This window comes from Moritella sp. 36 (assembly GCF_018219415.1).
Lineage (GTDB): Bacteria > Pseudomonadota > Gammaproteobacteria > Enterobacterales > Moritellaceae > Moritella.
Genome location: NZ_CP056120.1, coordinates 1557132 through 1672474, shown reverse-complemented (window position 1 = coordinate 1672474; position 115343 = coordinate 1557132). Strand labels below are relative to the sequence as shown.

General features: G+C 39.4%; 92 protein-coding genes, 1 pseudogene and 1 riboswitch (1 of these 94 only partly in view). Of the genes and pseudogenes, 47 read left to right on the top strand and 46 right to left on the bottom strand.

Annotated features, from left to right (window positions below):
• Nucleotides 1–257: 257 nt before the first annotated feature.
• Together HWV03_RS07595 and grxD are read right to left on the bottom strand one after the other, a co-directional pair.
• Nucleotides 258–7703 (bottom strand): Tc toxin subunit A-related protein, encoded by a 7446-nt coding sequence (locus tag HWV03_RS07595; RefSeq protein ID WP_211679165.1) that lies wholly within the window; start codon nt 7701–7703, stop codon nt 258–260.
• Between the two features lie 492 nt (nt 7704–8195).
• Nucleotides 8196–8531 carry a Grx4 family monothiol glutaredoxin gene (gene grxD, locus HWV03_RS07590; RefSeq protein ID WP_211679164.1) on the bottom strand — a complete coding sequence of 112 codons (336 nt, stop codon included), beginning with the start codon at nt 8529–8531 and terminating at the stop codon, nt 8196–8198.
• Nucleotides 8532–8869: 338 nt separating this feature from the next.
• Between grxD and HWV03_RS07585 the strand changes: the two genes are divergently transcribed.
• The gene (locus HWV03_RS07585) at nt 8870–9454 is read left to right on the top strand and encodes a superoxide dismutase (RefSeq protein WP_211679163.1); all 585 of its coding nucleotides are present in this window, start codon (nt 8870–8872) and stop codon (nt 9452–9454) included.
• Between the two features lie 292 nt (nt 9455–9746).
• Here HWV03_RS07585 and recR read toward each other — a convergent pair whose 3' ends face one another.
• The gene (gene recR / locus HWV03_RS07580) at nt 9747–10349 is read right to left on the bottom strand and encodes a recombination mediator RecR (RefSeq protein WP_211679162.1); all 603 of its coding nucleotides are present in this window, start codon (nt 10347–10349) and stop codon (nt 9747–9749) included.
• Nucleotides 10350–10682: 333 nt separating this feature from the next.
• Between recR and atcJ the strand changes: the two genes are divergently transcribed.
• The 5 genes from atcJ (at nt 10683) to HWV03_RS07555 (ending at nt 14108) form a co-directional block, all read left to right on the top strand.
• On the top strand, nt 10683–10973 hold the full coding sequence (atcJ, locus tag HWV03_RS07575) for a cold adaptation protein ActJcold adaptation protein ActJ (RefSeq protein ID WP_211674770.1): 291 nt from the start codon (nt 10683–10685) through the stop codon (nt 10971–10973).
• Nucleotides 10974–10986: 13 nt separating this feature from the next.
• Entirely contained in the window at nt 10987–11472 is a 486-nt protein-coding gene (atcA, locus tag HWV03_RS07570; protein ID WP_211679161.1) for a cold adaptation protein AtcA, read from the top strand.
• Complete coding sequence (atcB, locus tag HWV03_RS07565; protein WP_211679160.1) at nt 11472–12233, top strand: cold adaptation protein AtcB; 762 nt, start codon at nt 11472–11474, stop codon at nt 12231–12233. Before atcA ends, atcB begins: the two co-directional genes overlap by 1 nt.
• 9 nt (nt 12234–12242) lie before the next feature.
• Nucleotides 12243–13136 (top strand): cold adaptation protein AtcC, encoded by an 894-nt coding sequence (atcC, locus tag HWV03_RS07560; RefSeq protein ID WP_211679159.1) that lies wholly within the window; start codon nt 12243–12245, stop codon nt 13134–13136.
• Between the two features lie 177 nt (nt 13137–13313).
• Nucleotides 13314–14108, top strand: a complete 795-nt coding sequence (locus tag HWV03_RS07555; RefSeq protein ID WP_211679158.1) for a class I SAM-dependent methyltransferase — start codon at nt 13314–13316, stop codon at nt 14106–14108.
• A 183-nt stretch (nt 14109–14291) separates the two neighbouring features.
• On the opposite strand, the gene HWV03_RS07550 is transcribed toward HWV03_RS07555, so the two are convergent.
• Entirely contained in the window at nt 14292–22187 is a 7896-nt protein-coding gene (locus HWV03_RS07550; RefSeq protein ID WP_211679157.1) for a LamG domain-containing protein, read from the bottom strand.
• Nucleotides 22188–22636: 449 nt separating this feature from the next.
• On the opposite strand from HWV03_RS07550, the gene HWV03_RS07545 reads away from it, so the two are divergent.
• The 4 genes from HWV03_RS07545 (at nt 22637) to HWV03_RS07530 (ending at nt 27056) form a co-directional block, all read left to right on the top strand.
• A complete protein-coding gene (locus tag HWV03_RS07545) occupies nt 22637–22918 on the top strand; it encodes a hypothetical protein (protein ID WP_211679156.1) in 282 nt (93 codons plus the stop codon).
• Between the two features lie 1342 nt (nt 22919–24260).
• Nucleotides 24261–25460 (top strand): MFS transporter, encoded by a 1200-nt coding sequence (locus tag HWV03_RS07540; RefSeq protein WP_211679155.1) that lies wholly within the window; start codon nt 24261–24263, stop codon nt 25458–25460.
• A gap of 37 nt (nt 25461–25497) precedes the next feature.
• Nucleotides 25498–26247: a class I SAM-dependent methyltransferase gene (locus HWV03_RS07535; protein ID WP_211679154.1), complete on the top strand. Its 750-nt coding sequence runs from the start codon at nt 25498–25500 to the stop codon at nt 26245–26247.
• A 101-nt stretch (nt 26248–26348) separates the two neighbouring features.
• Nucleotides 26349–27056, top strand: a complete 708-nt coding sequence (locus HWV03_RS07530) for an ester cyclase (RefSeq protein ID WP_211679153.1) — start codon at nt 26349–26351, stop codon at nt 27054–27056.
• Nucleotides 27057–27194: 138 nt separating this feature from the next.
• On the opposite strand, the gene HWV03_RS07525 is transcribed toward HWV03_RS07530, so the two are convergent.
• From HWV03_RS07525 to apt, 3 genes are all read right to left on the bottom strand, one after another.
• Complete coding sequence (locus HWV03_RS07525) at nt 27195–27524, bottom strand: YbaB/EbfC family nucleoid-associated protein (protein ID WP_017220587.1); 330 nt, start codon at nt 27522–27524, stop codon at nt 27195–27197.
• Nucleotides 27525–27641: 117 nt separating this feature from the next.
• A complete protein-coding gene (dnaX, locus tag HWV03_RS07520) occupies nt 27642–30053 on the bottom strand; it encodes a DNA polymerase III subunit gamma/tau (protein ID WP_211679152.1) in 2412 nt (803 codons plus the stop codon).
• 123 nt (nt 30054–30176) lie between these two features.
• Nucleotides 30177–30722: an adenine phosphoribosyltransferase gene (gene apt / locus HWV03_RS07515; protein WP_211679151.1), complete on the bottom strand. Its 546-nt coding sequence runs from the start codon at nt 30720–30722 to the stop codon at nt 30177–30179.
• A 229-nt stretch (nt 30723–30951) separates the two neighbouring features.
• On the opposite strand from apt, the gene dusC reads away from it, so the two are divergent.
• The gene (dusC, locus tag HWV03_RS07510) at nt 30952–31890 is read left to right on the top strand and encodes a tRNA dihydrouridine(16) synthase DusC (protein WP_211679150.1); all 939 of its coding nucleotides are present in this window, start codon (nt 30952–30954) and stop codon (nt 31888–31890) included.
• 90 nt (nt 31891–31980) lie between these two features.
• Nucleotides 31981–33891 carry an HD domain-containing phosphohydrolase gene (locus HWV03_RS07505; RefSeq protein WP_211679149.1) on the top strand — a complete coding sequence of 637 codons (1911 nt, stop codon included), beginning with the start codon at nt 31981–31983 and terminating at the stop codon, nt 33889–33891.
• A gap of 22 nt (nt 33892–33913) precedes the next feature.
• Here the strand turns inward: HWV03_RS07505 and HWV03_RS07500 are convergent, their stop codons facing one another.
• The 6 genes from HWV03_RS07500 to HWV03_RS07475 all read right to left on the bottom strand — a co-directional run bounded on the left by HWV03_RS07500 (nt 33914) and on the right by HWV03_RS07475 (nt 41135).
• Nucleotides 33914–34657, bottom strand: a complete 744-nt coding sequence (locus HWV03_RS07500; RefSeq protein ID WP_211679148.1) for a DUF3726 domain-containing protein — start codon at nt 34655–34657, stop codon at nt 33914–33916.
• A complete protein-coding gene (locus HWV03_RS22535) occupies nt 34654–36363 on the bottom strand; it encodes a hypothetical protein (RefSeq protein ID WP_211679147.1) in 1710 nt (569 codons plus the stop codon). The genes HWV03_RS07500 and HWV03_RS22535 overlap by 4 nt, the downstream gene beginning before the upstream one ends.
• Before the next feature lie 86 nt (nt 36364–36449).
• A complete protein-coding gene (locus HWV03_RS07490) occupies nt 36450–38069 on the bottom strand; it encodes a BCCT family transporter (RefSeq protein WP_211679146.1) in 1620 nt (539 codons plus the stop codon).
• 97 nt (nt 38070–38166) lie between these two features.
• Nucleotides 38167–39156 carry a membrane dipeptidase gene (locus tag HWV03_RS07485; protein ID WP_211679145.1) on the bottom strand — a complete coding sequence of 330 codons (990 nt, stop codon included), beginning with the start codon at nt 39154–39156 and terminating at the stop codon, nt 38167–38169.
• A 57-nt stretch (nt 39157–39213) separates the two neighbouring features.
• Nucleotides 39214–40677 (bottom strand): aldehyde dehydrogenase family protein, encoded by a 1464-nt coding sequence (locus HWV03_RS07480; protein ID WP_211679144.1) that lies wholly within the window; start codon nt 40675–40677, stop codon nt 39214–39216.
• A 65-nt stretch (nt 40678–40742) separates the two neighbouring features.
• Nucleotides 40743–41135, bottom strand: a complete 393-nt coding sequence (locus HWV03_RS07475) for a RidA family protein (protein ID WP_370629420.1) — start codon at nt 41133–41135, stop codon at nt 40743–40745.
• A gap of 154 nt (nt 41136–41289) precedes the next feature.
• Here HWV03_RS07475 and HWV03_RS07470 point away from each other — a divergent pair, with 154 nt between their 5' ends.
• A complete protein-coding gene (locus tag HWV03_RS07470) occupies nt 41290–42183 on the top strand; it encodes a LysR family transcriptional regulator (protein WP_211674756.1) in 894 nt (297 codons plus the stop codon).
• A 524-nt stretch (nt 42184–42707) separates the two neighbouring features.
• Here HWV03_RS07470 and HWV03_RS07465 read toward each other — a convergent pair.
• Both HWV03_RS07465 and HWV03_RS07460 read right to left on the bottom strand, forming a co-directional pair.
• Nucleotides 42708–43172 carry an NfeD family protein gene (locus tag HWV03_RS07465; protein WP_211679143.1) on the bottom strand — a complete coding sequence of 155 codons (465 nt, stop codon included), beginning with the start codon at nt 43170–43172 and terminating at the stop codon, nt 42708–42710.
• Between the two features lie 34 nt (nt 43173–43206).
• Nucleotides 43207–44181, bottom strand: a complete 975-nt coding sequence (locus HWV03_RS07460) for an SPFH domain-containing protein (protein WP_211679142.1) — start codon at nt 44179–44181, stop codon at nt 43207–43209.
• A 394-nt stretch (nt 44182–44575) separates the two neighbouring features.
• Between HWV03_RS07460 and HWV03_RS07455 the strand changes: the two genes are divergently transcribed.
• The 4 genes from HWV03_RS07455 to HWV03_RS07440 all read left to right on the top strand — a co-directional run bounded on the left by HWV03_RS07455 (nt 44576) and on the right by HWV03_RS07440 (nt 48894).
• The gene (locus HWV03_RS07455) at nt 44576–45502 is read left to right on the top strand and encodes an acyltransferase (RefSeq protein WP_211679141.1); all 927 of its coding nucleotides are present in this window, start codon (nt 44576–44578) and stop codon (nt 45500–45502) included.
• A 286-nt stretch (nt 45503–45788) separates the two neighbouring features.
• On the top strand, nt 45789–46769 hold the full coding sequence (locus tag HWV03_RS07450) for a tripartite tricarboxylate transporter substrate binding protein (protein WP_211679140.1): 981 nt from the start codon (nt 45789–45791) through the stop codon (nt 46767–46769).
• A 75-nt stretch (nt 46770–46844) separates the two neighbouring features.
• Nucleotides 46845–47348 (top strand): tripartite tricarboxylate transporter TctB family protein, encoded by a 504-nt coding sequence (locus tag HWV03_RS07445; RefSeq protein ID WP_211679139.1) that lies wholly within the window; start codon nt 46845–46847, stop codon nt 47346–47348.
• A gap of 10 nt (nt 47349–47358) precedes the next feature.
• Nucleotides 47359–48894: a tripartite tricarboxylate transporter permease gene (locus tag HWV03_RS07440; RefSeq protein WP_211679138.1), complete on the top strand. Its 1536-nt coding sequence runs from the start codon at nt 47359–47361 to the stop codon at nt 48892–48894.
• Between the two features lie 80 nt (nt 48895–48974).
• Here the strand turns inward: HWV03_RS07440 and HWV03_RS07435 are convergent, their stop codons facing one another.
• Together HWV03_RS07435 and HWV03_RS07430 are read right to left on the bottom strand one after the other, a co-directional pair.
• The gene (locus HWV03_RS07435) at nt 48975–49664 is read right to left on the bottom strand and encodes a response regulator (RefSeq protein WP_045110978.1); all 690 of its coding nucleotides are present in this window, start codon (nt 49662–49664) and stop codon (nt 48975–48977) included.
• Nucleotides 49651–51309, bottom strand: a complete 1659-nt coding sequence (locus HWV03_RS07430; RefSeq protein WP_255547113.1) for an ATP-binding protein — start codon at nt 51307–51309, stop codon at nt 49651–49653. Before HWV03_RS07430 ends, HWV03_RS07435 begins: the two co-directional genes overlap by 14 nt.
• 316 nt (nt 51310–51625) lie before the next feature.
• Here HWV03_RS07430 and tpx point away from each other — a divergent pair, with 316 nt between their 5' ends.
• Both tpx and HWV03_RS07420 read left to right on the top strand, forming a co-directional pair.
• The gene (tpx, locus tag HWV03_RS07425) at nt 51626–52123 is read left to right on the top strand and encodes a thiol peroxidase (protein WP_211679137.1); all 498 of its coding nucleotides are present in this window, start codon (nt 51626–51628) and stop codon (nt 52121–52123) included.
• Nucleotides 52124–52400: 277 nt separating this feature from the next.
• A complete protein-coding gene (locus tag HWV03_RS07420; RefSeq protein WP_211679136.1) occupies nt 52401–53930 on the top strand; it encodes a methyl-accepting chemotaxis protein in 1530 nt (509 codons plus the stop codon).
• A gap of 5 nt (nt 53931–53935) precedes the next feature.
• On the opposite strand, the gene HWV03_RS07415 is transcribed toward HWV03_RS07420, so the two are convergent.
• From HWV03_RS07415 to HWV03_RS07405, 3 genes are all read right to left on the bottom strand, one after another.
• The gene (locus HWV03_RS07415; RefSeq protein ID WP_211679135.1) at nt 53936–55147 is read right to left on the bottom strand and encodes a cation:proton antiporter; all 1212 of its coding nucleotides are present in this window, start codon (nt 55145–55147) and stop codon (nt 53936–53938) included.
• 15 nt (nt 55148–55162) lie between these two features.
• A complete protein-coding gene (locus HWV03_RS07410) occupies nt 55163–55504 on the bottom strand; it encodes a DUF4144 family protein (protein WP_211679134.1) in 342 nt (113 codons plus the stop codon).
• Between the two features lie 219 nt (nt 55505–55723).
• Complete coding sequence (locus HWV03_RS07405; protein ID WP_211679133.1) at nt 55724–56821, bottom strand: RNA-guided endonuclease TnpB family protein; 1098 nt, start codon at nt 56819–56821, stop codon at nt 55724–55726.
• A 247-nt stretch (nt 56822–57068) separates the two neighbouring features.
• Between HWV03_RS07405 and HWV03_RS07400 the strand changes: the two genes are divergently transcribed.
• On the top strand, nt 57069–57749 hold the full coding sequence (locus tag HWV03_RS07400; RefSeq protein WP_211679132.1) for a 2OG-Fe(II) oxygenase: 681 nt from the start codon (nt 57069–57071) through the stop codon (nt 57747–57749).
• A 74-nt stretch (nt 57750–57823) separates the two neighbouring features.
• Here the strand turns inward: HWV03_RS07400 and HWV03_RS07395 are convergent, their stop codons facing one another.
• Nucleotides 57824–58198 carry a YybH family protein gene (locus tag HWV03_RS07395; protein WP_211680085.1) on the bottom strand — a complete coding sequence of 125 codons (375 nt, stop codon included), beginning with the start codon at nt 58196–58198 and terminating at the stop codon, nt 57824–57826.
• A 121-nt stretch (nt 58199–58319) separates the two neighbouring features.
• Here HWV03_RS07395 and HWV03_RS07390 point away from each other — a divergent pair, with 121 nt between their 5' ends.
• On the top strand, nt 58320–59273 hold the full coding sequence (locus tag HWV03_RS07390) for a LysR family transcriptional regulator (protein ID WP_211679131.1): 954 nt from the start codon (nt 58320–58322) through the stop codon (nt 59271–59273).
• Nucleotides 59274–59315: 42 nt separating this feature from the next.
• Here the strand turns inward: HWV03_RS07390 and HWV03_RS07385 are convergent, their stop codons facing one another.
• Nucleotides 59316–59522, bottom strand: a complete 207-nt coding sequence (locus tag HWV03_RS07385) for a 2-hydroxymuconate tautomerase family protein (protein ID WP_211679130.1) — start codon at nt 59520–59522, stop codon at nt 59316–59318.
• Nucleotides 59523–59587: 65 nt separating this feature from the next.
• Complete coding sequence (locus tag HWV03_RS07380; protein WP_211679129.1) at nt 59588–60526, bottom strand: DMT family transporter; 939 nt, start codon at nt 60524–60526, stop codon at nt 59588–59590.
• Between the two features lie 127 nt (nt 60527–60653).
• Here HWV03_RS07380 and HWV03_RS07375 point away from each other — a divergent pair, with 127 nt between their 5' ends.
• Nucleotides 60654–61520, top strand: coding sequence for a LysR family transcriptional regulator (locus tag HWV03_RS07375; RefSeq protein ID WP_211674738.1), 867 nt, complete (start codon nt 60654–60656; stop codon nt 61518–61520).
• A 121-nt stretch (nt 61521–61641) separates the two neighbouring features.
• The gene (locus HWV03_RS07370) at nt 61642–62397 is read left to right on the top strand and encodes a YdcF family protein (RefSeq protein WP_211679128.1); all 756 of its coding nucleotides are present in this window, start codon (nt 61642–61644) and stop codon (nt 62395–62397) included.
• Between the two features lie 76 nt (nt 62398–62473).
• On the opposite strand, the gene HWV03_RS07365 is transcribed toward HWV03_RS07370, so the two are convergent.
• Nucleotides 62474–64081, bottom strand: a complete 1608-nt coding sequence (locus tag HWV03_RS07365) for a cation:proton antiporter domain-containing protein (protein WP_211679127.1) — start codon at nt 64079–64081, stop codon at nt 62474–62476.
• Nucleotides 64082–64348: 267 nt separating this feature from the next.
• On the opposite strand from HWV03_RS07365, the gene HWV03_RS07360 reads away from it, so the two are divergent.
• The 5 genes and pseudogenes from HWV03_RS07360 (at nt 64349) to HWV03_RS07340 (ending at nt 69757) form a co-directional block, all read left to right on the top strand.
• Complete coding sequence (locus tag HWV03_RS07360) at nt 64349–64696, top strand: metalloregulator ArsR/SmtB family transcription factor (RefSeq protein ID WP_211679126.1); 348 nt, start codon at nt 64349–64351, stop codon at nt 64694–64696.
• A gap of 8 nt (nt 64697–64704) precedes the next feature.
• Nucleotides 64705–65733 carry an ACR3 family arsenite efflux transporter gene (arsB, locus tag HWV03_RS07355; protein ID WP_211679125.1) on the top strand — a complete coding sequence of 343 codons (1029 nt, stop codon included), beginning with the start codon at nt 64705–64707 and terminating at the stop codon, nt 65731–65733.
• A gap of 86 nt (nt 65734–65819) precedes the next feature.
• A complete protein-coding gene (locus HWV03_RS07350) occupies nt 65820–66827 on the top strand; it encodes an ArsJ-associated glyceraldehyde-3-phosphate dehydrogenase (protein ID WP_211679124.1) in 1008 nt (335 codons plus the stop codon).
• The gene (gene arsJ / locus HWV03_RS07345) at nt 66824–68044 is read left to right on the top strand and encodes an organoarsenical effux MFS transporter ArsJ (protein ID WP_211679123.1); all 1221 of its coding nucleotides are present in this window, start codon (nt 66824–66826) and stop codon (nt 68042–68044) included. Before HWV03_RS07350 ends, arsJ begins: the two co-directional genes overlap by 4 nt.
• A gap of 226 nt (nt 68045–68270) precedes the next feature.
• Nucleotides 68271–69757, top strand: a pseudogene (locus tag HWV03_RS07340) (carbon starvation CstA family protein).
• 103 nt (nt 69758–69860) lie between these two features.
• Here HWV03_RS07340 and HWV03_RS07335 read toward each other — a convergent pair.
• The 7 genes from HWV03_RS07335 to HWV03_RS07305 form a co-directional block, all read right to left on the bottom strand.
• Nucleotides 69861–70559 carry an ABC transporter ATP-binding protein gene (locus HWV03_RS07335; RefSeq protein ID WP_211675720.1) on the bottom strand — a complete coding sequence of 233 codons (699 nt, stop codon included), beginning with the start codon at nt 70557–70559 and terminating at the stop codon, nt 69861–69863.
• 7 nt (nt 70560–70566) lie between these two features.
• Nucleotides 70567–71850 carry an ABC transporter permease gene (locus tag HWV03_RS07330; protein ID WP_255547112.1) on the bottom strand — a complete coding sequence of 428 codons (1284 nt, stop codon included), beginning with the start codon at nt 71848–71850 and terminating at the stop codon, nt 70567–70569.
• A 2-nt stretch (nt 71851–71852) separates the two neighbouring features.
• Nucleotides 71853–73070 carry an ABC transporter permease gene (locus HWV03_RS07325; RefSeq protein ID WP_211679122.1) on the bottom strand — a complete coding sequence of 406 codons (1218 nt, stop codon included), beginning with the start codon at nt 73068–73070 and terminating at the stop codon, nt 71853–71855.
• Nucleotides 73067–74293 (bottom strand): TolC family protein, encoded by a 1227-nt coding sequence (locus tag HWV03_RS07320; protein WP_255547111.1) that lies wholly within the window; start codon nt 74291–74293, stop codon nt 73067–73069. The genes HWV03_RS07325 and HWV03_RS07320 overlap by 4 nt, the downstream gene beginning before the upstream one ends.
• Nucleotides 74294–74342: 49 nt before the next feature.
• Complete coding sequence (locus HWV03_RS07315) at nt 74343–75479, bottom strand: efflux RND transporter periplasmic adaptor subunit (RefSeq protein ID WP_255547110.1); 1137 nt, start codon at nt 75477–75479, stop codon at nt 74343–74345.
• Nucleotides 75480–75640: 161 nt separating this feature from the next.
• Nucleotides 75641–76591 carry an alpha/beta hydrolase gene (locus HWV03_RS07310; protein WP_255547109.1) on the bottom strand — a complete coding sequence of 317 codons (951 nt, stop codon included), beginning with the start codon at nt 76589–76591 and terminating at the stop codon, nt 75641–75643.
• 78 nt (nt 76592–76669) lie between these two features.
• On the bottom strand, nt 76670–77143 hold the full coding sequence (locus HWV03_RS07305; RefSeq protein WP_211679119.1) for an ASCH domain-containing protein: 474 nt from the start codon (nt 77141–77143) through the stop codon (nt 76670–76672).
• Between the two features lie 311 nt (nt 77144–77454).
• Between HWV03_RS07305 and HWV03_RS07300 the strand changes: the two genes are divergently transcribed.
• On the top strand, nt 77455–78744 hold the full coding sequence (locus HWV03_RS07300) for a serine hydrolase domain-containing protein (RefSeq protein WP_211679118.1): 1290 nt from the start codon (nt 77455–77457) through the stop codon (nt 78742–78744).
• A 54-nt stretch (nt 78745–78798) separates the two neighbouring features.
• On the opposite strand, the gene HWV03_RS07295 is transcribed toward HWV03_RS07300, so the two are convergent.
• A complete protein-coding gene (locus HWV03_RS07295) occupies nt 78799–79767 on the bottom strand; it encodes a YheT family hydrolase (protein ID WP_211679117.1) in 969 nt (322 codons plus the stop codon).
• 192 nt (nt 79768–79959) lie between these two features.
• On the opposite strand from HWV03_RS07295, the gene HWV03_RS07290 reads away from it, so the two are divergent.
• The 4 genes from HWV03_RS07290 to HWV03_RS07275 are packed head-to-tail and all read left to right on the top strand — an operon-like array spanning nt 79960 to nt 84098.
• Nucleotides 79960–81105, top strand: a complete 1146-nt coding sequence (locus HWV03_RS07290; RefSeq protein WP_211679116.1) for an ABC transporter substrate-binding protein — start codon at nt 79960–79962, stop codon at nt 81103–81105.
• Nucleotides 81106–82881 (top strand): ABC transporter permease, encoded by a 1776-nt coding sequence (locus HWV03_RS07285; RefSeq protein WP_211679115.1) that lies wholly within the window; start codon nt 81106–81108, stop codon nt 82879–82881.
• Nucleotides 82847–83500 (top strand): ATP-binding cassette domain-containing protein, encoded by a 654-nt coding sequence (locus HWV03_RS07280; RefSeq protein ID WP_211679114.1) that lies wholly within the window; start codon nt 82847–82849, stop codon nt 83498–83500. Before HWV03_RS07285 ends, HWV03_RS07280 begins: the two co-directional genes overlap by 35 nt.
• Nucleotides 83493–84098: a CDP-alcohol phosphatidyltransferase family protein gene (locus tag HWV03_RS07275; RefSeq protein ID WP_211679113.1), complete on the top strand. Its 606-nt coding sequence runs from the start codon at nt 83493–83495 to the stop codon at nt 84096–84098. Before HWV03_RS07280 ends, HWV03_RS07275 begins: the two co-directional genes overlap by 8 nt.
• Before the next feature lie 58 nt (nt 84099–84156).
• Here HWV03_RS07275 and HWV03_RS07270 read toward each other — a convergent pair whose 3' ends face one another.
• Complete coding sequence (locus HWV03_RS07270) at nt 84157–84585, bottom strand: MarR family winged helix-turn-helix transcriptional regulator (protein ID WP_211679112.1); 429 nt, start codon at nt 84583–84585, stop codon at nt 84157–84159.
• A gap of 16 nt (nt 84586–84601) precedes the next feature.
• Nucleotides 84602–85222, bottom strand: coding sequence for a cytochrome b/b6 domain-containing protein (locus tag HWV03_RS07265; RefSeq protein WP_211679111.1), 621 nt, complete (start codon nt 85220–85222; stop codon nt 84602–84604).
• Nucleotides 85223–85350: 128 nt separating this feature from the next.
• On the opposite strand from HWV03_RS07265, the gene HWV03_RS07260 reads away from it, so the two are divergent.
• Together HWV03_RS07260 and HWV03_RS07255 are read left to right on the top strand one after the other, a co-directional pair.
• A complete protein-coding gene (locus HWV03_RS07260) occupies nt 85351–85827 on the top strand; it encodes a c-type cytochrome (RefSeq protein WP_211679110.1) in 477 nt (158 codons plus the stop codon).
• A gap of 56 nt (nt 85828–85883) precedes the next feature.
• A complete protein-coding gene (locus HWV03_RS07255) occupies nt 85884–86345 on the top strand; it encodes a hypothetical protein (RefSeq protein ID WP_211679109.1) in 462 nt (153 codons plus the stop codon).
• 106 nt (nt 86346–86451) lie between these two features.
• Here HWV03_RS07255 and HWV03_RS07250 read toward each other — a convergent pair whose 3' ends face one another.
• From HWV03_RS07250 to HWV03_RS07230, 5 genes are all read right to left on the bottom strand, one after another.
• A complete protein-coding gene (locus HWV03_RS07250; protein WP_211679108.1) occupies nt 86452–86886 on the bottom strand; it encodes a bifunctional diaminohydroxyphosphoribosylaminopyrimidine deaminase/5-amino-6-(5-phosphoribosylamino)uracil reductase RibD in 435 nt (144 codons plus the stop codon).
• A gap of 222 nt (nt 86887–87108) precedes the next feature.
• Nucleotides 87109–88032, bottom strand: a complete 924-nt coding sequence (locus tag HWV03_RS07245) for a M14 family metallopeptidase (protein ID WP_211679107.1) — start codon at nt 88030–88032, stop codon at nt 87109–87111.
• A gap of 172 nt (nt 88033–88204) precedes the next feature.
• Nucleotides 88205–90073 carry a M4 family metallopeptidase gene (locus tag HWV03_RS07240; RefSeq protein WP_211679106.1) on the bottom strand — a complete coding sequence of 623 codons (1869 nt, stop codon included), beginning with the start codon at nt 90071–90073 and terminating at the stop codon, nt 88205–88207.
• A gap of 279 nt (nt 90074–90352) precedes the next feature.
• Nucleotides 90353–92314 (bottom strand): hypothetical protein, encoded by a 1962-nt coding sequence (locus HWV03_RS07235; protein ID WP_211679105.1) that lies wholly within the window; start codon nt 92312–92314, stop codon nt 90353–90355.
• Nucleotides 92315–92658: 344 nt separating this feature from the next.
• Nucleotides 92659–93849, bottom strand: coding sequence for an acetate/propionate family kinase (locus HWV03_RS07230; RefSeq protein ID WP_211679104.1), 1191 nt, complete (start codon nt 93847–93849; stop codon nt 92659–92661).
• Nucleotides 93850–94256: 407 nt separating this feature from the next.
• Here HWV03_RS07230 and HWV03_RS07225 point away from each other — a divergent pair, with 407 nt between their 5' ends.
• The gene (locus HWV03_RS07225) at nt 94257–95636 is read left to right on the top strand and encodes an L-cystine transporter (RefSeq protein WP_211679103.1); all 1380 of its coding nucleotides are present in this window, start codon (nt 94257–94259) and stop codon (nt 95634–95636) included.
• 71 nt (nt 95637–95707) lie between these two features.
• On the opposite strand, the gene HWV03_RS07220 is transcribed toward HWV03_RS07225, so the two are convergent.
• Entirely contained in the window at nt 95708–97567 is a 1860-nt protein-coding gene (locus tag HWV03_RS07220) for a bifunctional diguanylate cyclase/phosphodiesterase (protein ID WP_211679102.1), read from the bottom strand.
• 250 nt (nt 97568–97817) lie between these two features.
• Here HWV03_RS07220 and HWV03_RS07215 point away from each other — a divergent pair, with 250 nt between their 5' ends.
• Both HWV03_RS07215 and HWV03_RS07210 read left to right on the top strand, forming a co-directional pair.
• Nucleotides 97818–99575 carry a hypothetical protein gene (locus HWV03_RS07215; protein ID WP_211679101.1) on the top strand — a complete coding sequence of 586 codons (1758 nt, stop codon included), beginning with the start codon at nt 97818–97820 and terminating at the stop codon, nt 99573–99575.
• A gap of 223 nt (nt 99576–99798) precedes the next feature.
• A complete protein-coding gene (locus tag HWV03_RS07210; RefSeq protein WP_211679100.1) occupies nt 99799–100068 on the top strand; it encodes a hypothetical protein in 270 nt (89 codons plus the stop codon).
• A 30-nt stretch (nt 100069–100098) separates the two neighbouring features.
• Here HWV03_RS07210 and HWV03_RS07205 read toward each other — a convergent pair whose 3' ends face one another.
• On the bottom strand, nt 100099–100833 hold the full coding sequence (locus HWV03_RS07205; protein ID WP_211679099.1) for a hypothetical protein: 735 nt from the start codon (nt 100831–100833) through the stop codon (nt 100099–100101).
• Nucleotides 100834–101091: 258 nt separating this feature from the next.
• A complete protein-coding gene (locus tag HWV03_RS07200) occupies nt 101092–101922 on the bottom strand; it encodes a TOBE domain-containing protein (RefSeq protein WP_211679098.1) in 831 nt (276 codons plus the stop codon).
• A 378-nt stretch (nt 101923–102300) separates the two neighbouring features.
• Between HWV03_RS07200 and HWV03_RS07195 the strand changes: the two genes are divergently transcribed.
• The 5 genes from HWV03_RS07195 (at nt 102301) to modC (ending at nt 107423) form a co-directional block, all read left to right on the top strand.
• Nucleotides 102301–103398 (top strand): cache domain-containing protein, encoded by a 1098-nt coding sequence (locus HWV03_RS07195; RefSeq protein WP_211680076.1) that lies wholly within the window; start codon nt 102301–102303, stop codon nt 103396–103398.
• 137 nt (nt 103399–103535) lie between these two features.
• On the top strand, nt 103536–104696 hold the full coding sequence (locus HWV03_RS07190; RefSeq protein ID WP_211679097.1) for a diguanylate cyclase: 1161 nt from the start codon (nt 103536–103538) through the stop codon (nt 104694–104696).
• A 137-nt stretch (nt 104697–104833) separates the two neighbouring features.
• Complete coding sequence (gene modA, locus HWV03_RS07185) at nt 104834–105631, top strand: molybdate ABC transporter substrate-binding protein (RefSeq protein WP_211679096.1); 798 nt, start codon at nt 104834–104836, stop codon at nt 105629–105631.
• 17 nt (nt 105632–105648) lie between these two features.
• Complete coding sequence (modB, locus tag HWV03_RS07180; RefSeq protein ID WP_211680071.1) at nt 105649–106335, top strand: molybdate ABC transporter permease subunit; 687 nt, start codon at nt 105649–105651, stop codon at nt 106333–106335.
• Nucleotides 106335–107423 (top strand): molybdenum ABC transporter ATP-binding protein ModC, encoded by a 1089-nt coding sequence (modC, locus tag HWV03_RS07175; protein ID WP_211680073.1) that lies wholly within the window; start codon nt 106335–106337, stop codon nt 107421–107423. Before modB ends, modC begins: the two co-directional genes overlap by 1 nt.
• Nucleotides 107424–107444: 21 nt before the next feature.
• Here modC and HWV03_RS07170 read toward each other — a convergent pair whose 3' ends face one another.
• Together HWV03_RS07170 and HWV03_RS07165 are read right to left on the bottom strand one after the other, a co-directional pair.
• A complete protein-coding gene (locus HWV03_RS07170; RefSeq protein WP_211679095.1) occupies nt 107445–108761 on the bottom strand; it encodes a type II toxin-antitoxin system HipA family toxin in 1317 nt (438 codons plus the stop codon).
• Nucleotides 108762–109034 carry a helix-turn-helix domain-containing protein gene (locus HWV03_RS07165; RefSeq protein ID WP_211676288.1) on the bottom strand — a complete coding sequence of 91 codons (273 nt, stop codon included), beginning with the start codon at nt 109032–109034 and terminating at the stop codon, nt 108762–108764.
• 222 nt (nt 109035–109256) lie between these two features.
• Between HWV03_RS07165 and HWV03_RS07160 the strand changes: the two genes are divergently transcribed.
• The gene (locus tag HWV03_RS07160) at nt 109257–109469 is read left to right on the top strand and encodes a TOBE domain-containing protein (RefSeq protein ID WP_255547106.1); all 213 of its coding nucleotides are present in this window, start codon (nt 109257–109259) and stop codon (nt 109467–109469) included.
• 2 nt (nt 109470–109471) lie between these two features.
• Here the strand turns inward: HWV03_RS07160 and HWV03_RS07155 are convergent, their stop codons facing one another.
• Nucleotides 109472–109741: a hypothetical protein gene (locus HWV03_RS07155; protein WP_211679094.1), complete on the bottom strand. Its 270-nt coding sequence runs from the start codon at nt 109739–109741 to the stop codon at nt 109472–109474.
• A 664-nt stretch (nt 109742–110405) separates the two neighbouring features.
• On the opposite strand from HWV03_RS07155, the gene HWV03_RS07150 reads away from it, so the two are divergent.
• Nucleotides 110406–111113 carry an AraC family transcriptional regulator gene (locus HWV03_RS07150; protein ID WP_045111034.1) on the top strand — a complete coding sequence of 236 codons (708 nt, stop codon included), beginning with the start codon at nt 110406–110408 and terminating at the stop codon, nt 111111–111113.
• A gap of 145 nt (nt 111114–111258) precedes the next feature.
• Nucleotides 111259–112122, top strand: a complete 864-nt coding sequence (locus HWV03_RS07145; RefSeq protein WP_211679093.1) for a DMT family transporter — start codon at nt 111259–111261, stop codon at nt 112120–112122.
• Nucleotides 112123–112252: 130 nt separating this feature from the next.
• Here HWV03_RS07145 and HWV03_RS07140 read toward each other — a convergent pair whose 3' ends face one another.
• Nucleotides 112253–114652 (bottom strand): glycosyl hydrolase family 18 protein, encoded by a 2400-nt coding sequence (locus tag HWV03_RS07140; protein WP_211679092.1) that lies wholly within the window; start codon nt 114650–114652, stop codon nt 112253–112255.
• A gap of 524 nt (nt 114653–115176) precedes the next feature.
• Nucleotides 115177–115276: riboswitch (purine riboswitch) on the top strand.
• 29 nt (nt 115277–115305) lie between these two features.
• Here HWV03_RS07140 and add point away from each other — a divergent pair.
• Nucleotides 115306–115343 carry the 5' end (the start) of an adenosine deaminase gene (gene add / locus HWV03_RS07135; protein WP_211679091.1) on the top strand. The gene runs 958 nt beyond the window's last position, so only the first 38 of its 996 coding nucleotides appear in the window; its start codon is at nt 115306–115308; the stop codon falls past the right edge of the window.

Genomic DNA, 115343 nt, shown 5'->3' with positions numbered 1-115343 from the left:
CATCAAGCATTAAAGCCACAAAACCCCTACAGCACTGATATAAATACACTTTTTTAGATAGTTAATCCATAAGTATCTACAAAAACTTAACATTTTAGCAACAATTGACAACTGAGTATCTCAGCATAATCTCTCGATGAATAAACAAAGCCTAATAGTTGCATCTAATTAGTGAGGCGAGTAGCAATTTAACGCACTGAAAAAAGCTCGCGTTAACCGCAAGCTCATTCTCAGATTATTTATACCTTCATGTTGAATTATTGGGTAATTGTGTACCGAATATGGAATACAATATCGTTAAGGCTTTCCAAAACAGCTTGTTGCTTGCCCGTCGCATTTGGAAAGTTCAGGGTCAAACATGAATTTTCATCATCCCCCGCAATTGGCAGCCCTTCAAACGGTTGATATTTACCATCATTAAAGTCAAGCTGAAATTGACCACTGTCATTGATGCCATGCGAGATAGCCGACTGACGACAGCTTATGTGCATATTCGTATTGGTTCCTGTATAAGACAATACAGCCTGAATATCCTGATACGGCGCAAGCAGTGCAGGTAAAGAAACACTGATTTGTTTGATCCGCTTTCGCTTCCCTAAAACACCGCAATCTTCCGGGTAATCGCTGTCTATATTTAATGCAGATAAATTTAATTTTGCACTAAATTTGTCTTCCTCTAGCTTTAACTCATGTTTAATTTCACCATTCGCTTTAGCCCCCTGAAGTGCAGCTTTAACGGAATGATTAAAGGCATCCGTACTTGAATCCATCTCTGTGGCCATAGAGACAGTCCGTGTGACTTCTAACGCATCGTTATCCCAATCAAAATAAGCTGAATCCATTTGCGCAAGGTTGAGCATGAGGGCTTCACCGCATAGTAAACCCGCATGATTACTGTCCCATGCTCCAGGTCGAATAAAAGTCGCTGTATCAGATGTTTCCCATTGATAACCCAGTTCAGCTTTTAAACAACGAGCCACGGTCAAATCATAGTACTGATAAAATATCGACGAAAGTCGCCCCTGCATCCAACTATACAAGGCATCGTTGCTAAATTTAGTGTTAAGAAAATTAAGTTGAGCTTGCGTTTGGAACTGCTGCGTTATCAGATACTCTTTTTGCAGCACCGTTGCTTCGAGCTGGATCTTTAAGCTTTCTTGCTGTGCTTTAAGTTGTGTTACCTCATGCGTGGCAGCATCCCGTTGAAGAGCCCATTCTTGTCCTCGGCGACGGTATTGTTCCGATGTTGTACGTGATTCTGCGGCAATATTTAATCCTGTGGCGGTGACGTCCATCCCATATGCGATAGCTTCAGGTATCGCTCCCCATCGAGAACCACCACATGCCATACCAAACACATTTGGTGCCATATCCAGTGCTGCGGCCGTTGTGCGCATTGCATTAGCGGTAAGCCCAAGAGTACCAGATGCAATACGCTCACTTATTGCTCTTTGCTCTTCGTGACTTACGCCTTCATCCAGTAATACCTGATAATGATCACGGCGAGTCTCAGCCCCGATCAAGGTTTTAGATAAAATACCTTGCTCTGTCTCCATGTGCTTAATACTCACATCCTGCATTTGCACACTGCGCTTCATTAAATATTTAGCCTGTGTTTGCAATAATGCATTTAATGCTTCGCCATCTTTACGATCTAACACGGACGTGAGGGCATTACCGTATTGCATTAACTGATTAACCATACCTTTGGCATTTTCTAACATAATTGGAAAACGTTGGATGCCAATAGTGATATTGCTCGGCAAGCCCCCATTATTACCAGCACTGCTTACAACTGCGGCACTTTGAAGTGACTTAGAATCGGCTACTGGCAGTGCATAAATAGGTTGCGTTAGCGGCTGACCATTAATACTCAGATTATGACGTAGGTTATGCAGACGTAACGTCAACGTTTGATAATACCCTTTGAGCTTTTCATTTTCACAAGGCAAAAACAAACCGGTCAACGAAGGGGATATTTGAGTATCCGCTTTAGCATCCGTACTAAGTAGGTTTTTCGACGCAGGTAACAAGGATTGCGTCATTTTATCTGCTGCACTATGCAGTGTCGGTTCATTCCACGATGAATTCAAGGACAGCTTTGGCTCATCACCCAAAAAGTTCGCCGCTGTGATATAGCATATTTTCGCTTCTGCTAAACTGTCTCTTTCCAGTTGGCGATACGCCATGTCCCCACGGGCAATAATAATATCCAGCAACTTCATGTAAGTCGCGACTTTATAGTGCATGGGATCCGCTAATGCCACTACATCTGGATCTGTTGTTTCTATCTGAGTCGCATCCCACGCCCGATCTTCTTGTAGCGGGCGAGAATTCCATCGCCGTTTACGCGCACCAACATAACCCGATGGGCTAAATACATATTTTAGCCATCGCTCTGCATCTTCAAAAGATTGTGCTTGAAGCAGTTTATCTGCAACCAGTATCGGGGTGTAATAAAACAGTTCCCATAAATACAAACCATTCGCGCCACTAAAATCCATCGGTTCATCATGAGCCTGGTTAACCATTTCCTCACTGCATGAGAAGCCAAGCGCCTTTTGGTCATTATTAACCTGAATGACACGATTACTGTCCCTATCATAGGTGAAAATGATCGACTTCCCATCACTAGCCCGATAATGGGATTTTTGATATTCAACCTCCAAATGAGCTTGTTGAGAACCACCATTACACCAACCATGATTACCTTTGTCTGGGTAAGGGAAAAACAATTGTACGGTTGTTTTTTTTGTCTCTGACAACGTACCTTCATACGCTAAAAGACTGTCGTTTTCTGCATAAAAGTTCGCATAATGTAGTTTAAACCACTTACTTTTACCATTTACGGCCGGGTTGTATTCATCTAAAATCACATTGCAATAAAAGCCTTTTCCTAATTGTGGCTCAGCTAATTGCTGTGTATCCCAAGTCAACACATTATCAACACCTGCATACGCCCTTTTAACCAGTTCTTTTGCGAATAAGGTATTAAGTCGTGTTTGACGGGGTTTATTAGTAAACTCTAGGTAACATGCTCCATTACTGCCTTTGACAATACGTGCGTTTTCTTTTCGGTCACTTGAATACTCATCACCTGTTGCCTCTAAAGAAAAGGTATTTCGATATATCTCTTTTTTTCCATCATATACGACAAATGATTCTGTTATAGTCTCACTCTCGCTATCAAAAGGAGTCTCATATGACTGATGTACTTGGGTATCAATATTTTGAGGTATATAATATTGACCAGACAGAGGGTTATCAGCCCAACAACTGTGAGAAATCTTGGGCTTTAGCTCGACTGTACAAATCCCTCTGTGAACATTCCCATAATAATCAAGCACTGCCACAAACATTTTATACTTAGGAACCGCATCAAATTCTTCGAACTTCGCAGCTCTTATTCTTCTTCCGTAACTCCCGCCCTCTCTACGGACAACACTACTTGGATTTTTACGCGGTCCTTCTCCTACGCATAACGTTATCCTAATCCGAGAAAATTTTTCACGATGACTCCGCATAATATTAAATACAGGTCTAATTCGGCCCTTTTCATCTATCTCCGTATTTATCATGTCGAGTTCAATTTTAATAAACCATTGAAGAAGATCTGCAACAACAGGTATACAATCCCAACTTCCTTTCTTGCTTGTTACAGTTGCCTGACAGTCATACTCCAAATGAGGGGGGGATACGTTATTATTTAGGTGTGCAGAGACAATACATTGTACATTTTCATCCTCGCCAGTTCTATCATCTTCATCGGAACTTACTTGCACATTAAGCGGGATTTTTTTTAGCGCCCTAATGATATAGTTATGTTCTTTACTTCCTAACCCTCCTTCAAGTACAGCTTTAAATACATCGGCATCTTGTTCTGTACACTGCATATTAAAATCAATTAAATATGCTTTTTCGCCAGCTAAATCATCCTGTTTTTCTGGTTTATAAACATAACCAAGGAGACACTTATTTTTATCTGTGTATGTAATATGAAATTTTGATTGCGCATCAAACTCAATAAAGTAACTACTTTCTGGGGACCAAGTTCCATCAATCTTGCGATAGCTAAGCTTTAACCTGTACTCCGTTTGCATAATCGGTGCGCCATTGGTAGGTTCCGATTGTTCGGCTTTCTCAGTGCTTTCTATCCAAGCAATATAAAGTCGGTTATTAAACATCACCGGTCTAACTTCATCATTAACAGCATTCGCAATAGGGGCTTCAATTTTCTCCCATGCGCTCCACGCAGAGGCTGTATAACTGCCTAAGTCATCCCCCATGTCATTATTCAGACTGCGCCAGTAATATTGGGCTGGCTGACTCGCACTGCGCGCAACAAAGTAGGTATAACCTTGAGATAATCTCGGCGCGTCATGGTAGCCACTCAGCATTTCTAAATTTGCTATTTCTTCAAAGCTACTCAGATAGCTTAGGTAAGCATCATCAACCACGTCTTGATTCAGCTTATCCTGACTAATTTGTGAAAGTAGTGCCTGTTGCAAGTTTGTTTGATTATAACGCAATGAAGGCTCTACATAATTCTCTGGATAATAAGCCAGTTTCGACACACTTGCCCAACTATTATAGCGCTTATTATACTGCTCCCATTCAGCAAAGAACCGACTTGTAAACCTATCTGTATTAACGTTAAATTCCATACCTTGCAGACAACGGTTAATATACAATTGGACACTTGACACCGCTTCTGCAATTCGTGTTGTCTGAACTTGTCCACTTACCTGATTATCTAGTAATAAATATTGATATATGCCATTACGATTTTCACCACCAAATAAGTCCATGTCTGTGGTTTCATTTAATAAGAAATAACCGCATAATGCAGAACTCGTGGTTTCCTCTTGTTGCTGTCGATACATGTCCTTTTTATGCTCAGGCAATGTGGCTTCAACGCTATCCGCAGCCTGTTTAAAATCAGTGTATGTCGACACATTCCTCAACGTCGAAAGCTGTAACAAACTATGCACTGATAAATTCAATTCACGCGTATATTCAAGTATTTCTACCATTTGACCCAGTTGCCTTACCGTCGCATTATCATCCGTTTTACAGCAAGCATAAAATACTTCCTTTATTTCACTCTGCGGATATTTATCGGCGAACACAATGGCAATATTCCCACGCGTTAATTGACCCTCTGCATAATAATGCAACAGCGCGTCAACCCCCCCCTGGCCAACCTGACGTTCAACGGTTTTTAATGCACTAAAATCACGTAATGTATCGACACATATATTTAAATAATTCTTATTCCCCCCCGGTAACAAGCCTGCGTTTTTTAATAACGGCCTTAGTTCAACCACTGATAACTCAAACATTTTAACAATACAGGCAAGCTGACTCATTAAATGCGTAAACTGAACAATGTTATTCACATTCACATTTTCATTTGAATCAAAAAAGCGATTAATACTTGTCGAATAGTCGGCCATAGTATGAATGTTAAGATCACTACCACGCGCCACTTTCTCTGTCCAATCCATGACACAGCAAGCAAGCTCGTGATGCTGTAGTCCAAAGCCTGCCGCAACACTTGGAGCTATCGCTTCCAGCCAATTTTCTGGGGCTATATTTTGTCCAGCGTGATATAAGGTTCGCAGAAAGCTTTCAATATCAGGTGTCAGGTCCGTTACAAAGTCACTTGGTTTCATCGTCATCGACTTTAACTCAACAACACCTATATTTTCAGCTACCAACCATTTACATACTTGTGAGACAGCACGATGGCAAGTATAAATATCATGAAGTTCTGTGCTGTTAATTTTATCTGATAAATCGATGAGATTAACGATGTAGGCTAATTCCTGTGGCAGTAACTGATGAATACGAGCCAGCATGGCAATACGATAAAGTTTGCTAATGTTAGTCAGACTGAGTCTTGTGTCCACACCACAAATAACAGAAAGCATCTGTAATCCTGCATCATCAACTCCAAATGCTCGCTGAAGTACACTGCGTTCGTATGCCGTCTCAGAATGCGTTGAATCAAAGGAGATTGATCCCTCTAAATCACAAACAGAGAACAACTGTTCACCTAGGCAAGGATTATTAAACAAACGATCAAACTGATTGAGTTTCCCTGCGAGTGCATAAGCATTAATATCACTACCAAGTAATACCGCCGCATCATCTTCTCTTAGACTATCGTTATTTATCAGTTTTAGTGCATGAGATGTAAGCTTAAATGTCTCATTGGTAATGTTGCCGCCGGAAAGGTGTATTAAATTGCCGATTATCTCGGGGGTTAAACCGGATGCCTTACAGTAACGCACCATATTATAAAGTCTGATGAGCACGGCTGGCTCTAAATCTTGAGCTTCGTTAAAGGTAATGGTGGTCTCACTGCCCTGCCATATTCCGCCCTCAACCGACGCTCCTCTGCAAATCTCAAATGTAATAGATGCCTTAGATATTGTATGCTGAATATGAACGTATTTACCATATTGCAATTTCGCCTTTTGGTGATAAATATCTTTACCATCAAGCTTGATTATGGTTTCTGCACTATCTGACGCATCTGCTAAAGACGATGCGACTGAAATACTTACGTTATCATCACCTACGGAAGGTAAAATTGACAAGCTGTAAACCAGTGAAGGATCGTTAAATGGCGTATGACTGAAAGTCCGTGTACATAATATACCATCATTAATGTGGAGTACCTGACCCTTTCCCCCTTCACCCGGGCTGCCAATATAATGCGCAGCTTTGATGTAGTTTCCACTGTATTCATTGGGGGCGACAGGCCTATCAAAGCGACTTGGTGCAGAACATGATTTTGATTCATAAATGGCCGGGAAAGATAAGTAAGAGACAAGCTCCTCTCGGCTAATGTCTAATAAACGGCATAAGTTATCGACATTACTCAAATAATCGACATTATCCATTCCATAGCAAGCATTAAGTGCATCGCTATCCGTTGCGACAGGACGTGTTAAATATTGTGCTAAGGTGGGTGGTAAATTATTACTAAAGAGCCAATCAGCCTCTTCTTCTATCTCTAAAACATTCGGTGATAAAAGGTGAGTAATCTCTTCAAGTTTAATTTTACTCAGCGCCATCGAAGATGACAAACGGCTAAAAGGTGCATGATAAGGCAGTCCTACACCAATTAACGTATCAGCAAGTTGCATATCAAGGTCATCATCATTTATATGGGTGCGAAGCACCTCATTAGATAATGCTAACGTACTGATCGTTTCATCCAGATTACGCTGGCTTAATATCAACGACGTTAGATCAGGGCGACGATGGTTAAGTTGGGCAGGTGAATTAGCATCGTGTAGCTTTTTTCCTTCACGATACAATTCAGTAAGGTAAGCGGCTGGTGAAAACATTGAAGCGACAGACTCTTGTTTTACATAAGAATCGGCACGTGGTGGGATAATATCATCAAAACCACGTATGCCCCCAGTCATGGTCCCCATCGCCATGTTCATCGCATGTTGAAGTTGCGGATTTGCCCTTTTTACTACGTTTCTCTGCTTTGCTTCTAACTGAACCGCAGCGGTTTTACCGCCCCTATGCAAGTCTCGAATGTCGCTCAAACTTAATGTTTCTTGAACATCATTCTTGAAAGAGTCGAATTCTTTCTGACCAATATTGATTAATGAGTCATAGCCTTTGGACTGTAAATAAGATGCATTATTGTCAAAAAGTTGTTGCGTTGAATTAGCCAAAGTGACATTCCTTTTAGTCAAAATATATGAGCGCAGGTCATCAACTAGCGATAACCAAAAATATAAAACACTCTAAACCTATGACATAGATACACTTTTTGAAATGGTTAAGCCAGCATTATTTACAAAACATTAACATATAGCACTTATTTGCAACAAAGAGCAGGAAGCCGAAAAACACAAATACACGGCTAATACAAAATAAATGCAACACATATATAAAATAAACTAGAGATAAATTAATTATTTCTTAATGAAAATAACCAAAAACACCTATTTTCACTTCGTTTATTGAATTGTCCCCCCTTAGTCAGGCAAGATTCACTTTCTATCAAGTAAATTGACCTGGCTAAAGGGAAAATAAAAAAAGGGAAGCAATTGCTTCCCTTTTGGGTATTCGAGTTATTATTGTAATAAACACCTATATCAATAAATTGATCACTTATTTAATGCAATCGGTGTAACTTAATTTTTTACAATAAGATTAAACTATTATTCTGATTTTGCTTTCGCTGCAGCTGCAGCTGCTGCGATTAATGGCTGAAGCTCACCTTGTTGGAACATTTCCATGATGATGTCACAACCGCCAACAAGCTCGCCTTCAACCCATAGTTGTGGGAATGTAGGCCAGTTAGCGTATTTAGGTAATTCAGCACGGATATCTGGATTTTGTAGAATATCAACGTAAGCAAATTGCTCACCACAATTGATTACTGCTTGTGATGCTTGTGAAGAAAAACCACAGCTAGGTAGTTTTGGAGATCCTTTCATGTATAGGATGATTGAGTTCTCAGCAAGTTGCTGTTTGATTTTATCTAAAGTTTCCATTGTGTCCTCACAAATCTTAGCGTTTACATCTATTGTAGTTATTATTTGAATCTAGTTATTTAAACTCTAACCATAGAATGCATTATAAAAATACAAATTTCGCAGCCATTTTATGCTAATTATAGCTTGGTTAACACCGTTATTTTGTAGGGTTATTTTGTTTTATATTTAGCCTAATTCATAAAAAATGAATTCACTCGTTACAATTTATTAATTGAACAATACAATTGTGGTCAAATACTTGAATATATTCAACGCTAGCGTTAGTATTCCAGCAATAATTAAATCAATAATGAGCAATGGATAGCTTTTAGCTATCAATAAATAAGGAAATACCTATGAGTATTACACTACCAGCTTTACCGTACGCACAAGATGCACTTGAACCACATATCTCTGCTGAGACTCTTTCTTTTCACTACGGCAAACACCACAACACTTACGTGGTTAAGCTTAACGGTCTAATCGAAGGCACGCCGCTTGCTGAAAAATCATTAGAAGAGATTGTTAAATCTTCTGAAGGTCCTGTTTTCAATAACGCAGCACAAGTTTGGAACCACACATTCTACTGGAACAGCCTTACGCCAAGTGCAAAAGGTCAACCAGAAGGCGCACTAGCTGACGCTATCAACGCTAAATTCGGTTCTTTCGAAGCATTCCAAACAGCATTCAACGACAAAGCAGTAAACAACTTCGGTTCAAGCTGGACTTGGTTAGTTAAAAACGCTGAAGGCGAATTAGAAATCGTTAACACTTCTAACGCTGGTACTCCTATCACTGAAGCTGGTGTTACACCACTAATCACAGTTGACCTGTGGGAACACGCTTACTACATTGATTACCGTAACCTACGTCCTAGCTACCTTAAAGGTTTCTGGGCACTAGCTAACTGGGATTTCGCTGCCGCTAACTTCGCAGCTTAATTAACCTGTTAGTCCTAGGTTTGTCTTACAGTAGACAATAATAAAAAACCGATAGTGAGAGCTATCGGTTTTTTTGTTCTTTGGCTAGTATTAGCAATACTAAATTGCTATGCTTTATCTCATTATATTAATAACAAGGATGTTATTACTTAACTCTTAAGACTGAGGTCTCTATGAATTTTAGTAATACATTCAAAGCAATGTTAACATTGTCTATTCCAACCACACTGATGTTTACTGTTCTCTACTTATCAATCAACTAACTGAATTTATTAACAATATCGGCTGATAATTAGCAGATTAGCTGTCGACCAAGTAATGAATGGGACAAGGTCGTTCCATCTACATACTCTAATTCACCACCCACTGGAACACCATGTGCAATACGGCTTGCTTTCACACCATATTCTTGTGCTATTTCAGCAATATAATAGGCAGTAGCTTCGCCTTCAACGGTAGGATTCGTTGCTAAAATAAGCTCTTCATAGCGACCTGATGCTAATGACTCGGCTAGCTTATCTAAGCCTATTTCACCCGGTCCGATACCATCTAATGGTGATAAATGGCCCATGAGTACAAAATATTGACCACTAAATTGATTGGTTTGTTCAATCGCCGCAACATCAGCGGGACCTTCAACAACACAAAGTGTTTTTTCACTTTGACGTTTAGGGTTTGCACAAATAGCACAGATATCTAATTCAGTCAGCGTATTACACTGCTGGCAATGACCAATCTCAATCATTGCCTTCTCTAAAGAATGCGCCAAAGATACAGCATTATCACGCTTGCGTTCTAAAATATGAAAAGCGATACGCTGTGCAGACTTAGGGCCTACACCCGGTAAAATTTGTAGATCATTAATCAGCTGATCTAGCAAGGGACTGAACTTCATTTATAACTCCAAAAAGAAAACCTGCTCAAGCCGGATTTCGCATCTATATTGAGCGCAATACTACATTAAATCGGATGTTTTAGCATATAATTTTACTACCTACGTGACTTGCATTTTGGACTTGTTCATACTTGAAGTTCCGTTAAAATGACCATAAATACAAATAGGATAAGGAGAAAACAGAGGAGTATAAACCTTATGACTGTTTATAAGCGACTAAGTAAAGCTATTAAGCCACAACAATATTCGATTTTGTGTTGTGCTCTGACCTTTCAGCCGTTAAACTTCTGCCTCCCAAATTATTGGTTGAGCTAATCTGCCACAGGTAACATTATGATTAACCACTTTAGTGTGCTTGGTATCAAGCCGAATGCAAATGAAGACGACGTTAAGAAAGCCTACAAACGTCTATCGAATCGGTTTCACCCTGATAAATTACTCGGCGCATCAGACGATGAGAGAGTGCATGCTGAAGCTCAGCTGCTACGAGTAAGAAATGCGTATGAAGTACTTTCAAATCCGAAGCTAAAACGCGAGTTTGTAAAAAACTTCAGTAACGTAATCGTGACCGACCCTGCCGCCGCTATGCGCGAGCTGTGGGACCAATTTTACCCAATAAGTTAATTTCAGAGTATTCATGGCGACAGCAATAGATTTCGAACGTATTGAACAATTAAAAGAAGACGCATATAGCAATATCGAGTCGTATAACGATCCCGACACTCCTAATGCACTCGAGCAGTTTACTAGCCAAATGAAGGCTGTTTTACTAGCAGACCCTAAGTTACTCGCATCTGTGCCAGAGTATCTGCCGATTGCACTTTATGATAAAGTAAAGTTTCCACCTGAAGCAAAAATCAAGTGGGCTCAATGGATAAAAGAAGGCATTCTGCCTGAATGGAATGAGTTTAAAACAACCGTTGCTTTTAATAATGCTGATATACCGCTTGTTTTAGCTGCTCGTGGTCACTCGGAAACGTTATTAATAGAAAGCTGTATTGTTCTCTTCTTATTATCAAATGAGAACCTGTCTACTCCAGCTAGTCAAGATCATGATGACTGCCTCGAAGACGAAGAAGAAGGCTATTACGATCAATTTGATGAGGAAGAGGAAGAGCAATAATGAATAGCTTAATTGAAACAGCCGTAATCGAGATCAAACAACTTGCAGATGTAGAACCTCAACAGGCAAGTAAGAAATTTGAGTTAATGGCTAATACTATGACTGATGACGTTTTAGTTGAAGTGATCGAGCAGATGGATATCGTGACCTTAACGCAGATAAACAGTCACCATGATATTTCTTGTCCTTCTATCATGTCAGAATTGATGACACCTGAACAGATCCGCGATATTGTTTGCCAGCAACCCCTATACTGGGAAGAAAAAGTTAAAAACAATGCAGATGAGCTAATTCAGCATACATTTGATTTTTTAACTTACCTTATCCGAATTCAAAATACAGAAGCAAAGCAGACAGCTATTTTAGAATGTATTGCTGAAGACCAAGCAGGTCTTTTTTATCTATCGATCCCTTTCATTGAATATCTGTTAGCTCCAAAAGTAGAAGCTGAACGTCAAAGTCACATCACTGATAACTATGATGATGAAGATGATGGCGAAACTGTGGGTTATACAGGACGTAGTGCAGAAGAAGAGGCACACAGTTTAAGTATTGACGATCCACGTAGCCTACTCGCCTTGATCCGTGAACTTGCACCTGATGTTGAAAAATCAATTAAGAATTTACTACGTAGCGAAAATTCAAGCTGGGTAGCTATCATCGACAGTTTCGTCAATGAATTAGTGCTTCAAGCAAAAGAGAAGAATGAAGTTGATGATGAATACGCTGAAGTAGATGACATGTTTAGTTTTCTTGATTAAGGATCCCGAATGCAAATTGTAGTAAGAGACGGCAATCAAGGACCTTTTTTAAGTAAAGTTCTCGATTATGGTCAAGCAGAAGCGCTATTAGATGAAGCACAACTTGCAGAAATTAAAAGCAAAGCTGTGCTAATGAGCCTTAAACTAGCTGATAAATTTTATAATAAACACAAGATGCACCTGCTAGAAAATGCAGCTTTCGATGTAATCGGTGTAGCAAGCTTAGGATTAATGTCACTAAGTAATCACGACCTTGCTCATGCTCTTAAACTGCTCTTAGCACCAAACGGGGTTGTAAAATCCTTCCAAAAAGGTTGGAGTATGCTAAGCCGTGTCAGCAAATATAAGCTGAGCGGTAAATCTGTATATGGGGACATAGACCCGACTTTACTCGATAAAATATCAACGCCGAGTGATGCAGATGAATGGCAGGGCTGGCAGAGTTATCAAGACGCGCTGTTAGAGTTTAACCGTGAAGAGTCTATTGCATGCTTATTAAAGCAATTCTATGCGCAATCAAGCTACGATCCTTTAGATTGTTTAAGCCTTGAATGCGTGTTTGCGGAAGTGGTACTGTACCGTCTATTTTTTGGTCCCGTTAAAGTAAAACCAGATCTTAAGCAACGCGTAGCGAAAATTGAACTTGAAGACGTCTGGTTCTCGATTGAACATCTTGATCAACAAATTAAGCTGACGTTGTCCGAGTTGCCATCGCCACTTGCCGAGACCATAAAGATTGAGCTAGGTCAGTACTTTACGCCAGGTCTACTACGCACATTAACGTTTGCTAAAAACTACCGGGATTTACGCTTAAAGGATGCGAGTCCAGAGCGATTAGAGCGATTTGAATATAAAGAAGGGCTAACAGGTTTGTTAGGTTGGCCAGTCTATATCGTGATGTGATATCTATAAAGATTCACAGGATTAACGAATAATAAAAAGCGGGAATATCCAATCGGGTATTCCTACTTTTTTATACCCTCGATAATTTTTAGACTATCAAAGACCAATCTTAAATGTTGTTATAAAACATTGATATAGAATGGTATGATATTGTATTTTTAAGTCGAGGCGTCAATAATGGAATATGAAACAGAGTACTCAATTAATAATATTGTTCAGCAAGATGCTGCGAATTACCTGATTAATATGATTGATCATGTCCAACCAAAACGAATTCTAGATATCGGTTGCGGTAGTGGGAATGTAACTCATAAATTAAACTTAAAATATCCGAATGCAATAATTGATGCCATAGACCCATCATCAAAAATGATTCATATTGCTAAGAATAACTACCCAGCATCAAAATTAAATTTTATATGTCAAAAAATTGAAGATTTTACGCCTGAATATGACTATGATTTAATTTTTTCTAATTCATCTTTTCAGTGGTGGGAACGACATGATATTGCATTAAGTCGAATTGCTGATTTACTCGCTCCGAATGGCGTTGTAGCAATTCAAACACCATACAGAGACTTATGGTGCGAAGAAATAATAATACTTGTAGAGCAAGTTTTTAATACGCATTTCCCGGAGTTATACCAAAATTTCAAGTTTCCTTGCTTACATTTAGAAACAAGAGAACAATTTCAAGATCTCCTATTACATTCGGGGCTAACGCCTTCCACAATTAAAGCGCATAGTTTCACTTATAATGTGACTAATGAAGAGCTATTCAAAATCTTTAAATCTGGCGCGGTCAAAGTCTATACTTCTAGTGATAACTTTGACGTAGAAGTACCTAAATATTTTCAGACTGATTTTCTTAAAAAATTCAAAACATTAATCAGTAATGATAATGTACAGTCAACATTGTCATTACATCGGATGCTATTATTTTGTTGTCATTCTCCGCAAACTGAAGATTAGCGCTTCTCAATAATTATACAATCTGATCAAACTTTATTGTTACTTTTGAGAAATGATCAAACTACTTTGCCTTCTGACAACTGAAACCGTGTAATTAACTAACCTTAATTACACGCATAAAAAAGCAGAATACATCAAGATTTACCATGATATATTCTGCTTGTTAACAGGTTAATTTATGTATTAATCAGCAGATGCTATCGAATTCATCCCTTCATAATAGTCAGATAAACAATGAGCCACTTCCTCATGATGCGGTAACATTTCTGGCATATGCAATGCTAATACTTTCTTAACGTCTTTAGAAAAAGCAGTCGCATTAACACTTTTATTTTTAATCAGCGGATCTAGTCGCTTAATCAGCTCCCAATTACTGTTGATATTAATTTTCTTCATCGCCTGTACAATAGGCTCAGCAGTATTATTAACAACATCAGGCAGGATTCGACTGGCAAAAGTAACAATATGCTGGATCCTCCAACATGGTGGTGTTTTTTCCGTTTGTCTCGCCTCACGTAATGCAATTGCACTTGGGTGCGAACTTTCAGTCAACCATAATGGATCGATCACGGTATCATACAACGCCGTAAAGTTCTTTTCGTCAGATCTTAAATAGAAGGTCATCCAACGATAAGCATCCATACGCCCAACAGTATTCACTGGTTCTCCGTCTTTATAAATAGGTTTACCAGTCTCTGGCTCATGACATTGCATATCACCAGAACAAGTTACGTTCGCGTCTATCGAGAAAAATTGTGATGATTCTTTTGATTTAGATTGTGTTAAATTCAATTTCCCACTTAAACTCGCATCCATTTCCAAAGAAAAAGCAGCACTCGCCACATCAAGTTCAAACTGAGTATTGAAGCTATCACTACTTGCAAAAGAATAATTACCACTGGCTGTTTCTTGCAAAACATCCATCGTATCGTGGGTTTCTTGAAAGATCCCACCATCTGCAGTCCAAATATATGTGTTCGCTATATTTCGTTTAGAAAATTTATCCGCTAAGCCTAAATTTTCTGACGCTGCACCAGATTTCATCGCCTCGTTAAAGCTAGAAATTGTAGGTTCAACACCAAATCCAGTGGAGAAATTAGCTGTTAATGCCGATGACAAGCCTTGAACACTTTTCATCGCACCATTCAAAGGCCCATTTTTTAAGGGTGCTGCGCCATAATTTTTATAATAGGTTGCAAGCTCTTGCTGCTCACGCTCAATTTTACGCTTTAACGCAAATGCTTTTTTAGGCTTATAATAGCTGTGTTCACCCGGCTGTGTGGCATTTGGATAATCAGGATCACACATAACATGTCCCGATTTATCATAGCCCATTTTACCATCGATGGTACCCTGCTTCACATAGTTAGGATTAAGAGGAAATGAAATAACATTCCAATCCTTAGCTACGTCCTTCGTTGGCTGGAATCGATATGAAACGAGCGCTTTATTATGCTCGAGACGCAACGCAAAGATGTCAGCCACTTCAGATTGAACAATAGCAAAGCCAACACTTGCTGGTAACCAACGTCGTCCAATTTCAGGGTTCCCCATATTAGAGGGGTCTTCCCAAGCACCACCTAATGATGCTGAAAAGCTACGCGTTATGGTTGTGCCTATCGATGAGGTTTTATCTTCAACCCAGCCACCACTCGATTCAAATCCTCTTGTTCCCCCGGCAGTAAGGCCAAACCGAGCAGGAATAGAAATACCAATACCCAATGGTGCAATTAAGTTTTCTATCTCAGCTTCAATACCTGCACTCATTGTTGCTTCAAATGAAGAATCAAAACCATGCTCTCTCGATGCAGAATAATTGTAATCAACCTCAGTGGCTTGAGTAAACTCAATAAAAGAACCATCACCTTCATAAATACCTGTACCCGTACCCGCAGTGCCGTATGTCATGTTTTCACTTGGTATCGGTGGTGTACCTTCCATATAGCCCACAATCTGAGGATCAAATTGTGCTTGCCCAGCCCACTCTGTAATTAAATTGCCAACTTTGTGCCCTGTTACTAATTTCCACTGCCCCTTCTCAATATAGGTATAACAACGTTTCATTACCCCTTTTAACTCATTATCTGAGCCATACTGAAGATCAGCATATTCTTGTACTGCCGGAGAGCCATCAATAGAAATATGGAATGGTGAATCAAGTGCTGTGACAGCTGAACGTATTTGAGCAAGGTTTTGTGACACTGGGGCCGTTGATATTTGACGTTTTGCTATATGCTGACGTTCATGCTGGATCAAGTTATTTTGTCTATATCCTGAATCAAAAATGTCACCGATTTCATCATTATCATTGTTATTAAATGTGTAATAACTGATCAGATCTTGTTTTTCACCTGTGAGGCGTGTAAACAAATTATCTAAGAGTTGCTCCTGTGTTCGAGCCGTTTTCCAAATACGAATTTCATCAATATCCCCTTTGTAGTTGTCCTCAGGCCCTATATCTGTTCGCCTTGCACCTAAGCTAAATTCTGATGCGGTCGTGTTATTCAACACGAGAGAATGATCATATGATAATGTGCTCGTATTTAAAGGCGTTCCGTTCATGTACAAAGAAAGCGTGTTGCCTGCATAATCCGGGTTTTTAATCCAACAAGCACCATTAATTTGGGCATGGTTACCACCCGCAGAATCAAATGCTTTATTACCCTGCTTATCATCTAGCTTCCAGTAGGCCATAATGCCTTGGCTATCAACACTTATAGGGTTAAATAACTCAACTTCTGTCAATGCATGACCCCATATTCTTAGCTCAGACATGATCCCCATAAAGTTATGCTGTTCTTGGTAAGGATCGGCTCCGATCGTAATATTTTCATTGTTACCAGGTATTTTTATGTCAGAAAATCCCTGCTCTGCAACTAAAATATCATCGACATACAAGCAAATGTTATAGTTAGTATCAACACCACCACTACTTGGAATATTAATTTCTAAGCTAGAAAGTGCTTCCGCATTAATCGTACCAGTCTTACCGAGTAAACCATCAACCGGATTAGCAAATGTTTTCCGCTTAGTCACCGCAATACGATAAAATTCATTAGGTTGGATTATTTGTTGTAGTGAATGAAGTTTGTGTGTCAACCCCTGAGTATCCTGGAAAGAAAAAGTAAGCATCCCCCCGTTATCAATACTGAGGCTATAAGGGCAAGGTTCAGCAGAATAAAGAGAACCTTTACTGATTATCGTGTGTTTATGATTAATATCATTAACACTGATATAGGCTTCTATCGTCAGCGCATCCTGGCGGTTTAAGTTTGCCGAATGAGTAACATTAAGCATATCGCCTTGTTTGAATTCGAGCGCATAAGATTGTTTATATATCGCGGCTAAATGAGCCCAATAATCAGCTGAGAATTTTCTATCACTTAACTCCCAGCGATTACCGACACCAGTAAAAATTTGGTATGAAGAAAATGCAGATTCTGTACTTCTTGGATTACCTTTTATTTGAGCTGTAATATCTTGATTACATTTATCATTAATACGATTATTTTCAAACGTCCAATAAGCGAGTAAGCTATTTACTTCATGATTACTCAACGTCGTGTGCATATTATTATTGATTTCATCCGTTGTACGAACATGATCCCAAATACGCAGTTCGTCCAATCGGCCACTCAGTAATTTATCTTCTGCCCAATTACTCTTACCAATATAGCTTGTCATTCTTGGTATATTGACAGGTAAAACCAATTGTTCCGAGCCAATTAACGTACCATTTTTGTAAACATGCACAAAACCCGATTTATCAAAACTAACGGCTAAATGAAACCACGTCTTAGCTTCTAATACATCAATACAATCAAAAGAATACTTTTCTTCGCCCTGACGCACATTAATATAAAGAGCACGATTATCTTTACCATTAGAGATAATAATGTTGTCAGACTTGTTATTAGAAAAATCTATAATTCTGGACCAGTTTCGAAGTTCATCATAATAAACCCAGGTTTCCAATGTAAAACCATTAGAGTAATCTAAATCTAAACCGGGTAAAGAGATAAAATCTGAGGAACCATTAAGTTTTAACGCCGTATCTTGCGCGTTGTTTAATAACCCAAGTCGATACCCTGAATCTTGAACGACTTTGTCTTTATCGGCGGTTATGAAATATTGTGCCGGTGCAGAGCTTGAATTGCGAGGACTTCCCACTACCTTGCAATCAATACGATTGCCGTTCGCTTCTTTGGCTTGATTATTTTCAAAGCGCAAGTAAGTCAATAAACCTTCGGTACCAAGATGTAAACGCTGCCATGTAAATTGCTTAATCTCTGATTCTGTTCTGCAATGATCCCAAATGCGGAATTCATCAATACTGCCACTAAATCCATAGTATCCCAGGCCTCCATCAGCAATATTATTTTTTGCACGGGGTATATTATTAGGTACAGCGAGCAATTTAGAGGTTACTTTTCTACCATTTACATAAAGAGTAGTAAGACCGGAGCTATCAACGGAAATAGAAAGGAGCATCCATTCCTGTAACTTTAGCCGTTCCTTAGTTATAAAATTATAATTACGATCATTTTTAATAATACTGAAATAAAAACCCTCGTTGTCTAGACAACACAAGTGGATATTATCAGGTGGATAACTAAAATCGCCTCCATTTCCTAACTCGAAAATCTTGCTCCAGTTTTCAGCTCTATCAACAAATAACCATGCTTCAATCGTAAACCCATTCGAATAATCAAAATCAACTTCTGATAGTTCAATGTGATCATTTACTCCATCAAAGTGTAATGCCGTATTCGGTGTGTCTAATATAGATAAGTGACTTTGCGGATAAAGATAAATAGCAGGCGAAGATGCTGTTGTTTTAGGGGCACCATGGGGAGTTAACTTGAAATTCCGATATTGACTAATTTCAGTCGCGCCATCAGCATTAAAATCCAAATGAACATTTAACCCAGGTGTTTTTGGTGGTAGTCTACGCTGGAAATTGTCTAAAATTTCTTGCTTCGAGCGTGTATGTCCCCAAAGACGAAATTCATCAATTTTTCCATTAAAGAGTTTGGCACCGGACCACGCTTTTTTAGCTATATAATTTTCACGTCGAACTAAATTATCCGGTAATACCATCTGTTGCTGGCCAATTTTAGTGCCATTCTTATACGCGGTCGCAAAGCCTGAATCATCAAAGCTAAATGCTAAGTGTAACCAGCAATTTTTTTCTAATTTTGCTCTTAAAACAAAATCATGCACTCTTTGATTTTTCGCAATTCGAAAGATAAGATCGCTCGTTGTACCAATATGACTTAATATAATGCTTTGACCACTGGTCGCCCCATTACCAAATTCCATTATCGGTGAGTGATTATTGAAATTATCAAAATACACCCATGTTTCCAATGCGAATCCTTTAGAATAATCTAAGTCCACATCAGATATCTCGATATAATCATTTATACCGTCAAATGACATAGCGCCATGAGTTCGTTGAGCTAAATTAGTGGCCGTTTCAACCTCTAAATTCGATACTTTCATTTCATTTTTTACAGGAGATGCAAGCGTACTTTCAGGTTGGCCTTTAACCACACATGAAATATTTTTCCAACTTAAATCCTTCACTTTATTATCACTAAAGCAGAGGTAAGTTGATAAACACGGTTCATAACCTGTTAACCGATTGTCTTTATTACCTTTTATTTCCTCAGCCGTTCTAGCATACGTCCAAATTCGAAACTCATCGATTTTACCATAAAAGAGTTCAGCATCCGTTCCTTTGCCAATATAAGTCTGGCTACGAGGAAGGTTATTCGGTAATGCCATCTGCTTAGTACCAATCTCACTCCCATTCTTATAGACAGTAACAAATCCAGAACAATCGAAGGTTATCGCTAAATGCAACCAGCTTCTTCCATCCAGTGCTGATTTTAATATAAGTCTGTGTGTATCAGGACCTTTCGTTACTAATAATAACAAGTCATTAGAATTGTCAATATTAGCTACCACAATATTGTCGATACCCGGCCCATTACTAAGTTCTATAATTCGTGAACGAGTATTGAACCCATCAAAATAGACCCATGTTTCAAATGTGAAACCATTAGAATAGTCTATATCTAAATAAGGCATTTCTATGTAATCGTGCTTACCATCAAATGATAATGAAGAATTCTCTCCTCTTTCTTCTGTTGCATGGTTAACATCTTGCCGATTATAGTCAACAATGTAAGAAGCGCCTTTCTTTCTATCTGGCTTAATCCATGTTTCAACAGTTAATTCATCATTAAACTGAGTTGATTCAAGTTGAGACTGGGGTAAATAAAAGTGATCGCCATCACCATTAAAGTGTCGTGACATACCGGGTTCGTCAACCTTCCATTTAGAAGAGGTACCTGTCTGGACAGTTTCTGCTTGACCATTTTGTATCATAATACCAGATTCAAGTGCACTCACAGAGAATAGCAATGAGCCCTTGTGTAAAGAAAACTGGCCATTATTCAGTAGGGTATTGTTATCAGATACATTTTTTTTATAATCATAGTCTTTGTTAATACCATTTAACGTTTGCGCAAATGCCAAACTTTCCCGTGGCACTTTATTCCATATTTCACTCGGCAACCGGATATCTGAATTTGGAATTAATACCCGGCATAACCCTGCATTGCCTTCTTCATCGGTGATATGTATTGTACTATTGTTAATATTTTCAGAAGCAACCGATGCACGGAATGTTACGATTGTCGTATCACCCGCAGATAGCGTTAAGTGATTACGTGTCAAATTAGTATCATAATAGGCACAGCTAAATTTATTATCTTCATCTTTAAAGTATAAAGACAAGTCACCAGTTGCACTATCAAATAAGTAAGGGCTAGTATCCGTTTGCGCAAAGCCTAATACTGAACCACTCACGGTTAACCTAGCGTCATCCATATAAAAATATTCATTAACCGCACTTAATTTATCCTGAGCAAGGTTAATTTTCGGTAATGTGATATTTTCAGGCACGGTAGTAAGCAAGCCAAATCGAGAAACTGCAAAATCAAGATTAGCAATGAAGGTGCTACTATTAGCCTCTTCTTTAACCCCTGTACACATCATAATACGCGCACTTTTCTTAAGCGGGTTTTGCTCTTTATGTTTTTCTTGCTGGTAGTATAACGTCGTAGATATACCCGTCTCAATCGAAAGATTATTGAAAGCAACACTGGATTTATTCAGTGCAAGGTCATCCCCACCTTCACCCTTAGTATCAAATAATCCATCTTCTGATTGTTTAAGGTTAAATAGGTCGATATTATGTGATAGTTTGTTATAACTAAAAAATTGCCAACGGTTATTTTCTGCGACTTGCGTTGGTAGTAGTAATACATTAAATTGACCATTTCTTAAATTAGAAATAAAGTCCAGCTCTTGGGTTGGTTCAAAAAATACATTTCCTGACATATCTTTCGAACCTAAGCAATCTTTGCTGCTATCAGGTTGGCTTTTATGGCCACTACGACGAAAACGCACTTCTTGCTTCGCAAAAATATTAATATCAGATAACACAAATCGATCGCATAATAATGTGTTATTAACCAAAGGGACATTACTTCCTCCTCGGCCTTTAACAAGGTCTTCATGATCTCGGATCGCCGTACTATCGCCAGAGTTGAGTTTGAATGTCATACCCAAATGACTCGGCTCTATAGACTGCCTAAATAAATATAAATATTTATTATCAGAGATAACCTGAAAAGGTGCATCAGCTGTAAAACGGGCTGTTGAAGAAAGAAAATAGTCCAGTTCATCAGATGCTAAAGGCTCAGATGACTCAGTACGCGTTCCTTTTTTAACTCGTGGTATTTTAGCGCTACCAGCAATAGAGAAACCGGATTGTGCAATTTCATTCGTAAATTGAAGTTCTTTAAGATCATCAGACCAATAATTAACGTCTAAATGACCACGTTCATCATCGCCATGGGCAAGATCTAAAACGGTGTACCATATACGACATTCACTATCCATAGCAAAACCAATCACTGCGCCTTTATGGCTAACTAACGTCGGATATTTGTAATTTTTATCCGCATACTTTTTGATGAAACTATCCATTTTTACATTATTCATAAATAACTATACTTCCTTATATGTTATAAACGCGATTTAAATATAAATTAATCTATCTCCATACATCAACTCAACAGCTAATGACATATATCAACTCATTATGTTGCGTGAATGAATAATCCCGCACCAAGAAAAAGTGATCAATCAATGCAAGCAACTGTTCTATAAACAATATGTCATATTTAAATCTTAAATAAAAGCAAATTAAGCCAACGCCAGATAGCTTTTTTGATCGGTATGAAGTGGTCAAGAAACAGCAGAAGTATTGACTACTTACAAAATCAGGCTCAATCCCAATGTAATCGTCGTCGGAAATACCCGCTTTTTTACACCCACAGATAGCGCTTAGCATATCCAATGAATATCCAATGAATATCCTATTCACGTCATACATAATATATTGCAATATACAAAATGCAGTCGCTATAAGTTACACTTCGGATCAGGGAATGTTAGTAACAGATAAAGCTCATATATTAATACGCATTGCCGCAGGGTATACTGAATCTCATGAATATAATCAAACGTTCTTATCTGCACTTTTTACACTGTTTATAACTTTTTTACTCCTAGCTATACCAATGTCACCAGATCCAGTGACTACCTTCAATACAGTACAGCCAGCTGGAATTTTAATTTTTCCATTAACATTCATTATTATTGATTCGGTAAATGAGTTATTTGGATACAGAGAAAATAAAACGATAACTGCTCAATATCAGGTTAGTTAAAGTGAGTTTATCACCTCTAACCAGAGGGCCTAATTCATTGTGACACTTCAGGAAATTAGATGCTGGAGACCACGATAGATCGTTATAGAAAACGGCGATATATCGGTATAAAACGCTAAATAAAGTCATTAGACTAGCTATGACTGAAAGAAACACAAGTGTTTAGATTTACATAAAAAAGGGGGGAGCAAGCCTCTAAGTTATTTGATCAACAACGCTAGTTAAAACTACTAGGGCTAATCATAGCCCTTTCTAATTATTAGCATACGTACCAATAAATATTATTCAACTTGAAATATACGATCACTCACTTGCATCAACTTTATTTTAATAAATAGATTACCAACATAAACTGTAATGTAAAAAATAATAAACAATGATAAATAATCTTTATATCCCATTCTGATGATCCAGAAAGAAATTTGTTAATACGATTACGATAAACAACTAATATATAAATTAAGCCAACTAAAATGATAACGAATAATATTAAAATAATGATGACGAATGTTTCAAATATCACTGTATCCACATTTAAATCTAAATTTGTATACATTGACAACAAAAGTCAATGTATAATATAAAAGTATTAACCATTAACTTTTATAACAAATCATACTCGCCGTTAATTTTAATTTCGTGTCTTCGTAGCTAATTTCAGCGGGATAAATAGTATGGTTAAGAGGGTCTGCAATTTATCATTCAATAACTAAAATTTAAATTAGCTAATGATGATTTTTTTATTATAAACAAATTCCGCCAAAAAAATGTACCCAAAAAATGGGGACGGAAATTACCAGTGTAAAAATGGCTGCTTAACCGATCCTAATCACCTCAAGGCCGCTATATCGGGAATGGGATGATGTGAGCCATCAAGAACCCAAACCCAAAATAATGACTCTGCAATTGCTATGGAAAGAATACAGAGAACGAAACAGCAATAAATTCTACAGTTACAATCACTTCTGCCGATTATATTAAATATGGCTTGGCTGTCAAAAACCATCGACGCGATAACAACGCCAAGTTGAGCTAGTCTTGATTTTTCATATCGCTTACTCCAATTTACATGCAATAAGTAAATCAAATTTTTAACGTTAAGTTGAGCTATGTTCTCGTTAGCTCAAATTATAACCTTAAATAAACAGGTTAAAATATCGCTAAAGTGCCTCCCTGCAATATTTCACCTCGAATTAGATAGTTCCGTTACTTACCCCTATCTAAACTACCCCAAAAGGGTACCCTCTCGCCAATGTTGTAAGTAGGTTGCAAATAAGTAGCAACCTAGCTTGCTTCGTAATGAGTCAAACAATTGTAGTTATTATAATAAATAGGGGGTACTTTGGTTACTTGGAAAAGAAGATTAGGTATTATTTCTGGTAATATTTTTGAATACTATGATATTGCTGTTTATGGTGTTATCTATGTTTATATCGCTGAAAATTTTTTTTCTAATTCCTCTCTTGAACAATCTATTATTTTTGTATGGGGAATTTTTGCAATCCGATTTTTAATGAGACCTATTGGTGGTTTTATTATTGGACTTTATGCTGATCAATATGGAAGGAAAAAAGCTTTAATCCTAACGAGTTCTCTTATTGGTGTAGCAACAATTTCAATGGCTATACTCCCAACTTACTCTCAAATCGGGATTGCGGCACCACTTATTCTATTACTTCTTCAAATGATACAGTCATTTTGTTTTGGTGGTGAATATCCGGTAATAATATGTTATCTACTTGAGACATCAAAAAAAGAAAGTAAGACTAAAGTCTCAGCTTTAATTGTCGCGAGTTGTTTGGTTGGTGTCCTCATGGCGCAATCACTCATCTTGATTTTAGAATATAACTTATCTAGAGAAGAGATGGTTGACTTTGGATGGCGAATCCCACTATTTCTAGGTATTTTCAATATAGTATTGAGCTTTTATTTTAAATTCAAATTAGTTGATAAAGTTCCACTGGCAGTCAATAAGAGTAGATACAAGGTTGATAAAAAATCAATTCTTAAGGTCTTTTTAATTTCAATACCTGCTGGAATTGTATTTTATGTGAATGCCACTGCAGGACGGATTCTAATCAATGTGATAGATCCTAGTGATGCTGTTAAATTATCATTCCCACTTTTAAGTAATGTTTTTTTTATTATATTTATAGTATTTGTTGGTTGGTTATTTGATCGATATAGTTCATCAAAAAAAGCAATGGATCTAGGTGTTTATTGCTTAATTATATTATCAGCACCTCTCTATGCAATTCTAGATACAGGAAATGTGGTGTATTTGGTTATAGCTAATACAGGGTTACTTTTCATTTCCGCATTGATTCTAGCACCTACATGCGCAGTGATTTTCTCTCAAGTAAAAGGGACACATAAGGCTGTTTCATTAGGGGTTGGATTTAATTCTGCATTATCTATCTTTGGTGGTATTACGCCATTAGTTATAACATTATTATCACCTTATGAACTAAAATATACCGGACTTATTATAGGTCTTTTTGGATTTACATATTTATATTCAATGAGAATTAAAAGTAGCTAACTCATATAAATAGTTTAATGACATAGGAGTAAAACACGTGATTTTAAATTGGCATGCTGGGGATTATTCACAGAACTCAGAAGTACAAAAGCTATTATCCTTTGAACTCATAGATAAAGAACAACTTGAAAATAAAAGCATTATGGATATTGGCTGTGGGGACGGAGCTATAACATCGTATTTACAAAAAAAATCTAAAAAAAAGGTTTTAGGTGTTGATTTGTCCATAGACATGCTTAATTTTGCAAAGAAAAATTACCCCGAATGTAGGTTTATATTGCAGGACGTAAGTACATTAAGTATCGAAGAAAAGTTCAACGTTATTACTAGTTTCAATTGTTTACATTGGGTTTCGGATCTAAAAAAAGCATTGGAACTTATTTATAAATCATTAGATAAATCAGGTCGTTTTTTAGGCCTGATATATCCTAGGTGTGAACATCTTTGGAAAGCATCTGAAAATATTGCCGTTTATGAAAAGTATAAGCAGTACTTTTCATCTTTTACAAACCCTTATTTTTTTTATTCGGCTTCAAACTTAGAATTATTTTTAAGCGAAGTAGGATTTGAGAATATAAAGATTAAAGTTGAAACCCGTACACATCACTTTCATAACGACAATTTATTTCTACGTTACATAAGCTGTTGGATGCCACATATGCAAGTAGCTCCACCTGAATTTGTAACTGATTGGATTTATGAATTTAGACGGCTAACTAACCAACACGAAGAAAGCATTAATATGGTTTATGATGTTATTACATTCAATTGTGTTGCTCAAGATTAATTTTATAAACACCTATAAAGTAAATAGTATGTTCTTATTTTATTTAGTTTTTTTATAATTTAACATTTCCATTAATATTTTGTTTTTAAAAAAGGGATTTTATGTCGACATATAAAGATGGGTTAATTAATGATTCCAGACAATTTATGGAATTAATTTGGAGTGAAAAAAATGTTAATGATATACCAAACATAATGTCACACAATACTATAATAGGAAGCCCAGTGAAGTTAAGTGTAGGATATGAGCCTTTTATTAACACGCTGAATTCTTGGTTCAGAGCTTTCCCAGTATTGAATTATAAAGAAAACTCAATTGATTTTTTTGAAGATACTATTATTATTAATTGGGAGTGTAGAGGTAAACATCTAGGCGAATTTTTATCAGTCTCAGCAACTGGAAATTCAATTTTCTACGAAGGAGAAACTAAGCTTACTTTTCAAGATAAAAAAATAATTAATTATCAAGCCGATGTTAATATGAATAAATTAATAAATCAGATTTCACATTCTGATTTATCTTCACAATACATTACGAATGATAATATAAACTTTTATCAAGTCATTAATAAAATATGGAATAAAAATTTATCTAACCGTCAAATAGAATGCCTTTCACTTTCAACATTAAATATTACCACTAAAGGAATCGCTAAACTATTATGCATTGGAGCAAGTTCTGTTGATACTCATTTAAAAAGAGCATTTTATTTATTAGGTATAAGTAATAAAAAGATGTTCATGTCTTATATTATAGAGAATAATACAATAGAACTTGTTGTTCGTATTGCTTTGCATCTTAGGCTCTAGGTTCTCAGAGTCACTAATTGGCCAAGCATTCACTCAACGCGGATACATTACATTTTGAATGGGGTAACTTGACCCCTGCTTAACCCCAAAGGGAAAAGCCGAGGCCAATTAATTGATCGATATTAAATATCAGTCAACTTAGAAAGGCATTTTCATACCTGGTGGTAATTTCATACCACCGGTAACGTCAGCCATTCTTGATTTGTTTTCTTCTTCAACACGACGAGCAGCATCGTTGATAGCAGCAGCGATTAGATCTTCTAACATTTCTTTATCGTCTTCCATCAATTCAGGATCGATTTGTACACGACGTACGTTATGGCTACCAGTCATAGTGATTTTAACCATGCCAGCACCTGATTCCCCAACTACTTCCATATTAGCTAAGTCTTCTTGTACTTTAGCCATTTTGTCTTGCATTTGTTGAGCCTGCTTCATTAGCCCGCCCATTCCGCCTTTACCGAACATATTAAACTCTCTTTCTATCTGACTGTCGCGAACAACAATAAATAAATACCGATTGTTTCGCACTGAATACTCATACTATATGGGTATCATTTAAAAAAAATCAAGGTTACTAAATTTTTATAACAGCACAATTGAACTATCATCAACAACAGCGCCAAGACGGTTCATAAAGAACTGAATATACTTATCATCATACAAGTTTTTAGTCGCATTCGCTAAACGTTGTTGATAAATTATTTCTTCTAGTTGCGCTGGCGTTGATTTGTTTGGGTTTTCACCAAAGTTGATTACTAACTCCACTGGCTCAGCTAACACTTGTTGCAGCGCTTCACTTAACTGCTGGCGTGACTTGTCATTAGCAAAGTATCGTTGGTCTGGATTCATGGTCAAAGTAACACGACCAGGTTCCTGTTCCATCACACTGTGCAGCGCCAGTTGACGGACACGCCCACCTAAACTCATCTGATTAATATAACAACACCACGGGTCTGTTTCATCACGTAACTTATTATCTAGCGGTGCCGTTGCCGTTGATTTACCTGACTTTTGTGGCTGAAAAGCGGGTGACAAATCATTAATATCAACCTTAACTTGGCTAAAGCGATCAATTTGACGAACGACGGGTTCAGCAAAGCCTTGCGGTGGATAAGTATTCGACTCTGGCATTTGGTTATGATAATCGCCCTGCCCTTGATCTGGATAACTGCCTTGATCTTGATACGAATCCAGCGGAGGTAGATCTTGCCATGCAGGTGCAGACTGTGATTGCTGCTGTTGCATATTTTGTCTAACAGGTGCTACCGCTTTTTTCGGCGGTACATACGACGATGGAGCCTGTTCACTCTTCGCCGCTGTCGACTTTTTTGCAGTTGTACCTAAACGACTGCGTAAAAAATTACGTGTTTTACGACCTTGATCGACGCTGTTTTCAGCTACTGACGCTTGCGCAGGAGTTTGACTCTGCGGTTGCTGCTGTTGAGTTGTATTTACTTGCTCATTCTGGATAGGTACGGCTTGTGTCGGCGACATATCCATCGGTTGTGGCGCGTATTCTGCTGCTGCGATATTTTCTTGTGCAACGCTATTCTGTTGTTCAAAACTGTTTTGCGGCGCGCTATTAGTTTGCGGCGCAACATAGTTCTGTGGAGCGATACTTGGTGGCTCAACCTGTGCAGCTGTATAGCCTTGCGGTTCAAGAGCTTGCGCTTCAACATGGCCCATCGCTTGCGCAGCTTGTAATAGCTCGTTTTGCTCTAGGTTTAAATTCGTAACCGCTTCATCAGTCACTTCAACAAATGGAACTGCTGGTTGTTGCGTTGATTCTTGTATAGGTTGCTGTATTTTCTGCGGCGCTTGTTCAATCTGTGCTGCAACCACCGTTTCCGTCACAGCTGGTGCGATTGCGACAGGTGCTGGCGTCACATCCCTTTCTGGCGCTTGTAAACGACCTTGTGGGCGGAACGCTAGCATACGTAATATCGTCATTTCTAACGCACTACGTGGGTCTGGTGCAAGTGGCAGTTCTTTACGACCAGTCAATGTGATTTGATAATATAACTGTACATCTTCTGGTGACATTTCATCACTCAAGGCTTTCACTTTATCGGCATGTTCAGTATCAACCACTGACGACGGTAAAATTTGCGCCATAGCAATACGGTGTAACAAACTTGCTAATTCTACATGTAATTGGTCAAAATCAGGTCCTAACGAACTCACCTCGGCAATCTTCGCCATGCAGTTATTAGCATCACCACTGACAATTAAACGCAGTAATTGCAACATATGGCTGTGATCTAACGTGCCCAACATATCTAACACAGTTTGGTGTAATACTTCACCAGCGCCGTGAGACAAGGCTTGATCAGTCAAACTCAATGCATCACGCATACTGCCATCGGCCGCTTTGGCGATTGAGTTCAATGCTGACAATTCATATTGGCAATGTTCGCGCGATAAAATATGCACCAACTGCTGAGAAATCTGCTCAGTCGTTAGGCTTTTTAAATGAAATTGCAAACAACGCGATAAGATCGTAATAGGCAGTTTTTGTGGATCGGTTGTCGCTAGCAAGAACTTCACATATTCTGGTGGTTCTTCTAACGTTTTTAATAGCGCATTAAAACTGTGCTTAGAAAGCATGTGTACTTCATCGATTAAGTACACCTTAAAACGACCACGAGCTGGCTTATACTGCACGTTATCAAGTAACTCACGGGTATCTTCAACTTTGGTACGTGATGCCGCATCAATTTCGAGTAGATCAACATAAGAACCTTGATCAATCTCGACACACGTTGAACATTCGCCACAAGGTTTACTGGTGATCCCTTTTTCACAGTTTAAGCTCTTCGCTAAAATGCGGGCGATCGTTGTTTTACCAACACCGCGAGTACCACTGAGCAAATAAGCATGGTGTAAACGATCTTGCTCTAGCGCATTAACTAAAGCGGTCAGCACATGTTGTTGACCAACAACTTGCTGAAAATTATGCGGGCGCCATTTACGCGCTAAAACTTGATAACTCATAACAGTTCAATGATTACTTAATATTGATAAGCACTAATATGCTCGGGACTGAAAATAGCTGGCAGTCGACCACCAGCTAATCATGATAATTACAATTATTACTGTTATTACAATGACAGCAGATTATTCGCCGTCAAAATCAACTAATTTGGTAATATTAACATTAAGATTATTTAATACAGTTTCACCACCAAGATCGGGCAATGAGATAACAAATGCAGCATCTTCAACGATACCACCAAGCTGACGAATTAAAGAAACCGTCGCGGCAACAGTACCACCTGTCGCTAATAAATCATCAACGATAAGTACTTTATCACCTGCATCTACAGCATCAACATGGATCTGTAACGTATCAGTACCGTATTCAAGCTCATAGCTTTGCTCGATAGTTTTACGCGGTAATTTGTTTGGTTTACGTACTAAAATAAAGCCTAAACCAAGCGCTTTAGCAAGCGGTGCACCGAAAATAAAACCACGCGCTTCAGTACCCGCAATTTTTGTAAAACCAGCATCTTTAAAACGTTCAGCAAGTAAGTCGATTGTCGCTGAAAATGCAGGACCGTTTTCAACTAAGCTTGTTACATCACGGAAGATAATGCCAGCTTTCGGGTAGTCTGGAATTGATTTAATACTGTTTTTAATAAACCCGAGTGTATCTTGGTTCATGTTTCAACCTGTTAATTTGATGAGCGATATGTCATATCACCAAATAATTTGGGTATAAAACATGTGCTCATATAAAAATAATATTGGGGATAAATTTTATGTAACTGCTTGTTGATATGCAAGCGAGTATTAAGATTCCCCCCCTTTTGAAGAAATTATTATACGATAAATTTGGCAATTATGGTGAATTCTGTTTTAATCGCTCATTTTGCCAACGCAGGACAATAACATGCGCGTAGTTTTAGCCCCTATGGAGGGCGTTGTTGACAATTTGATGCGCGAGTTACTGACAGCGCAAGGCGGTTACGATTTGTGCGTAACCGAGTTTATTCGAGTCGTCGAACAGTTATTACCAGAAAAGATCTTTTACCGTTATTGCGCCGAATTAAAGAATGGTTGCCGTACACAGGCAGGTACCCCTGTCCGCATTCAATTATTAGGGCAACATCCAGAATGGATGGCAGAAAATGCCGTTCGTGCCATTGACCTTGGTTCTCACGGCTTAGATATCAACTTTGGCTGTCCGGCGAAACAAGTCAATAAGTCATCTGGTGGTGCGGCATGTTTACGTGAACCTGAACTTGTATATCAAATCGTGAAACAAGTGCGAGAAGCGGTACCTTCGGAGCACATTGTCAGCGCTAAGATCCGTTTAGGCTGGGAAGACAGTAATCATAAGTTAGAAATCGCCGATGCAGTGCAACAAGCGGGGGCCAATGAACTGACAGTACATGGTCGAACCAAAGCCGATGGTTATCGCGCAGCAGCGATTAACTGGGAAGCTATTGCCGAAATTAAACAACACGTTTCAATTCCGGTTATCGCTAATGGTGAGATTTGGAATCATGCCGATGGTCAACGTTGCATAGAAGTGACTGGTTGTAACGACTTAATGGTCGGTCGCGGTGCATTAAATTTACCAAATTTAGGTGAAGTGGTTAAATACAACAAAGCGCCCATGCCTTGGGCTGATGTAGTCACTTTATTGAGGAACTACTGCCAATTAGAGATTCGTGGTGATAAAGAGAAGTATCTACCCAACAGAATAAAACAATGGTTTAGCTATCTACGTAAGCAGTATCCTGAAGCGGTCGACTTATTTACCCAATTAAGAGCCTTACGTCAGTCAGAGGAAGTGATTAATACACTAAACAATTACCGAGTGTGATCGCTTAAGCGAACTTGACTCGATTAAATCTCGATGTTAATAATAGTGTTCAACTCGATATCTTATGCATAATTCAAGGATGAATTACCATTGCGTATTACCATAAAGAAAGCCCTTATTAGCGGTGTGATCTTACTGCAATTTGTTACGTTAACGACGCTATTAGTGTCGAGCTATATCTCGAATCAACGTTCATTCAATTCTCATGCCCACAAGTTAATGATTGATTATGCAGACAATGTTATCAACAACTCGAAACGTTTTCTTGATACTGCAGCAGCAACGACATTATTAAGCAGAGAATTACTCAGCTCAGATGTGTTATCAATTGACCGACCCGAAGATCTTGGTTTATATTTTTTTCAACAACTAAAACAATCACCACACATCTCAGGGATCTACTTTGCAAATACAAGTGGCACCTTTGTATATGTGCAACGTGAGCAAGGCTTCAATGAACCATTGTTCTCACGAAAATACATTACATTTGATACCAACAATATCTTAGAATCATCACATCTCTACACCCATGATAATAACTTTACACAGCTTTCCGTAAAAGAAATAACCAAAGAAGCTTACGATCCCCGAGACCGTATTTGGTTTAATAAAGCACTCGATAACGATGCCTTATCTTGGACTGACCCTTATGTATTTTTCTCTTCACGTAAGCCTGGTATCACCAGTTCAATGCCTGTTTATGGCAAAGATAACCAATTAATTGGTGTTGTAGGTGTCGATCTATCCTTAGCCACTATTTCATCCTTTTTTGATAACCTTGATCTAGGAGAAAGTAGCACCGCGTTTGTCACTAATCGACTTGGCGAAATCATTGCGTATCCAGACCAAAAAATTATTCAAGATACCGCAAATGAAAGTTTACGCTTTCCACGCATCAATGAAATTAAAAATCCAATCGCCTTAACGGCTTGGCAAGCACTGCAAGAAAAAACCCAGCTATTTTCGACTGGAAGCACAGCGACAACCGTTACATTTAATTTCGATAATAATAAATATCATGGCTTATTTAAAGAGTTTACACATCACAAATGGCCTTGGATAATCGCTATTTACATGCCTGAAAAATTTTTTCTCAATGAGTTAATTGATAATCAAAAACTGAATATTCTATTTGGCTTAGTGATCAGTATCATCGCCTGTTTAACCTCATTCTTTTTCATTAATCACATTACAGATTCACTCCGAAAAATAAAAATAATTGCTGAAAATATTCGTTGTGGCCAATTTATTAAGACGAATATATCGGAATCCACCTTTGTAGAATTACAGCAAACGCAATACGCGTTTAATAATATGATCGATAGTTTAATTACATCACGCAAAGAAAATGAACAACTGCATTTAATGCTAGAAAAAACCAATGCCGAAACCATAACTCGGCTTGGACTTGCGACAGAATATAAGAATGATTCATCATCTAATCACATTCGACGCGTTTCACGTTATTGTGAATTAATTGCGTTAAACATGGGCATGCCGAAAGGCAAAGCAAAAGAATTACGCGCCGCCGCAAAACTACATGACTTAGGGAAGATAGGCATTCCGGAGCAAATATTATCAAAACCCGCGGCATTAACAATGCAAGAGTGGGCAGTGATGAAAACAGCGCCAATTATCGGTGCAAAAATTTTGCAAGATGCCGAATCAGCAACGCTTAAAGTAGCCCATGATATTGCGCTAACCTTACACGAACATTGGGATGGGCGTGGTTATCCCAACCAATTGCAATACCATGATATACCATTATCCGCGCGTATTGTGGCAGTTGTCGATACCTTTGATACCATGATACATCCCCGTTGCTATAAAAATGCAATCCCCATTGAAATCGCAATTAATAAGGTCCGAGAATTATCCGGTAGCAAGTTCGATCCAAGTGTGATAGCTGCATTTGATCATTGTTTAATGGATATATTGAACATTTATAAGCAATTATCACCGAGTATTGAAGTTCATCAACTTCCTCGGCGATGCCAATAGACGGTATTTTGTAAACTAAAGACTAGCGAAGTGAATGAGCGAGTTCTCCTGCGCCCTTAAGCGATTGTTTACTATTTTCAACCAAGAGTGCTGTGGCAGTTTGTTTCAACGTTTCCCATTCCGCATCATCAACCAGAATGCCGTCATGCCAAGTATCACGTAGTGCGCGATTTAGTTCTGAAGACTTAATATGTCTCGTGTAACCCGCCGAGTAACCCGTAATATCAAAACTTTTCACTGATAATTGAATGGTCATATCATGTAACGCACTCCCCGCTAAGTCCAGATGGTCAGATAAAAACAATTCCGGAGACACACAACCTTGATTCAAAATATACAGGGTATTTTGTGGTGACGAACCATTATTCCACTGTGCTTTACATGCTAAGCCCTTAGCCGCTAACTTCACTAATTCGTTATACGCAAGCCAACGGTTATGACAATTTTTCAACTCGATAGTCAGGTGTTTTTTATTCACCATTTTTTCAATCGCATAATCAATCACCACAGGCAAGTGGCAAGCTAAACTACAGCCATGTAAATCAACCACTAAGCCACCTTCATTCGTGGTAAAAATATCAACCGGGCAATCTTTTTCAGCCGTCAAGAATTGGGCGGCATTGTTAAAATGGCCGATACCGTTCAAGCCTACCATCTGCAAACCAGCAACCATATTAGCAATGATATCAGCTTCACCACAGGTTCGGCGCATACCAAGAAAAGCTTTGTTAACAACGGCCGTTAATTCATTATATGAAACAATCATGACGTTTCTCCTTCTGCTACTGCTTGATTTAATGAATGGGTCGGTAACAACGGGAACAACCACTCCCCATCATGAATTTCATTAAGCAAAGGTGCGCCTTGAAAAAAGGTAACCCGCACCCAACGTTCTGAACGAGGGTCGAACTTAGTTGCGCCAAATACCGCTAATTTACAACGCAACAAATGCATTGGTAGCGCAGTTTTGTGTAATACGTTCATCTGGATCTCGCCCATGTCTTTATTGCCGAGCGTCCAAACTCGACGTGAAATCGCACGATATTGAGGATGTAGCACTAAAAACTCAGCCAACTGCATGTTTGGTTTACAGATCAATAATTCATGATAAAGGCGATAGACTTGACGACCAATATCCAGCGGTAACTCACGATCTTCGCCAGGCTCTTCCCCCCGTACGCCTAAACGTGGTTCTTCCTTGTCTTGTGAACGATACCAAAACCAATAATTGTTTTCTGGTTGCTTAAAATCAGTGTCGATTGCCCAACGATAACGACTTTCCAAGACAGCTAATAAATCTTCAATGCGTTTACCGCTCGGTAGATTTAAGCTTTCATCACAATTCATCTTGGCTTCATAGCCGTCCACTAAATCAGGATTAATCTCCATCAAACATGACAGCAAGATTTCTTGGGTTTCTAAACTATATTGCTTACTGTAATCAACTAACTCCTGCCAGGTCGAGATCTGTAATAGCACGCTTTCTAACTTATTCAATAAATCATCCAGCTCAACTATTGCGGTCGTATTAAGATCTTGTTGCTGTTCATTAATCGTGATGATTTGATCCAAATGGCAAAGGGCTTTTTGTAATAAACGCTGCAATGGCTCACGTTTATTACCAGTAACTGAACTGTTTAATACGGCCGTCAGCGCAGACTCTCTAGATGATAACCACTTATCAACGACACAAGGGTGATTGATTAAGTATGGCGCCATGCCGAGACCTGTTGCATTACCGATACCAAGGTAGCGTTGTAAATCGACATCTAAATTAACCGCCCTATCACCACCTTGCTGATTGGCTATGTAATGAATCCAGTCTAAGCTGAATTCACGTAAAATATACACAGCGCACATCTGCGCACTGAATGACTGGTTGAAGTCGTCATTACTCTCAAGCCAGCCAAAATCGGAAATACCAAACTTACCATTACCATAAACAGCTGTCGTACGTAGAATGTAACCAACTTCAGCGAGTTCTTTGACGTTAGGCTGCTGCCCTTTTGCAAGGTGCGACACTAAATGTTCAAATACACGTACACTCTTATTTGCTCTTGCTAATACCAGCACCTTATTTGGATTCCGTCCTGCTTCTTGTAACGGCACATTTGCACGTAAACATCCCAGTAAATCAGCATCGACATCGCCATAAACAAGGGCGAACGTCACGTCCCACTTTTCGGCAATCACACGATCATTACGATCTTCATCCGCGATCTCATCACAAAAAATAACTAAGTGATAAACATGTTCCAACGTCGTTAGTTTATAAATGACGTGGCCAAAACCTTGTGGTGATAACTGCCACTCATGCTGAGTGACTTGCCAATTTTGTTGCGCCATTTTACGAACTAGGCTACGTACAAAACTTATTCGATTCTGGTGCATTGCACCAAGCCTTGCTGGCGCCATCACGGTTTCAGGATCACGCATATAAGTGCCACCGTAAATTGAAGGACGAGCATCCATATTATTAACTTCCATTTTAATTATAAGAGTTTTAATTAGGCGGCTTACTCACCGCCTTGCTTCACATTATTTTCTACTAAGACAGGCTATAAACCTTGGTCTTTGGCCATCTGAATCGCGATTTGTGGTGCGTTCCAAAGTGATGGCAATAAAATGAGAGAAACAGGCACAGCTGTAATAACAATGAAAGATTGCAGTGCCGATATGCCTCCCGAACCCAAAGAAATAAGGACTAACGCGGTTATCCCCATAACCACACCCCAAAATGTACGAATAAATGCATTTGGTTCCTCTTCACCACTAATCACCACACTAATTGTGTAAGTCATCGAATCACCCGTCGTCACGATAAAGATCGTAGTCAGGATAAGAAAAAGGACCGAAGTAACCATAGGAAATGGTAACTGTGTTGTGACAGCCAGCAGCGCACCAGGTAGATTAAAACCTTCAAATGCTGAACTGACTGAACCCGGTTCTGCGATTTCAAATGCCAAGCCTGAACCACCCACGATGGTGAACCAGAAGCAGGTAGTGAGCGGCGCAATAATGCTAATGGTTGAGACTAGCTGGCGTATGGTTCTACCGCGCGAGATACGGGCGATAAAGATAGCCATCATCGGGCCATAGCCTAAGAACCACCCCCAAAAAAATACAGTCCACCAGCTCAACCAACCTTCATCACCACGGTACGTCGCCATTGGAATGAAATTATCGACTAGGCTACCTACACCTTGGATATAGCCATTAAAAATAAAGTTAGTTGGACCAAAAACAAGGATATAAACCATCAATACACAAGCTAAAACAACGTTGTAACGACTGAGCATTTGCATGCCACGATTTAAGCCACTCAATGCCGAAATTGTATATAACGCAATTGCAAATAAGATGATGATAAGCTGCGTAGTAAATCCGTCTGGGATCTCAAACAAAGCGTTTAATGCGTAGCTCACCTGTAAACCAAGGAAACCAATAGGGCCGATAGTCCCTGCCGCAACAGCCACAATACAACAAGCATCAATCAAGGCACCTGTGTGACCAGTTAGCACGCGCTTACCGAAAAGAGGATAAAGTAAAATACGCGGTTTAAGCGGTAAGCCTTTATCATAATGAAGATGCATCACCACGATAGAGGTAAGGCTACCAACAATCGACCAAGCGAGAAAGCCCCAGTGCATGAATGATTGTGACAATGCATTAATAGCGGTTTGCTGGACATTTTCTTGTGCACCATACAAGGGTGGTGGACTCACAAAATGTGCAATTGGCTCTGCTGCGGCCCAAAATACACCGCCACCAGCAAGTAAGGTACAGAAGATAATAGCCATCCAACGGAAGCCATCCATTTCAGGTTTAGGCAGTGCACCTAAAACGACATTACCAGTACGACCAGCAGCTAAGCCTATGCCAATCAAAAAAGTTAATAACAACAATATTTGCCAATAAGGACCAAAGACTGTGACAGCCCACGAGAACCCTGTATTCACAAGACTGGATAATAATGCTCCATCGTATAAAGCTAATAGTACAAATAAGGCAAGAAAACTGCCACTGTACCAAAACGCGGGGTTACTAAAACCCAATTTATCCGCTGTAGAATTACTTTCACTTACTGCGCTTTTATTTGAAGAGCTTGAAGTGCTAGCGGTATTGCTACCTTCACTATCTAAGCTCGCCGCTTTCACGCTTTTGATTAAATCTGACATGCTCTGACTCCAGAGGTTTTCTTTGCAATTGCAAAGGTGTATTTACGCCAGCCCAATAGTTTAATCGTGAGCTGGTGTTCTATATGTGCGTTATAACTTACGAAATAGGCTCTAATCCTTGCTTTAAAAAGTTAAACCAATTATCACCCAGTACTTGCCCCGCTTCAGACTCTGAGAATCCGTAGCGCATTAATCCGCTATAAATATTCTCCATGCCTGCGCTGCCGCAGAACCAGGGTAATGAGTCCGGCCAGCCTGCATTACTTGCAGAGCCTTCACCGTAATCCATCGCTTTAGACCAGCGACCATTACGCATCCATTCCAATACAGCTTGTGGTTGATTGAGACACAAATCGCTACCTATCCCCAAGTGTTCAACACCAACCATATCTGCTGTTTTCGCGACCATTTGGCAAAAATCATCTAAGGTACACTGACTACCATTAGGTAAGTGAAATGGGTATAAACTGAACCCTAACAGCCCACCACGCGCAGCGAGTGACTTGATCACCGTATCCGATTTGTTACGCAGAGCTTCAAACGCAAACGTCGGGTTGGCATGACTGATACAAATAGGACGTGACGATAAATCAATCGCTTCAAGTGTAGATCTCTCTGCGCTATGTGACATATCGATGATCATCCCAACGCGATTCATCTCCGCAATAGCTTGCTTACCAAAACGAGTAATACCATTATCATTTTTCTCATAACACCCTGTCGCCAGTAAGCTTTGGTTGTTATAAGTCAGCTGCATAATAAGCAGCCCTTGTTGACGCATCACTTCAATTAAACCGATTTCATCATCAATCGATGAGCAGTTTTGTGCGCCAAAGAAAATACCCACTTTGCCTAATATCTTCGCCTTTTCGATATCAGCAACAGAATGGACCGGCATGATCAAGTCCGCATTTTGTTCAAACCGTAAATTCCATTCCGCAAAACGGCTTAATGTTTCACGCGCTGTTTCGTGATAAACAATCGTGGCGTGAACAGCGGTAATACCACTGCTTTTTAATGTCTGGAAGTACTCTCGATCCCAATTGCAATATTGCAACCCGTCAATAACAATCCTTTGGTGATACATACCGACTCCTAATTATTTATCTGACTTTGATTCACTTAGTGCTGACTTCAACGCAGCTCAATAAGCACGTTGATAAGCCGTTTTCACCACGGTATAGAACTCTTTTGCGTATTGACCTTGCTCACGAGGGCCAAAGCTAGACTCCTTACGGCCACCAAACGGTACATGGTAATCAGTACCCGCTGTTGGCAAGTTAACCATCACACAGCCTGTTTGCGCTTGTTGTTTAAACAAGGTGCTCGTACGTAGGCTTTGCGTGATGATGCCACTCGTTAAACCAAATCGTGTATCGTTGGTTGTTGCGATTGCTTCATCTAAGTCAGCAACACGGATAACACTCGCCATCGGCGCGAATACTTCTTCTTGATTCACAGACCAATCATTTTTAGTATTAACAAACAGTGTAGGCGACATATAGAAACCTTCATGCTCTAGACTTAAACGTTCGCCACCGAATGCCAGTTCACCACCACTTTGACGTGCGGTATCAATCCAGTCAAAGTTAGCATCTAATTGCTTACTATCAACAACAGGCCCCATGAACACACCTTCTTTTAAGGCATGACCCACTTTTAATTCACTCATGCGCTTAATAAGTGCTTCAACATATGCATCATGAATACCGTCCATAACCACAAGACGAGAAGAGGCTGTACACTTTTGACCTGCGCCAGAGAAAGAACCGGCAATAGTCGCTTCAACAGCAATATTGATATCCGCATCATCTGCAACAATAAGTGCATTCTTACTGCCCATTTCTAACTGGCAACGCACAAAATTAGGCGCTGTTGCAGCTGCAATTTTACGACCCGTATCAACAGAACCAGTAAAGCTAACACCATTCACTTCAGTTGAATTAATAAGGACATTACCCACTTCAGATCCGCTGCCAAGCACCAAGTTAAACGTACCAGCCGGTAAACCCTGACGGTGAATAATTTCAGTTAATGCAACGGCACTTGCAGGCGTTAAATTAGCCGGTTTCCAGATAACACTATTACCAAATGCTAATGCTGGCGCAATCTTCCAGGCGGCAGTGGCCGTAGGGAAATTCCACGGTGAAATAATGGCTACAACACCCACAGCTTCACGTGTTACCTCAACAGATACACCTGGTCTCACTGACGCGGCGCTATCACCTATTTGACGTAGCACTTCAGCAGCAAAATACTGAAAGAACTGACCCGCGCGATAAATCTCACCACGACCTTCTAAGAACGGCTTACCCTCTTCACTTGATAGTAAGCGACCAAGTTCATCGCAGCGGGCAATCAACTCATCACCGATACCTTGTAAGACCGCTTGTTTTTGCTCTAATGGTGTTTTTTCCCATGTTGGCTGTGCATGCTTTGCTGCCGAGATAGCGTGTTGAACTTGCGCTGCACTCGCTTGTGCAAAGTTACCCAGATTTTGAGTAATATCAGACGGATTGATATTGGCGATAGTACTAACACCGGCTTGCCATTCGCCGCCAATATAAAGTGAGTGTTCTGGTTGAATGCGCTGTGTTTGAGTTGTCATACGACTTTCCTTGTTTCGGCTATGCGTTAGATTTGTTTGTATTCGATAAAAGGTTCATATCGTCATTATAGTTCGGCGTTGACCGCGGCGTAGACAACGAGTTCCACCAGCATTTCTTCACGGGCGAGTCCGGCTACTACGATTGCGGCACGATTTGGATAAGGGGCCTTAAAATATTCGGCATATACTTTATTCACGGTTGCAAGGTATTCGCGGTCAGTTACGTAGATTAAAACTTGCAGCACAGAATTAAGTGATTCACCTGCACACTCTAAAGTATGAACCAGGTTATCGAGGGTTCGACGTGTTTGAGCCTCAATACCGCCGTCAACTACAACGCCAGTTTGATCAATAGGGATTTGCGCAGTATATAAGGTGCCATTATTGACAATAGCCCATTCAAGGGGAGCCTTAGACGCAAATAATTCAGTTTGTACAGGGTAACTTTGAGTTTTCATGTTCACATCCACTTTGTAACAACTTTGTTTCAATGTTGTGAATACTGCCATTTGACTCTTGATAAATCTAACGGTAAATTCTGTTCGTTTGATAAGAAAAATTTATCACCCTGAAAAAGTGTGATCACGAATATGTTTATAGGGCATTAAAGATATGGATATTAAAATACAACAGTTGAGACATTTTGTTTTAGTCGTCGAAGAAGGTGGATTTCGCGCAGCATCAAATAGAGCAAACCGTTCTCAGGCTGCACTGTCGACCTCAATCAAAGAACTTGAACGTACTTTAGAACAACCACTTTTTGAATCAGGTAATAAATCAACTCTCACGCCTTTTGGTCAAATTTGCTTACCAAAAATCACGCAATTTCTGTATATTTACAAGACATTAAATAACGATCTACACGCTGCCGCAGCAGGCCAGCAGGGACGTGTTCGCATTGCCAGCGTACCATCAGTTGCAGCAAAATTAATCCCCAACGTGCTGGGCCGGTTTTGTAAGGAATACCCCAATGTCGAAGTCAGTTTAATTGATGATAACGCCGCAGGTGTCGAAGCAAGATTGCTTTCTGGTGAGGTTGATTTAGCGCTGGGAAACTGTGCCAACTTAGATTCTGAAGCTATTGATTTTACACCGCTGATTTCAGATCCAATCGGCGTAGTCTGCTTAAAGGATAATCCGATAGCGAGTAAAATTAATGGTGTTGAATGGCGAGCACTATTGGACCAAGCATTTATTCATAATGGCACCTGCAGGCTGCTAGAGCCAACTCCAGCAAGGGTTCTCATTGAGAAGGCGCTTTATTCAGTAGAAAATATAACTTCTTTATTTTCAGTATTAAAACTTGGCATTGGTATAACCACACTACCTAAATTGGCATTCCCAAACAATGAAACCGATTTAGTCTGGCTACCACTCATCGATCCGTCTTTAGAGCGAAAAATTGGTATTTTTAGACTTGCAGAGCATACAATTTCACCCCAAGCACAATCATTTTATAAATTATGTATTGAACACCTCATCTGCTCCGATGAGCATAACAGCTGATAAACCCATGGAGTATTTACCCTATTATTAAGACGCTCTCACAATCCCGATGTGACCAACGGTGAACTATCACAGTGTACTTTAGCCAATGCATCGTCCCACATGAGTCCGAAATCATAAAGAGCGTCTGAACGACTTCTAAAACGAGTATCAGCCATGAACATTATATTTTGGGTTACATAATCTCTGATACAAATTAAATAACCACAGTCCTCTTTTATACTAACAGCACCAAATATATATTCGTGATTACTGATTAATGTACAAATGATATGGACAAATTCTTTTCTGTGTATTCCTTTCATCCCTATTGCCACCTAAGTTCTATTACCTAATATTGCAACTCTGAGTATACATACTCAACTATAGGTAAAAAATAGCGTTACCACAGAATTTTTTCTATAAAAAAGCCCTCTCACATTGTTCATTAAAAACATGCGATAAGGGCTATATATCATATAGATTAGTTTACTTAACCTAGTAATTTAATGTCTAAATTATGTCTTACTTAATCTGCTTAATGTCTACTCGATAATTAAAACAGTGCCATCCACTGCGACAATTTTAACTCGTTGACCTACCTCTCTGGTTTCAACAGTCGAAGACTCACTTAAACGTGCATTCCAGTTAATACCAGAATGGCGAACTTTGCCACCATTGATAGTGACAGCTTCACTTACAGGTACCATTTGACCGATCATGTCGCTACTCGTATCTTGTACAAGCTTATCTCCCTGAAAGTGCTTCAGTGGTTTCCATAAAAGCAGCGCACTAATCGCTGTTAATAGTCCCACAGACAGAACTTCAAGCTCCCACCCTGCAATCACGCCCAAGTTAACCAATAAGCCAGTCGCGAGGCAACCAAGACTGAAAAACAACAGCGGACCACTTAAACCAATCACACCCAGTTCAACGACTAACGTAATCGCACCAATAACATAAAGCAATTGATCATGATTATTTTGTAAGTAGTCGATTAATGTATCCATTTCTTAAACTCCATTCAATGGGTAACCAAGCATATTATTCAGACAGTTTTAATGCACTTGATACAGCAATCGCTTGCGCGACGGTATTACCTATATTCTCGCTGGTTTTACCATCCGTTAATATGACCGAACCTTCGGCTGCAATGGCTTTGTGTGCCGCAATCGCATCTTGGGCAAGCGTTAAACGTACAGCTTGCTGCCCTTCACTGGTTATTGCCGCAGCACCGACTACATTTAGCGCAGCAGAATCGGCATCCGCGACCAATCTAATTGCTTCTGCTTTACCTGCCGCTTCCAAAATTTGTGACTCTTTACTCGCTTGAGCAGCTAATACCAGCTCTGCTTTTGCGGCTTCAGCATCGAGAACCCTTGCTTGTTTCAAGCCTTCAGCTTTGGTAATCGCTGCGGTTTTAACACCTTCAGCAGTCAGGATAACGGAACGTTTTTCACGCTCTGCCGTCATCTGCTTTTCCATGTCTTCTTTGATAGAAGTGGGAGGCGTAATGTCTTTAATCTCATAACGCGTAACCTGAACACCCCAAGGTTGGGTCGCATCCGTCATTGCAGCCAAAATACTCGCATTAATATTATCGCGATTTTGGAAACATTGATCGAGTTCCATCGAACCAATTGCATTACGCATTGTCGTTGTAGCTAACTGAATAACCGCTAATTTATAGTCAGTAATATTATTCGTTGCAGCAGATGCATCAACCACTTTCATAAACAAAATGCCATCAATTTCTAATGAAATATTGTCTTTGGTGATCGCGAGTTGTGAAGATATGTCTAATGATTGCTCTTTTAAGTTACGATCTGCAGCAACCCTCTGTACAAACGGAACGATAAAATTAAGACCCGCTTGTAATGTGCCGCTATAGCGCCCAAACGTATAAATAACATAACCTCTATTTTGCGGAACAAAGAGTATGCCTCTTTGAATTGTGAATATGACCACAACTGAGATCCAAAGCCAGGGAGTTAATAGTATATCAATTAGAGTTTCCATAAATGTATATCCTTAGTATTTGATGTTGCTTTGCAACCATTATTCATTATTGTGCGAAACGAATGGCGGTATTGAAATGCAGAGTTGATAATACCTATGTTTAAGTATTGTTTATCTAAACAATACCTTATTGTAGCCACCTCAAATAGTAAAAAAACTTATAAATGGCAACTAAAGTCTAACTTTATATCTATATTTAGATACATAGCCATAATTACCCTCGAAAATAAGAGCAAGAGCACTCGTATTCTTAAATTTAGGGCTTAACTGATCCGATGTTTCGTGAAATAGGTAATTTTGAGCGCAAACGAACATTTATATATTGAGACCTGACGCTTCGGGCAGTAATATAAGCACTTATTTGAAAGTATGTATTTAATGTGTAGGAAATATTATGTCATTTATACGAGGCTGTTTAGCTTTTACCTTTTGGGTTATAAATTTATTGTTTTGGGCCACTCCCATCATGATTTTAAGCCCAATCAAATTATTACCGATTAAAATAATACAAACTCTATGCTCTTCACTATTAGTGTGTTGTGCAAGCAGTTGGATTCGAGTCAATGTAATAATTGAGCGCCTTATTCATCCTGTGAATATTCATCTACACAGCAAAGACATCGAACTGTCTGAAAAAGAATGGTATATGGTATTGGCTAACCACCAATCTTGGGTTGATATCCTGATCTTACAGCGCGTATTAAATAAAAAAATTCCATTCTTAAAATTCTTCTTAAAGAAAGAGCTTATATTTGTGCCTTTCTTAGGTATCGCTTGGTGGGCGTTAGACTTTCCTTTTATGCGCCGTTACAGCACGACACAACTAAAGAAAAATCCGAAGTTGCGCGGTAAAGATATTGAAGTAACACGTAAGGCGTGTGCTAAATTCAAATCAAGCCCTGTGAGTGTGATGAATTTTGTTGAAGGTACTCGCCTGACCACAGAAAAACATAACAAACAAAATTCACCGTTTAAACATCTATTAAAACCAAAAGCAGGTGGATTGGCGTTTGCACTCTCTGCATTAGGCGATCATATTCACAAAATTGTTGATGTCGCCATTTATTATCCAGGTCAAACCCCCACCTTTTGGCAATACTTGTGTGGTGAAGTGAAAGATGTACATGTACATATTCGCGTCTCAGATATTGATGACAAGATGCGCGGCGATTACCAAAAAGACCGAGCATTTAAAATTGGTTTTCAACAGCACTTGAACCAAATTTGGATAGAAAAAGACGCCATTCTAGAAACAATGGCGCAAAGTGACTCTACAGTAACAGATAAAAATAAAGCAGTAGAAATCAATACAACGAGTTAATTCTGTTCGCTATAGGTCATAAACCTGCCGTTTCATAACGACATAAAGCCGCCTTTTTTTATTCATCGAAATAAATTAGGCGGCTTTTTATTACCTTCTTTTTTAATTTAAAGTCCATCGTGAACTTTATGAACAAAATAGCCACAACGCCGTTAATTGCCATTATTTACAGTTTCCATCCCGTCACAACGTTACCGATAACACTAGCGTAACATTGCACATTATTAACGTTAACCATTAAACCTATAACGTTAACTATTAACAATAAATAAAAGGAATGGAAACCATGCTAAAGCAATTTAGAAAGCGTGTCGCCTCATCACTTATCGTGGCAAGTATTGCAACACTCTCATCTGCCGCTTGGGCGGCTGATATAGAAAAACTACACTTTATTGTCCCTGGTGGTGCAGGCGGTGGCTGGGATATGACAGCTCGAGGTACAGGTGATGTATTAATGAAAGCGGACCTAGTTGAAAAAGTATCTTTCCAAAACCTATCTGGTGGCGGAGGTGGTAAAGCGATTGCTCATATGATTGAAACCGCAGATCGTCAGCAAGATACGTTGATGGTTAACTCAACACCGATTGTGATCCGTTCATTAACAGGGATCTTTCCGCAGTCATTTCGAGATTTAACACCTGTTGCAACGACCATTGCCGATTATGGTGCAATTGTTGTCGCCGCAGATTCGAAATACCAAAACTGGCAACAAGTTGTCGCTGACTTTAAAGAAAACCCACGAAAAGTAAAAATTGCTGGCGGCTCAGCTCGCGGTAGCATGGATCATCTTATTGTAGCAGCAGCCTTTAAAGGCGAAGGTTTTGATGCCCGTAAAGTACGTTATATTGCTTATGACGCAGGCGGTAAAGCCATGGCTGCCGTGCTATCTGGCGAAACACCATTATTATCAACCGGTTTAGGCGAAGTACTGGAAATGTCGAGAAGTGGTCAAGTACGTATTCTCGCTATTACTTCACCAGAACGTTTAGCCGCAGCGCCAAATGTACCGACTCTTACCGAGATGGGTAACAACACTGTGTTTGCTAACTGGCGTGGTTTCTTTGCTTCACCGGGTATCAGTGAAGAAAAGGTTGCTCTGTGGAACAAAGTACTAAGTAAAATGTACAAAACCGACGAATGGGCAACCGTTCGCGATCGTAATGGCTGGATTGATAACTATAAAGCAGATAAAGACTTCTATGCATTCTTAGAGCAACAAGAACAACAAATGGGTAGTTTGATGCGTGAATTAGGCTTCCTAAAATAATCTAATTCATCCTCATCATACAGCCACAGCAATACATTATGTTTCGCTGTGGCTTTCTTTTTAATTGGAGCCCCTATGCAATCAACCCCTTTATCATTATTAAACCGAGATCGGGTGAGTGGATTAATATTTCTGCTTGTCTGTTTAATTTACGGTTACCAAACCACCCAAATTCAGCTTTTCCCTGGCGATGAATATGAAGCCTTTACTGCGCGTACTTTACCCTATTTATTAACAGCCGCCGGGATTATCATGTCGCTGCTACTAATTGTGATGTCACCAGTTACACCCAGTAATAAGAACGCTTGCGAGCAACAAACCGCAAACGAAAGTCGCTTAGATTGGCGCTTACTCACCTCATTTATTATTTTAATGACCGCGTATGGCGTAGGCTTAACTTGGCTCGGATTCGTATTAGCCACCAGCTTATTCTTACTAATTGGATTTTGGCTACTTGGCGAACGTCGAAAATCGGTCTTGCTTGGTGCTTCCTTTCCTTTTGTAACGCTATTTTGGTTACTTCTTACCAAAGTTCTGGATATTTATCTTGAACCTGGTTACCTTTTTTTAAGCTTGTAGGAAGATAATTATGTTAGATGGAATTTTAGCAGGCTTATCCACAGCAATCATGCCAACCAACTTAATGATGGTCATGGTCGGTTGTTTTGTTGGTACTTTTATTGGTATGTTGCCCGGTCTTGGTCCTATTTCAGCAATTGCCCTGATGATCCCGATTACCTATGGTTTAGACCCATCGTCAGGTATGATCTTAATGGCCGGTGTTTATTACGGTGCAATTTTTGGTGGTTCAACCTCATCAATTCTAATCAATGCTCCTGGTTGCTCTTCAACTGTGGTCACCGCATTTGATGGTTACCCAATGGCGAAAAAAGGCCAAGCGGGTAAAGCGCTAGCACTTGCTGCATATGCCTCATTTACTGGCGGTACCTTATCCGCAATTATGCTATTAATCGCGGCTCCCGCCTTAGCAAAAGTGTCATTAAGTTTTCAATCATCTGATTATTTTTCACTTATGCTCGTCGGTTTGTCTGCCGTAGCCGCCTTTGCCGGTAAAGGCCAGGTGCTAAAAGCCTGGATGATGACTATTTTAGGTTTAATGTTATCAACAGTCGGTATCGATAAAGGGATTGGCGTTGAGCGTTTCACCTTTGGTTTAACTGACCTAATGGATGGTTTTAGTTTCTTATTATTAGCTATGGCAACCTTTGCCCTCGGTGAGATTTTATTCAGTATTTTAAAACCAGACCCTGATACGTCATCAGAAGAGAACAGTGCTTTAGCTGAAATAGGCAGCATGAAAGTGACAAAGGAAGAAATAAAAGAAGTTGCCCCAGTGGCAATTCGATCTTCGATTCTCGGATTTTTTGTCGGGGTATTACCAGGCGCAGGCGCGACGATTGCTGCTTTCTTAAGTTACGGTTTAGAGCGTAATCTAGCACCAAAAGATAAACGCGATGAATTTGGTAAAGGCAGTATCCGTGGTTTAGTGGCGCCAGAATCCGCTAACAATGCCGCATCAAGTGGTTCGTTTGTACCGCTATTAACCTTAGGTATTCCAGGATCTGGGACAACAGCTATTATGCTAGGTGCATTGATATCTTATGGTGTTCAACCTGGTCCACGCTTGTTTGTCGATAACCCTGAAATATTCTGGTCGGTGATCATCTCTATGTACTTCGGTAACGTTGTTTTGATGGTCTTGAATCTACCGCTAATCCCGTATATTTCAAAACTATTAGCCGTGCCAAGAACCGTATTACTGCCGATGATCATTTTCTTCTCAATCACGGGGGTGTATCTGGTTTCATTTAATACTGTTGATGTATTTGTTATGATCATAATAGCAGTAATCGCGATATTTTTAAGGTTAGCGACTTTCCCATTAGCCCCGTTATTACTCGGTTTCATTCTTGGTGGATTAATGGAAGAAAACCTACGCCGTTCATTGATGCTCAGCGATGGTGAGTTAAACTTCTTATGGGAACGCCCTATCACCTTAACGTTCACCGTCATATCAGCGTTAGTACTTGTGACTCCAATACTATTAACGGCATTTAATCGTTATCGTGTTAACAAGGCGAGGTCAGCAGAAGGTTGTCGTTAAATTCGTTTCTAATCGTTCGTTTTTATAAAAGCAGCGCTTGATGCGCTGTTTTTTTCATATAAAGAGTTTTGGCTAAAAAGCTATCGAGCTTGTTTCCGATAGGTTCTTTCTGGACGTCCTACCGTACCATAATTCAAATCAGCCACTAGCTCACCAGTACTAATCAGATGCTCTAAATAACGTCTTGCCGTTGTCCGACTTGCTCCAATAAATACCCCTGCATTATCCGCGGTGATATCTTTATGTTCAGTAAACAAACCACGTACTTTATCCAAAGTCACACTATCAATACCTTTCGGTAATCGGGATGAAACAGAGCTTTTCACACTCACCGAGATCATTGAATCAACGACGCGCTGATCTAAATCATCTAAAATACCAAATTGATTTTTCTGCTTTAAGTACTTATATAATGACTCTTCTAAGCGTGCAAATATAACGGGTTTTAAAATATAATCAACAACGCCACCACGCATAGCCGCTTGTAGCGTCTCAGCATCACGGTCTGCTGTAATTAGAATCACATCACATTCGTGTTGCTGTTGGCGCAAGTCACGAAGAATATCTAAGCCGTTACCATCCGGTAAATAAACATCCAGCAGAATTAAATCTGGAGTTAACACCTCAAGTAAGGTTTCAGCTTCAGTTTTCGTGGTTGCGATACCAATGACACTTAAGCCCTCTATTTTCATCAAATTTCGGCGGTGGATCTCAGCGATACCCACATCATCTTCAATGATTAACACTTTAATCGCATTAGTTGATGTCATTCGTAATATCCTTATTCGTATATTTTTTTGGTAAATACACCGTCATTCTTGTTCCTTCATTATCTATACTTTTCATCATTAGCTGCCCATAATATTGACTAATGATTTGATCAACAAGGTGCAGTCCCACGCCTCGGTTACTTTTCGATTTGCTTGATACGCCTTGTTTAATTAATTCTTTTTGTGCTATACCTTCTGGTAAACCACAACCGTTATCTTCCACTTCAATGATTATCTCATTGCCAAAATCAGAAATGCTCACTGATACTTTTCTCTCTGATTTTATCGTATTGCTACTGATACAAGCATCAAAGCCATTATCAATAAAGTTACCTAAAATTGTTACAATATCTTCGGCACGAATATGTTCAGGTAAGGTTAACAGCTGTGACCCTTCATCAATCTCTAATAATAACCCTAGCTCCCTAGCCCTTTCACTTTTACCTAACAATACGCCTGCGATCATAGGTTCGTGAATTGCTTCACGTAAGAATTGAATTAAATGTTGATAACGTGCAGTTTCTTGCCCTATCAAGTTTAATACGTCTTCATTTTTACCCAAATGAATAAGGCCGCTAATGGTGTTTAATTTATTACTATGTTCATGCGTTTGCGAGCGTAACAAATCGGAATATTCACGCACCTGTGATAGTTGTTTAGTAAGTTCTGTAATTTCATCTTTAAGACGGAAACTTGATACAGCTCCAACAACCCGTTCATCAACAACAAGCACCAACCTATTCGCCACAATCGCTTGGCCTTTAATCATCATCTCAACATTATATTCGCTGACTTTACTGGTTAAAATTTCCGTTAGATTGTTATCAGGTAATACTTCATCCATTTTGCGGTGCAATACATCCTTGGCCTTCACTTTAAAAATATCGCATGCACTGCGGTTGATTGAGCGTAAGTAACCATTCGCATCAATACTCACAACACCTTCTTTGATAGTACTAAGCGTTACTTCTAGCTCCATATATAAGCGGCCGAACTCTTCGGGCTCAAAGCCAAATATCGCATTCTGAAATTTCTTTGCCGTAAAATTAGAGATTAATGCATTAGTAAACACAACCAACACGACCATAAAAAGAAGGAATACGAGGAAGTGTTCGGCTTTATTTTCGATACTTGTGACTAAATAACCAACAGATACCACACCGACAATGTTTCCATTGGTATCGATAATTGGGGTTTTACCACGCACGGAACGACCTAACGACCCTTCAGCAACTGACACATAAGATAAGCCTTCTTTTAATGCTTTATCATTATCTTCGCCCTGCATTTTATGGCCGAGGCGATTAGCGATAGGATGTGCATAACGTAAACTGTTTTTATCACCGATCACAATAAATGTAGCATTAATAGATGAGCGTAATAATTCAACTTTGTCTCTGATTAATTCAGGGTTCTTCGCCTCAATCGCCTCAATAACAGAAGGTGACGCGGCTAAAAACTTAGCAATACCGAGTGCTTTATCTCCACTTTCCTGCTCTTCCCAATGCTTCAAATAAGCAAAACCTGCAATCGACAAGATCAATAATTTAATCACACCAGACAAGGTCATAATGAGTAGTAGGCGATGCCTAAAACTCAACTTCTGCCAATTAAACAATACGTTACTTTTCGTTAATGCAATCATGCAAGAAAAACCGACGGTAAAGGAAACATAATGATAACATTAATCCATTTTTATAACTCAAAATTAGCATAAACCGCACTTAAGCCCCCCCGCTCACAGAAATATAATCAAGTTTACAATAACTTAATCGTTATCCCCCACCTCCCCCTCAATATAAATATTAAATAAAAATTAAATATTTATATTTAACAACACCTTCCGTTAACATATTTATAAAACATGATACTTTGGTACAACCAGTTAATTTATAGCATTAATTTTGTTTCAACTATGCTATAAATCTATCACTCTAACTCAAAAGTATTAAAGGAAAATTATGTCTACAGTTACATTTCAAGGTAATTCAGTTAGTCTTTCAGGTTCATTTGCTGAAAAAGGAACGCAAGCACCGAACTTCACATTATGTGGTGCAGATCTAGCAGACATTACGCTACAAGATTTTGCGGGTAAGAACGTTATCTTAAATATCTTCCCTAGTATCGATACGCCAGTATGTGCGACAAGTGTACGAACTTTTAATATTGAAGCTGCAAGTAAAGAAAATACCGTTGTACTATGTATTTCTGCAGATCTACCATTTGCGACAGGCCGTTTTTGCGAAGTAGAGGGTATTAAAGATGTTAAAATTGCATCTTTCTTCCGTGCTCCAACATTTACAGAAGATTATGGCGTTAATATCAACGAAGGCGCATTAGCTGGTTTAGCGAGTCGTGCAGTTGTTTGTTTAAACACAGAAGGCCTTGTTGTACATAGTGAATTAGTCAGTGAAATTACTGATGAACCGGACTATGCAGCAGCGTTAGCAGCATTATAAGTAAGTAGCACGAGTTAAAATAGCATTGAGCAATTCATAATGTGCTCAATGCTTATTCTGTCCTCCCCCATCAGATCAGACTATAAACCTTTAGCAAAAACCTCATTATCAATACTTCTAAGCGCTAATATCTAATAAGAAAAAGTTAAGTAAACTTAATAAATTTACTTAATTTAACGTCTTCCCCCCTACGATTCATAAATTTAAGGTATCATACCTACAAATAGGAAGACGTAAATAAGATGCGTTTTAATCATAATTTAAGGATAAATAAGTAATGAACAAAAGAAACGCTCAAGTCATTAATGAAGAAGTTTCATTTGATGTACAAGATGAATTAGTTTCTACCACAGATACCCGAGGTGTCATTACTTATGCCAATCCCACCTTCTGTCATATTGCGGGTTTTGAACTCGATGAATTAGTCGGTAAAAACCACAATGTCGTGCGTCATCCAGATATGCCAGCCGCCGCATTTAAAGATCTTTGGACAAATTTACAAGCGGAAAAACCGTGGCGTGGCGCAGTAAAAAACCGCTGTAAAGATGGCCGCTATTATTGGGTTGATGCCTTTGTAACACCAATTCACGAACAAGGTAAATTAGTGGGTTATCAGTCTGTACGTAGAAAATTAGCGCACAAAGATAAGCTCACCGCTGAACAGGCTTATAACAAAATTAATAACGGAAAAAGTTTATTTCAGTGGTACCAGCGTCCACTCTTAAAACCTTTGTCTTTCTTTATGATCAGCGCATTGATCGTATTCGCGAGTCAAGATATACCTTACCTCAGTATATTATTAGCATTGCTGCCTTTTATTATTTTCCATAATGAACTGATTACAGTACCGCGTTATTTTGCTATCTTAAAGCTAAATTATGACAGTGTTTCTCGTTATGTATTCTCTGGATTAAAGCCACAAAGTATTGTCGATTTCCAATTAAAAATGGAAGAAGGTAAGATCAAAACTATTTTAGGTCGTGTTGTAGATAGTAGTCGCTCACTTGAAACAGGGGCTGATAACCTCACATCTGCAGTCCACAGAGCGAAAGAAGGTGTTGAACAAGAAACACTTGAGTTACATCAGGTCGCAACAGCTGTCACTGAAATGTCCTCTACAATCTCAGAAGTCTCTCAAAATACCTTATTAACATCGCAAAAAGTGCAAATAGCTCATCATGATTGTGAAAGTGCAACGCAAGCGATGTCAGATACAATGACCCAAGTCGGTAAACTCGCCATTGATGTAGCAGAGTCAGCGACATCGGCCAGTATGCTGTCAGAAGAAGCCAAAAAGATTAGCACTATCATGTTAGAAATTAGAGGTATTGCCGACCAAACAAATCTGCTTGCATTAAATGCAGCAATTGAGGCTGCGCGTGCGGGTGAACATGGCCGTGGTTTCTCTGTTGTGGCCGATGAGGTCAGAGCACTGTCGACACGGAGCCATAATGCCACTGAGCAGATCCAAACCTCAATTAACGAAATTCAACAAACGCTTGAACAGTGGTCAATAACAATGCAGCAAGGTAAAGAGTCTGCCGAGCTGTGTGTCAATGAATCTAAACGTACACAGTCGATGATGCAAAATGTCTATGGGGCGATCACAGATATTTCAGACCTGGCAATACAAATATCCACAGCCTCAGAAGAACAAAATATGGTGTCGCAAGAAATCAGTCGCAATATCGTCAATATCAGTGATGCATCACAACACAACCTACAACAAACAGAGTTAGTTGAACGTGAAGCAGCCGATATTAACAATAACTCTAAATCACTGGCTGCCTTAGGACTAACCTTTTAAGCTGATTAAGGCCTATCTCGATGACTTTTACCGTATAGATTTGAAAAAGGCTGTGCGGTAAAGCCATGAGCAAAAATGCTCATGAGGATAGTAAGCGTCACAACAGCGTAAACAATATCAAAACCACCAATATCACCGACGTTATGCGCCACAATCAACACATATAAAATAGAAGCAATTCCACGCGGTCCAAACCAAGCAATAAACACACAGCTTGCAAAGTCCAAATTTGTACCTATTAATGAAATCATCACAGGCAACATACGTAATACCGTCAGGCTCAATAATGCATAGATAACCACGTTCACGCTAATATCATGTAATGTTAATGGTACAAACGCTAAACCAAACAAAAAGAAGCTAATAAGAATAAATAACTCCCCTTCGCTTTCTGCAAACTCTTCAATATGTGCTCGCGCTTGTTTACTGGTATTGCCAATATATAAACCCGCAAAAAAAGCAGCAATAAAACCATTACCTAATAATGCTTCGGCAAGATAGAATCCGAGAATGGCAAGGGCTATGGGGATCAAGTTTTGATAGCTTTCTTCAATCCAGTTATGTTCGATTGCTTTATTCAATAATCTAGCACCAAGATAACCGACTATACCGCCAACCAACATACCAAAGACGATTTGTTCAGCTACATACCAAATCCAGCTATAGTCATTAGCTTTGGTTAGCCCACTGGTTATCAATGCGACCACGGTTAATACAATGGGAAAAACAATGCCGTCATTTAAGCCACTTTCAACATTAATACTCGAACGGATCATGTTAGGTACTTTCGGATCTGACACTACAGCTTTACCTAAGGCAGCATCCGTAGGCGTAAGCAGTAACGCCAATAGGAGCATATAAATAATCGGTTGGTCTGGGAACAACCATACCGCTACAGCAGTGCCTGCAATAATTGTCAAAGGTAGGCCAATAAAGAGTAATCGTGCCGGTATATGCCATGAACGTCGCAGTAATTTCAGATCTAACAATGCTGCATCACTAAACAACACCAGTACTAACGCGATTTCCACCAGCACAGTGACAAATTCGGTATCCACTTCAACAGCTGTAATGCCTAAACCAAACGGCGAGCAGATAAGCCCCAATACAGTGAATATCATAGGGCCTGATATATCAAATTGGGCTAGCTTTTTGGATATAAAACCATAAAACAACACGATTAAGGCAATAATCAAAATAACGACATGTTCATCCATGACTAAAACTCCGAGCTAAAGTAAATTGATTTCTTTCACCATTGCCATCACTTGCTGATACGTTTTGGCATTTAGCTTTGCAGAGCAGCAATAATTTTCAATCACCGCATACTTACGAATCAACTCGACAAATTCAGGCACTAATATTTGAGAACCCAAAGAAACAAACATGTCTGTATCCGAAGGAGATGACGCAGCAGGAAGTGAAAATAAAGCACCACTCGCATCGATTAATCGATCTTCTGATTCATAATTAGGCTGGCATAAATCAGGATCATTCTCCCACTCAGTTAACGACTCAACATAAATAAGTTCATCTTCACCGTGATATTTGATCACAGCAGGCCACTTTACCATTTGGGTACTCCTATCGTTTACTATTAGCCCACTGTAGCAGCTTGTTATTAATGTTTCAGTTTTGAAGCTCCCCTACCTCGCTTCGCGCCCGACAAGTCGGGGAAGGAAGGGGATTCTTGTCGTCAACGGCTTAAGCATTGCAATATTAAATTGCGTTAGTCTTCCAAAACCTCTTACAAAGCGTTTAACGTGTCGGTACTACCTACCGCCACAAATGACTTAAGCGGCTAGCCTTAACCCTTCTCTGTGGATATTGATAGCCGCATTTTCGTCCCTGTCGTGTACTGCTCCGCACTTGCAAGTCCAATTTCTAATCTTTAAAGACCACTTGCCAGAATACAGCAACCCGCACTCATTGCACATTTTACTTGACGGAAACCACTGGCTAATAGCTGATACTTTACGCCCGTACCAATCCGCTTTATATTCTAATTGTCTTACTATTTCACCGAAATTAGCATCGTGGATATGTTTAGATAGCTTACGGTTCTTAACCATATTTTTGACCTTCAACGACTCGATGCCTATCACTTGGTTTTCGTTTATAAGTGTCGACGTCATTTTATGGGTAAAGTCTTTACGGCAATTGGCTATCTTTTCGTGAATCTTAGCAAGGGCCAATTTTTGTTTATTGAAGTTATTAGAGCCTTTCTTCTTTTTGGCTAATTTGCGTGATGCCTTGGCGAGTTTCTTCGCGTATTTATTGGTTAATCGTGGGTTATTGAACTTTGTTCCATCCGAACAAATCGCTAAGTCTTTAATACCGACATCAACACCGACGGTCTTGTTCACGACTGGTAGCTGCTTAACATCTTCTTTTACAAGCATTGATACAAAATATTTACCTGATTTTGTCTTCGATACCGTTAATGAACTGGGTGTGCCAGTAAATGTACGTGACCATTTAATCTTTAATGCTTGCTTCATCTTGGCGAGTGTTAACGATTGCTTGTCCGCGCTCCATTTGAAGCCGTTACTCATATAGCTAGCAGATTGATTACCGTGTTTATGTTTAAACTTAGGGTAACCAAAACCTGATTTAAAAAATGACTTAAAGCCTTTATCGAGATGCTTTAGTGATTGTTGCAATGGCACGCTAGAAACATCTTTCAGCCATATAAAATCGGGATTCTTTTTTAGTTGAGTGAGGTTTTTACTCCAATCGTTATAATTGGTTTTATTACCCAATTCGTATTGCGCTTTAGAGAAGCCAAGCGCTGAATTGTAAGCGAAACGAACACAACCAAATGTATGAGCAAGTATTGTTACCTGCTCATTGTTTGGGTAGAACCTGTATTTATACGCAATAAGTTTCAATTTCCAGCACCTACATGACTGTATTTATATACAGCACTAAGTTCTAAACGTAGACTCTATGTGAAAATATGTCAATATTAATAACAAAACAAAGTGCTTATTGCTACGCAATAATGACTTACATCACCGCCCTAAAGGACAGTGCTTTTCGTCAAAGGTGATAAAATTCAAATACTTAAGCTTAGCACTCACACTAGCAAAGCGAATATTATCTTTAATCATACTTATGTGCATTAAACTGAGTATAATGGCCTATCATTTACTTGTATATTATACAAATGTGGAAACAACCCAGTTACGAGCAAAGAATAATTTTCGCACCACCATCGATACTATTTTAGATAATATCCATGAGCATGGTTATGCTGTTATCGAAGATGCACTTCCAGAAGGCATTATTGAAAAGTTACTAACTGATTGCCTTGAAAACCAACCCGAATTTAAAGCCGCTGGCATTGGTCGTCAGCAAGACTCACAATTAAACACTCAGATCCGCAAAGATAAAACCTTATGGTTAACGGGTGAAAGTCCTGCCCAAGCTGATTTTATGGCGCTAATGAGCGACCTTAGATTGGAAGTTAATCGTAACTTTTTCTTAGGCTTATTTGATTATGAATGTCATTACGCGAAATATGAAATTGGTGATTTTTATAAAAAACACCTAGATGCGTTTAAAGGTAAATCAAACCGTGTCTTTACCACTGTCTGTTACCTGAACACCCCCGGTGTTGGTGGTGAATTACTCATCTATGCACAAGATTCAAATGATGTGATCGCACGCGTTGCCCCCAAAACAGGTACCTTGGTGGTATTTGAAAGTGAACGTTTTCCGCATGAAGTACTTGCCGCTGAATCAACACGCTATTCAATTGCGGGTTGGTTTAGAATGAACAATTCAATTGCTGGCACGATAGATCCAACGTCATAAAAACAAAAAGACGAGTGATATTGCGATCTCTCGTCTTTTTTATCTACCAGGCAGGTTGTTCATCAACCAGTCATTTAACGCTCACCTTGTACTTCAAAGTCATCTGCTGCTAATAACGCACTGCCATCAGCTTGAATACGCCATTGCTCGTGATGTACCGCACCAAACGCTTTATTCATTGTCCATTTTGCTGTTAATACATAGCTATCATCATTCATCGCTACCCATTCAACATCAGTATAATCAACGGCATTGAAACCTTGATCAATAATACCTTGCCAAAATGTTTGGATCTCTTCACGACCAGTAAAAGTACCAAACGGACGAGCATGCATAATCGTACCTTCTTCATATTGCGCTGCACAACCTGCTGCGTCTTGATTATTAAAGGCTTTCTGCCATGCTGCTATTCCGGATTTACAGGCTAATAAAATCTGTTCTTGTGTCATCATCTTGCTCCTATTAAGTGTATGAGTGTTACTTTACCGCTATAATTGGAGAATAAAAACAGCACAATCAGAAAACACTGTTAAGATAAACAGAACAATTAAACATAGGTAATAATACACAATGACTAAGCTTAGGAAAATGACGGTATTCATGCACATAGTAAAGCTAGGCTCTATAACCAAAGCTGCAGAGAAACTAGACGTATCTAAATCCGTTGTCAGCCAACATTTGAAGCAACTTGAAACTGAGCTTGCGGTTACCTTGCTTAAACGTACAACGCGTAAACAAAGCCTCACGCCTGCTGGTGAACATTTCTATCAACAATGTTGCACCATGCATGAACTGGCAGAACAAGCGTGGCAAGACGCCCAGCAATTACAAGTCTCCCCGCAAGGATTAATCAAGATCACAGCACCGCATGCTTTAATGGATCATCTGGTTTTACCCGCATTACATGACGTATTTAATGCTTATCCAAATGTCGAGTTAGAATTAATTAGCCATGATGGTCAATTGGATCTCATGCAAGAAGGCATCGACATTGCGATACGTGTGGGAGAATCAAAGATAAGCAATCTCAAGCAAAAGCGAATAGGTGATTTCAGAGATGTACTCTGTGGTGCAGTGCAAACCATTAATGCTCATCAAACCGATATAAACGCATTAAAACTTGAAGATAACATTGAGTTTGAAACAACAACGCTCTCGCTCACTCAGATAAAGTACGTCGCGAATCACTGGCAAGAAAAATCGATTCGTCATCATCTTAGTCTTAAGAAAAGTAGCCTTAAACACCGTAGATCAACAAAAGCTAATAAGCAGCGCTGCGAACTGAACTTTAAAACCAATCATAAAGCCAACACCCTACCTACTTGCGTAACAATGTTAGAACAAGGGTTTGGTGTTGGTATTATTCCAGACTTTATATTTGCTAAACACATAGCTACGTTAGCGGAACTATTACCCAACTATCAACTCGATAAAGTAAATGTGTATGCACTGCACTCTTATCAATCGGCGGTACCAGTTGGCGTAACGATGGCAATAGAAGCTATCGCCAAGAGACTCAGATAACTGGCTATTAACTGTTAATATCCGATAGCCAGTAACAGACGACTAAAGCTGAGATTTTTGGCGCAGTGCCGTCACCACTTCGCCACCGATGCCCCAATTATCGGTATTCACTTCGTCAATCACCACGACGGTCGTTTTCGGGTTTTTCCCCAATACGTCCACCAGCAATTGTGTCGCACCTGCAATTAACTGTGCTTTTTGCTCTTTCGTTACTTGCTCATCGGTGATTTTTATATTGATATACGGCATTGAACAACTCCTTTGGTAATAACGGTCAGAATTCCATAATCTAACCTTGAAATAGCAGACTTAATTTATGCGCGGTCACTCGTGGAGTGAGTTAATTTTGTATTAGCAAAGTACTTTTTATTAACAAAAAACTGAGTATTAGCAAACCAAACACCTATACTCACCGTTGTCATAGCAATGATCAAACTTGCTTTAACAGGTTCATCAAATACAAATAACGCACTCACACCAGCAATAACCGGTACCATCGCCATCATAGTGCCCATGTTCGCCGCACCAATAATCTGCACAGCGCGAACATATAACAGCATCTGTACTATCGTCGCCATGAACCCCTGATAAAAGCTTTGTAATAAAATATCCCCCCACAATCCAGCACTGACTAATTCGAAACTGATATTCTTAGGTAACCAGAGTAAATAAATCGGCATGTAGATGGTGCAAGTGATCATAGCCAGACTTGCAGTAGCTTGCCATGGTGTGATCTGCCAACGGCTCAGTAATACTGAAAATATGCCCCAACAAAACGCAGCACCCGCCAAACTTAAATGACCAATAGATAATGTTCCCAGCGCTAAAAATTCTTGTACAAATAGCACCGCAATACCCGATGTGATCATCGCAACACCAAACCACTTACTCCAAGCGTGCTTTTGCTTGTTAACCACAACCGACAAAACAATAATCATCACGGGAATCAAGCCCGGTAATAGCACTGCAGACTGTGAACCGGGTGTCGTTTCAAATCCTTGGAAGGCAAATAACGCATATCCGAGACCACCAAACAGGCTACAAACAATGAACTTAGGTTGCCATAATTTGAACCTAAATTTAAACCACCAAATTGGTAATACCAAAGCCGCACAGGTTGCATAACGAATAGCAATGACATCATACGAAAGCAAGGGACTGATCCCACCCATACGTGATACTAAAATAAACCCCGACCAAATGAGCACGGCCCCGAATGCAGCCAAATAGCCTTGGCGTGTTGAATTATCCATAATCTATTCCTAACTAAGCTTATGAATTAGAGTATAAAAGCAATATACTGTTATTAATAATGAATTATTGTGAATCTATCTTTCTCATGTTGAGAAAGTAATGCAGTTTAACGTGGAGATATAAAGAGTGGAATTGTCTGATCTTACTATTTTTTGTGCTGTAGTCGAAATGGGCGGGATAAGTCCTGCAGCACACGCATTAAATCGTGTACCTTCAAACATTACATCACGAGTCAAAAAGTTAGAAGCCGAATTAAATACCGATCTATTCATTCGAGAAAAAAACCGGTTAAGGCCCTCGCCCACAGGTGAACAATTTTTTAATCACGCTAAAGAAATTCTCGCTATGGCTGAATCGGCTATACTGCAAATCAATAATACGACACCATCTGGAAGACTACGCTTGGGCAGTATCGAAGCTGTCGCAGCATCACGGCTATCTAACGTATTAATGGATTTTCATCAAACCTACACTGAAGTCGAGTTAGAAGTAACGACCAGCCCCACAGGCATACTCATCGAACAGATTATTGATGGCCAATTAGACTTAGCACTCGTATCTGATCCTCCTCAAGATCAACGGCTGCAAATAACGCCAGTATTTAGCGAAACCCTGGTACTGGTTTCTAGCTTGCGTAATGAGGATATTAACTCACCATTAGATTTAGGGCATAATCCCACGTTGCTGGGTTTCTCAACCCAATGTGTCTATCGCACACGTTTAGTTAACTGGATAAAACAAGCAGATCTGCACCCCAAAATTGTGGAAATAAACTCCTATACTGCGTTATTAAACTGCGTAACAGCGGGTATGGGGGTGGGTTTTGTGCCAGAAAAGTTATTGACGATATATCCATTTAAAGAAGGTATTAAAACACACCCTTTACCGACCGCGATCGGTACTACAACAACGAATTTAATTTGGCGCAAGGACTCGGTAAAATCAAGTATGGAAGCATTTAAGAACATATTAATGGCAACATCAAACATCTAGTTTAACAATAAGTTTCAGTCACTTATAAGCATCGACCAGCCACTTAAACAATGATAAATTATTTTATTACTTTATACTGCAATGAAATACTGTGTTTTTCATACTTCAACAAGGACAATCAATGAGCCTGCTGCTTATATCTTTACTTATCATTATCAGCCTATTATTACGTTTATTTAACGTTCATCGCGCCAAGTCAGTCGTATTATGCTGCACAATTTTACTTACAGTGCTTATCAGCATCGGGGTCGTGCCTAAATATTTATTGGATAAATTACAACAAGATTATGTGGCTAAAACCTCGATTCATTGGCAGGAAAATAACGCTATTATCTTACTGGGGGCAGGCCTAGAAAAGGTTGGCGATAATATTGAGCCACCTTTCTATTCTTTTGCAAGAATCTACGAAGCTGCAAGAGTTTACAATGAATGTGTTGACAGTAATCAGCAATGTAAAATCATTGTAAGCGGTGGTGATACAAAGAAACTTGGTGATACAGAAGCCGCCGTTTATAAAGAACGCTTAATTTCTATTGGTATTAATGCCGTTGATATAATCACCGAACCAAACAGTCTTAACACATGGCAGAATGCACAATTCACCAGTGAAATACTCAGAAAAGGTAATTTCGACAACAATGTCTTAGTCTCATCAGGGTTACATATCAAACGTAGTCTATTGTACTTTGAACATTTCGGTGTACATGCGACCCCAATCAGAGCGGATTATATGTCAGCCAATATATCATTCATCCCACTTGGGTATAACTTTGCACTGACTGATTTTGCACTGCACGAATGGATTGGGTTTTGGCGATATGATATTTACAACATGATTGGCGCAAATCAAGAGCGCACGAACGCGGGAGACGCCTAGTTTCGCTTACAAAGTATTAACGAAGGTAACTTAGGACTGATTGAACCATGCTAGTTACCTTCGTATATTGATTATATTAACTATCGACAGGAGGGCGTGTTGGAATTTTTAATTCAGTCCAAACATGGTGAGCGAAACCCGCACCCGCTTCTTGATACATGTTATAAACAGGATTAACGCCAAGCGCTCTCAGCTCATCTTCATCACTCTTAAAGTGTGCAAGCGCAGCAACTTGGAAACTACAACTGTCCATCTTTTGTAACTGCTCCGCAGCATAGTGATTACCATGATGGTCAGGCATGGCCAATAACACCAGTTTGATGTTGTCAGTCATTTCCAGCTTATTCCAAAAATCCGTGTCCAGTGCATCACCGGTGATCACTCGTCGACCTAATTCAAGATGATTCAAGGTCTTTTGGTTATTGTAATCAAGGCCTAATACCTTACCACCATATTTAGATTGCAATTCATCATACGCACCAGCACCAATTCGGCCCATCCCCATCACCAAGATCTCGGCATCACCAAGGGAAACCGGACGATCATCAATGTGTAAATCCGTAGTCTGAAAACGCGCTAACTTATCGGTAAAGCGACTATAGATGTTATCAGCATACTTATTAAGCAACGAGGCAATTACAAAACTAAGCGATACCGCAAGTGCTGTAATAATCAGCCAATCTTGTGATAACCAACCTTTATAAGTCGCTAACGCCGCCACAATCAAACCAAACTCACTGTAGTTTGCCAACGAAAATGCCGCAAATAATGATGTACGAGCGCGTAATTTAAATTTCGCCAACGTAAAGAAATATAAGGCTATTTTACCAAACAATAAGACCGCCAAAATACCTGCAACAAACAAGTGATCTACCGTCGGGAGTCCACCTAAACCTATGCTGAGAAAGAAACAAACAAGCAGCATCTCTTTCATATTAAACAAAGACTTTGCCATCTGCTTGGCACTGGGGTGACCCGCTAACAACATACCGGCAATCAACGCACCCAAATCAGCTTTCATACCTACCGATTCAAACAACCCAGCGCCAAGCACAAGCGAAAGGAAAATACCGTACAGAACCAACAATTCACCGTGGCCGACTTTGTCTAACAATTTAAACAACAGTGGTCTAATTAACGGTAATGCTAATAAAATAACAGCAAACAACGACGGGATCTTACCGACTGAAACAGTTAAAAATACCACGGCAAAAATATCTTGCATGATCAAAATACCAATCGCGATACGACCATATAACGAGTTTGTTTCACTCTTTTCTTCTAGGATTTTCACTGCAAATACAGTACTTGAAAAACTTAATGAAAATGCGACAAGCACCAGTGAAAAGGTATCGAGGTTAGTAAAAAAAGTTAAACCGACTTGTTTTAAGATAAATAAAACGACTGCATAAAAAGCAATACTGGCAAAAATATGCACACTTGCCCCACCCCATACCTCGGCTTTAAACAAAGTACGTATATCTAACTTTAAGCCAATCGAAAACAAGAGCAAGGTAACACCGAGATCTGCAAATGTCTGCAAACCTTCAGTCGCTTCAAAACCATAAAAATTAAGCGCAAAACCCGCTAATAGGAAACCAACCATAGGTGGTAATCCGGTAAGATTAACAAGCATACCAAAACTGAATGCAGTGGCGATAAAAAGTAAAAGAGTAGTATCCATTAACGAGACCTATATAAGCTGGACTTAGCGCCTATACCCTCGACATGATAACCGTGAGCATGATTAGCGATAATATTTATTGGTTAAATTAAAGCAGTAAATTAGCTTGCTAATTTTAAGATAATTAATGACATAGAACAATCTCTTTATACCACTTAGGTATTAAACTTATATTATATATAACACAGATCGAATATAACATTTGACACATATAACAATTGGTGTATACACTTATCGCATAACAAAAAACATATATGAGTACACAATATGGAACCGACACAACTTTTTAAAATTCTTTCTGACGAAACTCGTCTAAGAATATTAATGCTAATTGATATTGAAAAAGAGCTTTGCGTATGTGAATTAATCTCAGCCGTGACAGCCAGTCAACCCAGCATTTCTCGTAATTTATCTCAACTCCGTAAGTCTGGTTTATTAGTTGATAGAAAGTATAAACAATGGGTGTTCTATGCAATTAACCCAGAATTACCTGAATGGCAAAAAACCATTATAGATCTTAGCGCACAACAAAATGGCAGCTTAATAAGTGCTGATATACAACGACTAAACGGTATGGGTAAACGCCCCGAAAGAACACAACAACACTGCGAGTAAGAACGAACATGGGTATATTTGAACGATATTTATCAGTATGGGTAGCACTTGCTATCATCACGGGTGTGGTTTTAGGCGCTTGGCAACCAGATGTTTTTCAGTTAATTGCAGATTTAGAAATTGCACATGTTAACTTAGTTGTCGCCGTCTTTATCTGGATAATGATTTATCCAATGATGGTACAAATCGATTTTTCTGCCATTAAAGATGTCGGCAAAAATCCAAAAGGATTATTCCTCACCGTATTCATTAATTGGATCATTAAACCCTTTACGATGGCTGCTTTTGCCTGGTTATTTTTTAAAGTGTTTTTCGCTGACATGGTCGACCCCAGCTCTGCACAAGAATATATCGCGGGGATGATCTTACTCGGTGTCGCGCCTTGTACTGCAATGGTATTTGTTTGGTCACAACTCACCAAAGGAGATGCAAATTATACTTTAGTGCAAGTGTCCGTAAACGATATTATTATGGTCTTTGCATTTGCCCCTATCGCTGCATTTTTACTGGAAGTCAGTGATATCAATGTACCTTGGGAAACCTTGCTGTTATCTGTTTTACTCTATGTTGTACTACCCTTGATTGCAGGTATCCTGACACGTAAAACATTAAATAAATCAACCGACAAAGAAGCAATTCAGCATGCGTTAGCAAAACTAAAACCTTGGTCTATCTTAGGCCTACTCGCCACGGTTGCTTTACTGTTTGGTTTTCAGGCTAACACCTTACTTAACGATCCTAAGACTATTCTTCTCATCGCTATTCCGCTGGCATTACAGACATACATGATCTTTGCAATTACTTTTTTCGCCGCAAAACGCCTTAAACTACCGCATAACATCGCAGGTCCGGCTTGCTTAATTGGTACCTCCAATTTCTTTGAGCTCGCTGTCGCCGTTGCTATCTCGTTATTTGGGCTGCATTCTGGCGCAGCACTTGCCACAGTGGTGGGTGTACTCGTTGAAGTGCCTATTATGCTATCACTCGTCGCCATTATTAATCGTAACCAAGGTTCTTTTAACTATTCAAGGACTTAGACTAAACTTACGCTAATAAAAATAGTAATCTATGCAGTAATTAAATAGAAACATAAATTAAAATAATCTGTATTTTGGAGAATAAAATGACTATTAAAATCGGTATCAATGGATTTGGCCGTATGGGTCGTCTGGCAATGCGTGCAGCCTTTAATTGGGATGATATTGAAATTGTGCAAATTAATGATCCTGCTGGTAATGCAGAAACACTGGCACACTTACTTAATTTTGACTCGATTCATGGCCGTTGGGAGCATCAAGCTGAACATCTTGGCGATCAAATGATCATCGCTGACCGTTTTATTCCTTGTACACGCAATACCGCCATTACCGATACCGACTGGTCACAGTGTGACGTGGTACTGGAGGCATCGGGAAAAATGAAAACATCTGCCCTACTGCAAGGTTATTTAGACCAAGGTGTTAAGCGCGTAGTTGTAACAGCGCCAGTAAAAGAAGAAGGTGTGTTAAACGTGGTGATGGGTGTGAATGATGATCTTTACAACAAAGACCTCCACCCTATTGTTACCGCGGCGTCTTGTACCACCAACTGCCTCGCGCCAGTGGTTAAAGTGTTAAAAGAAAAATTGGGCATTAAACATGGCTCAATGACCACGATCCACAACATCACCAATACACAAACTATTCTGGATGCACCACATGCTGATTTACGTCGTGCCCGTGCTTGTGGTACATCATTGATACCGACAACAACGGGATCTGCAACAGCAATTACCAATATCTTCCCAGAATTAACTGGTAAGTTAAACGGTCATGCTATCCGAGTGCCACTAGCAAACGCATCACTCACCGATTGTGTGTTTGAAGTTGAACGTGAAACAACAGCAGAAGAAGTTAACAGTTACTTCAAGCAAGCGACAGAAAACGAACTTAAAGACATCCTTGGTTATGAAGAACGCCCATTAGTATCGGTTGATTACAAAACCGACCCGCGCTCAAGTATCATTGATGCCTTATCAACTATGGTTGTTAATGGTACGCAAGTGAAAATTTATGCTTGGTATGACAATGAATGGGGTTATGCAAATCGCGCCGCAGAATTGGCTCGAATGGTAGGTCGCTTAGACAAATGATAAAAGCGTTAGCGGGTATTTCACCACAAATAAAACAATATCTCATTATTACCGGTAATTATTGGGCTTTCACCTTAACCGATGGCGCATTGCGTATGTTGGTTGTGCTGTATTTCCATCAGCTTGGTTACAGCCCTTTTAATATCGCCATGTTATTTTTGTTTTATGAAGTATTTGGCGTTATCACTAATTTAATTGGTGGCTGGCTAGGTGCTCGGCTGGGATTAAATAAAACCATGAACATTGGTTTAGGGATGCAAATTGTCGCCTTAATGATGTTAACCGTACCCGCTGACATGCTGACTGTTGTTTATGTTATGATCGCACAAGCCTTATCAGGTATTGCTAAAGACCTAAATAAGATGAGCGCCAAAAGTGCCATTAAGTTACTGGTTCCAAAAGATAATGATAGCGGCAGTAACAACAAGCTATACCAATGGGTTGCGGTTCTTACCGGCTCTAAAAATGCGTTAAAAGGGGTTGGTTTTTTCTTGGGTGGTGTCCTATTAACCACGCTGGGCTTCCAAGGTGCAATTCAGATCATGGCAGCAATGCTATTTGTGGTCTGGATGTGGAGTTTAATCAGTTTAAAAGCCGAACTCGGTAAAGCCAAAAATAAACCTAAATTTACGGAAATATTTTCTAAGAGTCGTTCGATAAACTTACTCTCTGCGGCACGGTTGTTTTTATTCGGTGCCCGTGATGTTTGGTTTGTCGTTGCACTCCCGGTATTTTTAGCAACCAGCTTTAACTGGGATCATTGGTGGGTTGGCGGCTTTATGGCAAGTTGGGTTATCGGTTATGGCATAGTGCAGTCAATCGCTCCACGCTTCACCGGTAAATCACCATCACCAAGTTCAGCAGCACTATGGGCAGGTTATTTAGCCATTATTCCAGTATTAATTGCCATTGCACTGCATTATCAATTCTATGTGCAATTCTCGATTATCGTTGGCTTATTAACCTTTGGTGGCTTGTTTGCCATCAACTCATCATTACACAGTTACTTAATTGTGAGTTTAGCCAGCAGTGATGGCGTATCAATGGATGTAGGCTTTTACTACATGGCTAACGCAATGGGACGGCTGATAGGTACTGTATTATCGGGCTGGGTATTTCAACTGTATGGCTTAGAAATGTGCTTATGGATTTCCGCGCTATTCATCTCCCTCTCAGCCATTATTGCATTAAAGCTAAAAGACTCATCGACAAGCTAAACCGCAAAATAACTTGGTAATAGTTTACGCTATTACCAAGTATGAATAATCCTAATTGCTAAATCCCTATCAAATACCATCTCGTCACAAAATATGCCTTATTTACTTGAAGTTAGCCACAAACAGTTAACAATTGGGCAACTGACACCTTATTATGCGTAACCTTACATATAGAGCCTACACACCCAATTAAATCCATACATCCAGGACGGAGCTATAAACAACTATGATTATCTTTTTTATCTGTATAACACTATTAATATTAGGGTATAAGTTTTATAGCCCCTTTGTTGAAAAACAAGTTGGTATTAACCCTTCCGCGCAAACACCACAAGTCAGGTTTGAAGAAGGCGTCGACTACGTTGCAATCCATCCTGTTAAAGCCTTCCTTATTCAATTTTTAAATATTGCTGGTGTTGGCCCTATTTTTGGTCCGATCCTTGGTGCGATTTATGGTCCGATAGCCCTTGTTTGGATCGTTTTGGGTAATATTTTAGGTGGTGCAGTACACGATTATTTCTCGGGGGTATTAAGTATTAAAGAAGATGGTAAAAGTCTGCCTGAAATTGCAGGACACTATTACAACGTCTTCTTTAAAGCGGTGATGTTAGTATTCACTGCTATGCTACTATTTTTTGTTGGCGTAGTCTTCATCATGAGTCCTGCTGGCCTATTAAGTAACCTAACTTATTTCGAAGGCACTTTCCTCGCTGGCAATACGTTTTGGGTATTAGTGATTTTGGGGTATTAGTGATTTTGGGCTATTACTTACTCGCCACCCTGTTACCTATTGATAAGATCATTACTAAATTTTATCCTATTTTTGGTTTATTAATGATTGTGATGACTTCACTTATCGCGATTTCATTACTTTTCAATGCTCCTCATTTACCTGTCGCAGGTGATTTTTTGGGGTATTTCAACGCCGATCATTACAGCCATGATTTCTTAGAACCCAATGCCGATGGTCTGCCAGTGTGGCCATTATTATTCATGACGATTACCTGTGGCGCGATCAGTGGTTTCCATTCAACGCAAGCCCCTATTATTGCTCGTTGCCTAACCAATGAAAAATATGTTCGCCCCGTTTATTATGGCGCGATGATGTGTGAAGGGATTGTCGGTTGTGTATGGGCATTAGCAGGTATTGCCGCGTTTCCTGAAGGTTACTCTGAACTTAAAGCATTGCTTGATCAAGGTGGGCCAGGTCTAGTGGTTAACCATGTAGCAAACAGTTATCTTGGGGCACTCGGTGGTATTATGGCTATTATTGCAGTTGCCGTATTCCCTATTACGTCAGGTGATACAGCCTTCCGTTCATTACGTTTAACCTTAGTTGATGCGTTTAATATCCCGCAAAACTTACGCAATCGTTTGTTACTGGCAGTGCCAATTTTGATCATCGCTTATTTCATGACTAAGTTAGACTTTTCATTAATCTGGCGTTATTTCGCATTTTCAAACATGCTGCTTTCTACCAGTGTATTATGGTTAGCAACTAAATTCTTATTTGAACGCAGAACGTTCCATTGGATTGCTAGTTTGCCTGCCGTTATTGGTACCAGCGTTACCGTATCTTATATTATGACCGCAGGAATTGGTTTCAATATGCCAATTGAATACAGTAAGCCGATTGGTATTGCTGTTGGTGTCGTCACGTTACTATTACTAATCGTTTCACATAATAAACGCCCAAAGACTTTGATTACCTAATTATGACAAAACAGATTGTAGCCATTGTTCAAGCATGCAACTACCGTTAGTACTACCTTTACTTAGTCCAAGTAAAGATAGTACTAATCGGTGGAATAGAAAACTAAACCACACGTTCATCTGAAACAATTTTTCCATCTTTGATATTGATAATACGTTTAGTACGCTGAGCCAAAGCGTTATCATGAGTGACGATAATGAAGGTTCGACCTTCTCTGTGCAATTCATTAAACAAGGCTTCAATTTCAGCACCTGATTTAGAATCTAACGCTCCCGTCGGTTCATCCGCCAAGATTATTTGAGGATCATTAACTAGTGCGCGAGCAATCGCAACTCGCTGCTTTTGACCCCCAGAGAGTTGATTAGGCTTATGGTGCATACGATCCCCCAAACCAACTCGCTCAAGTAATGCAGCCGCTTTTTTCCTTCTTTCAGCTGCTTTAACACCTCGATACACCAAAGGTAGAGCGACATTTTCCAATGCACTCGCATATTCCAATAAATTAAAACTTTGAAAAACGAATCCAATATTCAGATTGCGAATTTTTGCTAACTGATTACCGCTTAATGCGGACACATCTTGGCTATTCAAATAGTACTCACCCAAGGTTGGTTTATCTAAACAGCCGAGCATATTCATTAATGTTGATTTACCAGAGCCCGAGGGTCCTAATATAGAAAGAAACTCACCTTTATTTATCGACAAAGAAACACGGTCCAAGGCACGTATTTCTTCATCACCACTTTTATAATGCTTACTGATCCCATTTAGAATAACGAGTGTTTCAGCCGTAGGTATCATATTATTATCATTCACTTTGTAACGCCTCTAAAGGTGTAATGCTGGCGGCCCTATTTGCAGGAAACCAAGCCGCCGCGACTCCAACTAGACTTAGGGCAAGAATAACCAAGCCGATGATAGAGAAAGAGAGTTCAGGTGTTGGTTTTCCGAGTTCTTCATACAAACGATTTCCCGAAATAGGTAACGCCTGAATCGAATTTATCAAGCCAAAAGTCAGTCCTAATCCGAGTCCCCCTCCAATTGCCATAGTAAAAAGAGACTGAGTCAGATAATGAAGTCTGATCGTTGCAGGACTTGCTCCTACAGCCATTCTTAAGCCAATGTCACGCGTAGCCCGCTTAACCGTTGCATACATCACATTAGCGATCCCAATACCCGCAACACCTAAGGTAACAAACCCGATAATACCTAAAAAACTTTGTAAACCGATTAAGAAACGACGCATCGTTTTTTGCCTCAACAACATATCTTGGACCTGAACCAACTGCTTGTCCTCGACGCTTGCACCATACTTTCTCGCAATCACTTGTTTCACTGTGGCCGCAACTTGCTTTCGGTCCACTTCCTTAACAGGCTCAATATTGAGCGCAGAAATAGCGCTGTTTTGATGAAAACGCTGCCAAGTAGAGAACGGTACAAAGATCGACTCGTTCAATGGAATTCCTTGCTCTACATTTGCACTGCTACTTTTTATCAGCCCGATAACGATGAATTCTTCACTGCCTACTTTGACTTTTTTCCCCACGGGGTCAACATTTAAAGTAGGCGTGTTAATCCAGTCAAACCTATCAGATTGATTAAATAGGGAAATCGCGGCATTTTCACCTATGACAATGACCTTACGCTGTTCCTTCATATCCATAGGATTAAACCAGCGTCCTCCGGCTCTAATTTTCAAATCAGTCATCGTTTGGTATCCAGGATAAACACCAAGCGGCACTTGCCATGCTCGACGATTCTCAAACGTCACACGTTCATCCCATTTTGCACTTGGTTGGACATTTTTAACACTCGGCAGCACTTTAATAACATTAAGATCTTCACTCTTTAATTTAAGCTGTTTACCAATATAAAAATCACCCACATTTTTAGTCGCGTAGCCACCTGTCAAATAAATAAGTTTGCCATTACCACTTTCAGAACTTCGAATAAGTCCTTGCCGTAAGCCTTCACCAGAAGCTAACATAATAGCAATACATAGCGTTGCCCACACAACGGCTAAAATGGTTAAACTAAGGCGTAACTTTTCGGCAGCCATCTCCTGGAAAATTTGTCTTATTGGGAGTAACATTCTCAAGCCCTCGCATTCAAAGCAATAACAGGAACAAGGTTTGAAGCACGCCTAGCTGGAAAATAAGAAGCAAAAAGAGCAAGTACGGTAATTACACCTAGCGACATCCAAACAGCCTCAAGCGTTATCGTTGGAAAACCAAGCCACTCAGGCATGCCAATATAATTCAAAAACGCAACAATGCCATAAGAAGAGATAATGCCAATCGCCGTACCACAAGCCACTAAGATCACACCTTCAACTAAAAATTGTCCGAGTATATTATTTGGTGTCGCTCCAATCGCTAAACGAACGCCAATTTCGCGTGTGCGCTCAGTAACAGACAAAAACATAATATTGGCCACACCAAGAGCACCAACAGCTAAAGTCATTGCGCCACTTGCACCAAGGAATAACTGAATACCACGTAATAGGGTCTTAAAGAAAATAGCTTCTCTTCCTAAATCTGGCATATACATTGAGTCTTTATCGCTGGGATCAAAATGTTGCTGCTTAGCAAAGAATGATAACAAACTCTTCCGTAGCATCACGCCAGAAACAGTGTCAGCAGGTGACACCAATAGCATCCCAGGCTTGCTTTGCCATAAATCATTAAACGTTGAACTTGGGATCATAGCTTGGCTTTCTGCACTATTGAATGAGATACCACTTTCCTTTTTTTCTGTCACACCAATAACAATAAAAGGAATACCATTAACGTTCAATGTCCCACCAACGCTTAGATTACCAATATCAGCCAGCCGCCAACCAACCACAGCAACACGACTGTGATTGTTTAAATCGCTACGATTGATTTCTCGCGATTTATTTACTAATTTCTGGTTTTGTATCTCAAAAAACTGATTATCAATCCCACTCACATAACCAGGCAAAGAGCGTCCTTGGCTGTCAGTAACCCTTGCATCCCATTTTTCATAAATGACTGAAATATTACGAACGGCTGATTGCCTAGATATTTCACGCATATCACTTTCGGAAGGTGACACATTTCTTCTGACAGGTAATCCTTGCCAAGCCTTGGTCGTCTGACTCGGAAATACCATTTGAGTATCACTCATTAATAGCGCAAAAGACTTAGTATTCGTTTGATAAAAACCTTCGCCTAACGCCACTAATACTAATACTGAGATAACACCCCATACAATAGCAATAACGGCTAAAAAGCTGCGTAGGCGATGAGCAAGTAAAGTTTGAATCGTTTGAGACAATAACCCGGTCATGATTGCAAAGCCCGCGAGATCATACTGATAGTATTGTCATCCAGCTTTCCTACAGACTTAAGCAAAGAAATACGGTGTTCCCAGTATTTGTAAAATAAAGATTGAAGCATATTCTTACTATCAAAAAGACGGTTATGTGCATCGATAACATCCGATACTTCAGCCATGCCCGCATCATAAACAACTTGCTTGCTTTTTAATACGCGCAAGCGAGATTTTACTTGCTGCTGGGCAATTTCAACACGCTCCCAATCAACCGATAACTGAGTATATCGATTTGAAATAGTGCTGTTAATTCGTATTTCGATCGCTCGTACCTCTTCTTTGGCACGCAGTACCTGTAATTTAGCCCGGTCAACATTAGCACTGGTAGAGCCGTTTAAGTCCAAAGGCGCGCTAAGATTCAGGCTAGCATTAAACTCATCATTGGCTGTATTACTATTACTGTAACCTACAGACCCAGCTAACGTGGGGTAATAACCCGCTTTCGCCTGGTCCTTTCCAAACTCAACCACCCGGACATTCTGTTTTGCCGCAAGCAGTTCTGGGCTGCTATCACTGGCAAGCTTTAACCAAGCAGTTTCGCTGTTTACAATCAACTTGGGCGGGGTCAAATTAGTCGTATCAATTTCATAAACGACATGCGGAGTAATATTAATTAAAGCGATTAATACCGCCTTCATATCAGCAACTTTAGATTGGCTTGCTAAGATATTAGCGCGTTCATCAACATTATTCGCCCGCATATCTTCAAGCTCTGTTGAATGAATTTTACCAGCTTTATAACGAAGGTCTGTAATGTGCAACATTTTAGTTCCTTCGTCGAATTTTTGCTGCGCTAAACGCAAATCACCTTGAGACTGAGCAAGCGCTAAATAAGCATTAATAAGACGTGCAGCCAGATCGTTATGGCTCTGTTTAAACTTTAATTTAGAAGCAAGAAAATCAGCCTGAGATTGGTCCAAGGCCGCCCACTTACTGCTATCCCAAATCGTTTGATTGACTCTTACACCATAACGACTCGAACTACTGCGACCATCATTCCAATTACTGCTTGCCGTTATTTCAGCGCTCGGGAGTAATGCACTTCGACTCGATCTTATTCCTGTTTCACTGATTTGCTCATCCAATTGAGATTGCTGATAAATTGGATCGTAATACTTTGCAGCATTCCATGCATCCTCAATTGTTAGCGCAAAACTTGATGGGCTAAAACTAGCCATAATAAGTCCGAAAAATGAGTTATAACAAAGAAATCGAACAGACCTTTTCTTATTCATTTGGCGCTCCCATCATCATACTAATATCGATAATGGCCTCCCCACTTTCTAAACCAGAAAGCACCTCAACTATAATGCCATCAGACAAACCTAATTTAACTTCACGTACTGAATACCCTGATTCTGATTCGTCTGGGATCCATACTTCTGGTATTTCACCATTAAAATTTAAAACCCGCTCAGGAATAGTAACAACATCAGAAACATGCTTAAGAATGATTTTCGCTGTCGCAGAAAAGCCCGAACGAATCGTTATATCTTGCGGAAACTGGATATGACCAACTTCAACTTGAAAGCCATTGTCAAAGCTTTTGTTACTATCCGTCGTCGTTGCGTTCAGCGTCTCAGACTGCACAGCGACTTTACTTAACGTCCCTTTCATGATCACTTCTGGGTAAGGTGCTAATATAACGTTAACTGGTGTGCCAACTTTCAACTGTGCGGCATCATGTTCACTAACGCTACCTTTAAAAATCATGTCTTTCATATCCGCAACTGACATCATTTCTGTTGCTGCTTGACTTGATTCCGTTGACGTAATCGGTTCACCAATCTCAACCTTCAAGTTTAAAATCGTCCCATCAATTGGCGCTATAATTGTAGAAGTCAGCTTTGAATCACCAACTGACGATTCACCGCTGCGGATCAGATCGAAATTTTGTTTCTTCTGCTGAACATCTGCCTGGCTTGACTTCACATCAGATCGAGCTTGAATGTACTCTCCATAATTCTTCGGAATAATATTTTGCGACACAAGTTGTTTTAAATTATCTAATTTTTGTAGTGCCGACTCTAGCATTGCTTCGCTTCGCATTAATTCGGTATTAGCCAACGTTAATGCTGCCGGAGTCGGATTTGGACGGACTTTAATAAGTGGCGTACCCACAGTGACGTAATCCCCCACTTGATGGTAAATTTCACCTACAATACCGTCTATTTGAGATTTAATAGAGATTGAATGTGCAGGGACAATTTGACCGACTGCTACAGCTTGTTTTTCAATCGTTCCTAATGAAGCTGTAATTGAAGGAAACTCGTCATTTTTATTCAATGGCTGAGTCATATTGTAATACACGACTCCCATCACCGATGCTGTGAATAAAGCCATGAAGACCCAGCGTTTTTTCATAATATGTTCCATGTACAATAGAGATGAATGATGCGCAATGAACATATGACTACAAGTCGTTATTTATGTTCAATAAGCATGATACACAATTTAAAAAATACGCGTGTTGATTTTTTCGTATAACATGGAAGATTGACTGACATGAATAGGGGTATTACTGATTATTCAGATATGCTCTCTTGAATATAACGACCAATATATTCAGCACCAGATAAAATGATAGAAAAGTGAGTGTCATTTTTTAGTATTTTTATTTCATTATCAACTTGAGTCGAGTTTGTATTAGCAAATTCAGTTACTTTTTGGGCATCAAATGCTTCATCGTTTTCACCAATCCATAAGCCAAAACGAGTGAGGTTAGCGATCTGTTTGGCGGGGTTACTAGGCGTTAGTGCATTCGACATATTCACAGTATTAAACGTGACAATCTCAGGGTTATTCTTTAACACTTGGTCAGGAAAATTAAACATGACCGCTTTATCATGCCCCGCCAACAGTCCAAAGGATACTGAGTTAAGGACAAACTTCAGGGTATTTACGTCGGAGAATGCTACTCGATTATTTTCATCATCATGATTAGTTTCTGATTTATAACCAAAATAAGGCGCTAAGAAAACATAACCATCAATATCTTCACGCTGCGACCAATTAGAATAATTTAATGCCAAACCTGCGCCGCTAGAGTGCCCGCCAACATATATTGGCAATTGAGGATACCGACGTCGCGCTTGCTGAACAATCGTATTAATATCAGCCCAAACTTGTTCTTTATTTGGCGCATCACCACGCGCGCCTTCAGAACTACCATGTCCCCTAATATCAGGCATATATACCGCAATATTAAAGTTATCACGTAGACCAATAGCAAGATGGTTATAAGAAAGCCCACTGTGCACACCACCACCATGAAAAAATATTAATACCGCGTTAACGTTAGTCGGAAAGTAAGGTCGATAAGCTAAAAAAATGTTATCTGTTGATTTGATATAATATAATGATGCAAGCGGTTTTTTATCTGCCGCTTTCAAGGCTGAAAGTGAAAAGAAATCACTGGCGATACTTGATGTGGGCCAGATCATCGCCATAGTGAGTAGACATACTTTGAGTAACACGGACTCCCCCTTCTAAATCGCCATTGAGACTAAGTATAGTCCGCATAGGTTAATAACAAACCTAAATCAGTTAAACGTTCAAGCAGCTGTACCGTGTACCACTTGGAAATGCTCTAATACCAGCATCATGTCTTCATTTACTTCAATATCAGCAGCAACACACTCATTAGAAAAGAAATGCCAATGCGCAGCACGCCACCAATCGAGGGTACGATCACCTTCACCTTCAGAACAGGCAAACTCAGCGGTCACATCCGAATATTTACATTCACTCACCGCAGTAATCTCAACAATCGAGGTAGGTTCACCATCCCAATCCGTGACTACCAATAAGTGTCCAGTTTTTGGCATAGGTTCAATTCCCGACTCATACCAATATTTCATGCTACAGGTAGCAGTCTTTATACCTTTACTAATTAAGTCTGCGCATCGGTTCGCATTAATTTCATCATTACAAAAAGAATCAGCACTAAATGACGTGTAACGTTGACGTTCAATGCTAGTCAATGTCGCTAAATATTCTTCAAGATATATTTTTATTTTTTGTTCCATACAGCCCCTCTGAACTAGATTATTCTGTATACCATCAATAAATTAATCTGTCATTCATTCAACATAATACTCCAAACTGCCTTAATGAGTCCATCGAAGTTTATACCCATAAATAAGTACCAAGTTCACGATGATTCAAATTGTATTTACCGATATAACTGGTTACTTTATTTTCGATTAACAATAGATTTGGACTGTACGTGTGCTTATTAACACTTTACTGCTAAGGTTTAAATATTGGGGATCTAATTGTTTATTCTAAAATATAACTCTATCGTCATTATCTATTCACCAACACTTGAGCTGAGAATATGATTATTGATTTTGGATTAAAGAGTTTAGTACATATAAATAGATACCTCCGTCTTGGTAATACGATCCATCTACCAAAATCTCTAACGACAGTGACTACGGTTAATCGAGAGGAAGAAGTCGAACCCACAACAGTCGGAATGACACAAGATGGCGTAGACTCTATTTGGCGATCGGTTGAAGAGATTTATAAGACCGCGACACACCCGGCTATTTCACTGTGTTTTCGCCGCCAGGGAAAAATAATTTTAAGCCGTTCCATTGGTTATGCAAATGGCCATAAACCAAATAAAAAAGCAGAAAAAAACGCACGGCTCATGCAGCCTGAAACACCCATTTGTTATTTTTCAGGTTCGAAAGCGGTTACTGCTTTTTTAATTCATTTATTAAACGAAGATAGACTTATCGATTTACATGATACCGTGAGCTCTCACTTGCCTGAATTTGGTTTGCACGGTAAGCAAGATATCAGTATCCATCAAGTTTTATCGCATCGCAGTGGCATGTCGACGTTGCCCAGTTCACTTGGTGTTAATTCACTTTCAGATAATGACGAAGTTTGGCAACAGCTTTGTGCGAAAAAACTACCCGAAACACAGGTTGATAAACTCGCCTACCATGCGCTGAGTGGTGGTTATATTTTAGAGCGTATCATTAACAAAGTAACGGGTATGAGCATACAAGAATTTCTTGACTTAAGAGTTCGTAAGCCGATGAATATGAAATACTTTAGTTATGGGCTAAGCAAATCAAAAGCGTTAGATTTAGCCGACAACTACGCCACTGGCATAAAAGCAATGTACCCGATCTCGTATTTTATTAAACGTGCGTTGGGTGGTTCATTTGACCGCGTTGCTGAAGTAAGTAATACACCGATGTTTCAACAAGCTGTTATACCATCAGCCAACTTAATGGGGACAGCTGAAGAAATGGGGCGTTTCTATCAAATGCTGTTAAATAATGGTGTTTGGGGAGGAAAACAGATCTGCAAACCGATGACAGTAAGGCGTCTCATACGTGAATACGGTTCATTAGAATTTGATCGAACCCTGATGGTGCCAATGCGTTACAGTGCAGGACTCATGCTGGGGGCAAACCCGGTCGGATTATGGGGGCTGCATAGTGCCCAAGCATTTGGGCATATCGGTTTAATTAACAAATTGTTATGGGCCGACCCAGAGCGTGACATTTCAGTGTCTTTAGTCAATACCGGTTTACCGCTAGTCGCCAACAATGTGCCTTCGTTAATCAACTTCATGACGAGCATTAATAAGCACTGTTCACGTTAATCTGGTTACTCAAGTCCCTTTACACGAGTGCAAAAATAATGACTGTAAGCCGAATTACTTCGCTAACTCGGCAATACGTTCACTTGCCCAACTTTCAAACTTCCAATTTTTAATAAACGCACAATGTCCGCCTTTCGTTTGTAAATCAATACTCAACCATTTCGATTGATGTAAATGACTGAGATGACCTGCTGGGATCATCGGGTCGTCTTCAGAGGTAATGATCGTAGTTGGTATTGCTAATTGACTTAAGCCATCATCAATAATCGAGTAAGCCTCAAAATAATCATTTCGACTAGAAAAATCTGTGTAACCGTCCACAAAGAACTGGTTCATTTCATCAAGTGTTTTTAATTTTTTCAATGCTCGACCATATCCTAACTGCGGATGATGACGCAATTTTTTGGTAAGCGAACGTTTCCACTTGGCAACAAAATATTGTTCATATATTGGAAAACCAGTACTTAACTCCGCCATAGTGGTCCGAGGGTGTAACACAGGGCAAATAGCAATTGCTTGATGTAATTTAATATCTTCTGATTTAGCGATATTAGCAACACGTAAACAAAAGTTACCGCCGAGCGAATAACCACATAACACATTATGCTTACCACCAAATTCAGCACACAGATATTTAACCGCTTCAGCAACTTCCTCTAAGCGGGATGAATTAAATAACTCAGGGTTTAAATGATGCGTATCACCATGATCTCGGAAGTTAAGGCGAAATACATCATAACCCGCATCGAGTAGCGTTTGGCCGCTTGATAGAACATACAGCGAGTCAGCACAGCCCTCCCAACCATGGAGAATAATTGCGAGCCCTTTAGTTGATGCAGGCGTATGTAGCGTTATAAAACCTTCTAACGTCACCCCTTGTGGCGTAGTTATTATATATCGTTTGGATAGACGGAGTAATTCCCTAGCGCGACGTTTTTCCAAAAATGTTCTAGGGCCAGAACTCGATAAAATTGATTGCAGGTGGTTATTGCTCAGCCCTAACGCCGGTTTAAATTTAGTCATTGTTATTCACTTCTACGCCATTACCAAAAAATGAAGCGTTCACTGTACACCATTATTCACAGTTCTAACATCTTAACGTGATTTGGCTGTCGACGGCTAAGATGTGTATATGAATATGATAACAATGCGTTATAATTAATCTTTTAAACATTACAGATTGTGATGTTAGCTCAACGAAGAAAAGGAAATTTCATGCGTAAATTACTCGTCGGTTTTGGCTTATTGTTAGTCAGTGCTTTTAGCCAAGCGGCAGACCTTAACTGGCAAACGGTTGAACAAAAAGCAAAAGGACAGACAGTCTATTTTTACGCATGGGGCGGCAGTCCAGAAATAAATAACTATTTACGTTGGGCTGATAAGCGCTTAAACAGTGAATACGGCGTACGGCTAAAACACGTAAAAGTTGGCGATATTGCAGAGGCTATAACCCGTTTAGCGGCAGAAAAAACAGCTAAAAAGAACAGTAATGGCAGTGTTGATATGGTTTGGGTTAACGGTGAAAACTTCAAATCAATGAAACGCTACGACCTCATTACCGATTCATTCGCAACGCAATTACCCAACTGGCACTATGTTGATAAAACCTTACCTGTTGATAGTGATTTTTCTGAACCAACGTTAGGCTTAGAAGCTCCTTGGGGCGTAGGTCAACTGGTGTTTATTTACGATACTGAAACCCTGAAGAGCCCACCGACAAGCTTTAACGAACTACTTGCTTACGCAATTAAACATCCAAATAAAGTGAGCTATCCCAAACCACCCTCTTTTCACGGCACCAGCTTCTTAAAAGCCGCATTATTAGAATTAGCGAGTGACAATACGCCCTTATACAAACAGGTAGATAGTAAGACGTTTACGGTAATATCAGCACCGTTATGGGATTATCTCGACAAACTTCATGCTGTAGCTTGGCATCAAGGTAAACAATTTCCAGCCAGTGCTGCCGAAACGATTCGACTGTTAGATGATGGTGAACTTGATATTGCCCTTTCATTTAACCCTAACGAAGCAACAACATCACAACAAAGCGGCAAGCTCAGTGAAACCACGGTTGCTTATGCGATGGAAGCAGGGGCATTATCTAACATTCACTTTTTATCTATCCCTTGGAATGCCAATGCAAAAGAAGGCGCATTAGTTGCGATTAACTTCTTGTTAAGCCCGGAAGCACAATCTCGTAAAGGTGATTTAGCCATTTGGGGCGATCCGACTGTATTATCATCACAATACATCACAGGATCAGCGCAAAAAACTAAATTGTTTAAATCAATTCCAGAACCACACCCAAGTTGGCAAGCTGCGCTTGAAGCTGAATGGCAAAAACGCTACGGACATTAATTGAACGCTTTATTAAGATCAATAAAAAAACAGTCGGCAACATCTATCACTTTTAAAATCATAGTGTTACTTACTGTCACCATCAGTTTTTTACCTTTATTACCCGGGCTTATTGGATTGATTTTCGCCGCATTTGGTTATATCCCCGCGATAGATAAATATACATTATCACTTGATGGTTTTAATGAGTTACTCGCTTGGCCGGGTTTGCATCAGTCTATAGTGCTAACTTTATTCGTGAGTATTTCGAGCACGTTATTAGCTGCTTTTTTTTGCTTTGCTATTTTACAATCCTGTTGGCATAGCCGATGGTGGAAACAAATAGAAACCCTACTAGCCCCTATCATGGCACTGCCACACGTCGCTTTTGCCGTTGGTTTTGCATTCCTATTTACACCGAGCGGGTTTATCGCGCGTCTTTTTGGCGAACAAATTAACTGGCAATTGATTCATGACCAATATGGTTTTGGCTTGATTGCCGCTCTGACGCTCAAAGAGATCCCATTTTTGCTGTTTATGAGTATTCCTTTACTCAAACAGTTGAACATTAGCACCACCCTTATCACGGCACAAAGTCTGGGCTATAACAATGCACAAGCATGGCAAAAGATTATCTTGCCACAATGGTTACCCAAGATCCGTTTCTCGCTATTTGCAGTGATGGCCTATAGTATTTCGGTCGTTGATGTGGCGCTAATTATCGGCCCGACTCAACCGCCCACACTATCCGTACTGGTGTGGCAATGGTTAAATGATGCCGATCTTGCGACACTACCAAAAGCCTCTGCTGGAGCCTTAGTATTACTGCTTATGTGTTTAGCCAGCCTGCTTAGTATCCGTAGTGCAGAATGGTTCATCACCCTAAAATGCAGAACTTGGCTGTCAAATGGTCGATTTTCTCTGCCAATTGGTGGTAAAAGTATTATCACTATCACGTATTTAATCCCCCTTGTAACCTTACCTATTTTACTGCTGTGGTCGTTTGCACAACGCTGGCGGTTCCCAGATATAACGCCATCGCGTTGGTCACTGCGATTTTGGCAACAAGAATGGGATTATTTGCTAGATGTCATCGCCAATAGCATCATGATCGCGTTAGTTAGTGCTACGATAGCCTTAGTTTTTGCGATTATCGTGCACGAACACAACATTAAAGCAGAGACGAGTAAGCCATTTTTAAAAGTACCACGATTACTCATCGCTATTCCGATGTTGGCACCACAGTTATCACTGCTGTTTGGCATCCAAGTAGTCACCTTATACATCACAAATCAGCATTATTATTTATGGGTCACTTGGGCACACATTTTCTTTGTTTTTCCTTATATTTTTCTTGCACTTGATGGCCCTTGGCGCAGTTATGATCAACGCTTAGATAAAGTAGCATTAAGTTTGGGCATGCCCCCTTTCCAAGTCTGGTGGAAGATTAAACGGCCATTATTATTACCTGCGATCTGGATAGCTTGGGCTGTAGGTATCAGCGTTAGCCTTACACAATATTTACCGACCTTGATGTTAGGTGCAGGGCGCATATCAACTTTAACCACAGAAGCGGTAGCATTATCTAGCGGACAAGATCGCCGCATCAGTGCCATTTATGCATTATTACAGTCCCTTGCCCCTTTTATATTTTATATCATCGCTATTATTGCTAGCCGTAAAACGGGTTCGCTAGAACAGCAAACATCAACATCAACATCAACATCAACATCAACATCAACCAGTAGGATATCGACATCGAATGTCTCTGTCAGTCAACAATCTAACCATCCTTGATAACCATAATCAGCCCTTATTCACACCGGTATCTTTTACTGTTGCGCAAGGAGAGGTTCTCACATTAATGGGTCCGAGTGGCTGTGGAAAGTCCAGCTTATTAAGTGTGATTGCAGGGCATACATCAGCTGACTTTAGCTATCAGGGTGAGTGCTATTACCAGCAACAATTATTAAATAACTTGCCCGCAGAAAAACGGAACATCGGTATGTTATTTCAAGATGACTTGTTATTTCCGCATCTGAACATTTGGGAAAATCTCGCTATCGCATTACCAAATAAAGTGAAAAAGGCACAGCGAAAACCAAAAGCCCTTGAAACGCTAACGCAGCTAAACTTATTAACGCTAGCCGACAAAACACCTATGCAAATATCAGGTGGTCAACGCGCACGTATTAGTATGATGCGCATGTTACTTGCCGAACCTGCCGTTGTATTACTCGACGAACCATTCAGTAAGTTAGATAAATCATTACGCAGTGAATTTAGAAACTGGGTATTTGCCCAAACCATCAACAGACAACTGCCCGTATTAATGGTGACGCACGACGCTGACGATGTCCCTAACGGAAGTAAATGCCTACACTGGCCATGGAACAAGGAAAACGAGAATGCTTGACCGTTACGCTATAAAAATTATCCGTTGGCCAATTAATACAACAGCTAAACTCGTACATAAGACAGGAATAAAGGCCGATCAGGTGACCCTATTTGGTTTTATGCTTGGGTTAATGAGTTTTCCAGCATTAGCGCTGCAAGAATACAATATTGCCTTGGTGTTCATACTTTTAAATCGAATATTGGATGCTGTAGATGGTGCTGTTGCTCGGATACAAGGTATCACTGATAGTGGTGGTTTCTTAGATATCACCTTGGACTTTTTGTTTTATTCACTCGTACCGTTTGGATTTGTTGTTGCCGATCCAAACGCCAACGCTGTCGCAGGTGCATTTTTAATCTTCGCTTTTATTGGCACAGGTTCAAGTTTTTTAGCCTTTGCGATCATGGCCAGCAAACAGAAAATTGAGAACCCGGTTTATAAACACAAATCGCTGTATTACATAGGTGGTTTAACGGAAGGAACAGAAACAATTCTTTGCTTCATATTATTGTGCCTGTTCCCATCTAGTTTTACCACCATTGCATATATTTTCGCGACACTATGTTGGATCACAACAGTTTCACGTATTTGGGCTGGTTATCAAACTCTAAAGTAGATTCATAATAAATATCATTAGAGCTGAACCCTAGTCCAATTAATTACGGATAGATCTCTTAAATATCAGCCACTATTTTTTGTAATAAACGTACGATCTCTTGCTGTTCTTCGCCTTCTAACGAACGGACTAAGTCAGCATTGATCGCAACTGGTATCGGCACTAAGTCCGTTTTTAAAGCCTTACCAGCCTCAGTCAAGTAAATACGGAAAGAGCGGCGACTATTTGGATCATCTCGACGCTCAACTAATCCTAACCCCACTAATTTATCTAATGTACGTGTTGTTGTTGAACTCTCAACTTTTGATTTTAAAGCTATGTCACGTTGTGTCACCCCTTCCTCTTCCCATAAGCACATTAAAGTCGGCCATAGCGCTAATGATAATCCTCGTTTCTTTAATTCTGTATCAAAGTCTTTTGATGCTTTATTAGCAACGACATTAAGCAACCAACCGAAGCTTTTTTGACGATCAAATTTGTTTTCCATTCTATACCTATGATAATTAAGAAAGCGCAACTATTGCTATAGTAACTAATACCGCAACAATAAGCACCAACAAGGCTTTTAAATTTGATTCAAAGCGTACAGATAAAGCAACACATTTAGCTTGATATCCAGTAACCATCGCCAATACTAATGGCTTATTACATAATTTATAACCAATAATAGCACCGACATGAATAAATATTAATAGCGGCAAAATATAGAACAATAAGTTATGAATAAACGAAAAAACATCAAATAACCAATCCGTTAGCCACAATTCTGCCAATGGTAAGTTATCAGCAAAGCCAGCGAGTACTAGGCCAGAAATACATTGTAGTAATAAGCAAAGTAACAGACTTATCACCATCCAACCACCAGCAGGATTATGACCAATACTCTCGACTTTCAGGCCATGTAAATATTGCCATATTACTTTTGGCGATCGAACAAACTGTTTAAAACGGCTCGTCTCACTACCAATAATGCCCCATGTCATTCGCCATATAATTAATGTGAGCAGACCTAACCCTAACTGTATATGCGGCCCTTCGCCATTATAGCCAGTAATAATAAGCGCCATAAATAATACAGATTGTAACCAATGATATAAACGTGTTGGTAAATCCCAAATCTTCATTTTTAAACCTCTCAATTAAATGCAACAACAACACTTTACACCAAAACAGTTGCACACGCAATAATTGCAGTGTAAGGTATATGGCAAGTCCACAGAGACAAACTTAAATATTTAATCAGGAGTAAGACATGCAGGTATCCCAACAAATAAACAAATTCATCGCAGCACTATCTATTACATTAGGTTTTGCAAGTATGTCTGTGCAAGCATCTGAAAAGATGTCAGTAGAACAAGGTATACAAGACGTAGAGCAACGCCAAAATGCTTTCTCAGAAATTGATGAACAACAAGAACAAATAGAAGACCTGCTTGATGATAATAACAACAACTGGCAACAGCTCATCACACTAAGTACAGCGCTAAACGCCAATTCATCCTCACTACAACATCTGTTTGTTGCAGGCAGTCAACCTGGCAGTAAAGCTAAGGACAAAGTTTGGAATGATAATGATAAATTTAAAGCCGCATTAACAAAAATGGATAATAGCTTTATAAAAATGGATAGAGCAATCAAACAGCAAGATAAGTACGCAGCTAAAGATGCACTAAAAGAAGCAAACAAGACTTGCCGTAACTGTCACCGCCAATACCGTTCACGCTGGTAAATACAGGTACAGCAATAGTCATGTAATCACTTTTATCACTCATTTAGGATGTAACCATGAATACTAAAACACTAAAAAATATACATAAAACAGCGGCGATACTTGCACTTGTACTCATCACATCATTTCTTACAAGTACCATCATTGCCGATCTATTAGCAACACCACAGCAGATTGCACTCGTTAAAAGTACCATATTCATGTTTATTCCTGGACTCATTTTAGCCATGATGGTCACCGGAATATCAGCAAAAAAACTATACCCAGGCGCGATAAAAGGCGTATTTAAGATCAAACAGACTAGGATGAAGGTTGCGGGCATCAATGGGGTGATCATTTTATTACCCGCGGCAATAATATTAGCAAGGTGGTCTGCATTAGGGCAATTCGATGGGTTATATTGGACAGTTCAAATTTTAGAAATCATCGCTGGGATGACGAACTTGACCATGATCGGCTTAAATATTAGAGATGGCATTCGTTTAGGACATAAGGAAAAAAAACGTACTACTCGCTAATATTACAATAACGGATTCAATGCGTCTAAAAGTGCTCATCGATGATGCGCAAGCAGCCAACCCGAGTGTAAATGTTAATGCAGTTAATGAGAATAACGTAAACTTACTACTTCAATAAATAAGGCGTGATAAACTCGCTCACTTCACGCTGGCAGACACCTACTTCAACCTCGGTTCCGGCATCAGTTAACACTGTAATGCCCTTACCACTGTTACGCGGGTCAGGATCAACAACTGCCACAACCACACGTTTTATATTACGACCAACAAGCGAATGAGCACAGGATGGTGTACGACCTACAAACGAACAAGGCTCTAAAGTAACATAAGCTGTTACCTCTTCCAGCGAATTGTCATATTGGGCGATAGCTTGTGCTTCGGCATGATGTTGACCAAGCGCTTGAGTAAAACCCTCGCTAACAATTCGATTATTTTTAACTAGCACACAACCAACAGGTGGATTAGGTCGACAATGTGGTAACGCTAATTTAGAAAGTTCTAATGCACGAAGCATAAACTTTTCATCATTCAATAAATCCAAAACTTATCCTTACAACGTGACTTTCGGTCAGACAATTCTGCTTCACGTTATATCATTACAATGCAATATTATACAGCGGCAGTGCGTAAACACTGATTAATCTTTGATGGTAACCGTTTTACCAGCAAAGATCGAATCGTGTACGAAATTACCGCCGTTTTTACTCACTTAATAATATTGCCCTATTCACTTTTAAAACGTAATAGAGACTTACCTCATTGTCTATTTTTCCGTTTGAAGTAAATAATCAAGACCACTGGTAATAGCAATAACCTGTGCTTGAATACAGTTCTCATCATCGACTAATGGGCTATCTGGGTATACTTCCGTTGTTGTTCCATAAATACAATCACTGAACCCAGAACATAAACCTAACGCCTTAGTGGCATAATTAATGACACCAAACTGAGCCAGTTTTTCACCAATAATACGACCGCTATCATCGGCTGGTGCAACATGGGTAACCTTACTAACGGCATTAATAATATGCGTTTGAAATTCAGTATTCGGGTTAAGCGTATCACCCACTAAATAAAATCCGTCGGGAATACTCCAATTATCATGAACAACAGCATCACGCGCAGCCAATGCAGGTCTAAACTCGCTGTTATCTGTATCCGTCGTTTCATGCAAATCGATATGTGCAGTGATCTGAACATCAAGTTTAGCAATACATTGCATTAATGCGGCAGACTCTTCGGCTGGACTATTTTCAACAAAAGAACGGTTTGGATCAATGGCATTTGGATTCCAGCGATTAATGGTTTCATAACCCCAAGGACTAACACAAGGTGCAACCACAATATTAAACTGTGCGCTATAATTTAGCGCTTGTGTTTCAATGAAACGAATAGCACCTTGCACACCACTAGTTTCGTAACCATGGACACCACCCGTAACAAGAATGGTTGGTTTAGCATTATCCCAATGACGTGTTTTAACCACAAATAACGGAAAACGAGCCGGGTCATAAGACAGAGCACCATACTGTTCAACATCAAAATCTTGCTGTAGCGGTTCTAATTTAGCAAGAACCTCTTGCTGGTAAGTCCGTACTACGGTTTGTTTCGCCAACCATGCAGCTTTATCTTCAGCGGTCCACTTTTGACCAGGCGTACCGATTTTATATGCTTGTTCATGATCCATTTAATAACCTTCCTTAGGATAATAATGTTTATATTTATATTATTATAATGCGCTATTAAGGTGTGGATTAACAAGAGAAAGTTTTATATTGAACAAATTGAGTAGAACGATCACCTTTACCAACAACCTAAAGTGATCACTTATTTATAAATAGAATAAAAGGCTTAGGCCATTATTGAGCCTGAATATTAAGGGTCACATCCGACGTTGAACCATAACTGCGAATATCAATCTTCCAAATACCAGCTTTTGGATTATCAATTACGCAGGTTTCAATATTACCAGGTGTTTTGGAAATGCAATCCGATTTAGAAAACAATGACTTGTCTCCATGTTTTACATAAAGATCGGCATCACCCGTTCCACCAGCCAATGTCACGGTAAGACGCGTATAGCCTTCACCTAATCCTTGTTTAAAATGAGCGGGCCTAAAAAAGCTCGTCGATATATTTGATTCTGTTCTATCAATTTCAATAGCAGGTGGTGGCGTAACACTACATTCGCTGTCATCTTTGACATCGGCAACGATACCTACGGCCGTTAACGAGACCAGAACATCATCAACACTATAGCCTAAGTCACAGGCTGCATCCATAACCCCGTTACCAGCATCATCCCAATTACTGTTTGGCGTCCAGTAAAGTTGATTAGCCGTTGCGTATAAGACAAATGCTTTCTCAGTATCCCAGCCAGGCGTTGTCGCTAAGTTATAAAACGCTTTGTTATACACACCCGAGCTATGATGAACATTCATAAGATAACGATAATCCGCTTGGTTATCGATCGATTTACCATCCATCGTCGGATCACTCATAGACCGTAACGCACCACTACCTTTCAGTATTTGAGCACCGACCAACCAATCATTACTGCCATGCATATAAAATTCAGCCGCTTCACCAGCCATATCTGAGAATGATTCATTTAAACCACCAGACTTACCTGAGTATACTAGCCCAGAGTTTTGCTCTGTAAAACCATGGCTCACCTCATGCGCTGATACATCTAAACTAACCAAAGGATAAAAGGTATCTGCACCATCACCAAAGGTCATCGATTCACCATTCCAAAACGCATTCTCATAATTGTTATCATAATGAACGCGCATCACTAACTGTGATGTTAACGGAGAAACATTTAGCCAATCGTTATACATATCAAAAATGACACCACCAAAAAAGTGTGCATCGTTAAGTGGTGAATAAGCGCCATTAATCTGCTTAACGGTATTCTCTGGGCAGGTAAAACTGAATGCAGTGGCCCCTTCCTTTTCATGATTTAAATTCACCGTTTTCAACTGTTCATTGCTCATCGTACAGGTGTCACCAGACTGACTCACATTTAGCGCTTTAAAATCACTACCGTAACGATACTTCGCTGTTTTATAATTACCGCCAGGGCCTGTTGCATCTGCTGTTTGTAAGTTATCTAAATATCTAAGTACTTCACCCGACTGAGCATCCATAATATAATAAGGACGTGAGGGCTCATCTGCAATTTGGAAGAAACTCACTTCATATACTAACCTAGCAACGCCTTCATCATCCTGCCAAACTGCAAGTCGCGACGTTTCATTTTCCGTTACAATCGATTGACTCATGACTAATGGACTTGCAGGTATACTTAAGCGTTTCGCTCTTAATAATGCATCTACTTTTGTCATCAATGGTGTGATATCAAAAATATCATCAGCAATATTATTTAATACTGCACCGTGGGCACGCTTAAAAAGGCCACTCTTATTATGAGATATAACAGCCTGTTCACCAATAACAGGTAAGCCAAAGTAGGTTTGCTGATAACGGGTGATCGTATCTCCATTATTATTTCGATACGTTTTAATCACACTTAAACCGTCGTTCCGTGACAGCCCCAAGAGTTGTGCAGGTGCACTCGCTAATATGCCAGGGTCAGTTAATGTAGCCGTTGCTAGCTTCTGCATACTATCACGTAAATTAACTCTTTCTGCCGCAATTGTATTTACAGAACTAAGGAGACTAAACGCAACTGCAGAAAGTATAAACTTTTTATTCGTCATCATATTGAATACCTCAAATTAAGTATGTGAAGTATTAGTAAAGCATGATTAACGGCTCGCAAAGTACCAAAGTGAGCCACACTAAAGTACCAAAATCTTAATTTCAGGATCTGAAAAATGGTTGTGGCCTATTTCCCTCCAATGAAAAGACCATAATCTAACCTTATGCTCAATAGGTAATTAACTATCAATTAGGCTAATCGAGTTCAATCAAAAATGCCCACCAGCTAGGCTGACGGGCATTTCATGGAAAATAGCGATACTCAAATTTGAATACGTTAGTTATTCAACATCAGGGACTTTCAATACACGACTCCCTAACTCACCGAGATCGGTATCATCAATACCTTGTAACGCAGTGCCTCGACTAAAGACTTTAACACTAAAATCAATGCCGTTAGTTTCAACTATTGCAAGGTAATCATGGGCAGTTTGAGCGACATCATTCCCATCTGTATACTCCATAACAACCTTAACGATGCCCTCTTCGTAAATCATCCAAGTCATTGGAATACTGACATCACCAGCGCCGTTGTTATGAGTAAACACACCACTACCATCTTGGTTAAACTGATATGTATCAATGTCATCCGCTTGGTTAAATGCATCACCAGTCGTGAGCGTAATCCCTCGGTCAATCAAACTATCACTGAATGCCGCGAGTAATTTTCCATCCTGACAAGATGTAACAACTTGTTTAAACTCATCGAGACTACGATACGTGAGAGGCACATCATTCACTTCGTCCCATCCTGAATCAAGGTCTTCACAAGCGAGTATATCAACAGAGAGATCGACACTTTTATAAGTCGTACTCCATATCGATTGACGACCGTTATCATAAACTGCAAACGTTAGGTTGCCGTTTGAGTCATCTACAAGTCGCATGACGTAATTAAGAGGTTGCTCTTCACCGTTATAAAGTTCTAAATTATCATCATCATTGATTACCCATATACGATTGTACTTAACACCGTTACGATAATAAAATGCGGTATTATCAACATTAAATACATAAGAACGAGTTTGAAGAGAACCTGTGATCCGTAAAATAGAGTTACCTGCTAAATCCATATCAGGAATCCGTTCACACGCCTCTAATTGGGCATTAAAACTCTCAATTGAAGCATCCCCGGACGTATAACGCACTTCACAGTCAGCATATTCTCCGACTTCCGGATCAAGTGGGTCTTTATCGTCAATATCAGCAACATTATCATTATCATCATCAGGATCGGCATTATTACCGATATTATCACCATCACTGTCTAACCACTCATCCGCATTGTCTGGTAATGCATCTAACGCATTAGGTACACCATCGGCATCATTATCGCTGTCTAAATCAGCTGCGCGATCAAATACAGCAATTTCAATATCGAAAGTGTCTTCAGCCATTCTACTTTTAATCATTCCACTAACAGCCGTCGTCAGTTTATTAAACAGGGCATCATCAGTGTCATCGGTAATCACAGCAATGAATTCATTTTCATCATCAGGCAGTATCTTAGAACTAACTATATTCTCGGCTACGTAAGCAATATTAGGGCGACTATCCGCGATAAAATCACTTAATACATAATCTTCAGGTATACCAAAATCATTAGCAACCTTAACAACTGCCTCTTGTTTTACCACAGCTAATTGTTCTTCACTTTCACTGCCATCTGTATTGTGCGCGATCTCAATATCGACTAGGGTTGATAGTGGGGTTATTTCCATTTCACCAGGTGGTGCTGACATGACATAATTATTGGCGGCTGAACCAGTGTCTTCATCAACGGTTTGATCAAAAATTATTTTTGCAAAAGCGGAGTATTTCTCTGGGTTAACGGTATTAGTAACATCTAATTGAGCTACGCCCCCATCACCCGATAATATTGAAGGTTCATCATCACCACGTTGTTTATCACCGTCAATATCGAGCCAAACTTGCGCATTTTTTAAATACCCATCGATTACTTTTACGTTATAAAAAACGGATGTAGGAACTGTGACCACCGGAGGTATAACTACGGGTACAGGAACTGTGACCACCGGAGGTATAACTACGGGTGCAGGAACTGTGACCACCGGAGGTATAACTACGGGTGCAGGAACTGTGACAACTGGAACTGGAACTGGAACTGTGGGTGTAGTTACCTTCCCCGTGTTTTTATCATCATCATCACCACCGCCACCACAGCCAACCAGCGTGATTGAACTGGATAAGGCTAACGCTACAAATAATAGTTTTTTCTTCATGTTTTTATCCTTAACACTTCAATAACAAGAGTCAAATGCAAACAAGAAGATGGTAAATACGTACAACATTAAAGGAACATACCATCAACACATAATTACTATACTAGACACGGATATAGCTCACCGCACAAGATATTAGCAATGAAAAAGCGTGAAACACGGGATTTAAAGTTAACAAGGAGTTAATCAGAAGGTTAATACAATGTTGCAGTCGTTGAATTTGTTATATTTAACAACATCAAACTTATTGGTGATTGTCTAAGATATTTAATGATAAATGAGCTAAAAAAAACATAAAAAAACCCACTAAAAAAGCGGGCTTAATAATTTAGATTAAAAATGATTTATGACAACAGTTCTACAGACTGCTGTGCGATAACGAATTCTTCATTCGTTGGGATTACCATTACAACTGCTGTATCCGTTTTAGTAATAATACCGCAATTACCAAATCGAGCATCTTCATTCGCTTGTTTATCTTCTTGATAACCAAATATTTTAAGGTAATTGAGTACTTCACGACGGATCGGTAATGAGTTTTCACCAATGCCACCAGTAAAGATTATACCGTCAAGTGATTCAAGCGATACCATGTATGAAGCAATATATTTCGCCACACGGTAAGTAAATACTTGGAATGCCAATGTCGCGCCTTTATGGCCTTGCTCCATTGCTTCAACGATACCACGACAGTCACTTGTTAAACCAGATACACCCATAAAGCCTGAGTTAGTATTCAGTTCTTTATAAACTTCGTCTTGTGACCAGCCTTTTTTAAGTAAGAACTCAATGATGCCTGGATCTAAGTCACCACAACGCGTCCCCATCATAAGGCCAGCTAGTGGTGTAAAGCCCATGCTTGTATCAACACTTTGACCATCACGAATGGCACATACAGACGCACCATTACCTAAGTGAACGGAAATAAAGCTGCTTTCTTCGACAGGCTTATTAATCATTTTAGCGGCTTCACGACTAACGAAATAATGACTTGTACCATGGAAACCATAACGACGAATACCGTAGTCTTTGTAAAGCTTGTTCGAGATAGCACCAGTAAATGCTTTTGCAGGCATAGTCTGGTGGAATGCAGTATCAAATACTGCAAACTGTGGCAATGATGGGAAAGCATGCATTGCAGCTTCAATGCCTTTTGCACCAGCAGGGTTATGCAATGGCGCAAGATCTGACAGGTTACGAATTTCGTTTAATACAGATTCATCAATTTGTACTGTGCTGGTAAACTTCTCTCCACCATGAACAATACGATGACCAACGGCAACAATTTGTGAAGTTAAACCTAAACTTTCGATTAAGACAACAATGCGGTTAATCGCAAGCTCATGGTGATCACCTTCAGCTGTAATTGCTTCTTCAAACTTCTGCCCTTCGTACTTCCAGCTAACAGCCGCTTCAGGAAGGCCAAAACACTCTCCTAATCCATTAAGAATAGCATCTCCAGTGTTTGAATCGATAAGAGCAAATTTTAACGATGAGCTACCAGAGTTGATCACGAGTACAAATGAGTTAGACATGTGAATATGATTCCTGTTTCAGACTATTGTTGTGACTTGAGTCACTTATATTGTCCCCCTATTATTCAACATTATTTGAATAATTCAACTTAATTTTACGTCAAGTTGATTAACAGCCAACATTTCGTTGATCTGAGACAGTTATGCAACGGCTAAAGTTTTCTCCCTATGAGGTAGTTATCCGCCAAAACTAATATTATAACCTCAGATTTATACTTCCACCTCCCCTCACGACTTTTTATATTACCAAATGCAATATCTAATGAATTTTAATTCTTTTAGGTTATAAGATCACTAGTGTAATCTGCTGATATAAATTTAACCAATTGTTATTAAATAGCTTAAAAAAACCGCACAAGGCAGTACTCTCTGGTTCCTTAAGCTAAAATCACCCACAGGAATTGCTCATGTCATTAGTTGTTATCGCTAACTTAGCGGTATTTGGTATCCTCATTTATTTATTAAATGGTCAACAACGAAAGGGCCACACTCTTTCACGTCTCGTTTTACTCGGCCTTGTTTCTGGTAGTGTATTCGGTTTACTGCTACAACTTGGTTATGGCGAAGGTAGTCATGTCATTCAAGAGACCCTAGCTTGGGTTGATATTGTCGGTAAAGGCTACGTTGGCTTGCTAAAAATGGTGATCATGCCATTAGTATTAATATCAATGATCTCAGCAGTAGTTAAATTAGACCGCTCAGGGTCACTCGGTAAAATCAGTGGTTTAACCATTTGTGTGTTACTGTTTACCACCATGATCTCCGCACTTATTGGTATTGGTATCGCGCAACTATTTGGCTTATCAGCTGAAGGTCTAACCGAAGGAGCTCGTGAAGTCGCGCGTGTAACCGTTATCGAATCACGTGCAGGACAAGTAAGCGATTTAAGCATTCCACAAATGTTAGTTAGCTTTATTCCAACGAACCCGTTTGCAGATTTAACAGGCGCACGTTCAACGTCAATTATTGCTGTCGTTATCTTTGGTATTCTAGTGGGTATTGCGGCTCTTAAAGTAAGTGCTGAAAATGCCGAATTAGCAAAACCAATCAATACCTTTGTTGATGTGTCACAAGCTATTGTCATGCGTTTAGTGAAAATGATCATGGCGATCACACCTTACGGTATCTTAGCGTTAATGATGAAAGTGGTGGCAACATCAAGTGCGGGTGATATTCTTAACTTGCTTGGTTTCATCATCGCATCTTACGTAGCGATCTTACTGATGTTTGTTGTACATGGTATCTTAGTTTCATTTGTTGGCGTTAAACCAACAGAATACTTCAAGAAAATCTGGCCAGTACTGACTTTTGCCTTTAGCTCACGCAGCAGTGCAGCAACAATACCATTAAACGTAGAAGCGCAAATCAACAAGCTAAACGTACCACCAGCAATTGCGAACCTGTCAGCATCATTTGGTGCAACGATTGGTCAAAATGGCTGTGCGGGTATCTACCCTGCGATGTTAGCTGTCATGGTAGCGCCAAGTGTCGGTATTGACCCAATGGACTTTGGCTTCATCTTATCGCTTGTCGCTATTATCATTGTGAGTTCATTTGGTATTGCCGGTGTGGGTGGTGGTGCTACGTTTGCCGCGCTTATCGTATTACCTGCAATGGGATTACCTGTGACTATCGCAGCATTACTTATTTCGATTGAACCATTAATAGATATGGCGCGTACCGCATTGAATGTAAGTGGCTCTATGGCAGCCGGCACAATCACCAGCCGACTGCTTAAATCAAAATCTGAAACAATAGACAGCCAAACAGAGCAAACAACGGCTTAATTTACAAGACTAAAAATACAAAATGCCTATTAGTTATCGCTAATAGGCATCTGCATCTACAAAACCAGTATTCATGATTGAATATATTGACGTGAAAACGCTGTAACACTCACAGGTCGACCAAAATGGTAGCCTTGATAAATATGCCCACCAGCATCCCGTACAAATTTCGCTTGTTCTTTATCTTCAATACCTTCTACGACAACTTTCAAACCAAAGGCCGTCGCCATTGAAATAATAGCCGTCACCAAATGCCGATTAACGGACGACGAGTTTAAGCTAGAGATAAAGCTACGATCAATCTTCACGGTACTAAACGGGAAACGATGAATATAACTTAACGATGAATATCCCGTTCCAAAATCATCCAATGCGATACGAATACCTAATGCATTAATACGCTTTAAGACTTTTAGTGTATCTTCTTGCTCACCTAAAAACACATTCTCAGTAATTTCTATTTCAAGCGATTTTGCACTAACCTTATATGTTTTTAGTAATTCTTCAATTTTGTCCACTAAGGTTAAATCTTCTAACTGTAAAGGCGATAGGTTTACGGCCACAAAAAAGTCATCATGATGACTTTTTTGCCAACAAGCCAACTGCTTAATGGCTGAACGTAAAACAAAATAGCCGACTTCGATCATCATTCCCAACTCTTCAGCAATAGGAATAAACTTATCAGGCCCAACAACACCCAATAATGGATTATGCCAACGTAATAATGCTTCAGCACCGATTAATTTTTCATTTTCGACGTCAAATAGCGGTTGATAATGCAAACTCAGTTCATCGTTAGCTAAAGCATGGGTTAATTGTGATTCCAATTGAAATCGGTCCATAAGTTCTGCTCTTAACGTATTATCAAAAAATTGATAATCTCGATGATGAGCCTGGCATTCTGATGCCGCAACACTCGCATTATGCATCAGGTCTAAGAAGTTCTTACCATGTTCGGGATAAATAGAGATGCCCATGCAACGCGTTAAACTAATGTGATTTCCTTGAAAAGGGATAGTATCGTTTAGCTCTATAAATAAGCTATCGATAATCGCCGTCAATGTGATGGCCAAATCGTCATCATCTTGCTGATAAACAAGCGCAAAATCATCATCTGACAAGAGTGCCAAATAAACCTCTGGCGGACATGACGTTTTTAGCCTATCAGCCACATAACAAGTGATATGCTGCGAGCATAATAAACCTACATTATCACGAATTTGCGTTAGGTTAGTAACACGTAAATGTATCAGTGCGGCTTTCTTTTCATACGGTAGAATCTTTTCATGAAAGTATTTTTCTAATTCATGAATGTTTGGCAGGCCTGTTAATCCATGACGGTATTTTTGATGATGAATAACTTGTGTTGCGGCAGCATGCTTATCCAATGCTTTGGCTAATCGCGTATTAACTTGCTCAAGCTCCGATGTTCGCAACGCCACTTTCTCTTCTAATACATATTGCTGATATAAGATAGTGAGACTATTCTCGACCATCGTTTTGAATAATGATAATAATCTAAGTTGTGAGTCGGTATAACTATGCTCTTTAATATCGAGCATACAGATCGTACCGAACGGTTTCCCTGTCGGCCAATTTACTGGTAAACCATAATAAGAAATTAAGCCGAGTTTAGCATCTCGATTATCACGCCAGATTCGAGACTTCAATGCATTTTCAACAATAAGTGGTCGTTGTGTATGAATAACTTCTTTACACAGTAAATTACCACTCAATGCCTCTTTATCACCAACACGGTAAGGGTTATCTTGATGTTTATTAGCAGCACAAACTTCTATATTATCTGACTGTAGTCGCATTATAAGCGATGCAGGAATCGATGATATTTCGGAGATATGCTCAATCAAACCCTGCCAATTATTCCGGATCTCAGTTGGTATTTCGAGCTTACTGTAACTTTCATTTTCCATGACTAAATGACTCTTCCAATGTCAACTAAACTATATACCTTTCTACTGTTAGGCTATCGTTATAATCTAATCGATTAGAAAAAAACAGTATTTAAAACAATATTTATCAAATAAGTCATCTGGATATACTGCAACGCTCATTAAGCGAACTAATCCATCATACCAATGGGCTCCATATTCTTGATATAATTAACGAACGAGAATAAATATACCATACTACAAATAACAAAGTATAAGATGGATGAATACAATGAAACGGATTTTAATTGCAGGTGTTTTAATTATAGCAGCCGCAGCTGGGGGTTATTTACTGACGCAAAACAACGTATCAAATAAAAAAACGATATTAGATAAACACGCAGTATTAAATTATATTCCAGAAAATACAGTCATCTTCTATGGTCAATTAGCGCCATTTCCCGTAAAACGCTATATCAATTCAATGGCTAATACTTACAGTGACTCACCGAACGATATTATTACCACCATATATGAAGATGACGATTATGATCCGACAAATACCAAACTAAATTTTTTTCTAAATTTGGCACAACGTTATCTGGAAAATATGCAAGATGCAGATACTTTTATGACTACGTTTGGTATTGCAGAAGAAATACAAGGTTACTTCTATACCCTCGGCATTATTCCAGTATTCAAAGTGGATGTAATCAATCCAGATGCAATATGGGCACTGTTAGATAAAGCAGAGGCTAAAAGTGGGTTTACCCATGCTCAACGGAAAATAAAACAACGCGAGTATCGTGCTTATACGCTCACTGACGAAACAGACCCTGAACAGCTAGAATTAATTATTAGCCAACATGACAATCTATTGACCATTACCTTTAATATAGGGTTAAACGAATCATTACTATTAGAAAATGCATTAGGTATAACACCTTTCGAACAATCGATGGCTAATTCAAACATACTCGACGAGATCATCGAAAAACACAATTTTAAGCCTCAATCAATTGGTTACATAAGCCACAAAGCAATTACCCAAGCAATTACCTCACCAAATGGAAGTTTACTTGGTCAACATATTGCGAAATTTATGCAGACAAAAGATCAAAGCCAACTACAAATATATCAACAACCCCAATGTAAAATAGAACTCAATAGCATTGCCAACAGTTGGCCACGCACGGTATTTGGCTTTCACCAATTTGACATTAATAACGATAAAACAACGTTCGATATGTCGATAGTCATCGAAAGCAATAATCAAACAATATTATCCGCTTTAACACAACTAACAGGGTTCATTCCTGAATACGTAAACGACCTCAATAATACTGTTTTATCATTTGGTATTGGGTTGGATGTCGGTAGTTTATCTCCCGCAATCAATAATATTTGGAGTGAACTACAGCAACCCGCTTATATCTGCCCACCTTTACGACAGATGCAATCCGCGATTCAACAAAACAACCCTGCGATGCTAGGTGTGATGACTGCAATGGCCAATAGTATTAAAGGAATTTCCGCGGCAATCATTGATTACAGCTTAGATGAAAATAAAAGTGAACTGACCATCAAAAGTTTAGACGCAATTATTAGCTTATCAGCCAACGATCCAAGAGCATTGTTTAATATTATTTCGACTTTCAGACCTGAATTAGCTGATGTAAAATTACCAGCCAACGGTAATATTGTTGAACTATCATCGCTGCTGCCATTTTCCCCCTTGCCTGGACTGAACCCTAAGTTAATCATACATAAAGAACATATAGTTATTTTCAACGGGGCTAAAACCGAAAAAATTGCTAATGCACTTGGCGATAAACTCATAAGTGCAACAGGGATATACAGTATCTCAATCGATTACAGTAAAGCATTTACACCCTTGGTTACCGCAGCAGAGCTCAGTGGCCAAGCCGTTCCGCCCGAATTGGAAGCGCTAAAAAATTACAATCTACGTATTAACACTGGATTACAAATAAATGAACAAGGTATTGAATTATCCTCGTATATGGATTTAAAAACAAAGACCATACCATGAACCAACAAATAAACTTATTTAATAACCACTTAAGGAAACAAGGTGACTTAACAGGTTTGTTTTTTTGTAAGGCTACGTAAAAAAATCCACCTTGATAATATAGGCCATGTTATTTTACGACATTGTATTGTTAATGTAGGTCAATCCTAAATAAGTAGACGAATATACATCGAAATTTCAGTAATAATAAAAACCTGAGATAGTCACAAAGAATGGAAATAAAATGATTGTGTTCACAATAGACTCTGTCAGTCCGATCTGTACGTTACTAAAGAATGACGCTGTAATTCACCCAACAGCGTTGTTTTTTGATGATGGGATTAAGCAGCACAAAGTAACGGCATTTAAACCTGTAGAGCAATGTTTTGATGTCAATGGTATGTATCAGACCCACACCGTTGGGTACACTATTAATTTAATAAACGGCACATTGTTAAGGCTCGATATTAATGGCGCGCTGTTAAATATCCTGCCTTTCAAAAAGACAGCTTAAACAGTTAATGTTGAGGTTCACTTCGTATTTTTACTGAACCTCAATATCCACTTTATCTAAATTAATCATGCTTGTTTTATTCGCTTCTTTACTATAAAAATGAATAAATGATTCGCCCTCAAAACCGTTAAAATCAACCACGCCTGTAATTGTGGTTAGGCTATCAGTGTAAGTTACACGTTCTTCTTTCAAGTTTTCACTCACGCAACGTTCTTCTATTCCATCACTTTTACATAACGTGATAGCACCAGATAAATTAACCGTTAACCGATAAGAAAGGTACAAGTCCGCTTGAGCATCCGTAGCAACCTGATAGGTAAAAGTATCATTCGTATACTCGTAAGATAAATCTTTCAACCATAACCCTGCAGCTTTAAAAACCGTATCATGCGTTGCATATAACGATTTACTGTTTTTAGTAGCTACTACAGCAAAGTGATACGGTTTCATATAACGTTGATGGTCACTTTCAACATATTCCATCAAATGATGAATTGCTTTTACTTGCTTTGGGTTTACTTTGTGTAACTCCACAAGTCCAGCGTCAATAACACGAATGATTTCTTTACCTAAAGCCATAATTTGCTCAGATTCAGGTCCCGTCGCCGTATAATTTACAAATTCTGCAATCGATGTTTCAATGGCTTTGAACTCAACCGTATTCAGCTCTATCGACTGTACCGTTAACGGCCTAGGCGTTTGAGACTGTTGCGCATTAACATTCACTGATAATAGTAACGTCAGTGTAATTAAAAATTGGTTCATAAAAATCTCGATAATAACAAATGATTTATATCAATAATATATACTAATGTTAGCGGTGTCATACAGTTCTAGAAATATAAACCATCATCAATAAAACCTCGTGATTTTCGCGCGCTACAGGCATAACATACATCAAATATCTACTCATTATATAGGTGTAACCAACAGTTAATTGTAAGTAAATGTCAGTAAACCCCATAAATGCTCAGTAATGTAACAAATTGTAACTTAGACAATCAGCAGTATAAGGTAAGTAACTTAACTCATACAAGCCACAATTGTTTGGCTTGATGAAAATACCGCATAACACTGACCGCCAACAGTAAGGTTAAGTTGATTCGCCAACTGTGTATCAATCGACGCATAAATCATTTGTGGCACAGTGCTTTTAGCCATGTCCTGCTCGTTAAGAATCACTAAGCTCACTTCAGTTGTCTGACTATTACTGTAGATCTCATGAACGATGCTTAAGACTTGATTACTGCGTTCACCCGCTGATGCTTCAAGCGAAATACTGACCGCAGGGGCTTTGAATAACAATAAAATGGGCTTACCAACGACTAATGACAAACGCGCGCAACTACTTTGGGTTACACAAGCATTGAGTAATAAGCCACTAGCGAGTTCGACTTGAAGGCCTACATTTAAATTATCTTGGTGGGAGTCTGTTTGATTATCTAATGATAAAATAGTGCCCGATAATTGATTACGAGCACTGGTTTTTAAGGAAAAATGCCCCATTACATCCAGTAAACTATTCATTGGGATAGCCTGGTCTTGTAAAGCTTCTAATACCATATCTTGCATTTGACCGGTCAGTGCATACATTTGCAGTAGGCGCTCACCAAAGAGCGTTAATTTAGCACCGCCCCCTCCTTTACCGCCCTTTTCGCTATTTACAACAGGTTCTGGTAAACGGGTATTCATATCTTTAACCGAATCCCACGCTGTTTTATAACTCATCCCTGCTAGTTTAGCCCCCTGACTAATCGAACCACAGGCTTGTATCTGCTGTAACAACGCGATCCGTTTAGGGTTAGCAAACACTTTATCTGCAACGGAGATCGTCAGTAATGCTTTTAAATCCACGATATATTATCACCTTGAAAATTAAGTACATATTGTGCATTATCAGTAAAACAATAACAACATGGCTGTAGCCTAGTTACAAACGAACAAGATATACAGCGTAAAAAACACGCCATGGTAAAGTAGTATTTAGTCATATCGACGCAACCATCATTAATATAATGTCAGCATAATCGAGAATAAGTAAATTAATTGCAAATGATAGCGCTAACTCTACCATTACCGTATATAATCACACGCTATGTCACATTCCGTATGTGCATAAATATTGCACGACCTCATTAATGGAATTGAACGTTATTAGGAGTAACAATGGACAACCTATCCTCAAAGTCGTATCGACTACCACTCCAAAATAAATTGGTTGGTCTGTCAATTATGATTATTATTGGGATTGTTGCTTTTGTATTATTCTTCTATCATTCTTTTTCAACTAGTTTAGAAGAAGAAAAAAAAGCCCAATCCAAAAACTTTATTGAATCAGCCCTCGGTATTATTCAACACTTTCATCAGCTCGAATTATCTGAAAAGCTAACCACTGTCGCAGCTCAACAAATGGCGATGCGGACACTAGAGTCGGCAACATATGGTGATGATGGCTATTTTTGGATCAACGACAGTAAAGGCAAGATCCTCATACAACCTTACATGCCTAATTTAGTCGGCTTAAATATGACGAATTGGGCAGACAGTACTGGTAAATATATTTTCCAAGAATTTGATCGAGAAGCCAGAAAAGGCGGTGGTTGGGTTTCTTATACTTGGCCTAAATTAAACACATCTGAAGAATTCCCTAAAATATCTTATGTTGCGCACTACCCAGCTTGGGATTGGCTTATTGGTACAGGGCTTTATCTTGACGATATGAAATCCAATATTTTCTGGGCGGTATTTCGAACATCCGGTGTCTTGCTACTTGGCTTTCTCATTTTCATTATCACTATCGTTGTCATTATTAACTATTTTGTACATCAATTAAGTGAGCTATCGGTACGTGATTCCCTGACTAATTTGTATACGAAACGTTTTTTAAAAGAGATCATACCTACATTACTGAATCATAATAAAATGACGAATCATCATCTTGCAGCCATATTTATTGACTTGGATCACTTCAAATCCGTCAACGACAAACATGGCCATGACAACGGTGATAAAGTACTGAAACACGTAGCTAGAATAATGAATGACAACGCTAAACAGAATGATTACTGCATGCGTTACGGTGGTGAAGAATTCGTCCTTATCGGCTTCTTCGATTGTGAAATGTCTGCTGTTGATATGGCAGAAATGATCCGTCATCAAGTATCTGAATTACGCTTCACCAGTGACGAATCCACTTTTAGTGTCACGTTAAGTGCAGGTATTGCACTACACCATTGTCATAGCAACCACAGTTTTGAGCACACGTTAAAACGCGCGGATATGAAATTGTATGAAGCAAAAACCGCAGGGCGTAATCGCGTATCAATTTAATTTCATTACATTAATAGTTTTATGTTCTCAAAAAAATTAAAAAATTATTAATTCTCTGATTTTTTTCTTAAAAAGGTATATTTACACATAATTTATATTCTACAATATCAACAGATTACATTATTAACTGTGTCACTATGCCTAATTTTTCAGCCTATTCGCATCGATTACCGATTCAGAATAAATTAATTGCTTTATCCGTTCTTATATTTTCGGTACTGATTGCTTTCCTATTGTTTTTTTATGATTCTTTTTCTACGAGTTTAGAAAATGAAAAAAAGGCACAATCGAAGCACCTTACCGAATCAGCAATCGGCGTGATCAGCTATTTTCATGGTCTTAGCTTGGCTGGTCAGTTATCTGATGAGGATGCAAAAAACTATGCCATGAATTCACTAAAAAATTCGACCTACGGCGATCATGGCTACTTCTGGATAAGCTCTCTCGATGGTGAAATCTTATTACAGCCATATAAACCAGAACTGGTTGGTATGAGTTTATTAGATTGGCAATACACAGATGGAACCCACCCTTTCCGCGATGTTAGCAGAGAAAGGCGTAAAACTGGTGGCTGGATCACCTACCTTTGGTCTAAAAATGATTCATTAGAGCAATTTTCCAAAATAGCCTATGTGAGTTACTTCGCTCCTTGGGACTGGTTAATTGGCACCGGTATATATCTTGATGATATGGAAGAAAATGTATTTTGGACTGTCTCAAAAGCGACCGGTATTTTACTTTTTGGTTTTGTACTATTCATTGGCGTATCAACCCTTACTATCAACTATTTTATAAATATACTCTCTAAACAGTCCGTTCGTGACTCGTTGACCAAGCTCTATTCCAAGCGTTTCCTAGAAGAAGTGATTCCAGGCATGTTAGAAAATGAAAAACGTCATAATCGAGCGCTAGCAGCCATATTTTTAGATATCGATCATTTTAAGAAAATCAATGATACTTATGGCCATAATTGTGGCGATCAAGTACTACAAAAAGTAGCCCGTGTTATGATGGAATGCACACGTACTGGTGATTACTGTATTCGTTATGGTGGTGAAGAGTTTGTTATTATCGGCCCCTGCGATAATAGTAAAAATGTCATTGCTGTCGCAGAACGTATAAGAAAACAAGTATCAAACTTAATATTCACGCACGATGGTACAGCGTTTAACGTCACCTTAAGTGCTGGAATAGCCCTACATGATCACGCCAAATCCTCATTTGATGAAACGTTAAACGACGCGGATATGAAATTGTTCGAGGCAAAAACAGCTGGGCGTAACTGCGTTGTTATCTAGCACTAAATCAAACGAATAAAATTTAGCCTTGTTAATTTACGTTAACAGGGCTAAAATTTACCAATCGATATATAGCTAGGTATATAACGGTTGCATATTTACCTCGCATTCAAGAAAATATACATAAGGGATTGTTCATGACACAGAGATATCGCAGCAGGTTAAAACAGCTCATTTCCATTCTTTTAGTTATTTTCAGCAGTAATGTTATGGCTAAAGAGCGTTTAACTATCTTTGCAGCGGCCTCATTAACTAACGCCTTAACAGAAATCGGTGATACGTTTAGAGCTGACGCAATAGCAAACCCAACAGAAATAAATCCGGTATTCTCTTTTGCTTCATCTTCAACCTTAGCAAGACAAATTGCCCAAGGGGCACCCGCTCAAATCTATTTATCCGCAAATCAAAAGTGGATGGATTACTTAGTGAAACAAAAAGCGGTTGCGGCAGACTCTCGTGTGACTTTGTTACGTAACTCACTGGTGCTCATCGCCCCTAGTACAAGTCCATTAAATAACATCGTATTAAATAAACACTGGAATATCACGCATGCAGTGGGTGATAGTCGAATCGCAGTTGGCGATCCCGATCATGTACCAGCTGGTCGCTATGCTAAACAAGCATTAGAAAGTTTAGATTTATGGCAAAAAGCGATGCCGTTATTAGCCCGTACAAGTAATGTTCGCGGTGCATTAGCGCTAGTCGAGCGTGGTGAGTCACCATTTGGTATTGTGTATGCGACTGACGCACAGATATCCAAAAAAGTAAAAACGGTTGCGACCTTCCCAGAAAATAGCCACAAAGCCATTGAATATCCTCTGGTCATTGTCGGTCATGATACTAATTCCGCCACCAGAATATTCTACCGATACTTGCAAACAAAAACTGCACAAGCAATATTTGTTAAATACGGTTTTAAGGTACACTCTATTTAAGGTCAATAACGTTGAATTTGTTAAGTGATTATGAAATTGCAGCCTTGCTGCTGAGTTTAAAAGTATCGAGTGTGGCAGTGTTATTCAGCCTGCCCTTTGGTATCGCTTGCGCGTGGATATTAGCCCGTTGTGAGTTTCCTGGTAAGTCACTGTTTGACAGCCTAATTCACTTACCTTTGGTCTTACCGCCCGTGGTGATTGGTTATATTTTATTAATCTCTATGGGTCGTCAAGGCAGCATTGGTGCGATACTTTATGACTGGTTTGGCTGGAGCTTTAGCTTTAGTTGGCGTGGTGCAGCATTAGCGGCTGCGATCGTCTCGTTTCCGTTAATGGTACGTGCGATCCGTTTGTCATTTGAAAGTGTTGATAGTCGTTTAGAGCAAGCCGCGCGAACCCTAGGTAGTAATCGCTTACGCGTGTTTTTTACCATTACACTGCCGTTAACCTTACCCGGTATTGTTTCTGGTATGGTACTGGCCTTTGCTCGCAGTTTAGGTGAGTTTGGTTCAACGATTACCTTTGTGTCTAATATCCCTGGTGAGACGCGTACTATTCCACTCGCCATGTACTCTTTTATTCAAACTCCAGGTGCTGAGCATGAAGCCGCACGCTTGTGTGTGATTGCTATTGTTATTGCCGTATTATCGTTAACGGCATCACAATGGCTAGCCAAAAAAGCCCAACAGCGAGTCGCGTCATAATGTTAACTATTGATATAAAGAAAAAACTGGGTGATTTGGACTTACAGGTGAATGCACAAATTCCGATGCAAGGTATCTGTGCTGTGTTTGGTCGTTCTGGTGCAGGTAAAACCTCGTTGGTGAATATTCTTGGCGGGTTATCAACACCTGATAAGGGTCAGCTAACCTTAGGTGATACGCATCTTTACCACCAGCAACTGCGAATTAATTTACCGCCAGAACGTCGCCGTATTGGTTATGTCTTTCAAGAAGCGCGTTTATTCCCCCACTACAGTGTGCGCGGTAATCTCAATTACGGTAATAAAGATAAAGACCAAGTTCATTTTGATTCTGTGGTGAAGTTACTTGGTTTAGGTGAGTTATTAAAGCGTTATCCATCAACCCTTTCAGGCGGTGAAAAGCAGCGTGTTGCGATTGGTCGCGCCTTGCTAACACGGCCACAAATGTTATTAATGGATGAACCATTAGCAGCGTTAGATTTACCCCGTAAGCGTGAGCTTATTCCTTATTTGTTACAGCTATCGAAAACCCTTAATTTACCCATTATTTATGTAAGCCATAGCTTAGATGAGATCTTACAGCTGGCTGATACCATGCTAGTATTGGATAAGGGGAAAGTGTTAGTTAACGGTCACTTACAAGCTGTTTGGGACAGTGCAGAAATGCGACCTTGGTTGCCAGCCAAAGAACAAAGCTCACTGTTAATGGCGACAGTAACAGCGCTTAATGAAGGCTATCGCATGAGTAAGTTATCACTCACTGATGGTACTTACCTGTGGATCAATGGTTTGCCTTTACCTGTGAGCAGTAAACTGCGTGTACGTATTCATGCTAACCATGTATCTCTGTGTAAAACACGTCCACAAGACAGTAGTATTCGTAATATTCTACCGACGACGATTACCGAGATTATACATTCAGAATCAAGTGATAATGTGCAGGTTAAATTGGCGTTTGGCGATGACCACATATGGGCGAACATCACCCCTTGGGCATGTGATGATTTAGCACTAACAGTTGGGCAAAGTGTATATGCTCAGATCAAAGGCGTAAGCATGACTGAGAGTGAATTAGCGCAGTCGTTTTGAGGATTATAGGTATACAATAAATTACAAACGCGCAGCCATTTTTGTTACACCATTAAAAATGGCTTCACTAATCAGTTTAGGAAAATCAGAAGGTAATTGTTCTCTAACTCGTTCAATAACTTGAGGTGTTTTAATTTTAAAATTAATTAATATTTGCTGCATTTCGGCATCACTAAAACCAACGACTTTAGCCGTAGCCATAAAGTGCCTAGGAAAAAGCTGCTGCCAATTATATTTCCGCGCTTGTGAGCCTTCTTTTGACGTATAAAGCCCCATCGCTAATTTTACTTTTTGCGGTCTGATGCCATTTCCTCCCATCAGAGGATAGGTGGATATAATGTCATAAAGTGGTGTAAGTTGGTAACCACCACCTGCTTTAATAAACACAGAGAAGTTTTTTGCATGTCCGTCTGAAGCGGCCAATAGCCAAAATAAAACCTGAGCTTTCATAAATTCACTGCGATCATGTGTTGGTCTATCAGATGACAATAAATACTGCATGATATCTTTGATCCCTGGTCCACCATCTTGCTCATATTTCCGTCCCGAGCTTACGTTTAGCACCTGACAAAAATCTTCTTGTGGCAAACGTATAATCCATTGCTTATTCTCTGACGGTTTACGATCAAACCGCTTGATAGCGAGCGCTTTAACTCCCTCCACATTTAAGATCGAGCAGTCTGCCGTATCTAATCCATATTCTTTAGCAAGTAACATACACACCAGTTCATTTTCAACGCTGTCACTTAAATCAATTGAAAACGAATGGCTTTGGATTGTACCAATAGGTAACTTGAGAATATGCGTAGTAGGCGTACTTCCAAGTGGCAAATACCACTGTTCAGCAATTTTAAGCAGCGCCGTTTTCTCTTGTGCGCCTGCAATGGATATACGAAATTCATCCTCGTCTTCAATCATGCCTAATGGGGCTGCTGATTGATAACCATTTAATATTCTCGCAACGCCATTATCATCAAGGGGTTTAGCTTCAATGTGGGTAATATCGGCAGGCAATTCATTTGGCGGGTAAATTTGTAATGCACCGACACTATCACGGCCAATTTTAGCGAGTAGATCAAAAGGCTGGTTTGAATGCGCGCCATGGCGTGCGACAACTCGATCTCTTACTTGATTATTATCTGGTAATAAATTATCAAAAAAGTTAAATACGGCATCACCTTTAAAAACTGCAGTTCGCAAAGGTAATGATAGCGAGATAGGTCTAGCACCAGGTTGAGCAAGCCAATCAGGTGAATAAGAGAATGTATGCGCGCCAGTCGTAGTCTTGAATAGAGTACCAACAAAATAGCCATTCATTGCAACGTTAAGCTTTTCCATTTACCACTCCTCTTTCCAACCCGCAGGAGTTTGAACATTTTCAACGTCTTCTGGTAACCCTTCACCCCGCGGGGCCACGTGAAGCTCTAAGTTTAGCGCCGCTAACATTTTAAATAATGTATCAAGTTTGGTGCTATCGGGGTTTAGTTCGAATTTAGACACCGTATCTTGTCGAATCCCAACTTGTTTGGCAACATCTGTCTGAGATAATGCTTTTGTTTTCCGCGTATCTTGCAGTGCATTCGCTAATTGCTTCGCTGACGTTATCTTCATTCTAACCTTCTTATACTTACACGCTATAGCAGGTAAATATAAGAATACACGCTATAACAGGTAAAGCAAGTTTTACACGCTGCAGCGGGTGAAAATAAGAATAAACGCTATTCAACAGAGAGCCAGAGCTTGGCCTTAACTCAGCGTAAATAGTTAGAATCACGTGTACGTATTCATGCTAACCATGTATCCCTGTGTAAAACACGTCCACAAGACAGTAGTATGCGTAATATTCTACCGACGACAATTACCGAGATTATACATTCAGAATCAAGTGATAATGTGCAAGTTAAATTAGCGTTTGGTGATGACCACATATGGGCGAACATCACCCCGTGGGCATGTGATGATTTAGCACTAACAGTTGGGCAAAGTGTATATGCTCAGATCAAAGGCGTAAGCATGACAGAAAGTGAATTAGCGCAGTCGTTTTGATTTTAATATTGAGCCACTCTCGTAGCGTCCAAAAAAGCCCTAAGTTCGATTAATGCCAAATTACGAAGGTTTTTCGTGAAATAATAAAACCTAAATACATAGAATTTTTTTGGTAAAAAATAATACGTTTTATCATCAACTTTCAATACACCAACAGTTAGCCTAAATAGATTAACCTCTAATATGCTAGCTTTGCTATAACCCTGAATTTCATTACCTGCAATATGCAAAATATTATTTTTAATATCCCATCCACCAACAAAAAACAACATGGAACCACATAAAAATCAATGCATTATTGCGAATACAACAAAGCCTTCTATCAACGTCAAGAGTTTTATACATCAAAGTTGGTTGTTAATTCCCGTATAAATCATTTTTCATCCAGTTCAAATCCCCTGAACAATCTAAAGAAATAGACAAAATACCCAAATGCTACTGGAGCTAAAATAGTCATGATTATTAACACAACTTTATTCTTCTTCTTTTTCTGTTTGGTGTACAGAGCAAGAGGATATATAAACATATGCATTATAAAAACTATAATCACTGTTTTTATAATATTATCTATCCAAGTAGACATGGGGTAATAACCGAGTAATGGGCTGATAAAGCTAAAATATAATGCTATTAAATTTGTTCCCCAAAAGCTGATGTTCGCTCTTTTAATTATCCTATTAGTTATAGTCAAAATGTATTTTCCCCACAGGTGAAGTTATAGAGACTTTAGCTATTTTTCTTGTATTTCATTCATATCGCCGTTCTAATATCTTTATAATTAATTCATATTATTCTATTAAATCATAACTTTAAATGATTTGTCAGCTACAAAACATAAAATTAGCACTATGTACTTAGATACATTTATCTATCAAAATAAACACTTACCCTTTAAGATATTAAACATTGCTCATCGCTAAGGAAAAGCGGATTCACATGCCTAACAACCTTTCTATTCGCGCTTATACAAGCCAAATACGCAGTCATTATCATGAGTTCCACCAGCTGGTGTTGCCATTACATGGCGCGATTGATATTAAGGTAGGTGATTACACAGGTAAAGTTAGCATTGGTGATTGTGTGATAATTAAAGCTGGGCAACAACATGACTTTCGGGCAGATGATGCAGCCCGTTTTATTGTCGTTGATATGGAAAGTTATCCAGATAACATTACCGAATCAGGTATTGAAAAATTCTCGATAAATCCTCCCCTGCTTGCTTATATACAGTTCATCGATAAGCAGCTGGCACATCAAGTAAATAAACAGCTTGAATCGACTGCGTTTGAATTGTTCTATCAGCTCCTTGCTCAACAAACATGTCATGAACGTATCGACCCTCGAATTGCTGAGGTTATCCACTTCATAAAACAAGACATCAGTGTGCTATTTAGCATCGAGCAGTTAGCTAAAATTGCGTGTTTAAGCACAAGCCAATACAAAAAATTATTCAAGACAAATATGGGCATGACCACCCACAAATACATAACCCAACTGCGCATGGAAAAGGCTTCAGCACTGCTCGCTCATACCGACCTGCCTATTCGTATTGTCGCAGAGCAAGTTGGCTACCAAGACCTGTCAGCTTTTAGTCGACGCTTTTCAAACTATTTCGGTCAATCACCTAAAGCGTTTAGCTACTAACTCATCAGCGATGACAGTTTATCTATCTCATCCCATAGCAATACAACAGCAGCGTATTAGCCAATAAAAACGTCCTTTCAGCAAACACGCTAATTTATGAACACCTTATAATTCAGTCATTAAAATTACTTAAGGATCATAAATTATGGCTACATTATACGGGTTTATCGCAATCGGATTATGGGGTACTTTAGCGCTGTTAGGGACAATAACCGCGAATATTCCTGCATTTCAATTACTCTCACTTTGCTTTTCTATCTCCGCTATCATTATCATCATCAAGCGAATAGCGATTAAAAAAACCGTCTTTACCAAACCATCGTTAACCCTAACTCAGTGGCTGCTTGGCATAATTGGACTGTTTGGGTTCCACTTCTGTTATTTCATGGCGCTTAAATTCGCCCCCGCTATCGAGGTCAGTTTAATTGTGTATCTATGGCCATTATTACTAGCAACACTCGTCGCCAACAAACAAAGTCGGTTAAGAGCACTTATCGGGGGTAGCTTAGGCTTTATCGGCATCGCCTTCATTATTGTTGGTAATGGTGAGCTAACGATAAATAACGACTATCGGATTGGTTATTTGCTTGCTGCTATTTGCGCTGTTATTTGGGGCAGCTATTCATGGTTCTTATCCACATCAAACAACGACGTTGAAGACATCGCTTGGTTATCTGCAGCCGTTGCAATATTAGCATTAATCGCGCATTGGCAATTTGAAACCAGTAATTGGAGTTTTAGCCTATCGGAATGGGGCGGGATATTATTACTCGGATTAGGGCCTGTCGGGGGCGCTTTTTACTTATGGGACATAGCCCTAAAAAAAGGTAATCAGCAATTGCTAGCATCATTAAGTTTTAGTACACCACTCATTTCATCTGTCATTTTGGCCATTGCAGGTCTTAATGCTTGGTCTACTAACATTATCATTGCACTCGCGTTAATATTATCTGGTGCGATTATTGCTAATACGAAGAAAAAATTAACGTTTGGTGATAACCCTATATAGGAAAACATCACCCTTCAAGTTGATAAACGCATTAATATTTCCTTTCAGCAAAATATTAATGCGTTATTTAGTATCAGTACAACTCATCGTTAACGAGTGAAGACTCTTCATCACTCGTTAACTGGTCAACTTAAGATCCAGAGCATGTCACAGCGGTCCAGAACCAAGATGTTGCGGTTGGTACTTCCCAAATACCAGGGCTATTTTTAGCTTGGTAACACAATCCTTGATACGAGTATACTTCACCGTTAGATGCTTTAGTCGAACCAGCAACAAATGGTGTTTCACTAACAACCTCATCTGCAACACATTTACCGTCGATAAGCGAAGAACCGTCCTCACAAACGATTGGGTCTACAACACATTCACCGTTTACAACAGAAGAACCATCTTCACAAACTAAGCCTTTAGCGTTACCGATGATGGTGATTGTTTTCTGAGATAAAACGCCTTCGTTATCTGTTGCTTTGAATATAACAGTGTTGCTACCAACCCTTACCACAAAGCTGCCAGAGTAAGTTGTAGCATCTTGTGTCACAGTTTTAGTGACACCATTAACAGTGACTTCAACAGCTGCAATTGATTTATCATCAGTAATTAATGCAGAGAATTGAGCTGTATCACCTTCAGTATGAACCACTGAACCAGATGGAGATACAATACTAATGCTCGGAGCTTCATTCGTGATGATGTTTCCAGACCAATCTGTTTGACCTTGTGGGTTATTTACGGCTTGGTTCATTGCGTTCAAGATATCGCCGTTACCATCACCATCGATTTCCCATGAGAAGATACCACCAAGACCTAGACTCTTAAGGTATTCACCTTTAGCAAGTACTGAACGAGGCGTATCATATGTCAACAATGTACGACTCACTTCATCCCAAACAAATGATGCTTTAGCTATTTCATCCCAACCTATGATTGCATTTGGGTTTGACTCGAGGAATTTAAGGACACCACGATAATCCATAATGCCAGCTTCCCAAGCCCAAGCCGCTTCGTTTACGTCTGTACCATCGCCACCAAGACTACCGTTAAATGGACTACCGTCAGAAGAATCGATGTGTGAACCGATAGCGCCGATTGGGTTACCATTTTCAGCTACAACATCTTGCCACCCACGAGCATACATTGCAGCACCAACAACTAATTTCTTAGCTGGCACTCCTTGCGCGAGTAAAAGTTTAGTTGCGTTATCTAATGTATATTCAGGTTTCCCAGCAAACTCGCCAGTACCATTACATTTATCAGCTGAAATGTGAGCACCACAATAAATACCTGCTTGGTGACCCGTATTTGGACCCCATGCACCGTAGAAGTCGTAAGACATCATGAAGATATTATCCATGTACTGTGAAGCAACACCATAATCAACATCTTCGATCTTGTCGTAACCGGTACCGATTGCAGATGTAAGTTCATATTTACGACCATATTCCGCTTCAAGCTCATCCAACATTGCACGTAATTCTTGCATTAATGCGATGTAAGCCGGGCCGTCTTTTTCTGGATCTCCTAAGCTTGCATTTGCACCGTCACCACCTGGGAATTCCCAATCAATATCGATACCATCGTAGAATTTCCACGTTTTTAAGAATTCTTTTGTAGAGGCGACAAATACATCACGGTTTGCTTTTTCAGTGAATCCGAAGAATGGGTCAGATAATGTCCAACCACCAATAGATGGAAGAATTTTAATGTGTGGATTCGCTTTTTTAAGCGCCATTAAGCCACCGTAAGTACCTTTACCTATTTCTAATGAACCTACTTTTTTACCGTCTAAACGTGTTGCAGGTTGACCGTAAGAAGAGTTCAGTGCCGCCCATGTGTCATGAACAACAACAGAGTAATCAGGCAGGCCTGCGCACATTTTTTTTAATAACTGGTGACCCGATGGATTTGGATCTAATAAAGATTTGTTATCACCTGTGCCACCACAAATTGGAATGAAGCCGTAAATTATGTGCGTTAGGTTATTAACAGGAATATCGTTAACATTGTATTTACGACCGTACACCCCCCATTCAACAAAGTAAGTACCGACAATATTCTCTTTTTGTTGTGCGTAAGGAGTATTAGCGGGATCAGTCGTCATTGGTAGGTCAGTTTTTAAATGCGAACCGTCTGTATCCGAGATTAATAGTTCAGTTGTTGCGCTTTCGCTACAACCATCGGCGTTACATAAACGCACAACCATGTCTTTTAAACCACCTTCAGTGAAAGATAAAACAGTACTTTTCCCTGTACCTGAACCAGACATCATTATTTCACCGTTAACTTCTACCTCCCATCTTGTCGCTTGTTCACCAGACCAAACATCCCAAGAAACAGGTACTTCAACAACGTCAACACGTGTATACATGTCTTTATAGCTAACGATTGCATCAGTATTAATTGTTACAAAACCTAGTTTTGAATAATCGGCCCACGCGATTGAGGGTGCTTGAGGTGCTGCCGCAAGTACAGGTGCACTAATTGCCGCTACCATCGCTAACTTAAGGGTACTTTTTAAAAAAATTGATTTCACAAGAACTCCATGTAATAAATTAGAAAGTCGAAAATAGGCGTAATTACATACAACATGTATTGACGGATATTCAAACAGTAATCATGCCAGTCAAGATCAAACCTCTCCAGAGGCTTATATAAAAACTATTCTCAATTGTTAATTTGCGCAACGAAAAAAGAACATGAAAACAACAAAGTTAGAGTTCTATCAAACAATACGGTCAGACCAGTAAATTTTTAATTATTGAAACAGTGAGATCATGGGTTATGTTAATCCCAAATACCCACCCATACAAAAACACAACCTTACACCTTAAAAACAACAACTTAAAAACATTTACCACCATCACTAATAGCAAGTAAACCAAAACAAGAAGCGATGAGACAACTTTTCTGTTATTTCATCGTACTCAAATTCACGCCTGTCATCGAGGTCAATCTAGTTGTTTTTTCATGGCCATTATTAACTATACGCGTCGATAATAAGCAAAATTGATTAAGGCACGAGTCTAAGCGAATTGCAGAGTCGTTTTCAGACTGCTAAACTACGCGGTTAAATAACTTCGTATAATCCCAATAATATGGTTTGGGAGTTTCTACCAAGATCCTTAAACTCTTGATTATGAAGTCTGTAACTTTAAAACCTAAAAAAACATATAAAGGTAGAGACTCATGAATTACTTTGACTTACCGAAGATTGACCTACATTG

Excerpts from the sequence above, each read along its gene's own strand:
- HWV03_RS07555 (WP_211679158.1), top strand. The coding sequence starts at position 13,314 with ATGGAATATGAAACAGAGTACTCAATTAATAATATTGTTCAGCAAGAT.
- HWV03_RS07230 (WP_211679104.1), bottom strand. The coding sequence starts at position 93,849 with ATGTCTAACTCATTTGTACTCGTGATCAACTCTGGTAGCTCATCGTTA.
- HWV03_RS07305 (WP_211679119.1), bottom strand. The coding sequence starts at position 77,143 with ATGGAACAAAAAATAAAAATATATCTTGAAGAATATTTAGCGACATTG.
- recR (WP_211679162.1), bottom strand. The coding sequence starts at position 10,349 with ATGAAGTTCAGTCCCTTGCTAGATCAGCTGATTAATGATCTACAAATT.
- HWV03_RS07470 (WP_211674756.1), top strand. The coding sequence starts at position 41,290 with ATGGATATTAAAATACAACAGTTGAGACATTTTGTTTTAGTCGTCGAA.
- HWV03_RS07315 (WP_255547110.1), bottom strand. The coding sequence starts at position 75,479 with ATGAAAAAACGCTGGGTCTTCATGGCTTTATTCACAGCATCGGTGATG.
- dnaX (WP_211679152.1), bottom strand. The coding sequence starts at position 30,053 with ATGAGTTATCAAGTTTTAGCGCGTAAATGGCGCCCGCATAATTTTCAG.
- HWV03_RS07195 (WP_211680076.1), top strand. The coding sequence starts at position 102,301 with ATGATTATTATTGGGATTGTTGCTTTTGTATTATTCTTCTATCATTCT.
- tpx (WP_211679137.1), top strand. The coding sequence starts at position 51,626 with ATGTCTACAGTTACATTTCAAGGTAATTCAGTTAGTCTTTCAGGTTCA.
- HWV03_RS07450 (WP_211679140.1), top strand. The coding sequence starts at position 45,789 with ATGCTAAAGCAATTTAGAAAGCGTGTCGCCTCATCACTTATCGTGGCA.
- HWV03_RS07465 (WP_211679143.1), bottom strand. The coding sequence starts at position 43,172 with ATGGATACATTAATCGACTACTTACAAAATAATCATGATCAATTGCTT.
- HWV03_RS07145 (WP_211679093.1), top strand. The coding sequence starts at position 111,259 with ATGGCTACATTATACGGGTTTATCGCAATCGGATTATGGGGTACTTTA.
- HWV03_RS07380 (WP_211679129.1), bottom strand. The coding sequence starts at position 60,526 with ATGGATAATTCAACACGCCAAGGCTATTTGGCTGCATTCGGGGCCGTG.
- HWV03_RS07545 (WP_211679156.1), top strand. The coding sequence starts at position 22,637 with ATGTTAGTAACAGATAAAGCTCATATATTAATACGCATTGCCGCAGGG.
- HWV03_RS07295 (WP_211679117.1), bottom strand. The coding sequence starts at position 79,767 with ATGACTAAATTTAAACCGGCGTTAGGGCTGAGCAATAACCACCTGCAA.
- arsJ (WP_211679123.1), top strand. The coding sequence starts at position 66,824 with ATGATAAAAGCGTTAGCGGGTATTTCACCACAAATAAAACAATATCTC.
- HWV03_RS07460 (WP_211679142.1), bottom strand. The coding sequence starts at position 44,181 with ATGGAAACTCTAATTGATATACTATTAACTCCCTGGCTTTGGATCTCA.
- HWV03_RS07325 (WP_211679122.1), bottom strand. The coding sequence starts at position 73,070 with ATGACCGGGTTATTGTCTCAAACGATTCAAACTTTACTTGCTCATCGC.
- HWV03_RS07410 (WP_211679134.1), bottom strand. The coding sequence starts at position 55,504 with ATGGTAAAGTGGCCTGCTGTGATCAAATATCACGGTGAAGATGAACTT.
- HWV03_RS07205 (WP_211679099.1), bottom strand. The coding sequence starts at position 100,833 with ATGAACCAATTTTTAATTACACTGACGTTACTATTATCAGTGAATGTT.
- HWV03_RS07150 (WP_045111034.1), top strand. The coding sequence starts at position 110,406 with ATGCCTAACAACCTTTCTATTCGCGCTTATACAAGCCAAATACGCAGT.
- HWV03_RS07225 (WP_211679103.1), top strand. The coding sequence starts at position 94,257 with ATGTCATTAGTTGTTATCGCTAACTTAGCGGTATTTGGTATCCTCATT.
- HWV03_RS07440 (WP_211679138.1), top strand. The coding sequence starts at position 47,359 with ATGTTAGATGGAATTTTAGCAGGCTTATCCACAGCAATCATGCCAACC.
- HWV03_RS07475 (WP_370629420.1), bottom strand. The coding sequence starts at position 41,135 with ATGAAAACTCAAAGTTACCCTGTACAAACTGAATTATTTGCGTCTAAG.
- HWV03_RS07455 (WP_211679141.1), top strand. The coding sequence starts at position 44,576 with ATGTCATTTATACGAGGCTGTTTAGCTTTTACCTTTTGGGTTATAAAT.
- HWV03_RS07335 (WP_211675720.1), bottom strand. The coding sequence starts at position 70,559 with ATGATACCTACGGCTGAAACACTCGTTATTCTAAATGGGATCAGTAAG.
- HWV03_RS07390 (WP_211679131.1), top strand. The coding sequence starts at position 58,320 with ATGACTAAGCTTAGGAAAATGACGGTATTCATGCACATAGTAAAGCTA.
- HWV03_RS07400 (WP_211679132.1), top strand. The coding sequence starts at position 57,069 with ATGGCCTATCATTTACTTGTATATTATACAAATGTGGAAACAACCCAG.
- HWV03_RS07365 (WP_211679127.1), bottom strand. The coding sequence starts at position 64,081 with ATGGATACTACTCTTTTACTTTTTATCGCCACTGCATTCAGTTTTGGT.
- HWV03_RS07420 (WP_211679136.1), top strand. The coding sequence starts at position 52,401 with ATGAACAAAAGAAACGCTCAAGTCATTAATGAAGAAGTTTCATTTGAT.
- HWV03_RS07430 (WP_255547113.1), bottom strand. The coding sequence starts at position 51,309 with ATGATTGCATTAACGAAAAGTAACGTATTGTTTAATTGGCAGAAGTTG.
- HWV03_RS07415 (WP_211679135.1), bottom strand. The coding sequence starts at position 55,147 with ATGGATGAACATGTCGTTATTTTGATTATTGCCTTAATCGTGTTGTTT.
- HWV03_RS07550 (WP_211679157.1), bottom strand. The coding sequence starts at position 22,187 with ATGAATAATGTAAAAATGGATAGTTTCATCAAAAAGTATGCGGATAAA.
- HWV03_RS07445 (WP_211679139.1), top strand. The coding sequence starts at position 46,845 with ATGCAATCAACCCCTTTATCATTATTAAACCGAGATCGGGTGAGTGGA.
- HWV03_RS07290 (WP_211679116.1), top strand. The coding sequence starts at position 79,960 with ATGCGTAAATTACTCGTCGGTTTTGGCTTATTGTTAGTCAGTGCTTTT.
- HWV03_RS07385 (WP_211679130.1), bottom strand. The coding sequence starts at position 59,522 with ATGCCGTATATCAATATAAAAATCACCGATGAGCAAGTAACGAAAGAG.
- atcA (WP_211679161.1), top strand. The coding sequence starts at position 10,987 with ATGGCGACAGCAATAGATTTCGAACGTATTGAACAATTAAAAGAAGAC.
- HWV03_RS07320 (WP_255547111.1), bottom strand. The coding sequence starts at position 74,293 with ATGGCTAGTTTTAGCCCATCAAGTTTTGCGCTAACAATTGAGGATGCA.
- HWV03_RS07240 (WP_211679106.1), bottom strand. The coding sequence starts at position 90,073 with ATGATGACGAATAAAAAGTTTATACTTTCTGCAGTTGCGTTTAGTCTC.
- HWV03_RS07275 (WP_211679113.1), top strand. The coding sequence starts at position 83,493 with ATGCTTGACCGTTACGCTATAAAAATTATCCGTTGGCCAATTAATACA.
- atcC (WP_211679159.1), top strand. The coding sequence starts at position 12,243 with ATGCAAATTGTAGTAAGAGACGGCAATCAAGGACCTTTTTTAAGTAAA.
- HWV03_RS07235 (WP_211679105.1), bottom strand. The coding sequence starts at position 92,314 with ATGAAGAAAAAACTATTATTTGTAGCGTTAGCCTTATCCAGTTCAATC.
- HWV03_RS07525 (WP_017220587.1), bottom strand. The coding sequence starts at position 27,524 with ATGTTCGGTAAAGGCGGAATGGGCGGGCTAATGAAGCAGGCTCAACAA.
- HWV03_RS07270 (WP_211679112.1), bottom strand. The coding sequence starts at position 84,585 with ATGGAAAACAAATTTGATCGTCAAAAAAGCTTCGGTTGGTTGCTTAAT.
- HWV03_RS07350 (WP_211679124.1), top strand. The coding sequence starts at position 65,820 with ATGACTATTAAAATCGGTATCAATGGATTTGGCCGTATGGGTCGTCTG.
- HWV03_RS07170 (WP_211679095.1), bottom strand. The coding sequence starts at position 108,761 with ATGGAAAAGCTTAACGTTGCAATGAATGGCTATTTTGTTGGTACTCTA.
- atcJ (WP_211674770.1), top strand. The coding sequence starts at position 10,683 with ATGATTAACCACTTTAGTGTGCTTGGTATCAAGCCGAATGCAAATGAA.
- modA (WP_211679096.1), top strand. The coding sequence starts at position 104,834 with ATGACACAGAGATATCGCAGCAGGTTAAAACAGCTCATTTCCATTCTT.
- HWV03_RS07435 (WP_045110978.1), bottom strand. The coding sequence starts at position 49,664 with ATGACATCAACTAATGCGATTAAAGTGTTAATCATTGAAGATGATGTG.
- HWV03_RS07260 (WP_211679110.1), top strand. The coding sequence starts at position 85,351 with ATGCAGGTATCCCAACAAATAAACAAATTCATCGCAGCACTATCTATT.
- HWV03_RS07585 (WP_211679163.1), top strand. The coding sequence starts at position 8,870 with ATGAGTATTACACTACCAGCTTTACCGTACGCACAAGATGCACTTGAA.
- modC (WP_211680073.1), top strand. The coding sequence starts at position 106,335 with ATGTTAACTATTGATATAAAGAAAAAACTGGGTGATTTGGACTTACAG.
- HWV03_RS07360 (WP_211679126.1), top strand. The coding sequence starts at position 64,349 with ATGGAACCGACACAACTTTTTAAAATTCTTTCTGACGAAACTCGTCTA.
- HWV03_RS07190 (WP_211679097.1), top strand. The coding sequence starts at position 103,536 with ATGCCTAATTTTTCAGCCTATTCGCATCGATTACCGATTCAGAATAAA.
- HWV03_RS07210 (WP_211679100.1), top strand. The coding sequence starts at position 99,799 with ATGATTGTGTTCACAATAGACTCTGTCAGTCCGATCTGTACGTTACTA.
- apt (WP_211679151.1), bottom strand. The coding sequence starts at position 30,722 with ATGAACCAAGATACACTCGGGTTTATTAAAAACAGTATTAAATCAATT.
- grxD (WP_211679164.1), bottom strand. The coding sequence starts at position 8,531 with ATGGAAACTTTAGATAAAATCAAACAGCAACTTGCTGAGAACTCAATC.
- HWV03_RS07265 (WP_211679111.1), bottom strand. The coding sequence starts at position 85,222 with ATGAAGATTTGGGATTTACCAACACGTTTATATCATTGGTTACAATCT.
- HWV03_RS07160 (WP_255547106.1), top strand. The coding sequence starts at position 109,257 with ATGCGTAATATTCTACCGACGACAATTACCGAGATTATACATTCAGAA.
- HWV03_RS22535 (WP_211679147.1), bottom strand. The coding sequence starts at position 36,363 with ATGGATGCTCGTCCTTCAATTTACGGTGGCACTTATATGCGTGATCCT.
- HWV03_RS07330 (WP_255547112.1), bottom strand. The coding sequence starts at position 71,850 with ATGTTACTCCCAATAAGACAAATTTTCCAGGAGATGGCTGCCGAAAAG.
- HWV03_RS07220 (WP_211679102.1), bottom strand. The coding sequence starts at position 97,567 with ATGGAAAATGAAAGTTACAGTAAGCTCGAAATACCAACTGAGATCCGG.
- HWV03_RS07215 (WP_211679101.1), top strand. The coding sequence starts at position 97,818 with ATGAAACGGATTTTAATTGCAGGTGTTTTAATTATAGCAGCCGCAGCT.
- HWV03_RS07530 (WP_211679153.1), top strand. The coding sequence starts at position 26,349 with ATGTCGACATATAAAGATGGGTTAATTAATGATTCCAGACAATTTATG.
- HWV03_RS07480 (WP_211679144.1), bottom strand. The coding sequence starts at position 40,677 with ATGACAACTCAAACACAGCGCATTCAACCAGAACACTCACTTTATATT.
- arsB (WP_211679125.1), top strand. The coding sequence starts at position 64,705 with ATGGGTATATTTGAACGATATTTATCAGTATGGGTAGCACTTGCTATC.
- HWV03_RS07245 (WP_211679107.1), bottom strand. The coding sequence starts at position 88,032 with ATGGATCATGAACAAGCATATAAAATCGGTACGCCTGGTCAAAAGTGG.
- HWV03_RS07165 (WP_211676288.1), bottom strand. The coding sequence starts at position 109,034 with ATGAAGATAACGTCAGCGAAGCAATTAGCGAATGCACTGCAAGATACG.
- HWV03_RS07500 (WP_211679148.1), bottom strand. The coding sequence starts at position 34,657 with ATGATTGTTTCATATAATGAATTAACGGCCGTTGTTAACAAAGCTTTT.
- HWV03_RS07300 (WP_211679118.1), top strand. The coding sequence starts at position 77,455 with ATGATTATTGATTTTGGATTAAAGAGTTTAGTACATATAAATAGATAC.
- dusC (WP_211679150.1), top strand. The coding sequence starts at position 30,952 with ATGCGCGTAGTTTTAGCCCCTATGGAGGGCGTTGTTGACAATTTGATG.
- HWV03_RS07485 (WP_211679145.1), bottom strand. The coding sequence starts at position 39,156 with ATGTATCACCAAAGGATTGTTATTGACGGGTTGCAATATTGCAATTGG.
- atcB (WP_211679160.1), top strand. The coding sequence starts at position 11,472 with ATGAATAGCTTAATTGAAACAGCCGTAATCGAGATCAAACAACTTGCA.
- HWV03_RS07155 (WP_211679094.1), bottom strand. The coding sequence starts at position 109,741 with ATGTTGTTTTTTGTTGGTGGATGGGATATTAAAAATAATATTTTGCAT.
- HWV03_RS07280 (WP_211679114.1), top strand. The coding sequence starts at position 82,847 with ATGTCTCTGTCAGTCAACAATCTAACCATCCTTGATAACCATAATCAG.
- HWV03_RS07490 (WP_211679146.1), bottom strand. The coding sequence starts at position 38,069 with ATGTCAGATTTAATCAAAAGCGTGAAAGCGGCGAGCTTAGATAGTGAA.
- HWV03_RS07395 (WP_211680085.1), bottom strand. The coding sequence starts at position 58,198 with ATGACACAAGAACAGATTTTATTAGCCTGTAAATCCGGAATAGCAGCA.
- HWV03_RS07255 (WP_211679109.1), top strand. The coding sequence starts at position 85,884 with ATGAATACTAAAACACTAAAAAATATACATAAAACAGCGGCGATACTT.
- HWV03_RS07370 (WP_211679128.1), top strand. The coding sequence starts at position 61,642 with ATGAGCCTGCTGCTTATATCTTTACTTATCATTATCAGCCTATTATTA.